Source organism: Nicoliella lavandulae, from assembly GCF_037546185.1.
GTDB lineage: Bacteria > Bacillota > Bacilli > Lactobacillales > Lactobacillaceae > Nicoliella > Nicoliella lavandulae.
Map to the genome: position 1 here is coordinate 1 of NZ_JAWMWH010000001.1, position 115343 is coordinate 115343.

Below are 115343 nucleotides of genomic sequence, written 5' to 3' on the forward strand. Positions count from 1 at the left end.
AGCGTGGCAACGTCCTATCCTCGCAGGGGCGATCCCCCAACTACTTTTGGCGTACAGAAGCTTAACTGCTGTGTTCGACATGGGAACAGGTGTATCCTTCTGGCAATCATCACCACACTATTTAACTGTGAGAACTTCGTTCTCTCAAAACTAGATAATATTTTATTCTTCCGTGAGAACTACCTTACTTGGTTAAGTCCTCGACCGATTAGTATTGGTCCGCTCCATGCATCACTGCACTTCCACTTCCAACCTATTTACCTGATCATCTCTCAGGGGTCTTACTTCCATAAAGGAATGGGAAATCTCATCTCGAGGTGGGTTTCACACTTAGATGCTTTCAGCGTTTATCTCATCCATACATAGCTACCCAGCGATGCGCCTGGCGGCACAACTGGTACACCAGCGGTATGTCCACTCCGGTCCTCTCGTACTAAGAGCAGCTCCTCTCAAATTTCCTACGCCCGCGACGGATAGGGACCGAACTGTCTCACGACGTTCTGAACCCAGCTCGCGTACCGCTTTAATGGGCGAACAGCCCAACCCTTGGGACCAACTACAGCCCCAGGATGCGATGAGCCGACATCGAGGTGCCAAACCTCCCCGTCGATGTGAACTCTTGGGGGAGATAAGCCTGTTATCCCCAGGGTAGCTTTTATCCGTTGAGCGATGGCCCTTCCATACGGTACCACCGGATCACTAAGCCCGACTTTCGTCCCTGCTCGACCTGTATGTCTCGCAGTCAAGCTCCCTTCTGCCTTTACACTCGTCGAATGATTTCCAACCATTCTGAGGGAACCTTTGGGCGCCTCCGTTACTGTTTAGGAGGCGACCGCCCCAGTCAAACTGCCAACCAGACACTGTCTCCCACCACGATGAGTGGTGCGGGTTAGAGTGTTCATACAGCGAGGGTAGTATCCCACCAATGCCTCCATCGAAACTAGCGTTCCGACTTCTATGGCTCCTACCTATCCTGTACAAGCTATACAAACACCCAATATCAAGTTACAGTAAAGCTCCATGGGGTCTTTCCGTCCTGTCGCGGGTAACCTGCTTCTTCACAGGTATCTCAATTTCACCGAGTCTCTCGTTGAGACAGTGCTCAGATCGTTACGCCTTTCGTGCGGGTCGGAACTTACCCGACAAGGAATTTCGCTACCTTAGGACCGTTATAGTTACGGCCGCCGTTTACTGGGGCTTCGTTTCTGAGCTTCGCCGAAGCTAACTCATCCACTTAACCTTCCAGCACCGGGCAGGCGTCAGCCCCTATACTTCATCTTACGATTTTGCAGAAACCTGTGTTTTTGATAAACAGTCGCCTGAGCTTTTTCACTGCGGCTGCACATAGTGCAGCACCCCTTCTCCCGAAGTTACGGGGTCATTTTGCCGAGTTCCTTAACGAGAGTTCACTCGCTCACCTTAGGATACTCTCCTCGACTACCTGTGTCGGTTTGCGGTACGGGTAGTTAACTACTAACTAGAAACTTTTCTCGGTAGTGTGACGTCAACGACTTCCCTACTAAATTTCGGTCCTCATCACACCTTGTCAACCCGGTATTAAGCATTTGACTCAATACCTGACTTAGTGCTTGAACATCCATATCCAACAGGATGCTACGTTTAGCCTCCTACGTCCTTCCATCGTTCAAACATAGTTAACTAGTACAGGAATCTCAACCTGTTATCCATCGCCTACGCTTCTCAGCCTCGGCTTAGGTCCCGACTAACCCTGGGAGGACGAGCCTTCCCCAGGAAACCTTAGTCATTCGGTGGATCAGATTCTCACTGATCTTTCGCTACTCATACCGGCATTCTCACTTCTAAGCGCTCCACCAGTCCTTACGGTCTGACTTCATTGCCCTTAGAACGCTCTCCTATCACGTAACAAAGTTACGTCCACAATCTCGGTAATATGCTTAGCCCCGGTAAATTTTCGGCGCAGGATCACTCGACTAGTGAGCTATTACGCACTCTTTAAATGGTGGCTGCTTCTGAGCCAACATCCTAGTTGTCTATGCAACTCCACATCCTTTTCCACTCAGCATATATTTAGGGACCTTAATTGGTGGTCTGGGCTGTTCCCCTTTCGACGGTGGATCTTATCACTCATCGTCTGACTCCTGGATATAAATCAATGGCATTCGGAGTTTATCTGAATTCAGTAACCCAAGACGGGCCCCTCATCCAAACAGTGCTCTACCTCCATGATTCTCAACTCCAAGGCTAACCCTAAAGCTATTTCGGAGAGAACCAGCTATCTCCAAGTTCGTTTGGAATTTCACCGCTACCCACACCTCATCCCAGCACTTTTCAACGTACACGGGTTCGGCCCTCCGGTGTGTTTTACCACACTTTCAGCCTGGACATGGGTAGATCACCTGGTTTCGGGTCTATCACAACATACTAAAGCGCCCTATTCAGACTCGCTTTCGCTACGGCTCCGATTTTTCGTCTTAACCTTGCATGTTATCATAACTCGCCGGTTCATTCTGCAAGAGGCACGCTATCACCCATTAACGGGCTCTAACTGCTTGTAGGCACATGGTTTCAGGAACTATTTCACTCCCCTTCCGGGGTGCTTTTCACCTTTCCCTCACGGTACTGGTTCACTATCGGTCACTAGGGAGTATTTAGCCTTGGGAGATGGTCCTCCCGGATTCCGGCAACGTTTCACGTGTATTGCCGTACTCAGGATCCTGAACTGAGGGGATTAGATTTCGTCTACAGGGCTATCACCTTGTGTCGCAGAACTTCCCAGATCTTTCGACTATCTAATCCTTTGGTAACTCAAATGTTCAGTCCTACAACCCCATCGAGTAAACTCAATGGTTTGGGCTGATCCCCGTTCGCTCGCCGCTACTGAGGGAATCGAATTTTCTTTCTCTTCCTGTGGGTACTTAGATGTTTCAGTTCCCCACGTCTGCCTCTTAATGAGTATGAATTCGTCATTAAGTAATAATCGATAAAGATTATTGGGTTTCCCCATTCGGAAATCTCCGGATCAAAGCTTACGTACAGCTCCCCGAAGCATATCGGCGTTAGTCCCGTCCTTCATCGGCTCCTAGTACCAAGGCATCCACCATGCGCCCTTAATAACTTAACCTATTACCACAAAGTGGTATTTGGTTAATTGAGTAAATACGAATAAACTATTTAAAAAACTCAAAATAACGCGGTGTTCTCGGTTGAAATTGTATTTAATACAATTCAATTTGGAAAAATTAAAATATTATCTAGTTTTCAAAGAACCAAGTATTATGACACTGACGTGTCAATGGAGAATAGCGGGATCGAACCGCTGACCTCCTGCTTGCAAAGCAGGTGCTCTCCCAGCTGAGCTAATTCCCCATACCATTTAAATCTAATCACTAAGATTAGCAATGGGCCTAAATGGACTCGAACCATCGACCTCACGCTTATCAGGCGTGCGCTCTCACCAACTGAGCTATAGGCCCAAAGAAGCGTGGTTCTATAGTTTGAGAAGTAGACCTCTCAAAACTAAACAAAACTATGACTGTATAAGGTTCCGAATTATTCCTTAGAAAGGAGGTGATCCAGCCGCAGGTTCTCCTACGGCTACCTTGTTACGACTTCACCCTAATCATCAGTCCTACCTTAGGCGGCTTGCTCCTCAAAAGAGGTTACTACACCGACTTTGGGTATTACTAACTCTCATGGTGTGACGGGCGGTGTGTACAAGACCCGGGAACGTATTCACCGTGGCATGCTGATCCACGATTACTAGTGATTCCAACTTCATGTAGGCGAGTTGCAGCCTACAATCCGAACTGAGAACGGCTTTAAGAGATTAGCTTAACCTCGCGGTTTCGCGACTCGTTGTACCGTCCATTGTAGCACGTGTGTAGCCCAGGCCATAAGGGGCATGATGATTTGACGTCGTCCCCACCTTCCTCCGGTTTGTCACCGGCAGTCTCACTAGAGTGCCCAACTTAATGCTGGCAACTAATAATAGGGGTTGCGCTCGTTGCGGGACTTAACCCAACATCTCACGACACGAGCTGACGACAACCATGCACCACCTGTCATCCTGTCCCCGAAGGGAACGGCTAATCTCTTAGCTTTGCAGGAGATGTCAAGGCCTGGTAAGGTTCTTCGCGTAGCATCGAATTAAACCACATGCTCCACCACTTGTGCGGGTCCCCGTCAATTCCTTTGAGTTTCAACCTTGCGGTCGTACTCCCCAGGCGGAATGCTTAATGCGTTAGCTGCGGCACTAAAGGGCGGAAACCCTCTAACACCTAGCATTCATCGTTTACGGCATGGACTACCAGGGTATCTAATCCTGTTTGCTACCCATGCTTTCGAACCTCAGCGTCAGTTACAGACCAGACAGCCGCCTTCGCCACTGGTGTTCTTCCATATATCTACGCATTTCACCGCTACACATGGAGTTCCACTGTCCTCTTCTGCACTCAAGTTTCCCAGTTTCCGATGCACTTCTTCGGTTAAGCCGAAGGCTTTCACATCAGACTTAAGAAACCGCCTGCGCTCGCTTTACGCCCAATAAATCCGGACAACGTTTGCCACCTACGTATTACCGCGGCTGCTGGCACGTAGTTAGCCGTGACTTTCTGGTTAAATACCGTCACGATATGATCATTTCCTATCATACCCGTTCTTCTTTAACAACAGAGTTTTACGAGCCGAAACCCTTCTTCACTCACGCGGCGTTGCTCCATCAGACTTGCGTCCATTGTGGAAGATTCCCTACTGCTGCCTCCCGTAGGAGTATGGGCCGTGTCTCAGTCCCATTGTGGCCGATTACCCTCTCAGGTCGGCTACGTATCATTGCCTTGGTAGGCCATTACCCCACCAACAAGCTAATACGCCGCAGATCCATCCTAAAGTGATGCAAACGCATCTTTCAAACAAAAACCATGCGGTTTTTGTTGTTATGCGGTATTAGCACTTGTTTCCAAATGTTATCCCCCGCTTTAGGGCAAGTTATCTACGTGTTACTCACCAGTTCGCCACTCGTTTCGATGTTAAGTCAAGTTAATGCAAGCATCAACTATCATTAACGGAAACTCGTTCGACTTGCATGTATTAGGCACGCCGCCAACGTTCGTCCTGAGCCAGGATCAAACTCTCATCTTAAGATGAAAAGCTTAACTTAGCTCTTCTAATATTGTTACTTTTAAGCGAATTGACTTCGCATAAGATTTTGTCTTCATAATTAATTATGAAGTTCCTTACACATCTTTGTCATAATTTTGTTCAGTTTTCAAAGATCTACTTGAATGTGTCGTTCATAACGACAACTATTTAATAATAACAAATTGATAACTCAATGTCAACAACTTTTTAAAATTAATTTTTAGTCGAATTGGATAAACGCCTCAATGACGTTAACTAATTGACAACGTTTAATATAATATCAAACGTAAATATCTTTGTCAACAACTTTTTCTAATTTGTTTTTGACAAAAATAAAAATCACCGAATTGATAACTTATCAAAACGATGATTATTATATTACACTAATTATTTTATTTTGGCAACTACTTTTTTCAAACTTTTTTATTTTAGTTCAGGAGCATCAGTTTTATAGTCACCCATAGTTGATTTACCACCATTTTCATCCACTAAACTAGTGTGTTCTTTAGCATTGCGTTCTTTCAAACTAGCTAATCCCGCACTTGGTTTATAATTATAATCACGCTTATTAACCTTTACAAAGCCCTTTGGATCATAGAAACGTAATAAATCACCTTGCACTACTCGATCAGATAATGATAGTTCAGTATTAACATGATTTTGAATTGCTTCAAGACGTTTCTTTTGCTTTGCATTTGGTGTAATTTTCTTACAAGTCTTAGTTAAATAAACGGTACTACCGACCGATGTATATTTAGGAGTAACAAAATCACCGTTTCTAAACGCTACAATTTGTTTGCGGTTAGTAGATAGTAAATCTTGTCCAAATTGAATCTTGTTATTATCTTTAATTCCTAAAATGTGTAGTAAAGTAGGCAATACATCAATTTCACCACCATAAGTGTGATCGATTTTGCCTTGTAGATTACTTCCGTGAATCATAAATGGTACCTTTTGGAATTGAGCTAAGTCATAACTATTAATACTCTTCTTGTGTAATAGTTGTGCAATTGCTGGTCTATGATTATTAGAAATTCCATAATGATCACCATAAGCAACCACGACACTATTATCATATAGTCCGGTTTTCTTTAAATAGTTAATAAACTCACCAAATGCTTGGTCAAGATAATGAGCCGTTTGAACATAAGGATCAACTGTGTCATCCCCCGTCTTAGTAGCAGGGAAACTTTGGTTTTGCTTATCTAAAATATATGGATAATGATTAGTTAAAGTAATCAACTTTGCATAAAATGGCTGTGGAAGCTGTTGAATATAGTTTGCAGCATCCTTAAAGAAGATCTTATCCTTTAGACCATATCCTACACTATAAGATGGCTTTTCTTTAAAGTAGCTAGAATCAAAGAAATATTGATAACCCCATGATTTATAGGTGTTTTCACGATTCCAAAAACTTGGTACATCCCCATGGAATGCAGCAGTAGTGTATCCTTTTTGAGCAAGAATAGCTGGAGCTGCTTCGTACGTATTTTGTGTTCCATAACTAACCATCGCAGAACCTTGTGGTAACCCAAATAAAGAATTTTCTAGCATCATTTCTGCATCAGATGTTTTTCCTTGGGCTACTTGATGGTAAAAGTTATCAAATGAAACAGTGTGTTGATCATGGTAGAAACGATTAATATTTGGTGTAACTTCCTTACCATCCACTTTATAATCAATCAAAAATTGCTGAAAACTCTCTAAGTGAATAATAAAGACGTTCTTACCCTTTTCTTTTCCATAGTATTCAATATTGTTTTTAGTCCGATTCTTTTTAAGGTACTTAAGAACGCTATCTAAATCACTAGCCTTAGCTTTTGCTCTAGTCTGACTTTCTTTTTCAGTCTGATAAGCATTAAAAGCAGCATATTCATTCATCCCTAAGTATTTAACAATATAGTTATTGTCAAAAGAACGAGTTAACAATCCAGAACGATCAGCATTCGCAATATTGTATTCACCAAACATTAGTACAAATGATAGGACCGTTAATGCAAATGCGTTCCAGAACTTATAAGGACGTTTATCAATCTTAATTACTTTAAAGATGAGCAGTCCTACTAAAACAATTACATCTAAAAAGACCACAAAGTCAATTGGATGAATGATTTCAGCTAAACTCTTTCCCAGGTTATTTTGAACATCTCCGGAACCTTTAATAATTCCAAATGTCAAAAAATCAGAGAACTCCCGATAATAAACAATATTGGCGAATAACCAAATGGATTGAATCAAATCCATGATTAACATGAACCAATATGCAAGTCGCCCTCTAAAGTATAAACCAATCCCAAATAGTAAAATTCCAGCTGGAATGGGGTTAACTACTAATAAGAACTGCTGTAAAGCACCCTTAGCACCGAGTGTAAACTCAGTTTGATAAGCAAAGTAAGTCTTTGCCCAGAATAGAAATAACACTAATAAAAAGAACCCCATTCTAGAGTTTAAAAAGCGATTATTTCCTTGTTTTATATGATTAGACATTATAAGTGCCTCCACTAAATTGTTATAAGGTATTCAAATTACTGATTATTACTTATTCATGAACTTTATCCGGTTTAACAAATAGAGCAATCGCCCCTAAAATCATTCCTAGATAATAAGTTAACAAACGCCATAATAGTAATGCTAATACCAATTTACTACTGTTAGTAATGTAACTCTTAAACAGCATTTCAAAACTATATTCGGCTCCCCCTGCTCCACCAGGAATTGGAAATAGTGAGATAATCATTACGATTAAAACATGTAAACTAACGATCATAACAATGTTTGCCTGATCGTAACCCAGCGATAACATAATGAAGTAAGGAACTAAATAATAAAACAGTAGTTGAAAGAATGTAATGATTGCGATCTTGACCAATAGCTTCCAACGATGGGCGATTCTAACACTTTCAAGATAAAAATTATCAATTTTTTGTGATAGTGTTGACTGCCACTTAGTAAAGCGCTCGGGTTTAACAAAATAACGGAGGGGCTTCATCGCCACCGTTAAGAAACGCTTGGTAAAACCATGCCAATACATGATCATCAATAACACAATAATTACTACCAAATGAATTATAAACCCAAATAAAACAAATAACGATAGGTAATGCATTTTCTCAGCAATATAATGAAATCCAATGAACAGACTAAAAATAAAATTAATCACAATCATCGCTTGAAAAACAACGAATTTCATTAATAAGACTGAGCTAGCACGTCCCCCATCAATACCAGTTTGGATCATTACTAGTAGCTGAGCAGGTTGTCCACCTGAAGAAAACGGTGTGATTCCATTAAATAGTTGTTCAACCAAGGGAATTCGAATCGCATCTTTAATCGTAAAATCATTATCCCCCTGGTCTTTGACCAACTTATGAGTAATCCAAGCTTCAAACCCAAAGTAAATAAACATACATAGTGTAGCTACTAGCATCCAGTACCAGTTAATATTAAAAAAGTCAGCAATTAATAAGTTAATATTAACATCACGAATAAAGTACCAAAAAATAAGAATGCCTAACGCAAACATCCCTAATAACGACAATAAATTCTTTTTAGACATACACTACCCCTTTTTAGATTGTTCAAGATAAAATGAGTGCCAAATTTTAGCTAAATGGTCTTCAGAATAATAGTCAGAAGCCTTTAACGAACGTTCTCGCATTGCTTTTAACTGATGAGGATCATCAATTAATCGATTTAGTTTTAAGTTCAATTCGGTAAAATCCTTAAACGATGCATAGTATCCATCGATAATCACCCGATATAAGTCTAAATCTCTTAGCAACACTGGCTTTCCACATGAAAATGCTTCTAAAACAGACATTGGAAATAGTTCATTAAACGATGGCAACAAGAATAAGTCACACATATTATAAAAATCGACCAATTTATCACGGTCTACAATCCCTGGAAACGATAAGTTTTGGGGTGGATTATCAACAATTTGTTTCAATTCTTTATATCCATCAGTAATTTGACCAAATGAAAATCCTCCAGCCCACACAAATTGAACCTTAGGGTTTTTTTGCGCCAATTTAGCAAAATCTAAAATTCCCTTTCTAGTTTGCACTTGACCAGTGCCAAGTACCATAAAGCGACTAGGATCATACCCATACTGATTTCTTAAATTAGCTTGCTGATTATCATCAACAGGGTAAAATTCATCCTTGCTAACAAAATTAGGAATATACGTGACCTTGTTCGGATCAATGCCATAATTAGCTAGTTTTTCAATGAACATCGGATTCACGACCACGATATGATCCATTCGTTTATAAAAGGCAATTACATACTTATAAAAAAGGCTGCGAATTGGTTTAGGCATTTTCAGACTTCCCTCTAGGGTTTCTGGTAAAAAATGCACATAGCCAATCTTGCGGCCCCGTTTTTTGAAAAATGTGGAAAGGTAAAAAGTTGGGTTAATCGTATGATAGTGGCTGATATCAGCCCGACTCCATTGATTAATTCGAATATCAAATTCGTCCTTGAAGTAAGCATTTAACATTTGAATTAATTCATCATATGCACTACCGACTCCTTGTCCTTTAACTTTGTCAGCTGTTGAAAACATATTAATTTTTAACATCGTTATCTTCCTTTAGTAGTCTATTTCCGCTGATTTATCAACGCTTTCTTCATATTCCAACTGAGCATTTCGATAAAAACTAACGATTTGTTTTTCAAAATTATCAGCAGAAATGCTGTTCAGTTTTTGCTTTCGAAGTTCGTCTGAAACCACCAAGTATCGATCAGGATATTTTAAATATTCAGCAACATCATTAATAAATTCATCCTCAGTTGAAAAAGTCATCCCTAACGACTTATCGTTTAATAAATCATCAGTATAAGCACTCTTTACAACGATCACCTTCACTCCAGCAGCCATTGCTTCGATATAAGTTAGTCCCTGTGATTCGGAATTGGACGTTGAAACAAAAATATTAGCCATATGATAGTAGTGACTAACTTCATCATTATTAACCTCACCAGTGAATACGACGTTATCCGTCAAGTGAAGGGCTTTAACCTGAGCTTCTAATGATTCCTTAGCGGGTCCATCCCCAACAATTACTAATTGTGTGTCAGGAACTCGTTCAATTATTTTAGGCATTGCATCAATTAATTCATTAATGTTTTTTTCAAACGCCAATCTACTTACGGATAATAAAATTGGCGTTTGATCATTAAAACCAAATTGCCCTCGTAAGTTCATTGAATCGGTCTGATCATACTTAGCCACGTCAATTCCAGTCGGGATTACCCGAATGGGACTTTTGACTCCATATGATGTCAACGTATCTAATACCCGTTCACTTGGTGCCACTACACCAGACATTTTATGACAAAAGGCAAGCGTCCCCTCTTTAACATGAATGGGCTTTAATAACTTACCGTTAGCCACATAATGTAAATAATCCTCATACATTGTATGGTAAGTATGCAAGCATGGAATCCGCAAATTCTTAGCAACAAATTTACCAATAATCCCCATTGAGAATTCGGTCTGTGTGTGAACAATATCTAGATTTAATTTCTTAGCAATTTGATATGCTTGAAATAATCCTCGCACCGCAATTCGACGGTCCGAAAATGATACAAACGGAATGCTAGAAAACCGAAAGATATTTTGTTCAAAAGTATTTTTCCCAACATGTGGGTCGGTCGTCGTGAATATGTAGACCTGGTGCCCATCATTTTCAAGTTGGTTTTTTAACGTTTTAATAGAAGTGGCAACCCCACTAACTTGTGGAAAATACGTATCAGTAAATATTCCAATATTGATTTGATCCACTTCCTTTCATTATTAACTAAATACCCATTTAAGAGCATTTTAACATTTTCATTATAATTGTTTTTACAACTGGTTTGCAAACTACCTAATACTATAAATAAAGCGCTATCCCCCTATTAAAAAGGGACTAGCGCTTTCATAATCAATGATATTAAATTTTATCTAAGAAATGATTTAGCTTAGCAATAACGTCTGATACGGTAGCTGCATTATCAATAACATCATCTAAAACTTTTTTAGCGTATTTAGAATCAATGTGGCTAATAAATTGTCTAGTTTTTAAAATCGATTCATTACTCATGGAAAATTCATCGATTCCCATGCCAATTAACAACGGAATTGCCATGTGACTAGCAGCCATTTCGCCGCAAATAGCAACATCCTTACCCTCAGTATGAAATGCATCCACGACAAACTTTAAGAGCCTAATCACTGCTGGATTTAAAGGCTGATATAAATCAGCAACGTTACCATCCATTCGGTCACTAGCCATCACATATTGAATCAAATCGTTGGTCCCGACACTCACAACATCTACTTCACGCGCAAACTGATCGGCAATTAAGGCTGCTGCAGGAGTTTCAATCATAATCCCTAAGCTAACATTTCCGACATTTTGTCCATCTTTAATCATGGTGGCACGTTCTTCATCATAGATGGAGCAAGCTTTGCGATATTCATCAATTGTCGTAATCATTGGAAATATAATTGAGATATCACCATAACTCGATGCTCGAATTAAAGCTCTTAACTGAGTCCTAAACATTTTATCATGGTCTAAACTAACTCTAATACCACGTTCACCTAAAGCTGGGTTCTCTTCTGGTGGTAAGTTAATCCCGTGCACTTGTTTATCATTACCAATATCTAACGTTCTGAACACGACTGGTTTGCCACGCATATAAAAGACCGCCTTGCGATAACTCTCAAATTGTTCTTCTTCACTGGGTACATGGTCACGACCCATAAATAAGAATTCAGTCCGATAAAGACCAATACCCTCAGCAGAGCTGTCTAATGCCTTTAAGTCACGATCGTTGCCAATATTAGCCTCAATTCTCAAATGCCTTTGATCAGCAGTCGTTGTTAATTGCTTTTGAAATTGAGCTAACTTTTTAAGCTCAATGTGAAAAGCCTTTATCCGCTCATGATATTCCATGATCTGAAGACGAGTTGGTTTTACAATAATCGTGCCAGATAGACCATCAACGATTAGTTCATCATCATTTCTAATCTCCTTAACAGCACCCTTAGCCCTTAGAATCATTGGTAATTTCAAGGTCCGAGCCATAATGGATGAATGGGATGTCTGAGCACCAAACTCCGCAACAATTCCCTTCACGTATTTACCATTTAACTGAGCAATATCACTAGGGGTAATGTCCTTAGCAACTATGATTACAGGTCGATCAACTAACGATAAATCTGGTAGTTTTACCCCTAATAAATGACTTAGGACTCGCCGTTTGATATCAATTACATCACTTGTTCGTTCACGAATTTGAGCCTTCATCCAAACATTAGTAACATTAGATTTAAAAAGATGAATAAAGTTATTGGTAGTAACATCGAGTGCCTTTTCAGCACACATTCCCTTATCCAAAATTAATTGTTCAATTGAACTTATAAATTCAGGGTCAGATAACATTTCAACATGTGATTGAAAAACCATCCCTTCATTTTCACCTAAGTTCTCAACAATATTATCCTTAATTTGATTTAAATCATCAATCGATGCATTTAAAGCATCGTGTAGGCGATTTATTTCTGATTCTTTATCATTAACGATGACATCTTTAAATGATAAATCCGGTTCACCGATTTTGTATGCTTTGGCAATCGAGATCCCTTCGCTAGCAGAAATTCCTTCTAACTTATGCATTTTTAATCAGATAAACCCTCTTTTTTGAGCGTTTTAGCAATATCTTCTAATGCTTGGTCTTCGTCATTACCATCAGCAGTGATGGTAATTTCTGCGTTTTGACCAACACCTAGAGACATTACACCCATGATTGATTTTAAGTTAACTTTTTTGCCATCGTACTCTAAATTAATATCAGAAGAATACTTACTAGCTGTTTGAACTAACAACGTAGCAGGTCTTGCATGAATACCAGTTTCAGCGATAATCTTAAATTGGCTTTGTTTCATTATTTGTTCCTCCTTAAAATTACTATTTGATTAAAAATAAATAAGTAATTGATGCCATTTTCTTTAATTATAACATATAATGATGAATTTCACTTAATCCACTCATATAAGGCATTATTGCTCAAAATGATAAACAATCTTACCTTCACGATTAGCAGTTCCCACCACGCGTTTGCGACTTTCAAAATCCATGAAAGCCTTTTGAAAAGCCATGAATTCATCTGGGGTTACTTCAATCGTTTGAATATCACCATTTTTCAGTTGCTTTAATAAATCGGCATAATTATTTTTCAAAAACTTCCACTCCTTACGTGTATATTTATATTATATTCAATCTAAGACCCTAATTCCAAGATTTCACCAGCAGCCATGTTTAAATCAAATTGCTTGAATCAAATAAGTTAAGTTGTATAATAGCTTTACATGGTCAGTAATGGTCAAACGTTTTTCTGACCAATCTTTAAATCAAAGGAGAGTAGCAATATGCTATGTCAAAACTGTCATGAAAATGAAGCTACCATTCACTTGTACGTCAGTCGTAATGGTCAAAGACAGCGAATTGACTTATGTCAAAATTGCTATCAGCTTCTGACACAAAATAATCAGAATGGAGGTGCTAATATGGCACAAGATCCATTTGGATTTGGCGATTTAAATGATATTTTCCATGCAATGCAAAATGGAAACCAAGGTGTAAATCCTAACCAAAATCGTATGAATCCACAAAATGGCGCTGGAAATAATGGTAATTCCGGCAATAACAGTGTATTAAGTCAGTACGGGATTAATATGACCCAATTAGCTAAGGATGGTAAAATCGATCCAGTCATTGGGCGGAATAAAGAAATTAAACGTGTAATTGAAATTCTTAATCGAAGAACTAAGAATAACCCAGTTTTAATTGGTGAAGCCGGAGTTGGTAAAACTGCAGTCGTTGAAGGACTAGCTTTAGAAATTGCAGACGGTAACGTTCCTGAAAAACTAAAGAACAAGCAAGTAATCAGACTTGATGTGGTCTCACTAGTTCAAGGCACTGGAATTCGTGGTCAATTTGAAAAACGGATGCAATCACTAGTTAAGGAAGTTCAATCTAACCCTAACATCATTTTATTCATTGATGAAATTCATGAAATTATGGGGGCTGGAAATGCCGATGGTGGTATGGACGCAGGAAACGTATTAAAGCCTGCACTAGCCCGTGGTGAATTTCAATTGATCGGTGCCACTACCTTAAAGGAATATCGTGATATCGAAAAAGACGCTGCCTTAGCTAGACGGTTCCAAAAGGTGATGGTTCAAGAACCTGAACCAAAAGAAGCCGTTAAAATTCTAAAAGGCATTCAAGGTAAGTATGAAGCATACCACCATATTAAGTATTCCCCTGCCGCAATTAAAGCAGCCGTTAAATTATCTGATCGCTACATTCAAGATCGTTTCTTACCAGATAAGGCTATCGACTTAATTGATGAAGCTGGTTCGAGAAAGAATTTAACGCTTAATACCATTGATCAAGCATCCCTTGATAGTCAAATTAAGCACGCTGAGGAACAAAAAGAAAGTGCGCTTAAAGCAGAAGACTACGAAAAGGCTGCTTACTATCGCGATCAAGTTAAAAAGTTCAAGAATATGAAGGATGCCGGTAGTAACGAAAAGGAAAGTACGCCTGAAGTTACGGTTCGCGACATCGAAAAAATTGTTGAAGAAGCTACTAATATTCCAGTTGGTGAATTACAAGCTAAGGAACAACAACAATTAAAAGACTTAGCACCAGAATTAAAACAACACTTAATTGGTCAAGATGCAGCTGTTGATACTGTAGCTAAGGCCATTAAACGGAATCGAGTTGGATTTAATGGAACTGGGCGGCCAATTGGTTCATTCTTATTTGTAGGAACAACCGGAGTTGGTAAAACCGAACTAGCTAAGCAATTAGCAAATGAACTTTTCGGTTCTTCAGATGCAATGATTCGATTCGATATGTCTGAATACCGTGAACCTCATTCTATTTCTAAATTAATCGGTTCCCCTCCTGGCTATGTTGGCTATGATGAAGCCGGTCAATTAACGGAAAAGGTACGTCGGAACCCTTACAGCTTAATTCTTTTTGATGAAATTGAAAAAGCTAATCCAGACGTTTTACATGCCTTCTTACAAATTCTAGATGACGGACGGCTAACTGATTCCCAAGGCCGGACCGTATCGTTTAAGGATACCGTAATCATAATGACCAGTAATGCCGGAACTGGTGTTTCTGAATCTAGCGTTGGATTTGGTGCTAGCGCATCAGGTCAAGCCCATTCAGCAATGAACCATCTTGGCGATTACTTCAAACCTGAATTTTTAAATCGGTTTGATGATATTGTTGAATTCAATCCACTTTCTAAGGATAGTTTGAAACAAATCGTTACCCTAATGATTGATAATATGAACCAAATGTTATCACAACAAGGTATCCATGTTCATGTTACCGACGGAGTAAAAGATCAAATCGTTGATTTAGGATACAATCCTGCCATGGGAGCACGTCCATTACGTCGTATCATTCAAGAACACATCGAAGATAAAGTGGCCGATTTCTATTTAGACCACCAAGATGTAAAACAATTATCCGCAGCACTGGATTCTAAACGTCAAATCGTTGTTAAACCAGTCAGTGAATAATGAAAAAGTTAGTCTAGTTTAACTAGGCTAACTTTTTTAATACATATTATAATTTAGACATTAATTTAACGTCTGGGTATTTATCATGGAACCAACGTTCCGCAAAGGTATTTTCGAATAGGAATAATGGTTGATCATGAGTATCACGAACCAAAATATTTCTAGATGAGGACATACTTTCATCCAATTGATCTGGATCAATCCAGCGAGCAATCTTATGCCCAAGGGGTTCCATTACTACTTCTGAGTTATATTCATTCTGCATCCGGAATTGGAATACTTCAAATTGAAGTTGACCAACTGCTCCTAAGATATAATCACCAGTTGAGTAAGTCGTGTAAAGTTGAACCGCACCTTCTTGAACCAATTGATGAATTCCCTTATGAAAAGATTTTTGCTTCATCACGTTCTTAGCAGAAACACGCATGAATAGTTCCGGAGTAAATTGAGGTAACGGTGGGAATTTAACGGCTTGTTTACCAGTATAAATCGTATCACCAATTTGGAAGTTACCAGTATCGTATAACCCAATAATGTCACCAGCCACCGCATTTTCAACGTTTTCACGAGTGTTAGCAACAAACTCAGTCACATTTGAGAGCCGTAACTTTTTATCAGTCCGTTCAAGCTTTACGTCCATTCCCCGTTCGAACTCACCAGAACAAACTCGTACAAACGCAATCCGGTCCCGATGACGAGGATTCATATTAGCTTGGATTTTAAATACAAAGCCAGAGAAATTAGGGTTAGTGGGTTGAACTTCTTCATCATCTAACGTATTTTCGTGATCACCAGGCATTGGTGCAAAATCTAAGTAAGCATTTAGAAATGTTTCTACCCCAAAGTTAGCCAATGCTGACCCGAAGAAGACCGGAGTTTGATCACCCTTTTTAATCTTTTCTAAGTCAAATTGGTTCCCCGCTTCCTGGATTAGGTCCATATTAGCCTTAGCATCTTGATAGACTTCATCATTTGGTAAATCACTAGCAACTTGCAATTCACCCTCATCATTCAATGGTAAGTACTTTTCAGTTCCTTCCTTAGGTCGATAAAGTGCCACCCGATTATTATAGCGGTCATATAATCCTCGTAACACCTTTCCAGAACCAATTGGCCAGTTCATTGGATAGCCTTCAATTCCTAAGACATCCTCTAATTGACTAATTAATTCAATGGGGTCACGACTATCACGATCCATCTTATTCATAAATGTAAAAATCGGGATTCCCCGCATTTTACAAATTTTAAATAGTTTCTTAGTTTGGGCTTCGATCCCTTTCGCAGCATCAATTACCATCACAGCGGAATCAACCGCCATTAGAGTCCGGTAAGTATCTTCAGAGAAATCCTCATGTCCAGGAGTATCCAAGATATTAATTCGTTTTCCCTGATAATCAAATTGCATTACTGAACTAGTAACGGAAATCCCTCTTTTTTGTTCAATTTCCATCCAGTCAGACTTTGCAAAATTACCACTCTTTTTACCCTTAACCGTTCCTGCTTCTCGAACAATCCCTCCATAAAGTAAGAGTTGTTCGGTAATCGTGGTCTTTCCGGCATCCGGGTGAGAAATAATTGCAAAAGTTCTTCTTTTTGCAACGTTTTGTTCTAGTGCATTCGCCATAAATATTTTCCCTTTCAATTTAGATAATAAATTAATTCTAACATACTTTGGAACCCTAAATAGAATTAAAAAGCCTACCTAGTTAAATTAGATAGACTTTGGTTGATTATTAAGCTTTCCAGTTATCAGCATCTTTGATACCGAGGTCCTTTTTAATCTTAGAAGTTGAAATTCCCTCAGTTCTTGGTAAATAAATCACTTCACAATAATCCTTAAGGAAATCAAACTTTCCTTTCCAGTCATCCCCCATTACGAAGACGTCAATATTGTTTTCTTGAACATCCTTGATTTTTTGATTCCAACCGCTTTCTGGAATTACCTTATCAACATACCGGATGGCTTCTAATACATATTTACGATCTTCAAATGACGTATATGCTTTCTTGCCCTTTTCAGCATTAAACTCATCAGATGATAATCCAACCATCAGATAGTCACCTAATTCTCGAGCACGCTTTAATAATCTAACATGGCCCTTGTGTAATAAATCGAAAGTTCCATAAGTAATTACTTTTTTCATTGTTATTCAATCTCCTGATTATATTTAAATTAAGGTTATCATACCAAATTTATGGATAAACCTCTATTTATCACTAACATCTTTTTCAATTTCATAATTATGCTGTAATAACCAGATGCTATAAACATATTGTACAACTACTTTCACAACAGCGTATAGTGGAATGGCTAAAATCATCCCAACCAATCCAGCAATATTTCCAGCAGCTAATAAAATGACGATAATAGTTAGTGGATGAATCTGTAAACTCTTACCAATCACGTTGGGATAAACTAGGTTCCCATCTAGTTGTTGGACGATCAAAACAATAATTATAACATAAATAACTTGCTTAATATCGCTTGAGAATGCTACTAATAATGATGGCAAGATCCCAATATAGGGTCCAACGTATGGAATGATGTTACATACTCCCGCAAATACTCCTAATAGTAATGCATATTTTTGTCCAATAAAAACATAACCGAGTGAAGTAAAAATCCCTACAAATAAACATTCAATCATTTGACCACCAATGTATCTAGCAATCGTTTCATTCATCTTACCCAATAAAACTACCGTTTGCTTTTGATGATCCTTTGGAATTAACTTTTCAATGGTCGGCATTAGTTTATGCCCATCCTTTAGCATGTAGAATAAAATAACGGGAACCGTAATCATAACGATCACTACGCTAGTTGCCATTGAAATAATATTACCAAGACTGGCAGTCACGCTCCCCAATACACCTTGCGTATAGTTGGTCAATGAAGATTGAATCTGATTAATATAATCGGTAATATCAACATCTTTTAACCAACCGTGGGTAGTAACTTCCTCAAGCGTCTTTTCAGTCGAGTTAGCCACATCCGGTAGATGGTAAAATAACGTAGTAACTTGCGTAAAAATGTGGGGAATAAATGATAACCCTACATAGAATAATAGCCCTAAAAAGGCAATAAAAATAAGAATAACAGCAAAGGTTCGTGAAACACGTAACCGTTTATAATGAATCTTCATTAATAGCTCAACAATTGGATTTAACATATAAAATAACGCCCCGGCGACTAAAATGGGGACGAAAATCGTTGAAATAAAAATCCCAATTGGGGTAAACACAAAACTAATTTTGTTACATAGGTAGACAATTGCTACTACAATTAACACTTCTAGCGACCAGAAAAATAATCTGGACTGCTTCAAGCGATTTTTCATATTGAATACTCCTCTATTGTTCAATTTCTGCATCAATTAATTGACTAATTGAATCCAGACTAAATCCTTTCCGATATAAAGCCTGTTTAGTTTTATACGCTCGTTGTTGCTGGTCATAACGACGATATCGATGCCAAGATTTTTCAAATTGTTTCTTCAAAACCACTGCTTGATGGTCAAAATCAGGCTTAAAATCAGCCAACTCAATTACTTGATCTATGATTTCAAATGAATATCCTTTCCTAACCAACCCATTTTTAACTTTGTTAATTGCTTGATTAAAGGAATCATTTTGATAACGTTTAAACATTTTACGAGCTTGTTTTAATCCATTTACAACTAGATCATCATCAGAATAGAATTCGTCTAACGCTGATTCAATCATTGAATCAGCAATTCCTTTTTGGTGCAGATGCTGTTTAATTGCAGTTGGTCCCTTATCTTGAATCCGCACTTCACTCCGAACATAGCTATTAGCATAGCTTTGATCATCTAATAGTAAATTTTGCTTTAATCGTTCAACTACACTATCAATTATAGCCGAATCTTCAGTTTCCGTCTTTAATTTATTCACAACCTCTTGTGTTGTTCTCAATTGACCGGATAAATAATTAATGGCTTTTTGATAAATTTTATCGATGTGGTCTGCAGAAACTAATTGATTTTCCAAACTTTCATCAATTACCATGTCCTTAACTAGTTGATACCTAATTAAGACATTTTCACTTACTGGGAATGCATAGTGTCCATCAATAAAAATATTAAAACGCCCTTTTCGCCTTTGAGCTGCAATTTTAGTGATTTTAGATTCCATTGAAATTCTCCCTATTGTTTTTAAAAGTAATATACGCTAATATTTTAACTAGGATTTTATGAAAGGAACGATTTGATAATTATGAAAGCACATGTGGTTTTTGCTACAATTACCGGAAACAATGAAGACGTTGCTGATATCGTCACTGAAGGACTCGAAGACTTAGGGGTCGATGTTGTCGAAACTGAAATCTCCCAAACCGATCCAGCAGAATTTGCAGAAGCAGATATCTGTGTGGTTTGTCCATACACATATGACGAGGGCCATCTTCCAGAAGAAGGACTAGATTTCTTTGATGATTTAAAAGCCCTTGATTTAACTGGCAAGGTCTATGGCGTTGCTGGTTCTGGTGATGAATACTATGAAGAATTTTACAACGTTGCCGTAGATGCATTTAGTGATGCGTTTAAAGCCGCACATGCTACCCAAGGCGCTGATAACGTTAAAATTAATCTAGAACCAGAAGATGATGATATTGAGACATTAGATCACTTCGCTGCACAACTAGTTGAAACAGCTAAAAAATAAATTTAATGAATGGTCACTAATTATTTAGTGGCTTTTTTATATGCTCTTTAATCGCTTTGTGACGTAACTTCCCCATCTTCATTTCTTGGAACGTTGCATTGATTACGGCCCCAATTAAAATTAGCGTACCAATAAAGTACAACCAAAACATTAAAATAATAAAAGTTCCTAGGGCCTTATAGGTTGAGAAACTTTTAGCAAAATAAGTTAAGTATAATGAAAAGCCTTGTGATAATAAAATCATTCCAACCGTAGCCGTTAGGGTCCCTAACCAAACATACTTAAATTTAGTTGCGGCTGCTGGTACTAAGTAATACATAAACATTAAAATTAAGAATAAAAATGTAATCGATACCGGTACTCTGATCATCCCAATAAATTCAAAGACAAAATCAGGAACGTGTAAGAATCTTAACACAAACCGATTACTCAAATTAAAGAAGATTAGAACTAATGTGATTCCAACAATAATCAACATCATCCATAAAAATGAAAAAATCCGGGTAATAAATGCCCCTCGTTCATTAACAACCCCGTATGCATTATCTACGGTCCGCTTTAAGGCCGCCGTTACCCGACTAGCTGACCAAATAGTAATAATAATTCCTACTGACAATTGTTTGCCGCCACCACTAAGGGCGGTCGTAATAATCGGTGAAAGCGTTTCATTGATTTGTGGTGGTAAAAATGGGTGAAGGTAGTTAGTAATATCCATACTACTAATATTCGCAAAACTTAAAATACTACCTAGAATAAATAGCAGTGGAAAGATTGATAACAATAAATAATAGGCTACTACAACTGCTGAATCAGAAATATTAGCATCTTTGTAGTGCTTTAAAAATGATTTAACTAATGGTCTTAGTTTAACTGGAACTAATTTATTAATCATGGGTCACCCGCTTTATGTTATTGATAATGGCATCTAGAATTCTAGCAGCGGCTTTTCCATCACCGTAGGGGTTTTGGGCCTCAGCCATTTTTTGATAGGCATCTTGATCTGACAATAGCAAATTCATATTGTCCTTAATTTGTTTAGGATCCGTACCGACTAGTTTAAGGGTCCCAGCAGCTACTCCTTCTGGACGCTCAGTTTCATCCCGAAGGACCAAAACTGGTTTCCCCAATGAGGGCGCTTCTTCTTGAACACCGCCAGAGTCAGTCATAATAAAGTAACTCCGGGCCGCCATGTTGTGAAAGTCAACCACCCCTAGTGGATCGATCAAGTGGACACGCGAGTCACCATCAAAACATTCATGGGCCACCTTTTGGACCACTGGACTCAAATGAACGGGATACACGACTTCTACATCTGGATATTGGTCTAACACTTTTTTAATCGTATTAAAGGTTCGACGCATTGGCTCACCATGGTTTTCACGACGGTGCATCGTCAACAAAATAACCCGGTGATTGGGATCAATATCATTTAATACCGAATGATGGTAATCAGAACTAACGGTTTGTTCCAAAGCATCAATTGCAGTATTACCAGTTACAAAAATATTTTGGGCCTGGTGATTTTCCTTCAATAAGTTCTGACGACTCAATTGCGTTGGTGCAAAGTACAAGTCTGATAACACGTCCGTCATTTGACGATTCATTTCTTCCGGATATGGTGAATATTTATCCCATGTTCTTAACCCAGCCTCAACATGCCCTAATGGCGTTTGATGATAAAAGCTGCTAATTGACGCAGCAAAAGTTGTGGTGGTATCACCATGCACTAGTATAATATCTGGACTGGCATCCTTAATGATTGGATCTAATCCATTAATAACGGCAGTTGTAATTCCACTAAGGGTTTGATTGGGTTTCATTACATTTAAATCATAGTCTGGTTGAATATTAAAAACCGTCATTACCTGATCTAGCATTTCACGGTGTTGAGCTGAAACAACCGTAATTGGTTGAAACTCAGCTGATCGTTTTTTCATTTCTAAAATTATCGGTGCCATCTTAATGGCTTCTGGACGAGTCCCGAAGATGGTCATTACCTTGATTGGGGTATTCATTCAATATAACCTCCGTTAAATTTATCCATAATATACTAATTATAACAAATTAATTAATCATTGTAGATTTTATAAAATATTCATGAATTCTAACTATACTAACAAGTAATTATGATAGAATTGTAAAAGAAAAATCGTTACACCTAAGGAGTAGTTATCGTGGAGCAAATCGGATTAATCGTGCCTTGTTATAACGAAGAAGAATCAATTGATCTCTTCTTTCAGACAACGGATCAAGTTTTTGAACAAATGAATGCGCATCAAAATAAATACGAACCTTACTACCTATTTATTGATGATGGTTCATCTGATCAGACCCTAGCTAAAATTAAACAGTTACAAGTGACCCACCCTAAGACCGTGCATTATATTTCATTTTCACGTAACTTTGGGAAGGAATCTGCAATGGCAGCCGGTTTACAAAATGTAAAGGGTGACTACGTTGCCATTATGGATGTTGATTTACAAGATCCACCTTCACTATTACCTAAAATGCTTAAAATCATTACCACCGAAGATTACGACTGTGTCGGCTGTGTGCAAACCAGTCGCAAGCAAAATCCAATTCGGGCCTTTTTGTCGGCTAGTTTTTACCGGGTCATTAATTGGATTTCTGCCGTGCACATTAAGCCTAACGTTCGTGATTATCGATTAATGAGTCGACAATATGTTGACAGCGTTTTAAAGCTAACTGAGTACAATCGTTTTACCAAGGGAATCTTCAGTTGGGTTGGGTTTAAAACCAAGTATTTGGAATATGAAGGCGTGCCAAGAGCTGCTGGACAAACCCACTGGTCAATGTATCAACTACTTAGTTATTCCTTTGAAGGCATCGTTGATTTCTCTGATGCGCCACTTAAAATTGCTACTTTCGTGGGCCTTTTTTCATGTTTAATATCTATCATTGGTCTGATCTTTGTAATTGTCAGAGCTCTTTTCTTCGGGGGTTCCGTTTCTGGCTGGCCATCTATGGTCTCAGTCATTTTATTAATCGGCGGAATCCAGCTCTTTTGCTTAGGGTTAGTCGGTAATTACATTGGTAAAATTTATTTAGAAACCAAAAACCGACCAAAATATATTGTAAAAGAAAAGAAGTAGGTACTATGATTAAAAATATATACAGAAAAAATAAAGAAGTAATTGATTACCTGTTTTGGGGTGTATTAACCACCGTGCTTAATTACATTTTATTATTAATTTTGTATAAAGCACCAATTACAGGTCAACAAATCAATAACTCTGGGTTTTGGCTTAATTTCTATAATACACTGGTGGGCATTATTTGTACGATTTTTGCCTTTGTTACTAACCGAAAATTCGTTTTTCATTCCAAAAGTACTGGCCTAAAAAATTACCTAACTGAATTAGGCATTTTCTTCCCCGGGCGATTAGGATCCATTTTCATGGAAGATGTTATCATGTCCATCGGGCATGTTTACTTTGGTATCTCAGTCATGATTATGAAGATTATTGGTGAGGTCTTTGTTATTGTTTTTAACTATGTCTGGTCTAAATTTGCCGTCTTTAGAAAAAGATAGCAAAAAGGACTAATTTAGTGTAGACTAGTCTAGTTATAACAATTTATGCTTAGGGGGAATCAATGTGCACACTATTGCATTATTAATTGGATTAGGTCCACTTTTTGGGTGGGGACTATTTCCCACCATCGCATCTAAAATTGGTGGAAAACCCAATAACCAAATTTTAGGAACTACGATTGGAACATTATTTCTCGCAATCTTATTTGCAGTCGTCAGACAGCTAGAAATTCCAACTGGTGGCGCTTTTATCCTTGCGATGCTATCTGGAATTGGCTGGGACTTTGGTCAAATTTTAGCTTTTAAGTCTTACCAGCTAATTGGTTCATCTCGAACCATGCCAATTACAACGGCACTCCAATTAGTTGTAACTTCACTATGGGGCGTTTTTGCATTAGGCAATTGGCCATTATTAAATCAAAAATTAATTGGTTTAGCTGCATTAGTCGTTATCATTATTGGAGCTGTTATGACTTCATGGCAGGAATCAAAAGATCAAGCTAGCTCTAAAGATTTAGGTAAAGCCACCCTCTTGTTAGTAATTGGAGTCTTTGGTTATTGGTCTTACTCTGCTGCTCCACAAGCAGCCCATATTGATGGTGTACATGCATTCTTACCACAAGCAATTGGAATGGTCATTGGAGCAATCTTATATAACCTATTCACCATTAAAAAAGAAAATGTATTTAAGGAAAAAGTCTCATACATGCAAATTTTCGCTGGTTTCTTCTTCGGATTCGCAGCGTTAACTTACTTAGTATCTGCTCAACCCGATATGAATGGATTAGCAACTGGGTTTGTCCTATCACAAACTTCAGTTATTGTTGCTACCATTACGGGAATTTTCTTCTTAAATGAACGTAAAACAACAAAGGAACTTATCGTTACGGTAATTGGATTAATTATTATTCTAGTGGCCGCAACTGTAACTGCATTTCTATAAAAAACAAAACGGACTAGTTAAATTGACTAGTCCGTTTTTATATTCAAAAATAAAGCTAATTAAAAAGGGATTTCAGCTAAGCCAGAAATCCCTTTTTTATCTATTCAAATTGGTATCCGAAACCACGAATCGTCTTTATTTTAGCTTCATCATTTGCCAGAGTCTTTAACTTATCCCGCAAGTGACTAATATGCATATCAACAATTCGTGAGGAGATGTATGAAAATTCATCTTGTTCTGAACCCCATACTCCATTATAAATTTTTTCACGACTTAGCACCATTCCACTATGACGGATCAAATAATTCATTAAGTAAAACTCTTTTGGCGTTAACTTCATATTATCATCATAGTATTTCACTTGAAAATGCTTCAAATCAACTGTGAAATTTTTGTACTTAATCAAATTATCGTGTTTGCTAACTTTGGACTCATTAGAATTACTATTAGCCTGTTCATAAACCCAATTCTTTTGCTCAATTCTTAAGATAATGCCTAATCCTTCAGCAGGATTGACAATGTAATCATCCAAATGAGCTTCAAATATCGCCTGTTCATGATCAGGATGGTATTCCTTTTCAATAGTAATAATGGGTCCATTGAACGTCCGTCGAACCGATTTTAACGTTTTCATGGACTCACTAAAAGACTTTGATAATCCTAAATCCCAAATAACGCCAACAATCTTAGAGTTATTTAGGTAGCTATCAATGTCAGCAACATTGGTAAAGTTATTAATGAAAAAGCCACGATTATTTCCAGCAGCATTGATTTTCATGGCTAATTTCAAATGATTAGTTACTAATAAAATCGTGTTCATGATTCCACCCCAAAGTTAGATTATTTAAAACGCTTGATAATTAATGGTTTTAAATAGTTTTACTTTTCGGTGTTGTTAGAATCGGCCATTTCTTTCTTTTCAGTCTTAAGTTCATTTTTAATTAAATCTGGTTCAATTTTTCCAGGATTTAATTCAGTTAGCTTACCAGAATGGTTGTAAACCACCCATTCATCTAAGTTAACGATGTGATCACCAATTCGTTCCAATAATCGAACTACTAGTAAGTAACTAGCAGCAGAAGGAATCTTTTTGGTATCCTTTTCAATTTCAGCAATAATTAAGTTCCGACATTCAACGAAATACTTATCAATTGTTAAATCATCTTGTGCAATTAACTTAGCAGCAGATTCATTTTCATGAAGATAAGCATCTAATGTTGCTTCAAGCATTTCACGAATCTTAAGAGTCATCTTAGAGATAATGTGATCAACATCCGTTAATTTTTGTTTCTTCTTCATCCGTAATGTTTCTTGAGCAATTGAACTTGCGTGATCACCAATTCGTTCTAGGTCAGAACTAGCTTTTAAGATACAAATAATTTGTCTGAAATATGCAGCCACTGGTTGTTGTAAGGCAATTAGGTTAAGTGCTTCTTTTTCAAGGTCCACTTCTTCAGTATTAACCCGTGAGTCATCGCTAACAATCTTCTTTGCTTCTGACTTATCATGTTGTAAAAATGTCGTTGAAGCTTGGTAGATTTGCTCACTAACGTTAATCCCCATATTCATGAAAGTACTTTGTAGCTTCTTTAATTGTTCAATAAAATCATCGTGCATAATATTTTCCCCCTAACCAAATTTACCGTTTAGATAATCGTTTGTTTCTTTTTCCCGTGGATTGATGAAGATATCCTTAGTCGGACCAGCTTCGATCAATTTTCCATCCAATAAGAACGCTGTTTGGTCAGAAATACGAGATGCTTGTTGCATATTATGGGTAACTATTATAATAGTATAGTCTTTTTTGATTGAAAGCAACGTGTTTTCAATTGCATAACTAGAAATTGGATCCAACGCACTCGTTGGTTCATCTAATAGGATGATTTCTGGCTTAACTGCCAACACCCGTGCAATACAAATTCTTTGTTGTTGACCACCTGAAAATGATAACGCACTGTCATTTAAGTTGTCTTTTACTTCATCCCAAACGGCAGCTTGTTTTAAACTAGTTTCCACAATTTCATCCATTTCCGCTTTAGAAACTTTATTGCGTCCAGCTAGTTTAACTCCATAAGCTACATTTTCGTAAACGGAAAATGGAAACGGATTTGGTTGTTGGAATACCATTCCCACTTTCGTTCTTAAGGCAGTAATATCAACATCTGGTGCATAGATATCTTTCTTGTCCAACTTAATGCTACCAGTAACCGTCACGTTTGGAACTAAGTCGTTAATCCGATTTAAGCATCTAAGGTAAGTCGACTTACCGGATCCAGATGGTCCAATCAGTGCTGTAATTTCGTTCTTTTTAAAATCTAAATTGACACCGTGTAAAGCCTCTTTTTCTCCGTAATAGAGGCGAACGTTTTCTGAAGTAATAATTTTATCCGTCATTGATTCAACCCCCATTTTAACCGAAGTTCCCAGAAATGTAGTCTTCTGTGGCTTTAACATGTGGATTAGTAAAAATCCGTTCAGTCCGATCGAACTCAAGGGCATGCCCCAAGTGGAAGAAGCAAGTGTAGTCACTGATTCGAGAAGCTTGTTGCATGTTATGAGTCACAATAATGATCGTGTAATCTTTCTTCAATTGATTAAGCGTATTTTCGATATTTTTAGTTGAAATTGGATCCAACGCACTGGCTGGTTCATCCATTAATAAAATATCTGGCTTCATTGCAATTGCCCGAGCAATACATAATCTTTGGGCTTGCCCACCTGATAGAGAAAGAGCACTAGTATCTAAACGGTCTTTTACTTCATCCCATAGGGAGGCACCCTTTAGACTTTCTTCAACTCGTTTATCTAATTCGGCCTTATCTTTGATACCATGTTGTTTTAAAGCAAAGGTAATGTTTTCACGAATAGACTTGGCAAATGGATTGGGACGTTGGAATACCATTCCAATATGACTTCTAACTTCATACACATTAACATCAGAAGAGTTAATGTCCGTTCCACGGTACAAAATTTGACCAGTTACTCGGGCTACATCATCGTTCATCCGGTTAAGACATCTTAAATAAGTTGACTTACCAGACCCAGAAGCTCCGATCAAAGCCGTAATTTTGTTTCTAGAAAATGATAAATTGCCATCATGAAAGGCATGGTTATCACCATAGTATACTTGAATATCTTTAGTTACTAGCGCTTTTTCTTCATCAAAAGAAGCGAAGTAGGTATCATTAAAATCATAGTTATTAAGTGCCACAATAATTCTCCTTCACTGATTACTTACTAGCAGTCATTTTATCGTAAAGACGTTTTCCAAGCCAGTGAGCTCCCAAGTTAAAGATCAAAATAACGATAATCAATACCGCAGATGATCCACTTGAAATTGCACTTGCGTCAGGAGTAACCCCTTCTGTATTAACTTTCCAAATGTGAACCGCTAGCGTTTCAGCAGGCCGCATTGGGTTCAAGAAACTAGCGGAATTAAATGGATTAAAGTCACCATAGTTAATGGTAGGAGCACTTTCACCAGCAGTGTAAATTAAAGCAGCGGCTTCACCAAATACCCGTCCAGCACTAAGAATAATTCCAGTAATAATTCCAGGGATGGCAATTGGAAAGATAATGCCAGTGATGGTCTTCCATCTTGAAAGCCCAAGTGAAGCACCAGCTTGACGTTGTAAATCAGGTACTGATTCAAGTGATTCTTGAATGCTCCGGGTCAATAATGGAAGGTTAAAGAACGTTAATGCAATGGCTCCAGATAAAATTGAGAACCCTAATTGTAACTTAATAACGAATAATAGATAACAGAATAAACCAACAATAATTGATGGAAGTGAGCTAAGCACTTCGATCGTGGTTTGGATTAAATTTGTAAACCAATTTTTAGGTGCATATTCAGCTAAATAAATTCCAGATCCTAAAGCAATTGGGAATGAGATAATTAAAGTTAAAATTAATAAATAAAGCGAGTTAAACAATTGGTCACGAATTCCACCACCAGCAGAAAATGACTGTGAAACAGAAGTCAAGAAATGCCAAGAAATGTGTGGAACCCCAGTTACTAAGATAAAGCCAATCAATAAGGCTAAGATAATCACAACGATTGATACTAATACATATATTACAGCATTAGCAATCTTATCAGCTAATTTTGGATTCATTATTTATTCAGGTCTCCCTTCGAACCGATGAACTTAACAGCAATATTAAATACCAATGACATTAACAATAGGATCAATGCTAATGACCATAGCGCATTATTTGGTAGTGAGCCCATAACCGTATTACCAATTCCAGTAGTCAATTGACTAGTCAAAGTAGCAGCTAGTGTCAATAGACTCTTTGGTAACAAGGTAGCGTTCCCGATAACCATTTGAACCGCAAGTGCTTCCCCGAAGGCCCGTGCCATTCCAAAAATAATTGCAGTTAAGATTCCTGGGGTAGCAGCCCGTAAGATTACCTTGTAAATCGTTTGCCAACGGGTAGCCCCTAATGCTAATGAAGCTTCTAGATAGTAGTGAGGCACTGCCTTTAAACTATCAACGGTCAATGAAGTAATCGTTGGTAGCACCATTACGAATAGCACAATCGTCCCAGATAAAATCCCGAATCCAGTTCCACCGTAGATACCACGAATAAATGGCACTACTAATGTTAAACCAATGTAACCATAAACAACTGATGGAATCCCAACTAATAATTCAATAATTGCTTGTAAGAATCCTTTTCCACGCTTAGGTGAAATGATCGTCATGAATAATGCAATCGCAATTGCAAATGGCGTTGCAACTAATGCTGATAAAATCGTTACTGCAAATGAGGTAACGATCATTGGTAATGCTCCAACTTCTGGATTGCCATGTGCATCTACGGTTCCAGGACTCCAGTTAGTTCCAGAAAGAAACGACCACAAATTAACGTGATTAGTAGTAAAAGTAGCCATCCCGAATGAGATAATGAAGTATAAAACTAATAAGACTAATAGCATAATTGCAACAATACAAGTATAACTAATGATTTTACCGAATGTTTCTTGCTTGGTCTCTTTAGAAGGCTTCATTAATTTTGCTTTAATTTGATCCATTTAATTTAATCCCCCGTTAAATAGAAAGAACTGGATTCTGTACATACGTACGTTCTCCAGCTCAACTATTAATAAAAATTGTTATTATTACTTAGCAGTTACTTTGTTGTTAGCATCTTTTGAAACCTTCATGTTTGAGATACTAATGTAACCAAGTTTCTTAACTAAGCCATCTTGAACTTTACTTGATTGAATGTACTTGATGAACTTTTCAGCTTCTTTACTTGGCTTAGCAGTAGTGTACATGTGTTCGTATGACCAAATCTTCCACTTATTAGTTTCAACGTTAGCATCAGTTGGCTTTACATTATCAATTGATAATGGTTGAAGCTTATCATTTAAGAATGAGAATGATAGGTAACTAACTGCACCTGGTGTAGATTGAACAATCTTTTGAACAGTTCCGTTAGAATCTTGTTCTTGAGACTTAACAGCAGTTGCACCACCTAATACTGCTTGTTCGAATGTAGCACGGGTACCACTACCCTTAGCACGGTTAACAACGGTAATCTTTTCATCCTTACCACCAACTTGTTTCCAGTTAGTAATCTTACCAGTAAAGATTTCCTTTAATTGTGCCATAGAAACGTTCTTAACCCCAGCTTGCTTGTTAACAACTGGCGCCATTCCAACAACGGCAACTTGGTGATCCTTTAATTCGTTCGCCTTAATTCCGGCTTGCTTTTCAGCAAAGATATCTGAATTACCAATTTGAACCGCTTTTTGTTGAACTTGGCTTAATCCAGTACCTGAACCTCCACCTTGAACGGTGATGCTAGCGCCTGAATTAGCACTTTGGTAGTCGGTTGCTGCTTGTTCTACTAATGGTTGTAAAGCAGTTGAACCAACTACAGTCACCTTAGTACCTGAACTGGATGAACCAGTACCACTATTGGAACTGTTTCCACATCCTGCAAGTAACACACCAGATACACCTAAAATCGTAACAAATGATAACGCTTTTTTCATACTAAGCATTAAAAGAGCCTCCCTGAAAGTCCTTTATTTATTTAACAACTACATTCTAGCAATGCAATGTAAATATAATATTTGTTTTTTGTAAATTTTTTGTAAATTTGCATTATATTTTGTTACAAATGACCCCACCCGGACTCGAACCGGGATCAGCCGCTTAGGAGGCGGTCGCCCTATCCCGTTGTGCTATGGGGCCACAACACTCTAATTTTCTCATTTTTACAATCTAAAGTAAAGGTGTTATTTATCTGCATCCCGCCATTTTTTCCGCATTCCCTTATTCTTCAAATGCTTCTTGTTACGATGCTTAATTTGCTTTTTAGTTAGCCGTTTAGCTGATTTAGGTTGGCTGGTCACCTTAGATTGATTCGAACGAACAGCTGCCTTGTGGGTAGCTGACGTTGGGGTAGCCACTTTTTCTGCCGCTGGTTCAACGGATTGTGATTGTTGCTTAACGGGGTGGGGCTTTGGATCATTATTAGTTGGCTTAATGACTTCATCCACTAGCTTATTTTTATAGAAATAAGTTGGTTTCAAGTCGTACCCATTATCTAAAATCAATCGCTTTAAATCTCTAAAATCGTGATCATTACCAAAATTAACAACTAATCCTGGTTCCCCCATCCGACCAGTCCGCCCTACTCGATGAACGTATTGATTGGATTCATTTGGTAAATCAAAATTAACAACTGCTGGTAACTTAGCAATATCAAGTCCTCGAGCCGCCACATCAGTCGTTAATAATAACTTATAATGTCCCTTGCGAAATCCAGAAATTGCCTTTTGGCGTTGCATCTGATTCATGTTACTAGTTAATGTAGCAACACTATTAACATGGCTATGACGGAAGAAACTATATGCTTTATTTAAGTCTAATAATTGATCAAAAAATACTAACGCCTTAAATCCATTAATGTGTAACAAACGATTTAACATTTGATTGCGTTTACCACAGGATACATTCAATAGCCGGTGCTTAACCTCACCAGCACTTTGATCAATATCACGCACATCGATCAACGCCGGTGCATTAGTGAACCACTTATCTAGTGAATGTAAAATATCAGTATCTGTAGCAGAGAAAAACGTTAATTGAACATCAGATGGACCTTGATTAATAATATCTCTAACTGCCGTTAAAGTAGTGTCTTGTAATAAATCATCAGCTTCATCAATTACAACGGTCTGCAGACGGTGTAGCTTTAATTTATGATCTTCTAATAAATTCAAAACCCGCCCAGGAGTCCCAATAACAATTTCTGGTCGTTTTTTTAGTTTCTCAATCTGGCGTTTAACATTAGCACCACCCGTTAAGGCTAAGACCTTAGCGTCGTTTAACTTTGCCCAATCACGCATTACAGCGGTTGTTTGCATTGCTAATTCCTGGGATGGTTCTAACACTAGTACTTGGGTTCCATCCCCCGGTACCAGCTTTTCAACAATTGGCATTGTAAATGCAACTGTTTTCCCTGAACCAGTTGGTGATAAACCCAGTACTGATTGGCCATCCAAGATTGGTTGATACACTTGTTCTTGAATGGGAGTTAGATAATCGAACCCTAATTGATGAAAATGATCTGTAAATTGACTATTCAATAGTTGTTCCTCCATTATTTAATAAGTTTGGGGATTCATATTTACTCCATTGATGATGATCACCAATAAATACCAGCTGAATAAAAGCCTGACTCTGCCCATCATTACTTAAGATTTGATTAGCATTATATGTCTTAAGGCCACTTTGATCGGCAGATAGATGATTGCTAATCGAGCAGAATAAAGTCTGCTGATGCTTTAGTCGCACTTGCTGGTAAATTCCATGACTAGTCCAAATCAACACCCGCCGGTGGTAGGTATTTAGAATTAGTTTAACAAATTTATGAACCGACTTAACTTGCTCATGACTTAAGGCAACATCATTTGTATTGATTTGCACCGCAATTGGCAGGGTCCCAATTCGTTGTCTCACTTCACTCTTAAAGTTATCAAATTGTTGAGTGGCACTACTATTGAAACTAAATGAATGATAGACTCCTACCTTCAAATTAGCCCCCTGTGATCGTTGGTAATTATCAGCAAAGTCATCATCAGTGTATAACGATCCTTGGCTAGCCCGAATGTAAACAAACTTCTGACCAATATTTGCTAAGGAGATAAAGTCAACGTAGCTATTTTGTTGACTAACAACTACGCCGCGTTGATCGAAATTAACTAATTGACGATACTGGTAATTGCGGTACCAATTTAGCCCACTTAAGCCCAATAATATCATGATGATAATTATCAACCATCTGAACACTTTTTGCTTACGTTGAACTCGTTGCGTTCGAGCTAAGCGGCTCATTTGATTAACTTGTGTTTTCTTCCCCAAAACTCATCATTCCAATTTAATTAATGTCTTAATTATACATTACAAATATCTGATAATCGAATTTAATCTAGCTATTGCTTGAAAGGTGTATAATTGATTTCATATAATAGAGGCGTTATTTAATTACGTTGATTGAAAATTATACTTAATATAAGAGATGAGGGAACTTAAATGAACTATATAATTGGTGTTGATATTGGAACCACAAGTGCAAAGGTAATTTTATACGATCAAAATGGTAAAATTGCTGCAATGCAAAATAACGGTTATCCAATCTATCAAGACACGCCTGATATGTCAGAAGAAGATCCAGATGAAATCCTAGAAGCTACCATCAAAGGAATTCGTCGTCTAACTAAGACTGTTGATCAAACTAAAGATACGATCAAAGGCGTTTCGTTCTCCTGTGCCATGCATAGTTTGATTCTATTGGATGATGAATATAAGCCATTGACCCGCGCTATTACATGGGGTGATAACCGGGCATATAAATATGCCGAACGATTAAAGCATAGTAAAGATGCTAAGCGGTTATACGAAGTCACTGGGACGCCAATTCACCCAATGACTCCACTATCTAAAATTATTTGGCTAAGAAATGGCCATCCTGAAGTGTTCAATAAAGCCGCATGGTTCATCGGGATTAAAGAATACATCATTCACCGCTTCTTTGGGACTTTAAAGGAAGACTATTCCATTGCCAATGCCACCGGACTATTTAATATTTATAACATGGATTGGGACGATGAAGCTTTAAAGATCGCTGGGATCACCCGTGATCAACTCCCTGAACTAGTTGATACTACCTATCAACTAAAGGGACTTAAACCACATACGGCTAAACTACTTGGTCTAAATCCTAGTACCCCATTCGTTATTGGTTCATCCGATGGTCCCCTTGCTAACTTAGGGGTGAATGCCATTCAAAAGGGCGTTGAAGCAGTTACCATTGGAACCTCTGGTGCGGTTCGAATCATGACTGATAAACCCAAGACCGATGCTAAGGGTCGAGTATTTTGTTACTACTTAACTAAAGGTATGTGGGTAATTGGTGGTCCTGTCAATAATGGTGGGAGTGTCTTCAAATGGGTTCGTGATCAATTATGTGCTCCAGAAAAAGTTACTGCTGAACAAATGGGCGTTAGTGCATATGAAATTTTAACTAAAATTGCATCCAAAATTCATGCAGGTGCCGACGGATTAATTTTCCACCCCTTCTTGGGTGGTGAACGGGCACCCATTTGGAATGCCAATGCTCGGGGATCATTCTTTGGACTAACCAGAATTCACACCCGTGCGCATATGATCAGAGCTGCATTAGAAGGAATTGTGTTTAATCTATACACCGTTTCATTAGCGTTAAAAGAAGTCGTGGGTGAACCTAAGTCCATTCAAGTAACGGGTGGATTTGCTCAATCTGCTATTTGTCGACAAATTATCGCTGATATCTTTGAACAAGAAGTGCATATCCCAGAAAGTGTTGAAGGAACAGCACTAGGTGCTGCTACCTTGGGAATGTATAGTTTAGGGATGATTGATGACTTATCAAAGGTTAAAGATTTCGTTGGTGAAAGTTTTGCATTGGAACCTAACCATGAAAACTACGAAACTTACCGTGAATTATTACCAATTTACATTCGATTAATGCGTGAATTTGAAACTGAATACAAAAATATTGCTGATTTTCAGCGAAAACATGACGTTGATTTAAGTAATTAACATCCAAAGCCCCCGTTCATTCATTACGAACGGAGGCTTTTTTGAATAATGACTACTTATTAAAAAAGTGTTAAAATAATTGCATTACTTCGTTGGAGGAATGTAAAGTGAAAAATAGTAATAAAAATGGTATTGGACCCTTCGCCGCGTTTGCGACAGTAATGGGTACCGTTATCGGTGGTGGAGTCTTCTTTAAGACCGCCAGCGTTGTGTCCAGTACATATTCGTTTGGACTAACCATTTTAGTTTGGATTGTATCTGGAATCTTAACCATCTGTGCCGGCTTAACCGTTTCAGAATTAGCAGCGGCGCTCCCAGAAAGTGGTGGGCCCGTTAAGTTTTTGGAAATGGGATACGGTAAATTAACTGGTTTCCTGTTCGGTTGGGCACAATCATTAGTTTATACTCCTGGAAATATTGCTGGATTATGCCTAGTGTTCGGAGCTCAGTTTGTGAATCTTTTTCATATGTCCAGCAGTGCTAGTCTAATGATTGCCATTATCTGTGGTTTGACCGTCCTAATCGTTAACTTATTAGGAAGCCAATTTGCCGGTCGGGTGCAATCAGTTGCATTGATCGTAAAATTAATTCCAATCTTGATCATTGCAATCATTGGTTTATTCATCCCTGGTCAAGTGCACGTCCAATTATGGCCATTCACCCCAATCAATCACGCTAATCCATGGTCTGCATTTGGACAAGGGTTATTAGCTACCATGTTCGCTTATGATGGTTGGATTGGAATTAGTAACATTGCCGGTGAATTAAAGAATCCTAAAAAGGATTTACCAAAAGCAATTATTATTGGACTTAGTTTAATTACCGTTATTTACACGCTAATTAACTTTGTTTTCTTGAAAAACATGCCCATCAATGAAATCGCTGGTAATCAAAATACAGCCGCCCAAGTCGCAACTGAATTATTCGGTGCTTACGGTGGTAAACTAGTTACAATTGGAATCCTAGTATCTGTATACGGAGCCATCAATGGATACCTATTTACTGGAATTCAAATTCCACGGGTCCTAGGGGCTGAAAACATGGTACCTTTCAGTCAACACTTTGCCAAAATTACTAAGAATGGTGCTCCATATGTAGCAGCGATTTTTCAATTTATCGTTGCGTTAATCATGATGTTCACCGGTAGTTTTGATATTTTAACTGATATGTCAATGTTTATTGTATGGTCCTTCTTCTGTCTTTTATTCGTAGAAGTCATTATGCTTAGAAAAAAGCGCCCCGATTTGAATCGGCCATACAAAGTACCTGGATACCCGGTAATTCCAATTATTGCGCTGATTGGTGCGCTATTTGTATTAGTAATTACAATCTTTACTCAAACTGGATTAGTAATTGCGGGGGTAATTCTAACGTTAATTGGAATTCCTGTTTACTACTTACATCAAAGAAACATTGCTAAATAAAATATGTAAAATAAAAAAAGAAGCCGCTTAGGCTTCTTTTTTTTATTGATTATTAACTAGTCTTGTTCGAAAATGGTTACACTTTCAACATGCACTGTTTGTGGGAACTGATCAACTGGTTGAATTGGTCTACTAATGTGATAACCCTTTTCCATTAAACGTTTAGTATCACGAACTAATGTTGATGGATTACATGACACATAAATTAACTTTTTAGGTTGCATTTCGACCGCACTATCAATGAATGATGACGCTAATCCCTTTCGAGGTGGATCAACGATAATAGCATCGGGCTTTAAGCCTTGAGCTTGCCACTTGGCCATCTGGTCTTCAGCCTTATTTGCCACAAAGGACACGTTATTAATGTGATTCTTTTGGGCATTGATCTTGGCATCTTCAATTGCTTGGGGAATAATTTCCACGCCGTATACCTTTTTAACGTGTTGAGCAACGGCTAATGAAATCGTCCCGATTCCACAATAAGCATCAATAACCGTATCATTTGCCCCTAAATCAGCATGATCAATCGCTAAAGAGTATAGCTTTTCAGTTTGGACTGGGTTGACTTGATAAAAAGAGTTCAAGGAAATGGCAAATTTAAGCCCTAATAAATCATCAGTGATGTATTGTTTTCCATAAAGCACATTATTCTTCTTACCTAATAAAACATTATTATCTTTTAAATTAACGTTTTGGACAATGCTTTTAACTTCTGGCAATGCATCAACAATTGCATTTACAATTGGTTCAGCTAGTTGTAATTTCTTGGTTCTAGTAATTAAACCAATCATCATTTCATGACTGTAGTACCCACGTCGCACCATAATGTTACGGATAATTCCCGTATGATTACGTTCATCATATGGCGTTACCTTATATTTACGTAAAATATCACGAACCACTAGAATGGCGTGATCGATTTCTGGTTGTTGAATGTAAAAATCTTCAATTGGTACTAAATCATGAGAATGATTCTTGTAAAAACCAGTCATTAACTCACCATTAATCGATTTAACTGGAATCAATGCTTTATTCCGATAATGGTCAGGATGTTCCATCCCCATTGTAGGTAAAACATCCACTTTAATTTTTTGTTTATCAAATAATTCTTCAATTTGATGTTGTTTAAATCTTAATTGCCCTTCATAACTCAAGTGTTGCAGTGGTGCAATCCCGGTTTGAAGGTAATCTTGATTTACATCTTCAACCCGGTCAGGACTCTTCGTCTTTAATTCAACTAATGAACCGAACGCAAAGTTCTTTTTAACATTATCAATTTTAATAATTGCAGTTTCACCAGGGAGCGCATTATTTACGAACACTGAGAAATCATTAATTTTAGCAACCCCTAATCCTTGATACGTTAAATCAATAATTTTAACGGTATAGGTATTGCCAACTTGTACTGGAGTTTTCAAATTTAATCCCCTATTCTTTAATCACGAAATAAAAAAATTTTGCTATATCTTTATCATACAGCAAAATTTTTCATTTTTAAAACTAGTTTTAGTTTAATTTATCAACATTTTGAACAAACTTTTGCTCAGATTCAACGGTATTAGTATCACTAACCGCATTATCCGGTAATTTTGCCAAGTCTACAACTGTGTCTAAATGTTGTTTTAGGTTAGTAAACACCATTGGTGCGTCTCCCCCATATTCACCATCTAAGTTAATTTGCATTGGATTATTAACGGGTTTTGCAGTCAACTTAGTGGTCTTTTTATAAATGATTCGTGGATCATCAATATGCCGACCACCACTAATTACCTTAGCTAATAACTGAGCAATTTGCACTAAATTACTAGCTTTAACAATAATCAACGTAAATTGACCATCATCTAATGATGCGTCAGGAACGATTCTTTCTAACCCACCGATTGAATTAGTCATTGCTAACAAGAACATGGATGCTTTGCCCTTATAATGACCACCATCATACTTTAAATCCATTTGAATTGGCCGAATTCGTGGCAACATTTCAGCTCCTTTAACTAAGTAAGCTAAATAGCCAAAAGCCGTTTTTAAATTTGACGGAACATCATAAGTCAACTCGGTCAATAAGCCACCACCAGCAATGTTAATAAAATAACTATCACCAGCTTGACCAACATCTATTTTCAAAGATTGGTGTTTCAAAATGACCTTAGCCGCATCGACTGGATCTTCCCTAGGGATATGCAGTGCGCGTGCAAAGTCATTGGTTGTCCCGGCCGGAATGATTGCTAATTTAGGTCGACGTGGTAGTGGAGCTAATCCATCTACTACTTCATTGAGCGTGCCATCACCACCTGCAGCAACCACTAATTCGAACCCATCTTTCGCTACTCGAGTCGCCTCATTCTTGGCAGAATTTGGTTCCGGAGTAGTTGCAAAAACACTAGTTTCATAACCAGCTTCTTCATAGACACTTAAAATGTCAATCATCTTTTGCTTAAGGGCTTCACGTCCGGCAGTCGGGTTATAAATTATTCGTGCCCGCTTTCGCATTACTTACACAACTTTCTTATTTGTTTAAAGCTTTCATTAACAATTCGTTAACCACTTGTGGATTAGCTTTACCACGTGTTTGCTTCATAATTTGACCAACTAAGAATCCCTTTGCCCGATCCTTACCATTGTTAAAGTCTTCAATGGATTGTGGATTAGCAGCTAGGATTTCATCAATGATTGGTTGAAGTTTAGCTGGATCAGATAATTGAACCAACCCTTTCTTTTCAACAAATGCCTTAGGTTCTTCACCTTCGGTCACTGCCTTAAAGACCTTCTTAGCCATCTTACTAGAGATGGTTCCATCACTAATTAATTTAATCATCGTAGCTAAGTTTTCGGGCGTAATCTTAGTTTGATCTAAGTCAACTTGTTCTTCATTCAAATAACCATTCACGTTTACTTGAAGGTAGTTAGATGCAATCTTAGGATCTGCACCCAATTCAATTAACTTATCAAAGAAATCTGACATTTGCTTAGTTTGAGTAAGCACCATTGCATCGTAATCAGTTAAACCAAGCTCATTAACGTATCTAGCCTTCCGTTCATTTGGCATTTCTGGAAGACTTTGCTTTAATTGATCGATCCATTCATCAGAAATATCCAATGCTGGTAAATCTGGTTCTGGGAAGTAACGATAATCATCCTTACCTTCCTTAACCCGCATTAATACCGTTGAATTATTCTTTTCATCGAACCGACGGGTTTCTTGTTGAATCTTACCGCCAGCCATTAATACTTGTTTTTGACGTTGTTGTTCATAAGCTAGTGCTTTTCGAACAAAGTTGAAGGAGTTCATATTCTTAATTTCGACCTTTTGACCAAATTCCTTTTGACCAACTGGACGAATCGAAATATTAACATCGGCCCGCATGGAACCTTCTTCCATCTTAACGTCAGAAATTCCAGTAAATTGAATCCGTTGTCTTAATGTTTCAAGGTAAGCGTACGCTTCATCTGGAGTTGAGATTTCTGGTTTAGAAACAATTTCAATCAATGGAGTCCCTTGCCGGTTAAGATCGACGTAAGAATAGTTACGACCGTGACTATTCTTACCAGCATCTTCTTCAATATGCATTTCTTCGATCCCGATTTTTTTCTTCTTACCATCAACTTCAATTTCTAGCCAACCATCATGGGCATCTGGCTTGTCATTTTGAGTAATTTGGTAAGCCTTGGGGTTATCTGGATAGAAGTAGTTCTTTCGATCAAAGTGTGGATGTCTTTCAATTTCAGCATTTAAAGCCAATGCAGCAGTAATTCCGTTTGCAACTACTTGCTTATTGGTAGTTGGTAATACACCTGGGTATCCCCAATCAATAACATTGGTATTAGCATTAGGCTCATCACCATAGTCAACTGGTGAAGGACTAAAAATTTTAGAGTTGGTTTTTAATTCAATATGAACTTCCAAACCAATGGTTGTTTCAAAATTCATTATTTGTCCCCTCCCACTTTTGGTGTTTCCTTATGGAAATCAGTGTTTTGTTCAAACGCATAACCAGCCTTGTAAATTGTAGCTTCATCAAATGGACGTCCAATTAATTGCATCCCAACTGGTAAGCCGTTACTAAAGCCAGCTGGAATCGACATTGATGGTAATCCAGCTAGGTTGACTGGAATGGTCATTGCATCATTTAAATACATTGTAACTGGATCAGAAACTTCTTCACCAATTCCATAAGCAGTGGTTGGTGCAACTGGGCCTAAGATTAAGTCATAGTCTTTAAAGACCTTTTGGAAGTCTTGAATCATTAAAGTTCTAACCTTAGCAGCCTTCTTAAAGTATGCATCAAATGCACCTGCAGAAAGTGAGAAGGTTCCTAACATGATCCGGCGTTTTACTTCATCCCCAAATCCTTCAGAACGACTTTGAACATACACTTCTTCTAGGTTTTTAGCAGTTTCAGAACGGTACCCATAACGGATACCATCAAACCGTTGTAAGTTTGATGATGCTTCAGAAGATGAAAGAATGTAGTAGGCAGCTACTCCATACTTAGTATGTGGAAGTGAAACTTCTTCAACCGTTGCTCCCAGTTTCTTGTAAGTTTCAGCGGCCTTTAAAATTGCATCTTTAACATCTTGATCGATTCCTTCTGCTAAGTATTCCTTAGGTAAAGCAATCTTCATGCCCTTAACCCCATCTTTAATGTTAGCAGTATAATCAGGCACTTCTTTATCAGAACTAGTTAAATCATGTTTATCATGGCCAGCAATCGCATTTAGAACATAGGCATTGTCTAATACACTTCTAGTCAATGGACCAATTTGGTCAAAACTAGAACCAAATGCAATCAATCCCCAACGTGAAACTCGACCATAAGTTGGCTTCATGCCGACAATTCCATTAAAAGCGGCTGGTTGGCGAATTGAACCACCAGTATCTGAACCAAGTGAAAATAGAATTTCACCGGCAGCAACGGCAGCAGCGGAACCACCTGAAGAACCACCAGGCACCTTAGTAAAGTCCCAGGCATTTTTAGTAGTCTTAAATGCAGAGTTTTCAGTTGATCCACCCATTGCAAATTCATCCATGTTGGTTTTACCAACCGTAATTGTTTGCTTATCGTTTAATTTTTTAGTAACCGTTGCATCAAAAATTGGCTTAAAGTTTTCAAGCATTTTTGAAGCGGCAGTGGTGGTTAAACCATTTGTTAGGATATTATCCTTAATTGCAACTGGAATTCCTGATAAGACGTTATCAGGGTCAATTCCTGCCTTGTCAATTGCTTGTGCTTTTTCAATGGCTGCATCTTCATCTAGATTAATAAAGGCATTGATGTCAGAATCTACAGCTTTGATATTATCAATTGTTTGCTTCGTTAATTCTTCAGCAGTGATATCACCATTAACTAAAGCTTGGTGAATGCTGGTAATATCTTTATCAAAATAATTCATCATTAATCCTCGCTTTCGTCAATGATCGTTGGTACCCGAATTAAGCCATCTGCTACTTCAGGTGCATTATTTAGTAGTGCATCACGTTCGCCCCAGTTTTCAGCAACGTCTTCACGCATTACATTAATTTGATCGGTAACACTGTAAGTTGGTTCAACTTCATCAGTGTCCACCTCACTTAAGGTATCAACTAAATCCATAATACTATCTAATTGACCAGTGAGGTAAGGTAATTGATCTTCGGTCAAAGATAACTTTGCTAATCCAGCAACGTGTTTAACCGTTTCTTTATCAATTCTGTCAGCCATCAATTGTCCTTCTTTCTGAATTTAATTTTGATCTCACATCATATTTTAACACTATTTATTATTAATAGCTGTTAAAAATATGGAATGAGAAGGTTCGATCATTTGCGCCCCTTGATAAGAAGCTTTGCATCCCCGTTGTTGAAGCTACTGAGATGTCAATTGGGACCCCAGTTGGTAGATATTTCTCAGCGGTTGACTGTAGGTATTGAGTAAAACTAATGATTTCAGTTTGACTATAGAACTGTGTCGTAATATTGATATTCATTCCCGTCAATGAACCATTCATATATTGGGCTTGAGCCGTTACACCACTTAAATTAGGGAAGAAGTTTTGAATCTGAGTCTTAAAATTAGAAAAGTCATTTTCATCATTGGTATTAGATGGTCCCGACTGCCCAGATGCGACTGGGAATACATAGTTCTTAGCATTTATATTCTTCCAGCTGCTAACACTAGATGCGTTGGCATTATTTACAGAATATGCAAAGAAATTACCGCCGACCAAACTATCATCTGGAGCTTGTTTGTATAACGCAATGACGATTGGAATGTTCTTCAAGTCCTTACGCTTTCTTAGTTGTGCTAAGACTTGATTAGCGATCCGTTTCCCTTGAGCCCGAACTTCAGCATCACTAAGCTTCATTTCATACGTAGCTCCATAGGCTTCTTTTTGGTAGTAATAAACAGAATTAATCCCTAATCCAATGGTCATCCCACTCAACTTAAGACTGTTCCCATCTTGGGTTAGGAAGTCTTGTTCATCCATTTGTTGAAGATATAACGGGGTTTTAGTATTACTCCCCGCTGGATTCATTCCTTCTGGATTACTCTTAGTCTTACGACCTAACCAGTTTTCAGCAGTACTAGTAGAGATGTATTGGCCTTCTTGGAAGACATACTTACTAGTTGAAAACTGCTTTTTAGAAATATCCATCAAGCCATTTTCAAAGCTTTTTAGATTATATTGATTGCCATTTTGTTGAACATTAACTCCTCGCGACTTACTAGTTAAGTAGTGGCCGTTTTTAATGACACTTTGATAATAACTAGTGTCCGCTTGACCAGTTAATTGGGTATCACTGGTCTTATTATTACTTTTGCTGCTCGAGTTATTATTTCCACAAGCAGCTAATAAAATTACCGATGCCATAGCAGCGATAATCACGCTTAAACGTTTCAAAATGATTCCTCCTAAATGCACTAACCGTTTATTGCTGAAATAAAACGTTGTTCATCCCATACCGGTACGTCCAAATCATTAGCCTTAGTGAGTTTACTTCCGGCATCTTTACCGGCAATCACTAAGTCAGTTTTCTTGGAAACACTACTGGTAACATCAGCACCGTGATCTTGTAGCCAAGCGGTTGCTGCTGGTCTGGTCATTTGTTCTAATTTTCCAGTTAACACGATTCGTTTTTGATTAAAGAATGAATTGTCAGCATTAGACTCGTTTGCTCTCGTGTAGGTCATATTAACGCCGACTGATTTCAATTGGTCAATTAACGTTTGGGCCGGTTGACTATCAAAATAAGTAGTAATACTATCGGCAATTACCGTTCCCATTGAATTAATCTCTGCAATTGATTCAGAGTCAGCCTGCATAAGCGCATCCATTGTCTTAAAGTGTTCAGCAATTAATCGCGCTGCTTTAGCGCCAACGTGACGAATGCCTAAACCAAATAACAATCTTTCCATTGAGTTACTACGACTATTATTAATGGAATTTAATAAATTTTCAGCAGATTTTTCACCAAATTTATCTAAATTTAATAAATCTTTAAAGTTTAAAGTGTACAGACTTGCGACATCAGATACTAAATGATGCTCAAATAACTGTTTTACAATCCGTGGCCCTAGGCCGGTGATATCCATTGCATTTCTAGAAGCAAAATGAGTCATTTGCTCAGTTAGTTGGGCAGGACAAGCTGGATTAATACACCGGAGTGCCACTTCATCATCTAAGTGCACTAATTTAGCCCCACATGAGGGACACTTGTCAGGAATTACATAGGGTTGACTATCATGCGGCCGTTTACTTGGAATATATTCAGAAATCTCCGGAATAATGTCACCCGCTTTATGCAACTTAACTGTGTCACCAATCCGAATTCCCTTTTCATTTAAGTAGTCGGGATTATGCAATGAAGCCCGTGCGACCACCGTTCCAGCCAATTGAACTGGTTCCATTACCGCAGTGGGGGTCACCACGCCAGTCCGTCCCACAGTCCATTCAATGGCTAAAACCTTAGTTTCTTCTTCTTCTGGTGCAAATTTATAAGCAATCGCCCATTTAGGAACTTTCACCGTTGCACCAATTTGCATTTGCAAATCTAATTGATTAACTTTAATGACAATTCCATCAATTCCATAGGGTAATTGATCTCGCTTAGCTTGATACTTATCAATATATTCATTAATCGTCGTTAATGAATCAGCTACTTGATAATCTGGATTGATCTTAAAGCCTAGTTCTTGTAGCTCAGCTAACATCCCACTTTGCGTATCTGCTTGAATATCATTATAATCTGCCACATTATACATAAAAGTACTTAAGTGCCGACTAGCCGTTACCCGTGAATCTAGCTGTCGTAAACTACCCGCAGCAGCATTCCGAGGATTGGCGAAAACATTATCCCCGTTTCGTTCCCGTTCTTCATTTAGCTTTGCAAACGATTCTTTAGGCATGTAGCATTCACCACGAACTTCAATTGTAATTGGCTTAGTTAACTTTTGTGGAATCGATGGAATCGTTTTTAAGTTTTGGGTAATATCCTCTCCAATTTGACCATTACCACGTGTGGATCCTTCAACGAAAATCCCATTTTCATAACGTAATGAAATTGATAAGCCATCAATTTTAAGCTCACAGTTAAATTGATTTACCTTTGGATAATTCTTTTTTAGTCGTTCGGTAAAGTCATCTAACTCTGCCTTAGAAAAAACATCCCCTAATGATAACAATGGAATTTGATGATCAACTTTTGAAAATTGCGGTAATACCTTACCACCCACGTTTTGAGTTGGTGAATCTGCGGTAATTAAATCAGGATACTGTTGTTCTAGTTTAACTAGTTGCGCATAGTGTTGATCATAAACAGCATCTTCAACACTAGGCTTATCATGTTCGTAGTACTCCTGGCTCCATTGTTTTAGCTTCGGTTTTAATTCATTAATCTTTTGTGCAGCTTCACTTTCAGATAGTTGGTCACTCAAAACAATTCCCCCTCAAAAGACTTATTCTTTAGTAATTGGTGCAAAGGCGGCTAGCAGTCGTTTAATGCCAGTTGGTTCTGGAAAGGCAATATCTAATTCCATATTTTCACCAGTTCCTTCTACCTTCACGACGGTTCCAGTCCCCCAAGCTTTATGTGATACTTTATCGCCAACCGTCCATGCTTGCTTATTAGCTCCTGTTTGCTTAGGACCACCAATATGCTTAGCTGGACTGCGATATGGTGATGAATTAGCAAACCGTGCATTACGAGAGCTACGGGTATCAAATGGCGTCTTGACCCCACTATTAGCTTTACCATTGGAATTTACCGCATCAATTAATTCTGGATTGATTTCATCAATAAATTCAGATGGCATGTTGGTTTGACGACGACCATACAACATTCTAGAAAAGGTATTCGTCAAATACAGCTTCTTTTGCGCTCTGGTAATACCGACATATGCTAAACGGCGTTCTTCTTCTAATTCTTTTGGATCAGTCTTAGCCTTAGCTAGTGGGAAAATGCTATCTTCCATTCCAATCATGAAAACAACCGGAAATTCAAGTCCCTTAGCAGCATGTAAGGTCATTAAAGTAACTTCAGGGGTGTTTTCGGCAATATCATCTTGAGCGGAAACTAGTGATAAATCTGATAAGAAATCAACCAATGCATCATTATCAGCTTCACTGGTGTGGGCATTATCATACTGTTTCGTTACGGATAAAAATTCTTCAATATTTTCAATTCTAGCCTGGACTTCTAGTGTCTTAGTGGCCTTTAATGCAGCTAAGTAACCAGTTTGATCTAGAATCTGTTCAGTTAATTCAGTCACTGATAATTGGCCAATCTTTGAACGCAAGTTAGTCATAACCGCACCGAAACTATCAATCGCCTTTCTAGCACGACCGCTGATGTCACCATTTAATTCAATGTTTTGACATGCTTCAAAGATACTCCAGCCATTATCATCAGCAAACTGAGCTAATTTTTCAACACTAGCGTTTCCAATCCCTCGTTTAGGCTCATTAATAATGCGTCTTAAACTCATTGAATCATTTGGATTAGCCAGCAACGTCAAGTAAGCTAATATGTCTTGAATTTCCTTACGGTCATAGAACTTGTGGCCACCAACAATCGTATATGGAATATTCGACTTAAGCAGAGTTTCTTCAATCACCCGTGATTGTGCATTAGTACGATATAGAACTGCAAAGTCACCATATGAATACCCTGACTTATTCATTTCATCTTTAATGTTCGTAACAACAAAACGCGATTCGTCCGCCTCGCTTTGCGCACGGTAGTAAGTAATTTTTTCTCCAACTGCATTCTCAGTCCATAAATTCTTATCCTTACGTTCCTCATTATTTTGAATAACTGAATTCGCTGCCTTTAAGATGTTCTTAGTTGAACGGTAGTTTTGTTCGAGTAACGTTACATGAGCATTTGGATAGTCATCCTGGAAATCTAAAATATTATTCATATTGGCACCACGCCAACCATAAATACTTTGATCAGCATCCCCAACTACACACACATTTTCATATTTTTTACCCAACATCGTCACTAATTGATATTGAGCTTCATTCGTATCTTGATATTCATCAACGTGAATGTATTGAAATTTATTTTGATAATACTGTAAAACATCAGGATTTTGTTCAAACAGTTGAATCGTCATCATAATCAAATCATCAAAATCAACAGATTGGTTTTGATGTAATTCCTTTTGATATGCCTGATAAACCTCACCAACCACCTTAATAAATGGGTTAGCTTCATTAGCATTTTTGGCAATGTAATCAGCTGGTGTTAATAGGTCATTCTTAGCATTTGAAATGGCTGATAAAATCGAACGTGGACTGTATGTCTTTGGATCATAATTAAGGGTTTTTAAAATATTTTTTATTAAAGTTTGTTGTTCACTAGTCCCCGCAATTGTGAAGGCTTTATCATAACCTAACTTATCAATATAGCGTCTTAAGATCCGGACACACAAAGCATGAAAAGTTGAAACCCAGACTTCGTTGCCACTAGGTCCTAATAATTTTGTAACCCGTTCTTTCATTTCGCGAGCTGCCTTATTAGTAAAGGTAATTGCTAAAATGTGCCAGGGTAATACTTGTTTATCTTGGATTAAGTAAGCAATTCGATGGGTTAAGACCCTCGTTTTACCACTTCCAGCACCGGCCATAATTAGTAATGGTCCTTCAGTACAAAGTACTGCTTCACTTTGTTTATCGTTCATCCCGGTTAATAATTCATTTTTGGGCAACGTTATTCAATCCTCTCTATGTTCTAATCATTATTCATTATAGCATAGGCACATTTTGATAACTATTAACACAAAAGCGCCGGTATAAATTAATATACCGACACTTATTAGTTCCAGATATCAGAATTGTTGACCTGTTCTAGCGTTTTAGCTAATGAATTGGTTGGAATTAAAATATGACCAACCGCACCGTGACGGTTTTCACCCTTGGTGTAGAAAACAAACTGCCAGTCCGACTTTAAAGCCCACTGCTTTTTGATTGCCGGTAATTGGTCTTGCGTAAAAGTACGTAAATAAAATGTATCTGCGTTAACATCATAATAAGTTGGTAACCCACAAACTGCCCGTAAATGAGCTTGAGTGACACTTTGGACCGTTCTATCAAAGATCATTGCATCAATATCTAATTGGGGTTCAATCATTTCAATGTAAATATTTTCATTAGCATTTACTAAAAATTTAATTTTAAAAGCACCAAAGTAATTAAGTTGATCTGCAATTAAATATCCAATCCGGTTCATTTCTTCAATCACTGGTGAAGATAAATCAGTCAAATTAGAGGCACTTTGAAGACGCTTGCCCTGATAACGACATTGTACTAATGGCATTAATTTGGGCACATCTTCCATCCCATTAATAACATTCAATGTATATTCAAACTCATGTTCAATGTACGGCTCTAAAATATAAGTACCACGGTCTAACATAATCGCTGCTTTTGCGATGTCAACTTGGTTATTAATAATTAGTTGCTGGTCATTAAAGAATGACTTTTGAATTGGCTTCAAAATTGCTGGATAGCCAATTGAATCAATCGATTTATAAATATCATTTAATTCTACGATTGTAACGTATGGCAATGTATTTAAATTTAGTTCATTTAAAAATGTTTGTTCAATCAATCGATCGTTCATAATTTCTAAAATGTCACTACCCTGCGGAATCCGAGTAAATTGAGATAAAAAGTCAATCAAATTCGACTCGGTTCTACCGGTATTATAAATTAATAGGTCACAACGTTTAGCAAACTCTGCTAGTTTTTCGCTATCTTTCATTGAACCGCTTACTACAAAATCAGCCGATAAATTACTAGTTGTATCAACTTTATCAGTGTAAATACCAACCCGTAATCCATTCCGTTGTGCTTCATTGACCAGGTTAAAAGTATTAATATCATTATTAATGATGCCAATCGTATTCCCAGGGTATATGAAATTGTTAGCCAATTAAATCACTACTTTCAATAATATTATTCTTCAAATGTTACTTGATTGTTAGCTAATGATTTAACCCTAGCAAGAGATTCAACTTTAATTCCCTGATCAGTAATTAAGCGCCGACCCTTTTGGAAACTCTTTTCAATTACAATCCCAACACCACCAACTTCAGCATTAGCTGCATTTACAATATCAATTAAACCAGAAGCTGCTTGTCCATTTGCTAAGAAATCATCAATGATCAATACTCGATCATCTGCGTTAATGAACCGTTTATCAATACTGATTTGATTATTCACTTGTTTAGTATATGAATAAACATCAGCGGTATATAAGTTATCATTTAAGGTCAAACTTTTGTGTTTTCTAGCAAAAACTACGGGTACGTTTAAATGTAGTCCCGTAAATACTGCTGGTGCAATTCCTGATGACTCAACTGTTAAAATTCTAGTAATGTGGTCATCCTTGAACAATCTAGCAAATTCTACTCCGATTGCATCCATTAACTGTGGATCCACTTGGTGATTTAAAAACCGATCCACTTTTAATACGTCATCAGAAAGCACCGTGCCTTCTTTTTTAATGCGATCTTCTAGTAACTTCATTTATATTTCTCCTATTCATGCTCTTCTATTTATGATTTATTTTAACTAGATTTAAAATTAAAAACAATCTTATTTGTGGTTAATGTAAACATTTTTAATAAAATAAATTGACATTCCGCCATTTTTTGGTTATATTGCATTAGATAAACTTTTTTAGGAGATGAGATATTTGGCTAAAAATACTGAGATTAGTCCCGAACAAGCTAAGTACAATGTGGGGGATCAAGTTGCATTCACATTAGAAAAACAAAAGTTTGCAGGAATTATTGAAAAGGGATACACAAATTCATTCCTCATTTCCTTTAACTCAGATGATCCTGCCATTGTTGATAAGTACCACAATAAAGTTGTTATTAACAACAAAAAGTTAAAAATGATTAAGGCTGCTCCTAAAAAGCCTGCTTCTAAGGAAGATGAATAAATGCGAAAAAGAACCGACGTTATTTTAAATGTCGGTTCTTTTTTTAGTTTCTTTTGAGATACTTCAATAATGGAGTTGCAATTAATGGGGTAGCAATTGCTGCAATCAAAGCTTCTAATACCCCATTAGTAGCTAAAACTGATAATAAGTATGGTAATAATGCCTTTACATTAATTTGATATAACTGGTGAGCATACCCATGGTAAAAAACATAAATAAATCCTAATACGAAAATTGTGTTAGTTAACGAGCTCATAAGGCCAACTAATCCTAAAGTTAGTTTTGGGTAACGTTTATTTTTAAGGTAATAAAAAGTTAGTCCCGCAACTAACCCAATCAAAATTCGGGGTAAAACGGATACTAGCGGATTAATAAATACATATTGTGCCATTGGGCTAGTAGGCCAAAAGAACGCTCTAACGAATGTAATTACGCCCCATACACCCCCAATTAACATCCCATCCTTGGTTCCCAATGTAATTGCAGCAACAATTACTGTAATTGGAATAATGGTTAAACTAAAAGGACCAATTGGTAAGTATCCTAGCCCTGGAATGGTAGTTTGAATTAAAATCAATGCAATAAAAATTGATCGTGCAACTAAACGATAATTTCTAGTCATTATTTTTCCTCCTTAGAATAAAAAAACTCCGCTCCCAAGTGGGAGCAGAGCCAAAATGTATAAAAGTAAATTTTAACGTTTTGAGAATTGACCAGCCTTACGAGCCTTCTTAAGACCTGGTTTCTTACGTTCCTTCATACGAGGGTCACGAGTTAATAAACCAGCGCGCTTTAATGGACCACGGAAGTCAGGATCAACTTCTAATAATGCACGTGCGATTCCATGACGAGTTGCTCCAGATTGACCAGAGTAACCACCACCATTTACGTTAGCAATAACATCGTAGTTACCAAGAGTTTCAGTAACGTGGAATGGTTGCATAATTACTTCACGTAAGTTTGGAAATGGAATGTATTCTTCTACTGGTTTGTCGTTAATAGTAACTTTACCAGTACCGGGTACTAAACGTACTCGTGCAGATGAATCTTTACGACGACCAGTGCCGCGATATTGTACTTGAGCCAAGTTAGTCCCCTCCTTAAATTAATTTAGTAATATCTAACTTTTCTGGGTTTTGAGCTTCGTTTTTGTGTTCTGCGCCAGCGTATACATGTAACTTCAAGAATACTTGGTGACCCAAAGTATTGTGAGGTAACATACCCTTAACAGAAGTTTCGATTAGCTTTTCAGGTGTATCTTCACGCATTTGACCTGCAGTCTTTGATTTCAAACCACCAATGTAACTGGAGTGGTGGTAGTAAACCTTGTTAGCAGCCTTGCGACCTGATAAAGCAACTTTTGAAGCATTAATAACAATAACATTATCACCAGTATCAACGTTTGGTGTAAATGTTGGTTTATTTTTTCCTCTTAAAATAGAAGCAACAACGGTTGATAAACGACCTAATTCGATGCCATCTGCATCGATAACATACCATTTGCGTTCTACTTCACCTGGTTTTGCCATATATGTTGTACGCAATTTGAATTCCTCCATGTTTCTGTGTTTGTTCGACACCAACTAAAAGTTTCCGGGGCTTTATTGTGGGGCAAACAATACCAACTACCATAATACAAACATTTAACAACAAAGTCAATAATAAATTAACGTTGTCGGACAGGTATTTTCGTTGGATGGTTGGGATCATCGCCTTCATAATAAACCCGTTTTAAATACAAACCACTTGCAGGAGCAGTCAAACGAGCTTGATTACGATCCTTGACTTTAAATAAGCGTTGAATATCATCAACGTCCCGCCGTCCTGTTCCAATTTCGATTAAAACACCGGCCATGATTCGTACCATGTTATATAAGAATCCGTTACCATAAAATTCAAAAATAACTTCGTTCTGTGCTTTATCAAAATGACAAGTGGCCTCATAAATTGTTCTGACATTGGTCCTAGCCGTTGATCCTGAAGCAACAAAGCTAGAAAAATCATGCTCACCCACTAAATCTGGAATTGCCTGTTTAATTCTATCAATATTAACTGGGAACCGCCAATGGCCAGTGTAAAAACGTTTGAACGGATTGATAAACTCACTTAAATCAAAACGATACATATATCGTTTCCCAGATACATCATATCTGGCGTGAAAATCATCATTTACAATTTTAACATTACTAACTTCCATGTCCAATGGTAACATGCTATTTATGCCCTTTAACATTCCAGTTTCACTAATCTCAAATGGAAAATCAAAATGAGCCACTTGACCTAGTGCGTGAACCCCAGCATCAGTTCTGCCCGAACCATAAACAACAATTGCTGGGTCTGGATGCTTGGCCATCTTGTTAACAACATTAGTTAGAACTCCTTCTACCGTTCGTTGATTAGGTTGCCGTTGAAACCCAGCAAAGTTAGTTCCATCGTATGCTAGTGTAATTTTAAATCGTTTCAAATTTTCACCTCCTCAAAAGCATTACTAAGATACCAATCAATATAAAGACTAACCAAGTATACCAATCTAAACTGGTCATTTTATAAATATGATAACGAGTTCGATTATCTCCGTCTTGATAACCACGGGCTTCCATCGCTCGACCTAATCCTTCAGCATGCTTAAAGGAGCTAATAAATAACGGTATCAAAATAGGAACCATCTTTTTAGCGCGCGTGAATAGGCCCCCTTCTTTAAAATTAACGCCACGTGAACTTTGGGCCTTTATAATTGTATCAGCTTCATCCATTAGCGTTGGAACAAATCTTAACGCAATTGAAATCATAAGCGAAACCGTATATACGGGAAACTTAACTCTTTTTAGTGGCATTAACAATTTTTCAATTCCAGCAGCAATCGAAAGCGGGTCAGTAGTTAACGTTAAAACAGTTGAAAAAAAGATAATTAACACAAACCGCAAAAAAATGAACCCTGCTGTTTGTAGGCCGTGATTAGTTATTGTAATAAATGCCCATTTAAAAACAACTTGACCACTAGTATCAAATAGCAATTGAATTATTACTGTAAACACAATTACCCATATTAACGGCCTAATTCCGCGAATAAAGAACCGTAATGGTGTCTTTGATACGATGACAGCACCCAGAGCTAAAATAGCTAATATCACATATGTAATCACATTATTTGCAAAAAAAATGATGAATACAAAAAATAGACTTAATAAAATCTTAGATGCTGGATCCATACGGTGAACAATTGAGTTCCCTGGGATGTAACGACCTAACAATAATTTATTCATTATTCTCACTCATTTTAAAATTTATTTGTTTTAATAACATTTGGCTCAATTCATTAGGCGTAATTGGAAAACCATTTAAATGAACGCCCGTTTCAATTAACTTATTAAAAAAATTAACAGTTTCAGGTGCTGTTAAGTGCATTTGTTTTAACAAATCATCATCTTGAAATAAAGAACGCGGGGCTCCATCGAATTTGATTTTACCTTGGTTTAGCACAATTACTCGATTGGCATATTGAGCCACTATCTCCATTTGATGAGTAACCAAAACTACAGTTACATTATGATTAAGACGTAAATCTTCAATTAAATTCATAATTTCAATTTGGCCTTGTGGATCTAAACCAGCAGTTGGTTCATCTAAAATCAATATATCAGGATTACTTGCCAAAACACCTGCAATTGCAACTCGACGCATTTGACCACCTGATAAATCAAAAGGTGAACGATTTAGTAAGGATTCAGGTAGGCCGACCTTCTTAATATTAGTTTTAGCAATTGCATCCAATTGATCATCTTTGGCACCAAAATTTTTGGGACTAAAGACAATATCTTTCGCAACCGTTTCTTCAAATAGTTGATTTTCAGGTTGTTGAAAAACAATCCCAACCTTTTTTCTAGCTTTATAAATATCCTTGGGCTTACTATCATGATTTAAAAAGCTATCTCTCACTTCAACGGAACCAGAGGTTGGTAACAATAAACCATTAATATGTTGAATTAATGTTGATTTCCCGCTTCCAGTATGACCAACTAACGCAATAAAATCATTATCATCAATTTTTAAATTAATATGATCTAACGCAAATGAAGCAAATGGTGTATTCGGTTGATAAATATGATCTACTTCTTTAAATTGAATTCTTTGATCCATTTCAAAAGCGCTCCTTCATCTAAATATTGCTTAGGGACAGCAACGCCAGCCTGATTAAGTAATCGCTTAACTTGTTCAGAATATGGTAATTCTAAGCCCATTTTGATCAAGCGTTTAGGATTACTAAAAATCTCAGTTGGTGTATTTTCATCAACTACTTTACCATCATTTAACACTAAGATGCGATCAGAATATTTTAATTCATTAACATCATGAGTAATGGAAATTATCGTAAGATTAAACTGCTCCTTAAGTTGCTTAATTTTGGTCAATATTTGTTGCTTGCCAAGCGGATCGAGCATATTAGTAGCTTCATCTAAAATAATTATTTGGGGATGAATAGCCATGATTCCAGCCAGTGCAATTCGTTGTTTTTGACCGCCGGATAAATCACTAGGTGCCTTTTGTTTAAAGGATTCCATATCCACCATCTGTAAAACTTGGTTAACAATTGAATGCATCTCATCATAATCAACATTCCGATTTTGTAATCCAAAAGCAATATCGTCTTCAACGGTTGCGCCCACAAACTGATCATCTGGATTCTGAAAAACTAATCCAATCTGATTGCGAATTTCCCAAACACTTTGCTCATTTAATAACATTGAATCCACTTCAATTGAGCCAGATTCTGTTTTAATTAAACCATCTAGTGCACTGACCAAAGTACTTTTTCCACTACCATTGTGACCAATAATTGAAAGCCATTCTCCAGCGTGAACATTAAAGGAAACATCATTTAATGAATATTCATTTGAATCAGGATATTTATATTTTAGATTATTAACTTTAACAATTTCACTCATGATTAACTCCCTTAATTTTAAATCAATAAATTTATGTATAAAAAAATCACTAACAGGTTAGTAATGCATAGGAAAACCTACATTCGAACTAGACTCGGTTACTACCATCATCATAACGTTCTATATTACTAACCCTAGTGATTTCATTAATTATGAAATTATAAACAATTAATTAGTCAACTAATTGCAAAATAACCATTGATGCACCGTCACCACGACGAGGCATGGTCTTGTACATACGAGTGTATCCACCGTTACGGTCGGCATACTTTGGTGCAACTTCATCAAAAAGCTTTTGTAAAGCAGTTTGAACAGTTACAGTGTCTCCGTCGGCTTTAGCATCAGCAATAACATTTTGTAAAAATGTAGCAGCTTTACGACGAGCACTAAGATCACCACGTTTACCAAGAGTAATCATTTTATCAGTGGTTGAACGAACTTCTTTAGCACGTGCTTCAGTTGTCTTAATTTGACCATTGATTAATAAATCAGTAGTTAAATTACGAAGCAATGAGCGACGATGAGCACTTGTGCGTTGTAATTTACGGTAACTCATATCTGGATATCCTCCTTTTAATCTTCTTTACGTAGAGATAAACCTAAGTTATTTAACTTGATTTTTACTTCATCAAGTGACTTACGACCTAAGTTACGAACCTTCATCATGTCGGCTTCACTTTTATCAGTAAGTTCTTGAACAGTATTGATCCCTGCACGCTTTAGACAATTGTAAGAACGAACGGAAAGATCCAATTCTTCAATCGTCATTTCTAACATCTTTTCCTTATGTGTTTCTTCTTTTTCAACCATTACCTTTGTATTCTTAGCTTCATCGGTAAGGTCAACAAACATATTAAGGTGATCAGATAGAATTTTAGCAGCTAAACTAACTGCTTCACTAGGTGACATAGAACCATTAGTCCATACATCTAATGTAAGCTTATCATAGTCTGCTTTGTGACCAACCCGTGCATTTTCAACTTGGTAATTAACACGTTCGATTGGGGTATAAATGGAATCAACTGGCAAAACACCGATTGGCATTCCTTCGTTCCGTTCTTTATTTTCATCAGCAGAAACATATCCACGTCCCTTATTTGCAGTTAAGCGCATATGGAAAGTAGTACCTTCTGCAACCGTAGCAATGTGTAAATCTTTATTTAAGATTTCAACATCTGAATCAGCTTCAATATCACCAGCGGTAACATTAGTAGGCCCAGTAACATTAATTTCAAAAGACTTTTCAACATCATCAGGACCGTCAATTTTCAAATTAATTTTCTTAACATTAAGAATAACTTGAGTGACATCTTCCACAACACCCTTAATAGTGGAGAATTCATGCAAGACATCATCGATTTGAACACTAGTAATCGCAGCACCAGGTAAAGATGAAAGTAAAATTCTTCTTAAAGAATTACCAAGGGTTGTTCCATAACCACGTTCTAATGGTTCTACAACAACTTCACCATAGTTATCGGTTTCATCAATTTTATGAATATCAGGCTTTTCAAATTCAATCATTCTTATCTTCTACCCCTTTCAAGCGTTACGAGTCAATAAAAGTCTATTTCCGTTAACCAAATAACGGACATATAACCTTAAACCCGACGACGCTTTGGAGGACGAGATCCGTTATGAGGAACTGGAGTTACATCACGAATAGCTGAAACTTCCAAACCAGTTGATTGAAGAGCACGAATAGCTGATTCACGACCTGAACCAGGACCCTTAACAGCTACTTCAACAGTCTTCATACCATGTTCCATTGAAGTCTTTGCAGCAGCTTCAGCAGCCATTTGAGCAGCAAATGGAGTTGACTTACGGCTTCCACGGAAACCTAAAGCACCAGCTGAAGACCAAGCAATTGCATTACCTTGAACATCAGTGATCATTACTAAAGTGTTATTGAATGTTGAGTGAATATGTGCAACACCAGATTCAATATTTTTCTTTACACGACGCTTACGTGTATTTCTTTTCTTAGTTGCCATGAGAATTATTTACCTCCTTTTAAAGATATTTTTACTTAGTACCCTTTTTACCCTTACGAGTACGAGCATTGTTCTTAGTGTGTTGACCTCTAACAGGTAAACCACGACGGTGACGCATTCCACGATATGAACCAATTTCTTGTAATAACTTGATGTTCATACTTACTTCACGACGTAAGTCACCTTCAATTTTGTAATTGTCAACAACTTCACGAATCTTATCTTCTTGGTCAGGAGTTAAGTCACGAACACGAATATCTTCAGAAACGTTAGCCTTTGAAAGAATTTCTTGTGATCTTGACTTACCGATACCAAAAATGTAAGTTAAACCGATTACGATACGTTTATCACGTGGTAAATCAATTCCAGCGATACGAGCCATTAAATCCACCTCCTATTTATATAATATAATTACTTACCTTGACGTTGTTTGTGCTTAGGGTTAGTACAAATAACCATAACACGGCCTTTACGTCTGATAACTTTACAATTTTCACACATTGGTTTTACTGATGGACGTACTTTCATTCTAATTGCCTCCTAAACAAACAAAAATTACTTAAAACGGTAAGTAATTCGACCCTTGGTTAAATCATATGGAGATAATTCCACAGTAACCTTGTCACCAGGCAAGATTCGAATATAGTGCATCCGAATTTTACCAGAGACATGAGCCAAGATATCATGACCGTTTTCTAATTCAACACGAAACATTGCATTAGGTAAAGTTTCAAGAACTTTACCTTCAACTTCAATGACATTATCTTTAGACAAAGAAAAATCCTCCTAAAAAATTTATAGATTTTTATTAGTGCACATAAAAGACACACTAAACTCTCAAGCCTATATACATAGGATAGTTTAGCACACAAAACGGAACTGAACAATTTATATCAACAATAAATTGATACCATGAGAGACTATACCGTAAATTGATCAAGAATTTTTACAATATCTTTAGTAACATCTTCAATTGATTGATTACCATCAACAGTGAATAAAATATTTTTACTCTTGTAAAAATCAATTAATGGTGTATTCATCTTAATGTTAACATCTAAACGATTCTTAACTGTTTCAGGTTTGTCATCACTACGTTGATAAAATTCATGTCCGCCACAAACATCACAAGTGTTTTTTACCTTAGGCATTTTGTAAAGCTTATGATAAGTAGCACCACAATTCTTACAAATAAAACGTCCAGACAATCTTTCAACCAATGTATCAGGATTAACATCAATGTTAATTACTGCATCCAAAGGTTTATTAAGATCACTTGTGATTTCTTCTAAATTATTTGCTTGTTGTAAGGTACGAGGGAATCCATCTAACATGTATCCCTTATTAGTATCATCTTCTGATAAACGATCTTTAACAATTCCAGATGTAACATCATCAGGAACTAAATCACCTTTATCGATGTACTTTTTAGCTTCAACTCCCATAGGAGTTTGATCTTTAATTGCAGCTCGGAAAATGTCACCAGTTGAAATGTGAGGAATTCCATAACGGTCTACAATATATTTAGCTTGCGTACCTTTACCAGCACCAGGTAATCCCATTAAAATAAGATTCATTGACATAATCGATATCCCCTTTAATTTTACAAATCAGTAGGTCTTGGGTTTTTAATAAATCCGACGTATTCACGCTTCATCATTAATCCCTTAATTTGTCTAATTGCTTCAATTGCAACACCGACAACGATTAGTAAACTAGTACCACCGAGTCCAACTGACTCACTCAAATTCCAAACGTTTTGAGCAATAAGTGGAATTAAAGCAACAATTCCTAAGAAAACAGAACCAACTGTACTTAAACGCATTAATAATTTAGAAACATAAGTTTGAGTTTCATTACCTGGCCAAACTCCAGGAATATAACTACCTTGCTTTTGTAAATTCTCAGCAAGTTTTTCTGGATTGACCTGAACGAAAGCATAGAAGAAAGTAAAGACAACAATCAACAAAGTATATAATATTGAGCCATAAATTGACTGCATATTAAAAATTTGTGACATTATCTGATACCAAGTGTCGTTTGCATGATTATTCGCAAAATAAATTAAAATCGTTTGCGGAGTCGAAATAAACGAACTAGCAAAGATAACTGGAATAACACCAGCAACGTTAACCTTCAATGGTAGATAACTACTATCACTTGAACTAGAAACCCGTCTTGTATATTGAATAGGGATTCTTCGTTCAGCTTGTTGAACCCAGGTAACGAAAGTAACAATAATTAAAACAGCGACAAGGATTGCAGCTAAGAAAGCGATTCCTTGCCATAAACCAGATCCACTTTCACCCACAATATAATCAGTATATAGTTGTTGGATTCCAACTGGAATTCTTGCAACAATACCTGCAAAGATAATCATGGAAACACCTTGACCAATTCCTCGATCAGTAATCATGTCTCCCATCCAGGTTGTTAACATTGAACCACCGGTTAGAATAATACCGATACTTACATAAGTTCCAACTCCAGGGTTCTTAACTAAGTTCAAACTACTTAAAGTATTAAACCCAGCCGTGATACCAACTGATTGAATAAATGCAAGTACAACGGTCATAATTCTAGTAACCTGATTTAATTTACGCCGACCAACTTCACCTTGTTTACCCCATTCCACAAACTTGGGAACGATATCCATTTGGAGAAGTTGAACCACGATTTGAGCAGTAATATACGGTGAAACACCCATAGCGAAGATGGAGTAGTTTGTTAATCCACCACCACTAAAGGTGTTTAAAATGCTAACCAATCCAGAAGATGAAACGCTTTGAAGTGCCTTAGCGTTTATACCAGGTACAGTAATAAATGAACCAAGTCTAAATACAATCAGGACTCCTAAAGTAAATAGAATCTTATTTCTAATATCCTTTATCTTAAAAGCGTTCGTTAAGGTTGATAGCATTAGATCACCTCAATTTTACCGCCGGCATTTTCAATTGCTGATTGGGCTGACTTAGAGAACTTGTTAGCCTTAACAGTCAATTTTTTAGTTAAATCGCCTTCGCCAAGAATCTTAATTCCGAACTTAACGTTCTTAACTAAACCAGCATCTGCAAGGGAATCAGGAGTAACTTCTGCACCATCATCAAATGTGTTTAATGATGATAAGTTAACAACTGCATATTCCTTACGGTTAATGTTAGAGAAACCACGTTTTGGCATTTGACGGTAAAGAGGCATTTGCCCACCTTCAAAACCTAAACGAGTCTTGCTACGAGCTTTTTGACCTTTTTGTCCACGACCAGCAGTCTTACCTTTACTTCCGCGACCACGACCAATTCTTGATCTTGATGAACGTGAACCTTCAGCAGCTTTTAATTCATTTAACTTCATTAAAAGTACACCTCCTTATTAAATAGATAAATTACTTAACTTGTTCAACTTTAACTAAATGTGCGATTTTGAATAAAGCACCACGAACGGCTTCGTTATCTGGCTTAACAACCGTACTGTTGATACGGTGAAGGCCAAGTGATTCAACGATTTTACGTTGTTTTGGGAGACGGTGCGTTGCACTGTGAGCTAAAGTAATTTTTAATTGAGCCATCTTTAAACTCCTCCTTATTCTGCTAAGTGTTGAGCAGAAACACCACGTAAAGCAGAAACTTCTTCTGCACTCTTCAATGAAATTAATCCTTCAAAAGTTGCACGAACAGAGTTAATTGGTGTATCTGAACCTAGACGCTTACTAGTAACATCATCGACTCCAGCCAATTCCATAACGGCACGAACAGCACCACCAGCGGCAACTCCAGAACCTTCAACGGCTGGCTTCAACATGATCTTTCCACCACCGTAAACACCAACAACTTCGTGTGGAATAGTAGTTCCAACGATTGGTACTTCGATTAAGTTCTTACGAGCATCATCAACGGCTTTACGAATAGCTTCTGGAACTTCTTGAGCTTTACCAGTACCGAAACCAACGTGTCCATTTCTGTCACCAACAATAACTAAAGCAGCGAAACGTAGACGACGTCCACCTTTAACAACTTTGGTAATCCGATTAATAGCAACAACATTATCTTCAAGTTCTAACTTGCTTGCATCAATTTGGTTCGGACGAATTTTTTTAGCCATGTGTTGTCAATTCCTCCTTTATTAGAATTCTAGTCCATTTTCACGAGCAGCATCTGCCAAGGCTTGAACACGGCCATGGTATAGATATCCACCACGATCAAATACAACATTTTTAACGTTCTTCTTAGCTGCACGTTCTGCAACTAATTTACCCACGATCTTAGCTTGGTCAGTCTTGTTACCACCACTAACTTCACTATCGAGAGTTGAGGCACTAGCAAGCGTCACACCCTCTACATCATCAATAATTTGAGCGTAGATGTTTTTGTTAGAACGGAAAACGTTCAAGCGTGGGCACTCGGCAGTACCAGAAATCTTATTACGGACACGTAAATGACGACGTTGACGTGTCTTGTTTTTATCTGGTTTAGAAATCAAAATAGTCACCTCTAATTTTTAATTATTAGCAAAAATAATAAGTAATAATAATATTACTTACCAGTTTTACCTTCCTTACGACGAACATATTCGTCTTCGTAACGGATACCCTTACCTTTGTATGGTTCAGGTGAACGTACGGCACGAATCTTAGCAGCAAAATCACCAACGTGTTGTTTGTTAATTCCACTGATGTTAATAGTTGTATTGTCAGGTACTTGAAGTTCTAGATCTTCAGGTACTTCCATTTCAACTGGGTTTGAGTAACCAACATTAAGAATTAAAGTCTTACCCTTTAATTGAGTACGGTATCCAACCCCAACAAGTTTTAAGGTCTTCTTGAAACCATTAGAAACCCCTTCAACAAGGTTATTAAAGTTAGCACGCATAGTACCGTGCATAGCACGTACCTTATCAGTGTAACGAACCTTAGGTTCAAAAGTTACAATGTTGTCTTCAACTTTAATACCGATCATTGGTGAAAGAGTAGTAGATAATGTACCCTTAGGACCCTTAACAGTTAACTTGTCATCTTCTTGACTGAATTCAACCTTTTCAGGTAATTCAACCTTTTTATAACCAATACGACTCAAAATTACACCTCCAATACTTTAAAAAATTTTACCAAACGTAAGCTAATACTTCTCCACCAATCTTCTTGGCACGAGCTTCTTTATCGGTAATAACACCTTCTGATGTTGAAATAATCGCAATTCCTAAACCATTTAAAACCTTAGGAACAGATCGTGAGTCAACATATGAACGTAAACCAGGCTTGGAAATACGCTTCAAACCAGTAATAACACGACGATTATTACGACCATCCTTATCCTTACCATACTTTAAGAAAATACGGATAACGCCTTGTTTGTCATCTTCGATGTATTCAACATCGCGAACAAAACCTTCGCGCTTAAGGATTTCAGCGATGGCACGTTTAATTTTTGATGCAGGAGCTTCAACTGATTCGTGACGAGCCATGTTGGCGTTACGAACACGAGTTAATAAGTCTGCAATTGGATCTGTCATAGACATAAACGATAAGCCTCCCTTTATTTTATTTTTACCAGCTAGCTTTCTTCATACCAGGAATTTGACCCTTGTGGGCTAAATCACGGATACAAATACGGCATAAATGGAATTTTCTGTAAACAGAGTGAGGACGTCCACAGCGTTCACATCTTGTGTAGTTTTGAGTTGAGAACTTTGCAGGACGATTTGCTTTTAAAACTAATGCTTTTCTAGCCAATATAAAGCCTCCCTATATATTCACTATTTAGTGAATGGCATTCCAAATTGAGTTAATAGTTCTTTTGATTCTTCGTCACTATTAGCAGTTGTAACAATAACGATATCTAAACCACGAACACGGTTAACGTTATCGTAGTTAATTTCTGGGAAAATTAATTGTTCACGAACACCTAAAGTGTAGTTTCCACGACCATCAAATGACTTCTTGCTAACACCATGGAAATCACGAACACGTGGAAGTGAAACATTGATTAATTTATCTAAGAATTCGTACATCCGTTGGCCACGTAAGGTAACCTTAGCACCAATTGACATACCTTCACGTAATCTGAATCCGGCAATTGATTTCTTAGCCTTTGTAACTAAAGGCTTTTGACCAGAGATCAATGCTAATTCTGCTACGGCTTCATCTAAGTTCTTAGCGTTGGTAACAGCGTCACCAACACCCATGTTTAAAACAATCTTATCAAGCTTAGGTGCTTGCATGATTGATGAGTAGTTAAATTTGTCAACTAATGATTTTGAAATTTCATTAGTGTATTTATCTTGTAAGCGACTTGGCATAAAAGTGATATCCTCCCTTCGTCAAATATTAATCTAATGAGTAGTTAGTCTTCTTTGAGTAACGAACTTTCTTTCCGTTATCTTCTCTGATACCAATCTTAGTTGGTTCATTGTTAGAAGGGTCAATAATCATAACATTAGAAACATGAATTGGTGCTTCAACATCGTTAATTCCACCTTGTGGATTGTTTTGAGAAGCTTTTTGATGCTTCTTAACGATGTTAACACCTTCAACTACTACGCGATCTTTTGAGGCAATAGTCTTAGTAACAGTTCCTTCTTTACCCTTGTCTTTTCCACTGATTACACGAACTTTGTCACCAGTTTTAATTAACATTATACGGCACCTCCTTGGCGTTTAGTAGTGATTATAGTGTTTCAGGAGCTAGTGAAACGATCTTCATGAAGTTACTGTCACGTAGTTCACGAGCAACAGGTCCGAAAATACGAGTTCCACGAGGGCTCTTGTCATCATTAACGATAACTGCAGCGTTTTCATCAAAACGAATGTATGAACCATCTTTACGACGGGAAACAGACTTAGTTCTAACGATAACAGCCTTAACAACGTCACCCTTTTTGACAACGCCACCTGGTGTTGCTTGTTTTACAGTAGCAACAATAATATCACCGATACCTGCGTATCTTCTGCTTGATCCACCTAAAACCTTAATGGTTAAAATTTCACGAGCACCAGAGTTATCAGCAACTTTCAAACGACTTTCTTGTTGAATCACGGTAAAATCCTCCCTTCATAGTTGGATCATTAGAATACGATAAAATGATTAGATAATAACAGCTTTCTTAATAATCTTAACTAAACGGAAATGCTTAGTAGCTGATAATGGCCGAGTTTCCATGATTTCAACGATGTCGCCCATCTTAGCTTCATTCTTTTCATCATGTGCCTTGTATTTCTTTGAATACTTAACTCGCTTACCGTAAGTTGAATGAGTCTTAGTAGTTTCAACAATTACAGAAATGGTTTTGTCCATCTTGTCAGAAACAACACGACCACGGTATACCTTGCGTTCATTACGTTCTTCGCTCATGTATAAACCTCCTTTTATCGTATTCTTACTTGTTTAATTCTTTTTGACGAAGTGCAGTTTTAATACGTGCAATGTTCTTACGAACTTGTTTTAATCTTGCAGTATTTTCCAATTGTCCGGTAGCCAATTGGAAACGAAGGTTAAACAATTCTTCCTTGTAACCTTGTTCTTTTTCGTGCATTTGATCAGTGGTTAATTCATTAATTTCTTTAGCCTTCATTTGATTCGCCACCTACTTCCTTTTTAACAATCTTAGTACGTACAGGAAGCTTCATTGCAGCTAAACGTAAAGCTTCTTTGGCAACTTCATCAGAAGTTTCTCCAACTTCAAATAAAACCTTACCACGTTTAACGGGTGCAACCCATCCAGCAGGAGCACCTTTACCATTACCCATACGAACTCCGACACCTTTTTCAGTATATGATTTGTGAGGGAAAATCTTAATCCAAACTTTCCCACCACGCTTCATGTAACGAGTGATAGCAATACGACAAGCTTCAATTTGTCTATTGGTAATCCAATGTGAATCTAATGATTGTAAACCGTAACTACCGAAAGCTACTGACTTACCACCCTTAGCGTGACCACGAAGTTTACCACGGTGTTGACGGCGGTATTTTACACGTTTTGGTACTAGCATGCTTATTCCCCTCCTTTACGATTATTATTACGGCGGTTATTACGACGGTTGTTATTGTTGTTAGCAGGAATATCATTGTTAACAGCAGCTTGGCCTGGTAAAACTTCACCACGGTAGATCCAAGTCTTAACACCGATAGCACCGTAAGTAGTGTGTGCTTCTTCCCATGAATAGTCAATATCAGCACGTAGAGTATGCAATGGAACAGTACCTTCAGCATATGATTCGATACGAGCCATATCAGCACCATTCAAACGACCAGCAACTTGAGTCTTAATACCCTTAGCTCCTGAACGAACACTACGTTGCATTGATTGACGCATAGCACGACGGAATGCAACACGACCTTCTAGTTGACGAGCAATGTTTTCACCAACAAGGATAGCATCTAAATCAGGTTTCTTGATTTCGATGATGTTGATGTGAACACGCTTACCAGTTAATGAATTTAATTGTTTACGAAGACTTTCAACTTCAGATCCACCCTTACCAATAACCATACCAGGTTTTGCAGTGTGGATAGAAACGTTAACACGCTTTGCGGCACGTTCAATTTCTACAGTAGAAACAGAAGCATCAGCAAGTCTTTCTGCGATATATTTACGGATTTGAAGATCTTCTTTAAGATTAGCAGCAAAATCTTTTTCAGCATACCATTTTGCTTCCCAATCGCGAATGATCCCTACACGAAATCCGTTTGGATTTACTTTATGACCCACGCGTTATACCTCCTATTTTTCAGTTACTACGACAGTGATGTGACTAGTTCTCTTGTTAATTGGTGAAGCAGAACCTTTGGCACGAGGACGGAAACGTTTTAAAGTTGGTCCTTCGTTAACGTAAGCTTCACTTACAACTAAGTCTTCACGATCTAAATCAAAATTATTTTCTGCATTTGCTACAGCTGACATAAGAACCTTTGATACAACTGGAGAAGCTCCTCTTGGAGTAAACTTCAAAATTGCACTGGCTTCTGCCACGCTTTTACCTCTAATAAGATCAACTACAAGGCGGACCTTACGAGCGGCAATACGAACAGTTCTTGCAGTAGCTTTTGCTGATGTAACTTGTTCAGCCATTTATTAATCCTCCTTGCTTAGACAGTTTTCTTATCGTCACCCTTAGCGTGACCGTGGAAAGTACGGGTTGGTACGAATTCACCAAGCTTATGTCCTACCATGTCTTCTTGAACATAAACTGGTACATGTCTTCTCCCGTTATAAACAGCAATCGTGTACCCAATGAAGCTTGGGAAAATAGTTGACCGACGAGACCAAGTCTTAATTACTGACTTCTTTTCAGAGTCTTTTTGAGCATCAATCTTCTTTAAAAGACTGGCATCAGCGAATGGTCCCTTCTTTAAACTACGACTCATTATAAAACCTCCCTTACAATTTCATCTTTCATGAATTACATCTTTGAACCTTTACGACGACGAACAATCATCTTGTTGGAACGAGCGTTCTTAGAACGAGTCTTCTTACCAACAGTCTTCTTGTGCCATGGTGATAATGGAGATGGGTAACCAACTGGAGCTTTACCTTCCCCACCACCATGAGGGTGATCATTAGGGTTCATTACAGAACCACGAACATGTGGACGTTGACCTTTGTAACGAGTACGTCCGGCCTTACCAACATTAACTAATTCGTGTTCTTCGTTACCAACACTACCAATAGTAGCACGGTTAACAGAAAGAATCATACGAACTTCACCAGATGATAACTTAACTAATGAATACTTTCCATCGTTACCTAATAATTGAGCTGAAGTACCAGCGGAACGAACTAATTGTCCACCCTTACCTGGCTTCAATTCGATATTATGAATAACAGTTCCAACTGGAATGTTCTTTAATGGTAATGCATTACCAGTCTTGATATCAGCATTTACACCTGATTCAACCTTATCTCCAACCTTAAGTCCCTTAGGAGCAAGGATGTAAGATTTAGTACCGTCAGCATATACTAATAAAGCGATATTAGCAGTACGGTTTGGATCGTATTGAATTGACTTTACAGTAGCCATAACATCATCTTTGTTACGCTTAAAGTCGATAATACGGTATTGGTTCTTGTTACCACCACCACGATGACGAACAGTCATGCGGCCTGAGTTATTACGACCAGCTTGGTGCTTTTTAGAAGCCAAAAGTGACTTTTCTGGCTTTTGATCAGTAATTGATTCCTTATAGTTAAGGCTAGTCATATTACGACGACCATTACTGGTTGGTTTGTACTTTTTAAGTGCCAAAGTATTCCCCTCCTATTTTATATATTTTATTTGTCGCTAAATAATTGAATTTCTTTTGAATCGTCAGATAGAGTAACGATGGCCTTACGGCGCTTCTTAGTGTAACCAACGAATGATCCTTGGCGTTTCTTCTTACCCTTAAGATTCATAATGTTAACTTTAACAACCTTAACATCAAAGATGTCTTGGATTGCCTTCTTAACTTGAGTCTTTGTTGCCCGTACGTCTACATCAAATGTGTAACGTTTGTCATCCATCAAAGCAGTAGTTGCTTCGGTGATAACTGGACGTAAAATGATATCGCGTGATTCCATTATGCGAGCACCTCCTCTACTTGAGAAAGAGCAGCCTTAGTGATAACAACTTTGTCACTGTGAGCAACATCTAAAGTGTTAACACTCTTAGCAGTAATTACAGTAACGTTTTCTAAGTTACGTGCTGATAAAGCAACGTTTTCGTTACCATCTTCTAAAACAACTAATGTCTTAGTAGTAGCATCCAAGTTCTTTAATAAGTTGTTGAATTCCTTAGTTTTAGGAGCACTAAATGCTAATGAATCTACAACAACGAAGTTATCGTTAGCAACCTTTTCAGAAAGAACAGATTTAACAGCTAAACGAGTAACTTTCTTTGGAAGGTGGTATGCGTATGAACGAGGAGTTGGTCCGAAAACGATTCCACCTCCACGGAATTGTGGTGAACGGATAGAACCTTGACGAGCACGACCAGTTCCTTTTTGACGCCATGGCTTCTTACCACCACCGCGAACGGCACTTCTGTTTTTAACAGCATGAGTACCTTGGCGTTGTGATGCGCGTTGCATAGTAATAGTATCAAATACAACACTATCATTTGGTTCGATGTTAAAAATGGCATCATTTAAGTCGATGTTTCCATTTTTGCTACCATCTTGTTTGTATAAAGCTACGCTTGTCATTTATTGTTCCTCCTTTCTTATTTTTTAGATCCACGAGCAGCAGATCTAATTACTAATAGTGATTTGTTAGCACCAGGAACGTTACCCTTAACAAGGATTACGTTGTTTTCAGTGTCAGCCTTTACGACTTCAAGGTTTTGAATAGTAACAGTGTTGTTACCCATACGGCCTGGAAGCTTCATACCCTTAACAACACGGTTAATGATAGAACCTAATGAACCAGGACGACGGTGGTATCTAGAACCATGAGTTTCTGGTCCACGTGATTGACCATCTTTATGAATGTTACCTTGGTATCCATGACCCTTTGAGATACCTGTAACATCAACGATGTCACCTGCTTGGAAGACATCTGCCTTTACTTCATCTGATACATTGTAATCACCAAGCTCAACATCTCTAATTTCTTTAATGAAGCGCTTAGGATTAGTCTTTGCTTTTGCTGCATGACCTTTTTCTGGTTTGTTTGAGCGAACTGCTCGCTTGTCGTCGAAACCAACTTGAATTGCTTCGTAACCATCATTTTCCATGGTCTTCTTTTGCAAAACAACGTTAGGAGTAACATCAACAACAGTTACTGGCATTAATTCGCCAGATTCGTTGAATACTTGAGTCATTCCGACTTTTTTACCTAAGATTCCTTTTTTGGTCATGAGTACACCTCCGATATTATTGTATTTCTAAAAATTATAGTTTGATTTCGATATCTACACCACTTGGTAGATCAAGTTTCATTAATGAATCAACAGTCTTAGGTGTTGGATTCAAGATATCGATTAAACGTTTGTGAGTTAACATTTCGAATTGTTCACGAGCCTTCTTAAACTTATGTGGTGAAGCTAAAAGAGTGTAAACAGTCCGATCAGTAGGCAATGGAATTGGACCAGAAATGTTGGCACCAGTTCTTTGAGCCGTTGCGACAATCTTTTCAGCAGATTGATCTAAAATGCGGTGTTCATAAGCCTTTAATCGAATACGAATTTTTTGTTTTGCCATTGTATTCCCTCCTTCGTCTATTTTAAAAATAAGACTAACTCCGTGAAAGTTCCCGACACACCATCATGGCAAAGCATCCGGGTGTGCCGCAATCTCTCACATCATTGCTATCATCTGTCCTGTGATTAGGGTATAACAACCCCTCAAAAATCAGTACTTAACTATAATACCCGATTCACGCTATAGTTTCAAGGGTTTCGCGTAATTTATTTTAAAATAAAGCACTCAATTAAATACATTAAAATTATTTTAACGAATAAAAAAAGAGTTTGCAATAAAAGCAAACTCTTCTTAAAAATAAAATATTAAATTTTATTATTCAGCGTTTCCACCGTTTTTCTTAATAATTTCTTCTTGAATAGCCTTTGGAACTGGAGAGTAATGGTCAAATGACATTGAGAATGTTCCACGTCCTTGAGTAGCTGAACGCAATGTAGTTGCGTAACCAAACATTTCAGATAGAGGAACAAAAGCATGAATCAATTGAGCCTTTGAACGAGTTTCCATTCCATCAACATTACCACGACGTGAAGTTACTTGACCCATAACATCACCCATGTTTTCTTCAGGAACAACGATATCAACCTTCATAATTGGTTCAAGAATAACTGGATCAGCAGTCTTAGCAGCATTTCTTAAAGCAATTGAAGCAGCGATCTTAAATGCAGCTTCACTAGAATCGACATCATGGTAACTACCATCGTATAACTTGGCCTTAAGGTCAATCAATGGGTATCCAGCAAGAACACCATTAGCCATTGATTCCTTCAAACCTTGTTCTACTGAAGGGATAAATTCACGAGGAACAACCCCACCAACAATGGCATCTTCGAATTCGAAACCTTTACCAGTTTCGTTAGGAGTAAATTCAATCCATACGTCCCCGTATTGACCTTTACCACCAGATTGACGAATGAACTTACCTTGAGCCTTAGTTGGCTTAGTAAATGCTTCACGGTAAGCAACTTGAGGAGCACCAATAGTTGCTTCAACCTTGAATTCACGCTTCATACGGTCAACAATGATGTTCAAGTGAAGTTCACCCATTCCGGAGATAATAGTTTCACCAGTTTCAGGGTTAGTTTCAGCCTTGAAAGTAGGATCTTCTTCAGCAAGCTTTTGTAAAGCATTGTTCATCTTATCTTGGTCAGCCTTGGTCTTAGGTTCAACAGAAACACTAATAACTGGTTCTGGGAATTCCATTGATTCAAGGTGTAATGGGTGCTTAGGATCAGTTAAAGAATCACCAGTAGTAGTATTCTTCAAACCAATAGCAGCAGCGATATCACCGGAGAATACTTCTTCGATTTCTTTACGGTGGTTAGAATGCATTTGTAGTAAACGACCAACACGTTCACGTTTATCCTTAGTAGCGTTCAATACGTATGAACCTGATTCCAAACTACCACGGTAAACACGAATAAATGTTAAACGTCCAACGAATGGGTCAGTCATGATCTTGAATGCTAAGGCAGCGAATGGCTTGTTGTCATCAGCCTTTAATTCAACTTCTTCACCAGTATCAGGATCAGTTGCCTTGTATGGGCGAACGTCAAGTGGTGATGGTAAGTAGTCAAGAACAGCATCAAGCATCATTTGGATACCCTTGTTCTTAAATGCAGAACCAGCTAATACTGGGTAGAATTCAAGATTTAAAGTAGCCTTACGGATAGCAGCCTTTAATTCAGCCTTGGTGATTTCTTCACCTTCAAGGTACTTGTCCATGATTGAATCATCAACATCAGCAACTGCTTCAATTAATTCATCATGACGCTTTTGAGCTTCGTCTTTTAAATCATCAGGAATTTCAACAGTATCCCATTCTGAACCTAACTTGTCTTCGTCGTAAAGGTATGCCTTCATTTCAATTAAGTCAACCATACCTTCGAAAGTATCTTCGGCACCAATTGGCATTTGAATAGCATGTGCGTTAGCATCCAAACGTTCGTGTAAGGATTTTACTGACATATCAAAGTCAGCACCTAACTTATCCATCTTGTTAGCAAAAACGATTCTTGGAACGTTGTATTCTGAAGCTTGACGCCAAACAGTTTCAGTTTGAGGTTCAACCCCAGCAGCAGCATCCAAGATAGTAATTGATCCATCAAGAACCCGTAAAGAACGTTCAACTTCGGCAGTGAAGTCCACGTGTCCTGGGGTATCAATGATGTTTACCCGGTAACCCTTCCATTGTGCAGTAGTAGCAGCGGAAGTAATAGTAATACCACGTTCTTGTTCTTGTTCCATCCAGTCCATTTGTGAAGCACCATCATGGGTTTCACCAATTTTGTGGGTAATTCCAGTATAGTATAAGATCCGTTCAGTAGCGGTAGTCTTACCAGCATCAATATGGGCAGTAATACCGATATTACGAGTCTTTTCTAAAGGAAATTCTCTTTTAGCCATGTGTTTATGTTTCTCCTCTCGACAACAGTTCAGTTTCAAATAAAGTGGCTAGTTAATAAACTAATAGCCACTTTTTATTATAACAAATTATAAGATTAACTAAACTACTTATTACCAACGGTAATGTGCAAAGGCACGGTTAGCTTCAGCCATCTTATGAGTGTCTTCACGCTTCTTAACGGAAGCACCAGTATTGTTAGCAGCATCCATGATTTCACGAGCTAAACGTTCAGTCATAGTGTGTTCACCACGTAAACGTGAGTAATTAGTAATCCAACGAAGACCTAAAGTAGTACGACGACCTGGACGTACTTCGATAGGAACTTGGTAGTTAGCCCCACCAACACGGCGAGCCTTAACTTCAAGTACAGGCATAACGTTCTTCATAGCTTCTTCGAATACTTCAACTGGTTCGTTACCAGTTTCTTCTTTAATTAAGTCGAATGCACCGTATAAAATCTTAGATGCAGTTCCTCTCTTACCATCTAACATCAAGTGGTTGATTAAGCTGGTAACCATTTTTGAGTTGTAAATTGGATCAGGAATAACTTCTCGATCCGCAACATGTCCTTTTCTTGGCATTTAAATATCCTCCTCGTTTTTAAGTATAATCGATTATTCCTTAGGCTTCTTAGTACCGTACTTAGAACGACTTTGACGACGATCTTCAACACCGGCAGTATCTAAGGCACCACGAACGATGTGGTAACGTACCCCAGGTAAATCCTTAACACGACCACCACGAATTAAAACAACACTATGTTCTTGAAGGTTGTGTCCGATACCTGGAATATAAGCAGTAACTTCGATTAAGTTTGATAATCTAACACGAGCATACTTACGTAAAGCAGAGTTAGGCTTCTTTGGAGTCATAGTACCAACACGGGTAGCAACACCACGTTTTTGTGGAGCTGGGTTGTTGGTTTGAACTTTCTTGTAACTATTGTACCCATGGTTTAAAGCAGGGGATTTTGATTTAGAACTTTTAGATTTACGTCCGTTACGAACTAATTGGTTAATAGTAGGCATCTAAAAATTCCTCCTTTCATTAATTTAATACTTTGATATAAGTCCACACATCCAGGTGGTTCTTTTTTATTTCTAAAAAAAGAACCGCCGTTTACGTACGAAATTGTACATTTCATGGAGAATCCTAGTTCTCCATATCAGCAAGCACGTTTACTATCTTATCACTCAGCAATTATGGTGTCAATTGAATTTTATAAATCAACTTAGTTTATTTTTACGTATTTTAATTCTGAGGTGATCAAAATGAAAATCATTCTTTATTTTATAATTGGTAGCACAATTGGATCATTTATTACATTAGTAATTCAACGTCGCGATGTAAACGAATCAATTGTTATGCCCCGTTCACATTGTAATTACTGCATGACAACGCTTAAGTGGTACGATTTAGTTCCCGTTATTAGTTATCTACTTTTAAACGGTCGATGTAGGTATTGTCGCAGCACAATATCTAAGTCTACCATCATCAATGAAGTTATATTTGGTTTGCTCTTTATGATTATCATTTTTAAACCAATGAATTTATTTATATTCAGTTCAATGTTATTAATGACGTTATTGGCCATTATTGATTATCAAAAATTAATGGTCCCAACCATTGTAATTATAGTAATGTTTTTAAATAATCTAATGTACTATTTTATATTTAACGACGGCAACATCATCCAGCTAAGCTTAATCATTGGCACATACTTACTCACGCAATTATTAAACCCCTTCGTCTTAAAAATGGGAGCTGGTGATATTGATGTTATTTTTATCTTATCATTAATTATTGGTTTCAAAATAAACATTATATTAATCATCATTGCAGCCGTTTTAGCATTGTTTTTCTTCGCATTGAAAAGGGTTAATAGAATTCCGTTTATTCCATTTCTAGCAATTAGTTATTTATGCTGCCTACTATGGATATAAAAAAAGCACCTCCAAATTAATGGAGATGCTTTTCTAAACGGTTAATTAATTTTTAGCGTCTTCTTCTTTTTTGATCTTTTCTTCAAGTTCACTGATTGAGTAAACTCCGTCAGTAGTTGAAGCGCCAATTTCCTTCGGTTTGATATCACCATAGGTGTGCATACCAGTACCAGCAGGAATTAACTTACCAATAATAACATTTTCTTTCAATCCAACTAATGGATCGTTCTTACCACGAATTGCGGCATCAGTTAATACTCGAGTCGTTTCTTGGAATGAAGCAGCAGATAAGAAACTGTTAGTTTCAAGTGCGGCCTTAGTAATTCCAAGTAATACTGGACGAGCAGTAGCAGGAATCTTACCAGTGATAACAGCATCACGGTTGCTTTCCTTAAAGTCATTAATATCCATTAATGTACCAGGAAGCAATTCAGTGTCACCAGGATCCATGATTCGTACCTTACGAAGCATTTGTCTAACCATGATTTCGGCGTGCTTATCACTCAAGTCCACCCCTTGCATCCGGTAAACCTTTTGAACTTCACCAAGAAGGTAAACTTCAGTTGAAAGAGTATCTCTAACCTTGATTAATTCCTTTGGATCAATTGAACCATCATTCAATTGGGAACCACGGCGGATAAAGTCACCTTCTGCAACTTGAAGTTGTGAATTGATAGGAACACTGTAAGTTCTAGTATCAGTATCACCCTTAATGGTAATTTCTTGAGTTCTTTCAGCTGGGTTTTCTTCAATTTTTTCAACTGTACCGGTAACTTCAGTAATTTCAGCTTTCCCTTTAGGATTTCTAGCTTCCACAATTTCTTGAACCCGAGGAAGTCCTTGGGTAATATCTGAGTTTCCGGCAACCCCACCAGTATGGAAGTTCCGCATGGTTAATTGAGTCCCAGGTTCACCGATTGATTGAGCAGCAACAGTACCAACGGCTTCCCCAACTTCAACTGGATCACCAGTTGCTAGGTTCCGACCGTAACACTTAGCACAAACCCCGTGAACACTATTACAAGTGAATGCAGAACGAATTTCAACTTCTTTAATTCCAGCATCTTCAATTGCTTGAGCTTCTGGTTCGTTAATCATTTCGTTCTTGTTAACGATAACTTCACCATTCTTAGGATCAACCACCGTCTTCATTGCAAACCGACCAATAACACGGTCATACAATGGTTCGATAGTTTCATTTCCTTGTGTCATGGCTTTAACTACTAATCCACGATCAGTACCACAGTCATCTTCACGAATAATAACATCTTGAGCCACATCAACTAGCCGTCTAGTTAAGTAACCAGAGTTGGCAGTCTTCAAGGCCGTATCAGTCATACCCTTACGAGCACCGTGGGTAGAAATAAACATTTCCAAGACAGATAAACCTTCACGGAAGTTTGAAGTAATTGGTAGTTCCATGATGTCTCCACTAGGTGAAGCCATCAATCCACGCATACCAGCTAATTGAGTAAAGTTTGAAATGTTACCACGAGCCCCAGAATCACTCATCATAAAGATTGGATTTTGTGGATCGAAGTTCTTCATTAGCAATTCTTGGATTTCATCCTTAGCGTCACTCCAGATTTGAATAACCCGTTCGTAACGTTCTTGGTCAGTAATTAAACCACGACGGAATTGCTTAGTAACCATATCAACTTGCTTATGAGCATGTTCAAGTACGGCAGACTTTTCTTTTAAGTCAGTAACATCGGTAATCCCAACCGTTAACCCTGACTTAGTGGACTTGTCGTAACCAATATCTTTAATCCGGTCCAATAGTTTTGAAGTAATCGTAACTTTGTATTCGTTATATACTTCAGCGATCACATCACTCAAGAAGCCCTTCTTAAATGGCGGAACTAATGGTGCATCCTTCAAGTGATCAAAAATATTTTCACCAGGTTCTAGGAAGTATTGATCTGGAATGTGGCCATGAACGTTAGTATCAGTAGGTTCATTCAAGTAAGTGAAGGCCTTAGGTAAGATATGGTTAAAAATAATCTTACCAGTCGTCGTTACTAAAATCTTATCCTTTTGATCATCGGTAAATGGCTTTTCAGGCATTGAAGAAACCCGAATTCCAACTCTAGTGTGCCAATGAGTAGTTCCGTTTTGGTATGAAAGAAGTGCTTCGTTGTAATCATTGAAGATTGTTCCTTCACCTTCACGACCAGCTTCTTCCATCGTCAAGTAGTAGTTACCAATAACCATATCTTGAGATGGAGCAACAATTGGTTTTCCATCACGAGGAGCAAGAATATGACTGGCAGCAAGCATTAAGATCCGTGATTCAGCTTGTGCTTCATCAGATAATGGAACGTGAATGGCCATTTGGTCACCATCAAAATCGGCATTGTAAGCTTCACAAGCCAATGGATGTAAACGCATTGACTTACCACTAACTAACACTGGTTCAAAGGCTTGAATTCCCAAACGGTGAAGCGTAGGTGCCCGGTTAAGTAATACCGGATGTTCTTTAATAACATCTTCTAAGACATCGAACACTTCATCTTCTTGACGATCAATTTGGCGCTTGGCATTTTTAATATTTGATGCAATTCCACGCTTAACCAATTCTTTCATAATGAAAGGTTTGAATAATTCCATTGCCATTGGCACTGGAAGTCCCATTTGGTTAAATTTAAGGAATGGTCCAACATCAATAACAGAACGACCAGAGTAGTCAACCCGTTTTCCAAGTAAGTTTTGTCTGAAACGACCTTGCTTACCCTTAAGCATATGAGAAAGTGACTTCAATGGACGGTTACCAGGACCAGCAACTGGACGACCACGACGACCATTATCAATCAAGGCATCAACGGCTTCTTGAAGCATCCGTTTTTCGTTTTGAACGATAATTCCTGGCGCATGTAAGTCTAATAAACGCTTAAGCCGGTTATTACGGTTAATTACCCGACGGTATAAATCATTCAAGTCAGAAGTAGCAAAACGGCCACCTTCTAGTTGAACCATTGGACGAAGATCAGGTGGAATAACTGGAATTGCATCCATTACCATCCAATCTAAATCATTTTCAGAAGTTAGGAAGGCTTCCAAAATGTCTAATCGACGAACTGCACGAGTTCTCTTTTGACCAGTTGCCTTCTTTAATTCTTCTTTTAATTCATCAGTTTCACGTTGTACATCAACGTTTTCAAGCAATGTCTTAATAGCTTCAGCACCGATATCAGCTTTAAAACGAGAACCATATTCAAGTTTCTTTTCCCGATAATCATGTTCTGATAGTAATTGCTTGTTTTCAAGTGGGGTGTCACCAGCATCAGTAACAACATAGGAAGCAAAGTAAATAATTTCTTCCAATGCTCGTGGGCTCATGTCTAAGACAAGCCCCATTCGACTTGGAATTCCCTTGAAGTACCAAATATGAGTAACTGGTGCGGCCAATTCAATATGACCCATCCGTTCTCTTCTAACCTTAGAGCGCGTAACTTCAACTCCACAGCGGTCACAGACGATTCCACGGTAACGAATTCGTTTGTACTTACCACAAGCACATTCCCAATCTTTGGTAGGCCCAAAGATTCGTTCATCGAACAAACCTTCTTTTTCGGGCTTCAAAGTCCGGTAGTTAATGGTTTCAGGTTTTTGAACTTCACCATATGACCAACTACGGATTTTATCAGAAGATGCTAGGCCAATTTGCATGCTTTCGAATTTATTAACATCGACCAATTGAGCGGCCTCCTTATTTATTCTTTAGAATTTGTGTTAGTAGTGTTTGATTCTTCACTATTTTCTTGACTAGCTTTTTCGGCGTTCTTCTTAGCTTCTTGTTCTTTAGCTAACTTACTCAAAGCGTCAACGTTAACAACATCGTTATCTTCGTTGTCCATATCTCTAAGTTCAACTTCCTTGTGATCCTTGTTAAGAACCTTCATATCAAGCCCTAATGCTTGTAATTCTTTAACTAGAACCCGGAATGATTCAGGAACACCTGGCTTAGGAATTGGTTCACCCTTAACGATTGCTTCATAAGTCTTAACCCGTCCAACAACATCATCAGACTTGTAAGTTAAGATTTCTTGAAGGGTATAAGCAGCACCATAAGCTTCAAGGGCCCAAACTTCCATTTCACCAAACCGTTGACCCCCAAATTGAGCTTTACCACCAAGTGGTTGTTGAGTAACTAATGAGTAAGGTCCAATTGCACGAGCATGAATCTTATCATCAACCATGTGAGCAAGCTTCAAGTAGTGCATAACCCCAACGGCAATTCGCTTGTCGAAAGGTTCACCAGTCCGACCATCATAAACGACACTCTTCGTATCAGGAGCCATTCCAGCTTCCTTAACAATGTCATCAATATCATCATCACTAGCTCCATCAAAGACAGGCGTTGTAACGTGAATACCTAATTTACGAGCAGCCATTCCTAAATGCAATTCAAGAAGTTGACCAATGTTCATCCGTGAAGGCACACCCATTGGACTCAACATAATATCAATTGGAGTTCCATCTGGTAAGTATGGCATATCTTCTTCAGGAATTACGATTGAAACCGTCCCCTTGTTACCATGACGTCCAGACATCTTGTCTCCAACTTGAATCTTACGTTTTTGAGCAATGTATACTCGAACCATTTGGTTAACACCTGGGGATAGTTCATCACCATTTTCACGGCTAAAGACCTTAATGTCTTGAACAATTCCACCAGCACCATGCGGAACCTTAAGTGAAGTATCACGAACTTCACGCGCCTTTTCACCAAAGATTGCGTGTAGTAATCGTTCTTCAGCTGATAATTCAGTCACACCCTTAGGAGTAACCTTACCAACTAAAATATCACCATCATGAACTTCGGCCCCAATTCTAACAACCCCGTTTTCGTCAAGGTTTTTAAGTGCATCTTCCCCAACGTTAGGAATTTCACGGGTCATTTCTTCAGGTCCTAATTTAGTATCACGAGCTTCTGATTCATATTCTTCGATATGAATTGAAGTATAAACATCATCACGGATTAAACGTTCATTAATCGCAATGGCATCTTCGAAGTTGTATCCTTGCCAAGTCATGAAGGCAACGACTGGGTTTTGACCTAATGCTAATTCACCATTTTCCATTGATGGACCATCAGCTAACACTTCGTTTGCATCAACATGATCGTTAACCCGAACGATTGGCCGTTGGTTGTAGTTCTTACCACCATTGGAACGTTGGAATTTCATCAACTTGTAAGTGTCTAACGCACCATCATCACGACGAACCCGAACTTCACGGGAATCAACATATTCAACGTTTCCTTCATGCTTACAAATTAAAGCAACTCCGGAATCATGCGCAGCCCGGTATTCCATTCCAGTACCAACTAGTGGTGCATGTGGATCTACCAATGGAACCGCTTGACGTTGCATGTTAGCACCCATTAAAGCACGGTTGGAGTCATCATTTTCCAAGAATGGAATACATGCAGTCGCAACAGAAACTACTTGTTTTGGTGAAACGTCCATGTAGTCAACGTCTTTAATGTTAGCAACGATGTTATCAGAACGATGCCGTGCTAACACAGTATCATTTTGGAATGAACCATCATCATTAAGCGGGGAGTTTGCTTGTGCAACCACGTACTTATCTTCTTCGTCCGCACTTAAGTAATCAATCTTGTCAGTAACCTTGTGGTCCTTCCAAGAAACACGACGGTATGGAGTTTCAACGAATCCATACTTGTTGATTCGTGCATAACTGGAAAGTGTATTGATCAACCCGATATTTGGACCTTCGGGCGTTTCAATCGGACAAATCCGACCATAGTGAGTATAGTGAACGTCCCGCACTTCATATCCGGCCCGATCACGAGTTAACCCACCAGGTCCCAATGCAGAAAGACGCCGTTTATGAGTTAATTCACCCAATGGATTGGTTTGATCCATGAATTGGGAAAGTTGTGAAGAACCAAAGAATTCTTTCACAGAAGCAACTACTGGTCGAATGTTAATTAATTGTTGTGGAGTAACAGTAGCAGCATCTTGGATTGACATCCGTTCTCTAACTACTCTTTCCATCCGTGCCAAACCAATTCTAAATTGGTTTTGTAACAACTCACCAACAGAACGAATCCGACGGTTACCCAAGTGATCAATATCATCTGGACCACCAATTCCTTCTTGTAAGTTCAAGAAGTAGTTAATGGATGAAATAATATCAGCAGGAGTAATGTGCTTAAAGTCCAATGGAATGTTGTCATTTCCAATGATTGGCACAACCCGGTCTGGGTCGTTCTTAGAGTAAACCTTAATCACTTGAATCGTCATTGGTTCAGTTACAACCGCTTGATCAGATGGTTCAAACGTGTAAGCCTTGAAATCTTGACGGTCTAAATATGGTGTAAGCTTTGCTAATAGTTCACGACTAATCGTTTCATCCTTCTTAGCAAGAATTTCACCAGTATCTGGATCAGCTAATGTTTCAGCCAATGTAAGACCTAATAATCTATTTTTAAGTTTTAATTTGTTGTTAGTCTTAAAACGACCAACAGGTGCCATATCGTAACGCTTTGGATCAAAGAAGCGTGCAGTTAACAAACTTCTTGAAGAATCAGCAGTCTTAGGTTCACCTGGCCGTAGCCGTTCATAGATGTCCTTTAATGCTTCTTCAACTCGTGAGTCTTCAGCATTCTTGTGAACATCCTTTTCTAAGGTTAATGATAAACTATCATTTGAGCCAAGAATTTCACTAATTTCGCTGTCTTCACCAAATCCAAGTGCCCGGACTAATTCAGTAATTGGTAATTTACGAGTCCGGTCAATTCGTACATATGATACATTTTTAGCATCATTTTCGAATTCCATCCAAGCACCACGGTTAGGAATAATCGTAGCACCGAATACAGTCCGGCCGTTCTTATTAATGTCCTTGTGGAAGAATACACCAGGGGAACGAACTAATTGGGAAACGATAACCCGTTCGGCACCATTAATAATGAAAGTACCTTGGTCAGTCATCAATGGAAAATCACCAAAGAAAACATCTTGGGACTTGATTTCACCAGTATCATGGTTCGTTAACTTAAGCGTAACATGCAATGGAGCTGAATAATTTGCCTCATGCGCACGTGCTTCTTCTACTGTATACTTTGGTTCTAATAATTGATAATCAACAAATTCTAAGGATAAATTACCCTTAAAGTCGTCGATTGGCATAATGTCATTAAACATTTCCCGTAAACCTTCATCCAAGAACCATTGGTATGAATCAGTTTGGATTTCAATCAAGTTAGGTAAATCAAGAACTTCCTTGATTCGCGCGTAACTTCTACGAATACGGTGTTTTCCATATTTAACTAAATGTCCTGCCAAGTTATTCACCTCTCCTAATTATTTCTATGAACTGAAATGTTACAATTTGATTACAAATTGAATTTTTCCTACTTTTTTACTAAAATTAAGCAAAAAAAATCCCCAAAGAAGATCTTAAAATCTAATTTTTGGGGGATATAGGAGTTCTATACGGACAATAGATCGCAAGAACTCATTTCAATTCGTAGTTATATATTTATATAATACTCAACTTATTAGTGTGTGTCAATAAATAAGTGCAAAAAAAGAAGGGAAAAATCCCTTCTTTTTTAATGAATCATATTACTATTTATTAGTTGATTTTTGACCACTTTTAACGTTGATCTTAATCTTACCGTGACTAGCACCAATCGTAAGTGAATCTCCAGTGGCAACTTGCCCTGATAGCATGATTTCACTTAGCTTATCTTCAACTTTGGTTTGAAGTGCTCTTCTAATTGGCCGTGCTCCATATTGAGGATCAAAGCCAGCTTCCGCTACCACATCAACTGCAGCAGGCGTTAACTTAACTTCAATGCCTTGATCAGTGATTCGTTGTAGCAAGTCACGTGCCATCAATTTAACAATTTCATGTAATTGTGGCTTCGTAAGGGAGTGGAAGATTACGACTTCATCAATCCGGTTTAAGAATTCTGGTTTGAAGTACTTCTTCAACTGTTCCTTAATGGTTGCAGCCATTGCATTGTAATTGTCAGCATCGGCTTTTTCAGCACCAAATCCAACCGTCTTCTTGTACTTAAGTGTCGTTGCTCCTAAGTTAGAAGTCATAATGATAACAGTGTTTCTAAAGTCAACTTTACGACCCTTGGAATCAGTCAAGTACCCGTCATCTAGAACTTGAAGTAACAAGTTAAAGACATCCGGATGGGCTTTTTCAACTTCATCCAATAGGATAACTGAATAAGGATGTTGTCTAACCTTTTCAGTAAGTTGTCCCCCTTCACTATAACCAACATAACCGGGTGCAGAACCAATTAAACGACTTGTCGAGTATTTTTCCATGTATTCAGACATATCAACTCTAATCATGTCGTCTTCTGAACCAAACATTGCTTCAGCTAGGTCCTTAGCTAATTCGGTCTTCCCAACCCCAGTTGGTCCTAGGAACATAAATGAACCAATTGGTTTGTTAGGCGCCTTCAAGCCACTCCGCGCTCTTCTAATTGCCCGAGCAACTGCAGAAACCGCTTCGTCTTGACCAACCACTCGTTTATGAAGAATATCTTCAAGGTTAACTAGGCGATCAGCATCCGTCTTGGAGAGTTGAGTAACTGGAATCCCAGTCCATTGCGCAACAACTTCTGCTACGTCTTGACCAGTTTCTTTTAACTGATATTCTTCATTAGAGCTTGATTGTTTACGCTTGGCATCTTCTTCATTGATTTTAGCTTCTAGTTGTTTAGCCTGGTTTCTAATTTCAACTGCTTTTTCAAAGTCTTGATTTTCAATCGCTTGTTCTTTTTCATTGTTCAATTGATTTAATTTCGCATGATCAGATGATAATTCACTAGGTTGCTTATTAATCCGAACTTTGGCGGCAGCTTCATCCATTAAATCAATGGCCTTATCTGGTAAGAAACGGCTTTGAATATAACGAGTGGATAAACCAACTGCTTTTTCAATAGCATCATCAGTGATTTGCACATGGTGATGAGCTTCATACTTAGGTCTGATTCCCTTCAAAATTTGAATGGTTTCTTCACTAGTTGGTTCATTAACTTGAACCGTTGCAAACCGACGTTCTAGTGCAGTATCAGATTCAATGTACTTTTGGTATTCATTTAGCGTCGTAGCACCAATCATTTGAAGATCACCACGCGCTAATGAAGGTTTCAAAATGTTGGAAGCATCAATTGCCCCTTCTGCACCACCAGCACCAACCAAAGTGTGTAATTCATCAACAAACAAGATGATTTGACCATTATCTTTAATTTCTTTAATAATTTTCTTCAAACGACTTTCAAATTCACCACGGTACTTAGTACCAGCAACTAATGAACCCATGTCAAGCATCATCAACCGCTTATTCGTCATATCTTCTGGGACCGAACCATCAATAATCTTTTGAGCTAATCCTTCTGCAATGGCAGTTTTACCAACGCCGGGTTCCCCAATTAAGACTGGGTTATTTTTCGTCCGTCGACTAAGAATTTGAATAACCCGTTTAACTTCTTTATGCCGACCAATCGTTGGATCCATCCGACCTTCTCTAGCCACTTCAGTTAAATCAGTTGCTAGTGAATCCAAGGTTGGTGTAGCGCCCTTAGGAGTAGCGCGGTTCTTATTACTATTAATAGCACCGTTCTTACCGGCAGCTGAACTAACGCCCATCTTATGAAGAGTCACTTGTTTAATAACCTTAGTTTGAGCACCAAATGTAATTAGAATCCGTGCTGATAAAATACTGTCATCACTTACCAATGCAAGCAATAAATGTTCAGTCCCAACTTTGTTGGCACCATATTGGCGAGCAATGTTACCAGCTAAAGCTAAAATATCCTTAGCCTTAGGTGAATATGGTAAGTAAGAATTACTATCTAGTCCTTGGAGATTACCAAATCCAGCCAAGCGTTCAATTTCTGAACGAATGTCTTCTTCATCAATTTGAAAGTGTTCTAAGACACTGTAAGCAATCCCATTGGGTTCTAATGCTAGCGCTAACAATAAGTGTTCAGTGCCAACGGCTTGATGTTTGAAATTTTTAGCCTGTTCTTGTGCAAGTACCAATACGTTACGTGCGCTTGGGGTAAATAAGTTTTCCATAAATTGCCTCGCTTTCCGTTCCTAATCTTCGAACCTTAAATGATTCAATACTGATCGTAATACCTGGGCGCGAAGCCGGTTAGCACAATCAATATCATTATTAATCATCAAACTATCTTTCTCAATTGCTGCTAAAATAATCCGAGCTTCCTTACTCGACAGCAACTGACTATGGTATAGAGTCTTAACAATTGAATCACCGTCCCTTTCGGAAATACTAGAACCGATCACATCTAATAGTGAATCTAATACTTCGATGTTATCTAGCAATTTCACCTTTTCGATTCGGATATAGCCACCACCGCCACGCTTACTTTCTACTACGTAGCCGTTTTGGATGGTGAACCTAGTCTTAATAACATAGTTAATCTGTGAAGGGACAACATGAAAAAGATTAGCAACCTCTGAACGACGAATCTCGGCATGATTCGATTCAGCTAAAATCTGCTTTAAATATTTTTCAATAATATCTGAAACATTTTTGGATTGCATATTTTCATCTCATCTCTGACTAATCTTGACTATTATTATATGAAATCGGCCAGTGAAATAAAAGTATTTTGTCTATTAATTTTTAACGACAAAAAAATCGGGAAAACAAGATTCGAACTTGCGACCTCTGCGTCCCGAACGCAGCGCTCTACCAAGCTGAGCTATTTCCCGATGTATTTTGTAAATATTAAACTGATTGATTCTAGATCGGGAAGACAGGATTCGAACCTGCGACCCCTTGGTCCCAAACCAAGTGCTCTACCAAGCTGAGCTACTTCCCGATATTCATCTCTAATTTAAAATTAGAAATAAAAAAATGCACCCAGTAGGAGTCGAACCTACAACCTTCTGATTCGTAGTCAGACACTCTATCCAGTTGCGCTATGGGTGCAAAATAATATTATGAAAATGTAAATGCCGAGGACCGGGATCGAACCGGTACGGTTATCACTAACCGCAGGATTTTAAGTCCTGTGCGTCTGCCAATTCCGCCACCCCGGCAGGCTATTTTATTTTAAAAAAATAAAAAGCGGAAGACGGGATTCGAACCCGCGACCCCCACCATGGCAAGGTGATGTTCTACCACTGAACTACTTCCGCACAAAAATGCCGACTAGACGATTCGAACGCCCGACCTCATCATTACTAGTGATGCGCTCTAACCAACTGAGCTAAGTCGGCAAATTGGTAAGTGCGGGCGAAGGGACTCGAACCCCCATGTCCAAAGGACACTAGAACCTAAATCTAGCGCGTCTGCCAGTTCCGCCACGCCCGCATATTAAATTATAAAATGAGCCGTGGGAGGTTCGAACTCCCGACCCTCTGATTAAAAGTCAGATGCTCTACCGGCTGAGCTAACGGCTCGAAAAAATAAAAAATGGAGGATACAGGGCTCGAACCTGTGACCTCCTGCTTGTAAGGCAGATGCTCTCCCAACTGAGCTAATCCTCCGAGGTCTTAATGGTTACTCATTTAAGCAACTATTATATAATATCATGTGGTCAACTTGATGTCAACAACTTTTTGATTTTTATTTTTTCGATTTCGAATTAGTTCGGTCTCACCTGAAAACTAATCAGTAAAAATCAACAAAAACTAGTATATAATACTTCCCCTAAAAAAGCTACCCCTTTTTTCAAAAAAAATAAGAAATAAGTGCAATTCACTTATTTCTTATCGTTAAATCATTGATATATCTAACTTTTAGAATAGGTCTTGTTTTTCAATTTTCTTCATGCCATGCATGTATGGTTGAAGAACTTCTGGAATATTAACCGTTCCATCTTCATTTTGGAAGTTTTCTAGAATTGCAGCTACCGTTCTACCAACTGCTAATCCAGATCCATTTAACGTGTTAACGAATTGTAACTTTCCACTTTCATCCCTAAATTGAATCTTAGCCCGACGTGCTTGGAAATCAGTGGTGTTAGAACAACTTGAAATTTCACGATAACAGTTTTGTGCTGGCATCCAAACTTCAATATCATGAGTCATTGCAGCAGTGAAACTCATGTCACTACTTGTAAGCGTAATTACGTGGTAAGGAATCCCTAACAACTTAAGTAATTTTTCAGCTTGGCCAGTGATTTCTTCTAAGGCTGCCCATGATTCTTCTGGTTTAGTAAATTGAACCATTTCAACCTTGTTGAATTGGTGTAATCTAATCAATCCACGAGTATCACGACCAGCACTTCCTGCTTCTGAACGGAAAGCTGGACTTAATGCAGTGAATTTAACTGGTAACTTATCTTCTGGAATTACTTCACCACGGTAGTAGTTCACCAATGGAACTTCAGCAGTTGGAATCATTGTTAAATCACTATCAGCAATTTCGAATCCGGCCTTTTTTTCCAAGAACTTAGGGAATTGACCAGTCCCAAACATTGATGCAGAGTTAACCATGTATGGTGGAATAATTTCTTCATATCCAGCATCAGTATTTTGGTCCAAGAAGAAGTTGTAAATAGCTCTTTCAAGTAATGAACCAGCTCCTACGTAGTATACAAACCGACTTCCAGCCACCTTAGCACTCCGTTCGAAGTTTAAGATGCCTAGCTTTTCACCAATTTCCCAATGGTTCTTAGGCTTGAAATCAGTAAATTCACGTGGGGTTCCAACCTTCCGTAGTTCCTTAGCGCCTTCTTCAGTTAAACTAACTGGGACGTCATCATTTGGAATATTTGGTAAGTGGGCTGCTAAATCATGTTGCTTAGCAGACACTGCTTGTTCTTGTTCATCTAATTCCTTGATTTCAGCACCGACTTCTTTCATCCGGTTGATTGGGCCACTAGCATCTTCTTTAGCCCGCTTCATCTTAGCGATATCATCAGAAACCTTATTCCGTTCGGCTTTTAAGCTTTCAACCTTCACTAAGATATCACGCCGGTTTTGATCAAGGGCTAATAGTTCATCGATTTGTTTTTCATCAATGCCACGCGTTGCCATCTTATCCTTAAACCATTGTTCGTTATTACGAATTAACTTCATGTCTAACATTGGACATACCTCCTAAAAATATAAAAAGCAGGCTTCGTCATTGGGACGAAAGCCTGCTTTTCGCGGTACCACCCAAGTTCCCGATTAAATCGGACAACTCATCAGTGATAACGGCCACCCACCGTGCAGTATTACCTGCCCACCTATTAATATGCCGGAATTTTCAACTTGCAGTTTGCACCAACCACTGCATCTCTTAAGCGTCTACTTATAAACATACATTGTGTTTTTAAAATCATTAATTCATTCATATTTATAATATTATATTCGTTTAAAATTAGCAACTTTTTTAACCAAAAAAGCAGCAGCTCAATGGCTACTGCTTTTAGTAATTACTTTTCACTGTTAATTTTATTATGACTCATTGGTCTAACGTCGACCTTATCTAGTGGAATCAACTTAGTATGGTGCTTAATCTTGTAAACGATGTACAAGATAACGACCAATGGAACACTAATGTAAGTAATTCCAATTTCCTTCCAGTTGAAATTAGAGAATGCCGATAAGTCTTGACCAACAATGATCAAAATACATAGGATCAACGTCAATACTGGACCGAATGGGAACCACTTAGCATGATAAGATAATTCATCTAACGTGTGCCCTTGTTTGATAAAGGCCCGTCTGAATCTAAAGTGTGAAATCGCAATTCCGACCCAGGCGATAAATCCAGTTAATCCAGATGCCGCCACGATCCAAAGGTAAACTTCTGGTCCGGCGAAACTAGTAATGAACGTTGCTAGTGCAATCACAGTCGTTGCGATTAACGCTGTATATGGAATACCGCGCTTATCAGTCTTTCCGAACATCTTAGGTGCAAATACCCCATTTGACATAGAATAAAGCATCCGTGTTGATGCGTACATCCCCGAATTAGCTGATGAAATCACTGATACCAAGATAACGGCATTCATGACCCCAGCTGCAGCGGCTAATCCAGCCCGTTTGAAGACTAACGCAAATGGACTAATTGCAACATTGGTCGTACTAGAACCTAATAAGTTCGGGTCAGTATAAGGAATCAATGCAGCAATCACGAAGATGGCTAGGATGTAAAACAAGATGATCCGCCAGAAAACTTCACTGATGGCCTTTGGCACACTGTGTTTTGGATCATCGGATTCTCCAGCGGTAATGCCGACTAACTCAGTTCCTTGGAACGAGAACCCAGCCACCACGAAAACAGACAAGATTGCTGGGATTCCACCAACGAATGGTGCTTGCTTATACGTGAAGTTACTTAGGCCGACCGCAGTGCCACCACCCATAATTCCAACGATGGTCAATACCCCAACGATTAAGAAAATGATGATGGTTGCCACCTTGATCAACGAAAGCCAAAATTCGATTTCACCAAAGGCACCGACTGAAGCGGCATTGATCAAGAAGATCAATAACAAGACGACCCCACTAACGATCCAACTTGGGAAGTTCGGCATCCAAAACTTCATTACTAACGCTGCCGTACTGATATCAACGGCCACCGTAATCGCCCAATTGAACCAGTAGTTCCAACCCATTGCAAATCCAAGGGCGGGATCAACATACTTACCAGCATATTCAGCAAATGAACCACTAACTGGCGTGTTGGTAGCCATTTCACCTAAACTAGTCATTAAGAAATACACCATTAGCCCCATTAAAATGTAGGCCACTAATGCTCCACCGGGGCCGGCTTGTGAGATCGTAGAACCACTTGTTACAAACAGTCCGGTCCCAATTGAACCACCCAGTGAAATCATCGAAACATGACGGGTCTTTAGCTTACGCTTAATTCCGTCAGATTGATTTTGTTCACTCATATCAAAATCCTCCTAAAGTAAAAAATTTAAGAAGCAAAAGGATTTCAAATTAAAAATACCATCTCCTGAACAGAAGACGGCATCATAATTGCATTTCTAGCTATTATAACTATCGAAAGCACTCCGCGGTTAACCACGACAGTTCTTGGCTTGTTCAACCAAGTCCCAGATTCAACTAGAAAAAGCTAGTTTACACTTCGGCGTTCCTCCCTTTCAGCATTGGTCATAGCTGCTTTTTCAACTCACAATGCCATACTCTTTAGCAACGCGCCTCTTCTTAGATAATTTGATATTTAAAACTAATTATAACTTTTTTTGCATTCCTTGACAATCACTAATTCAAATTGAAGTCGCTCATCGCCACTAAAAGCAATGAACGTCCCCAGTTGTGCAAAGTGATTATGCAATAAGACGGCTTTAGAAGCATCATTAGTAATGCTCACGTTGGCAATGATCCTAGCCACATCAAATTGTCGCTGTAACCATTGAAGCGCTAACGCTAAGCCCTGCGTCATTATTCCACGACCACTAAACTTTGGATGCATTAAAAAGCCCACTTCAAAACGATCCGCCATTGGTTGGCCGAATTGATCGACCTGTGGATAAAAGAACACACAGCCAACTGTTTGGCCGCCATATTTAACCGCTAAGCCATTGGATTGGCTTAGTTCAATGCGTAATAAATCAGTGGCTGCCTGTAAACTAGTGATCACATCGAAGCCAGCAGCATTGGCAGTCGTGGCATCAGACACCATTGCAAAAAAGGCGTGTGCATCTGTTAACTGTAATTGGCTAATTGTTATTGCTTTCATCTTAACCCCATCTCTCATAATCAGTTACAATATAGATAATTATATTATACAGGAGTGAACACCATGAAAATCATCCAACAATCTTTATCAACCAATTCAGCTGCCTTTTTAAAGGGTTATGTCCGTGAATCAGATTCAGATGCCCAACACTTTAAGTACCCTGCCGTATTAATTGTCCCAGGGGGCTCGTTCACCCATATCTCAGAACAACAAGCCGAAAGCTTTGCATTGAGTTTTGCTGCGCAAGGCTACCAAAGTTTTTACTTACGATACAGCTTTGAAAGTGAAAAGCGGCCGTTAATGCCCCATCCCGTCATTGAACTAGGCCAAGCTATGCAATACTTACACCACCATGCAGTTGACTTAAACATCGATGCTAAGCGAATCATAATTGCAGGCTTTTCGATTGGTGGGTTCATCGTTAGTCAATACAACAACCAATATGATCAAGCCGCGTTGCTTAATGCAGTTGGCGCTAAGGATGCAACCGAACTAACGCCACGAGCGGTTATTTTAAGTTATCCAGTCATCGACTTATCCCTGGGCTTTCCGAACGAACCCGCTAAGATCAACGACTGGGTCAATACCCCGGCTGAAGGCGCAGCGGAAAATGGCGTTACCAAAACCAACGTTCCCACGTTCATTTGGCATACTGCTGATGATCCGCTAGTTCCTGCCATGAACTCGATTAAATACGCTGAAGCCCTAGCCAAACATCAAATTGATTACGAGCTTCATATTTTCCACCATGGTCGCCACGGAATGGCCATGGCCAATCAACTAACCGCTTGGAACAATGAAAGCAATGACCCCCACGTTGCTAAGTGGTTCCCCCTTGCGATCGAATGGTTAAACGAAATTAAATAAATGAAAAAAGCCATTGCCTAACCTCGGCAATGGCTTTTGTTTAATATTTAGATTTTTGGAATGGATGGTACTTCGATAGCATCCCTGCATACCGGTAGTACACAAACTCACAAACTTGGAACCAGGTAAAGGCCACTAAGAATGCGCCAATTGTATCACTTGGGAAGTGAGCGTTTAAAAATACCCGTGACAACATTACTAGGATCACATAAATGGAAGCGACCGTCTTAGCAATGATTTGATTGCGCCGTGTTTTTAACATTGGAATCAATAAAACCCAAACCACACTAATTACTAACACCGTTCCTACGACATGTCCACTGGGATAACTAAATCCAGTATCTGATGCCGAATGCAATAATGGGCGCGGCCGTCTGATCACGTTTTTAACGATGGTCAATACAATATCACCACTCACTAGGGTAGCGAGCGCCCAAACTGCTGGAATCCGATATTTAATGGCCCATAAGAACAACGCAATCAATATCATCCATAATACGTCCATCTTAGGACTCCCTAGAAAGCTGGCGAGCCCATAAATAACTTGCTTATAGGCCTGTTCACGGCCTTGAACTTCACCAGTAATCACGGAATCTAAAAACGATAAATATCCTGATCCAGCCCCCGTACTAACCACCACGGATGTGGTTACAATTATGGTTAATACAAGTGACAGGATAAAGCGATACAATCGATTAATATCTTTATTAATTAACACCTTAATCCATCCCCTACGATTTGTTTCTATTTATAACCAGTATACCATAGGCCAATATTGGTTTCCTACCCTTTAAAATTTACAATTTTCTTTAATTAAGCATATAATAACAACTGGTTACTTATTAATTAGGAGGAGATACTATGCTTGAGACAGCACTCATTATGATTGCCCTTGGGATTTTTGCCGGAATTGCGGGGGCCATTTTGGGACTGGGTGGTGGTATTATTGTCACGCCCATTTTAACCCTGGGATTTGGTTTAAACATTAAATATGCAATTGGGGCAAGTATCATCGTCGTCATCGCCACTAGTTCTGGTTCGACGATTGCATACTTAAAGGATGAAGTATTAAATTTACGGGTCGCAATGTTTTTAGAAATTGCAACAACGATCGGGGCAGTGGCTGGTTCACTGTTAACCGGAATCTTAAACCCGAAGTACTTATACGTATTATTTGGGCTCCTACTCATTTTTTCTGGGTTCAACATGGTCCGCAAACTACGGGCCAAACCATCTGATTATGGGACTGGTAAGAACGACCGCCTGGCAAAGAAACTAGAGCTAGACGGTAGTTATTACGATAAGAACCTAAATAAAACCATTGACTATCAAGTCACCAACGTTCCGAGCGGCCTTTCAGTCATGTTCGGTGCAGGCCTAGCCAGTGGCTTACTAGGAATCGGTTCAGGGGCCTTTAAGGTGATTGCCATGGATACATTTATGAAAATGCCACTAAAGCCATCTAGTGCCACTAGTAACTTAATGATGGGGGTTACCGCAGCAGCAAGTGCAACGGTATATTTCTTTAACGGTACGATTCTACCCAATATCGCCGTTCCCCTAGCTCTTGGAATCTTAGGGGGTGCCGTTGTGGGTTCACGGGTCATGCAGGTCCTGCCCACTAAATGGATTCGCATCGTGTTCATCCCCGTCCTACTTTACATCGGTGGTAACATGCTCTTACAAGGATTTGGGGTGAAGTTATAATGAAAAAAGATGAAGCACAAATTAACAAAGAGATGAATAGCATTGAGTTAATAATCGGGAAGATCTTAAGAATCGGGGTCATTATCTCAGCTATCATTATGATCATTGGTTGGCTCTTATTGGTGCTAACTGGTAAGTCTGGTTATCAAGGATCATTTCATCCCACTTCATTTCACGCCATTTTAAGTGGGGTCATCGCCCTTAAGCCATATGCAATTATGATGCTTGGCATCTTTTGTTTAATCTTAACGCCGGTCTTACGAGTCGTTGTTTCTATTTATTCGTTCTATAAGGAACACGATATGTTATACGTATCCATTACAACCTTCGTATTGATCGTATTAATAATTAGTTTCTTCATTGGATTATCACAAGCATAATAAAAACGACTCACTGGTTGATGCCAGCGAGCCGTTTTTATTTTTGTCGTTTCTTTTCAATTCGTTCGATCTTTGCACGGTGATAATGGCGTGGTGAACGGTAGTGACGTGCTTTGAACAATAACTGGTTGATCACTTCCGCCACTAAGAAACCAGCGGAAATTGAACCAGCAATAAATGCTACCTGGAGGAAATTGAACTTGGCTAATCCATAGTCACCAGATGCCATGTAACGCATAACTTGGTACGCCTGACCTCCGGGCACTAATGGGACTAATCCCGGGATGTTAAAGATAATCACGGGTAAGCGCTTATACCGTGATGCTAAAATACTAGCCATCCCAATCGTAAGGGTCCCAAAGAAGTTTCCACCAATATAGCCGCCTAAGTACATATCATATAGATAATAAACTAAGTATCCTAATACCCCAACGACACCGTCCAAATTCAATGCCCGGTGCGGTACATTAACTAAAATACCAAAACAAACCGACGCAATGTAGACGAACACTAAATTTAAAATAAACATCTAGAAACTCCTCGTTTTAAAAAATCGTTAATGCCAGTGCCACTCCAAAACCTAGTGCACACGCAATCATCAGCGCTTCAATCCCCCGGGCGGGTCCACTAACTAAGTTCCCGGACAATGCATCCCGGACCGCATTGGTAATCGGGACCCCTGGAACCAGTGGCATAATGCCCCCAATGATCAAGTCATCAACACTCGTTGCAATGTGGAACCTAATCGCTAGAATGGCGGCTGACCCCACCACAAATGCGGCCATAAATTCACTAATGAACTGAACGGCAATGTATTTGGTGATGATGAAATAAGCAATCCACCCTAACATCCCCACTAAACAGGAGATCCAAAAATCAGGCAGATTATTTCTAAATACCACTTCCATGGTCCCACTAATCAATCCAGCGGCAATCGTCTGTAACCAAAACGGAAAGTCCTTTACGTGGCGTTCGATCAATACTAAGCGGTTATAAAACTCCTGGAGGGTAATTTTATGGGCTGCAAACTGACGGGAGTAATCATTAACTAGTGATACCTTTTCTAAGTTAAAGGTCCGCTTTTCAATCACGGCCACCTGAGCCCCAATTTTACTACTCGGTGACATCATGATCCCCGTTAAAGTAACGTAGGCACGCGCTTGATATGCTTGAGCGTTTTCAGCAATTCGATAGATCGTATCGGTCACCCGACTCATTTCTGAGCCGTTTTCAATCATAATTTTTCCCGCTAGCAAGCAGGTTTCGACTACTAATACATCCTTTTTTGTCCGTGGCTTGGGCATCCTGGCTCCCCCTTAATTAATTTAGTTTAATATAAAAAAGCTCCCAAATCAGGGCGCTTTTCAATTATCATTGTTCAACCGGTTTAATAAAGACATAGTGAGAAGCCTTATAACTAATTGAAATCTCTTGGTTATCAGTAATGTTAACCACTTTCATTGGGCCTTCGAACGGCGCATGATCAATCACCTTTAGTTTGTCACCAATATCTAATTGGATATCACCTAAGTAAGTTAACAAATCATGATTATCAATAAACCGATCTACGATCACCGTTGAGCCATCTTCAGCATCATTGAGCAACATATGACTATCTTCAGAATACTTTCCGTCATTAGTTGGAATGACCCCACCGTGAGGACAATGGGTTGGATAAGATAACTTTTTATCCAATGCATCCAATAGTTTCGGACTTGTAACGTGTTCAAGTAATTCTGCTTCATTATGAACATCTGGTAAATCGTATCCTAATTCATCCACTAAGAACGTTTCCCAAATCCGGTGCTTACGAACTAGTCCTTCGGCTAATTTCACCCCAGCAGGAGTAAGTGATACTCCTGAATAAGGTTCATGCGAAACTAACCCCTCTTCAACTAGTTTATTGACCATTTCAGTAACTGATCCTGCGGCGATATTCAGTCCAATCGAGATTCGTTTGTTGGAGACCTTCTTAGTCGTGCCACCCAGCTCGAAAATGATTTTAAGATAATCTTCCTTCATTGGACTCATTCTATTCACCTATTTCTAAAACATTTCGTAGTAAAACAACTAGCCAACTAGCTATCTTTTATTTTACGAAACTACGAATACAATATATAATTAAATTATACCGCAAATTATCATCTAAATAAATAAAATCGGTGTTTTAGTTAGGGGAGTTATAAAATGAGTGATAAACTATTTAGTTTTACAGATTTAAATGAATCTGCTCAACAAACTGCAGTAAAGGATTTTGCTATCTTTTACGTTCATCAATATGAGAATAATGATATGGAATTAATCGCTAACTATGATCAAGACGGGATCGTGCATGACATTAATCGTGACCTATACATTAATCGATTCAGTTTAGAATCCACCATCATTAGTGATTCAATTTCCGAACGATTTTCCAAATACGCCCGCTTACTAGAAAACGTGGACCAAAAATACTATGAAAATGGTAACCCAGAAAAAAACTGGCCAGAATGGTATGAAGCTAAATACGCTGAAATCCAACGGGGCCTTTAATTATCGTCAAAAAAGAAGCTAATCGACTTACGACTAGCTTCTTTTTTTAGAATTTATTTAATATCCGGTCCCTGGTCAAAGAAGAAATCCGCTTGTTTACCGCGTTCCACTTCGGCCTGTAAGGTCACATGATCAATGTGATATTTCGACTTTAGGAGGTCAGTAATTGGCTGATATATCTTTTCAGCTTCACTAATTTTCATATCCCGCATATTAATGTGAGCGGAAAAAATAATACTATTCTCATCAATGGACCAAAGATGGACGTGGTGAACATTCGTTACTCCATCAATATTTAGAATGTCTTGGCGCAACTGGTGACAATCAATGTCCGGTGCCCCCTGCATCAAAATGTAAATCGTTTGTTTAATAATCGGCCATGTTTCAAACATGATGTACAATGCCACCGCAATTGTTACTAGCGGATCCACAAAGTACCAACCATAAAATTGAATCAAGATCCCAGCAATAATGATTCCCACTGAGGATAATGAATCACTCAAGAAGTGCAAATAAGTCGCTCTGATGTTTAAATTTCCCTTTGAGCCACGGCTCAATAGGATTGCCGACACCAAGTTAGCGAGCGTTCCGACTAAGGCCACGATGAACATGAGGCCACCATCCACCTTTTCGGGATGCATTAATTTTTCCACTGCTTCAATGATCAAGAATCCAGAAACTACGATCAAAAATACCGAATTAATAAATGCCGAGATAATCTGGGCTCGTTTAAACCCATACGTATTTTTGTGGGTCTGCTTACGGCCACTAATTCGATGGGCATAATAACTCAAAATAACCGATAGGGAATCACCCAAGTTATGAAATCCATCAGAAATTAGCGATAGACTACCGGAGAAGATCCCCCCTAAAAATTCAACTAGGGTAATTAATGCATTTAACACGGTCACAAATAAGAATTTACCGCCGCTCAATGCATCATGATGATTGTGATCATCCATTTGTGCCACCTCTTTTCATATTCACTTATAATTATACGTGCATAAATATCTTTTTGTAAACCAATTCTAGCAAAAAAGCACTCAATTATTTACTGAGTGCTTTTGCATTATTCAACCATCCGCCAGTTACCTTCAGCGGCCTTTGAAATTTGATTTAAAAAGTGGAGGATGCGACCAGCTGTTTCTTCATCATGGTCCTTTAAATGGTTCAACCCTTCCCCTGAGATCATGGGCGTGCCTAGACTAAACTTAGTTCCATCCAGTTGCCCTTCTGAAAATGCCACAACGGTTTCACCGGATTCAATTTTCGTAAAAATAAAGAAGAGGCTGTAGTCATCGTCTTCCTTCATGTACGCTGGCATTGACCAAACGCCGTCAGCAATTTCTTGCATTTCTTCGTTATCGAACTTGTAGTACTTATGATTCTTCTTTGTAATTGGTTTTTCCAATACAAATAACATCTTATTAAAGACTGGATGGCCCAGTTTAATGTTGTCTTCCATTTTCATTTACTCCCTTGTTTGATTTCATTTGCGCTTGTTGATAGGATAATTCCGCATGTTGACGGTGCAATCGTTGAAGTTCTGTGCGGATTTCGCCGATCATTTCCAATTGGAGCCGTAAAATTTCAACTGAATGTGGAATTTGACTTTGGTTCAAGTGGTCTAATTTAGCGTGTAAAATGCGCAGTTCGTGTTCAGATTTTAAATTCACATGAAAGTCATTTTCTGCGTCCATGCGGTCCCGGTTATCAGAACGATTTTGACTCATCATAATGATGGGGGCTTGAATCGCTGCGACACAGCTTAAGCATAAATTCAACAGGATGAATGGATATGGGTCAAAATGAATGCCAAATAGATGGGTTACGTTTAACACCATCCAACCAATCAAGACTGCTAAAAAAATTAAAATAAAGGTCCAACTACCCCCAAAATGCGCCACGCCATCAGCTACCTTTTCACCAAAGGTTTGGCTATCCCGCAAAATTTGGTTCACGTCAGTCACTTCGTAATTATCATCCCTTAACGCCTTAGTCAACCGCCGATTAATCTTTTGATTGCGGATTTGATCCGAACGAATCATCTGATCAATACGTTGCATTCGATAGTCTAATAAATGTTGATTACAAATAAAGCTATCGTCATTAGCCTTAGGATGCTCATTTTTAATTTGATTCGCCAGTGGGCGGTCCAATTCATACAAATACATCCCCGATTCAAACGGAAACTCTCGTCCGTCTACTAAGCAACGCGCCGTCTTTACATCAGTCATTTTTTCGCCCCTTTTTCAATCAATGCCTGCATATCTGATGGCATCGGTACTTCAAACGACACAAATTGACTTTGGAACGTATCATAGAACTTAATCGAACTAGCGTGGAGTGCTTGGCGATCAATTTCCTCATCTAATGGCCCATCATATAGTTGATCGCCTAATAGCGGATGTCCAATAGCACTTAAATGAACCCGGATTTGATGAGTCCGACCCGTGTGTAACTGTAATTCTACCTCACTGAACCGTTCAAAGGTCTGTAAGACCCAACACTCGGTCTTAGCGGGTTGGCCGTCAGCCATTCGGCGGCGCTTTACTTCGCCTTCGTCCTTACCAATCGGAAAGTCAATTATCCCATGGGAATGGTTTAAATGGCCCTGGACCAGTGCTAAGTAACGCTTATCGATTGCATGGTTCATTACCTGTTGATTAGCAAAACTATTAGCAATGCGATGCTTAGCTACTAACACGATTCCGCTAGTAAACCGGTCTAAACGCGTAATCAAGTGGGGCCGTAAGTCACGGCTCCCTTCGGCGACCAAATGTCCCTTGATTCGATTCACTAGGGTGTCCGTGCGGTTCGTAGGCCCGGGCACGGAAGTTAATCCCGCTGGTTTATTAACCACCAACCAGTTCGCATCCTCATAAACAACATCAATTGGTCGTTCACTAACTGGGACGTTAGGATCACTGGTTTCATCCGGTAGGGTCACCTGCACTAAGTCATTGGGTTGTAATTTAACGTTAGTCGTAATTGGCTTATGGTTAACGGTAAACTCACCATCGCTTCGTAATGATAAAAACATCCGATGACTAATACCATGTTGTTTCAAAAAACTCTTTAGTGTATTACCAGTCTGGTTTTGATAATGCCATTCTAATTTGATCTGCACCCCTCCGTTCTATTGATCATCATGATTCTATCATATCAAAAAAAGGCTGCGAGCGGCAGCCTTTTATTAATTCACTATTTAACAATTACCTTCGTTTTAACAAAATGATCGCGAATGTAATCCGCAATTTGATTAAAATCATCAGCACCAAAGTGATGCCAATTAGTTTGATCATCTTTAGCCATTAATTGATTATCTTGTTCTTCAACTTGAATTCCGGCCAGAGTTGAGTAATTCACTTTTACTTCAGGATGATAGCTCTTTAGCCAACCAATTAAACGGAGATAACTAGTTTCATAAATAAAGCTAGTTTTTTCTAATCCACGATCGATGCGATTTTGCACATCATCGCAGACATTATTAAATGCACTATCTTCAGCGGTCCGATACATACATGAGCTCATTTAATCAGTCCTTTCTTCAATCTGACCTTTTAATTATAGCATCTAGGTCATGTCAAACAAAATTTTTATAGTGATTATTTAAAATACGTTAAAAATAAAAAAGAACGTTAGAAAATTAAGTTTCTAACGTTCTAGTATTTAGGAATTAATTATTCCCATTCAATTGTCGAAGGTGGCTTACTGGTAATGTCATACACTACCCGATTAATGCCCTTCACACTGTTAACCATTCTAGTGGAAATCTTAGATAAGACATCCCATGGAATTTGTGAGAAGTCAGCAGTCATCCCATCAATTGATGAAACGGCCCGGATTGCAATCGTGTATTCATAAGTCCGACCGTCACCCATTACTCCAACACTCTTGAAACCTGGTAATACAGTGAAGTATTGCCAAATATCGCGTTTTAAGCCCGCATTAGCAATTTCTTCACGAAGGATTGCATCGGTTTCACGAACTAGGTGTAATTTTTCTTCAGTGATCGCACCAATGACCCGGATTCCTAGCCCAGGACCTGGGAATGGTTGCCGCCAAACTAAGTCATCAGCAATTCCCAATTTCTTTCCTAAGACCCGAACCTCATCCTTAAATAGAGAACGAAGGGGTTCAATCAACTTAAATTGCATGTCTTCTGGCAATCCACCCACATTGTGGTGTGATTTAATCGTTTGGGCAGTATCAGTCCCACTTTCAATCACGTCGGTGTAAAGCGTTCCTTGTGCTAAGAACTTAATGTCCTTTAGCTTGGAAGCTTCGTCATTGAAGACTTCAATGAATTCTTTTCCGATAATCTTGCGTTTTTGTTCAGGGTCAGATACCCCTGCTAATTTACTTAAGAAGCGCTTTTGAGCGTCAACCTTAATGATGTTAACCCCTAAATCTTCGTTTAAGGCCTTCATCACTTCTTCTGGTTCGTTTTTACGCATTAAACCATGGTCAACAAAGATACAAGTTAATTGATCTCCAATTGCCCGGTTCAATAAGGCTGCCACCACACTGGAGTCAACACCACCAGAAAGTGCTAAGATCACTTTTTGGTCGCCAACTTCTTCACGGATCGCCTTAACTTGAAGGTTGATGAAATCATCCATCGTCCAGTTAGGCTTAGCACCACAGACCTTGAACGCAAAGTTCTTCAAAATGTCGTTTCCATACTTTGTGTTACGCACTTCAGCGTGGAATTGCACTCCGTAGAAGTTACGCGCAGTATCTTGCATTGCCGTAATCGGACATTCTTCAGTCGTAGCAACACTTTCGAATCCATTCGGTACCTTAGTCACTAAGTCACCGTGACTCATCCAAACGGGTTGTTTTTCAGGTAATCCGGTAAATAAGGTTTCCTTATTTTGTTCGGTAACGTCAATGTCAGCATGTCCATATTGACCGTTAGAAGCCTTAACTTCACCACCGCCAAGTGTGTATGCCATTAATTGCATCCCATAACAAATTCCTAAGATCGGAATTCCTAATTCGAACACCTTAGGATCAACACTGAGGGAATCCTTATCGTAAACACTGTTAGGACCACCAGAGAAAATAATTCCCTTTGGTCCCCATTCCTTAATTTCTTCAGCTGTCATCGTGTGGGGTTTCAATTCTGAGTAAACACCAAAATCACGAATTCGACGCGTAATCAATTGATTGTATTGACTACCAAAGTCTAGTACCAAGATTTTGTCAAATGCTGATAAATCAATATTAGCCAAGCTGTTACACCCTTTCAAATAAATTAGCAAAACGTTTCTTCAATCTACTAATTATAATAATCGATAAACTAGGTCGAGGTCAAATTAAATTCTAGTATTTCCGCAGTAATAACTCATCGATCATGTGGTTTTCACCCTTGTGGATAATCATATTAGCCCGACTTCTAGTGGGTAAAATATTATCATTCAAATTAGGGAGATCAATATCACGCCAGACTTTTTTAGCCATTTGAATCGCCTTTTTGCGATCACCGATTGCATATTCATAGTAGTAATTAGATGGGTTCAAAAAAGCCGTGTCCATTAGCTTTTTAAATCGATCTAAATACCAGCTTTCAATTAACTTAGGGTCCGCATCGATATAAATGGAAAAATCCGTGTAATCACTAACGTAAATTTGTTGATTACTAGGTAGTTGAAGCGTGTTGATTCCTTCGATCAATAGGATATCCGGCCGGTCAATAATGTCATAACGGTTGGGAATCACATCGTAGACGTCATGTGAATATACCGGCGCCTTAACATCCTTTTGGCCATCCTTGACCTTATCTAAAAAGTAAATTAGCCGTGCCATATCGTAGCTTTCTGGAAAGCCCTTTCGTTCCATTAAGCCCCGCCGCTTTAATTCTGCGGTCGGATATAAAAATCCATCCGTTGTAATTAATTGTATCTTTTGGTCTTTAAGGAAATAGGATAACAATAGTTCCAATAATCGGGCCGTTGTGGACTTACCGACCGCCACACTTCCGGAAATCCCAATGATAAATGGAATTTTACGGGGCGGTTGTTTTAAAAACTCTGCTCGTGTTGCTTGCCATCGGTTAAAGCTTTGCGTCCGTAGTTTAATTAAATTAACTAATGGAATATAGACGTCACGAACATCCTTTAATGAAATCTCATCATTGAACGCCTTGACCCGCTTCAAACTCTTTTTGGTCAACGGAACTGACTCCGTTTTAGCAGGATAGAATTGGCTCCATTGTGCCTTAGTAAATGAATAGTAGTTAATTGGTTTACTCATAATTCCTCCTACTGCTTGAGTTGATAACGATCCTTAGGGACATCATTGAACAGTGGTGACAATGCACCGTTTGAAATCACCGTTAAATCATGCATCGCCCGCGTACAAATGGTGTAGACTAATTGCCGGTCATCTTCACCAGGATATTGGCGCTTCGATGCATCCCACATCACGACTGAATCAAATTCCAGTCCCTTGGCAAGGTAGGATGGGATGACTAATACCCCATTCGTTAGCCGTTGGTTTTCAGTTTGGAGTAAGTTATTCTTTACGCCCCGGTCATTCAATTGTTGGCTAAGGTGTTTACAATCATCTAACGTCTTGGCAATCACTGCGATCGTTTCGCCCGCTTCTTGTTCAATGACTGATTGTAAGGCGGCTAATGATGCCTGTTCGTCCTTCGTCACTTCGATCGTTGGTAAATTCCCATTTCTAGCAAATGATTCGATCTTAGAGTTGCGACCTAATAGGTATTTACTAAAATCGGTAATTTGGGCAGTCGAACGATATGACTTGTTCAATTCGATCACCCGCGTTGTTTCAGGATCAAATAGCGCCGATAGATCATTACGCATACTTTGGCTATTTTCGTGGGTAAAGATTGCTTGATTCAAATCTCCTAATAGGGTGAACTTAGCCCGTGGGAAGCTATACTTTAGGAATGCTAATTGGAATGGCGTGTAATCTTGCACTTCATCGATGAAGAAATAACGAATATCTCGGTTAACGTGTCGACCAGTCATTCGATCATACAAATAAAGGTATGGGGAAACGTCAGCCATTGAAATTTGACCGTTCTTAAGGCCAGCAATCGTTTCATCAATACTAGTTTGCCATTCGGCATCATCAATCCCAGCAGCGCTTAAATCAAGTAATTTAGGCATTTGTTTTAACATCTGGACGATTTGTTGGTTAATGCTTAAGAATCGGTTGTGAATGATCTGCTTGTGGACTCGTTTAAAGGCCCCGATTACAATATGCTTAGCCAAGAAGCGGTATTCTTCATCTGGATCAGCAAATTCTTCGGGATGCCCCATCCGAAGCGTTCGTAGCTGTTCATCACTTAGGTTTTGAATGGCGCTTTCCACCCACTTGGTCTTCATTTCGGACTTAATCCGGCGGTTCAACCGTTTTACTAGGGCTTCACGTGTTCCATCAATCCGGTTCCGTAAGTTATAGTTATCATTAAAGCCATAGTAAATATCATGGATCATTTCCTTACTGAACAAAATATTGCCCTGGAACTTAATATTTCTAAAGCGCATGTCTGCATGGTTCAAGTGTTCAGCATACTTAGTCACGGCATTGAAATACTGTAAGCTACTCTTAAAGTCGTTAATTTTACGCTTGTGAGTTTCACCAGAATTATCTTCCAAGAACCGTTGGGATAGATTTTCAACCGCTAAATGAGGTAACCGATGACTAGCATATTGATAATAAGTCATCTGAACCATGTTTTGTTCCCCTAATTCAGGTAGCACTTGGTTGATGTAATCATTGAATAATTGGTTGGGTGAAAAGAGGATCACTTGGGATGAGTTTAAATTCCCCCGGTAACGATAAAGTAGGAATGCGATTCGTTGCAATACCGCTGCTGTCTTTCCAGAACCAGCAGCCCCCTGGACAAATAACAAGTTAGATTTGGTATCCCGAATGATTTGGTTTTGTTCCCGTTGAATCGTCGTTACGATACTCTTCATCTTAGTACTGGATTGGTTGCTAAGGTTATTTAACAGTAATTGATCCCCAATGGCAGCATCCGTATCAAAGATGGTCTTAATCTTGCCATTTTCAATTTGGAACTGCCGCTTTAATTTCACGTCTACCGTTTGTTCACCATCTGGAGTGGCATACTTAACTTCACCTAACTTATTTTCGTAGTAAATACTCGAAATCGGTGCCCGCCAGTCATAAATTAAATAGTGGTCAGGCTTATCAGCAAGTGAAGCTAATCCAATATAAATTGTTTCATCCTTGTCCTCACCATGTTCATGGATATCAATGCGGGCAAAGTATGGTCGTTCTTCTAGTCGTTTTAACTTTTCCACCTGGGCGGTGGCGTTGTTCCAACTATTTTGCCGTTCATCTAATAACTGTTGTTGTTGTCTAATCGAAACCGAAGTGTCCATTAATCCACTATAGGTTCCGGAATGAAGCCGTACATCATTGTAAAAATTATCTTGAATTGCTGATTCATCACGTTCAGCTTTTTTAACACTTAATTCAAACTTATGCTTTTGCGTTCTAATTTCATCTTCAACCACATCTAAGTGGTGTTGTTCATATTCTTTAATCGAGTCGGTCATTTTAAATTCTCCTAACTTCGAAACTTGACTAAATATTTTAGCACATTTCATACCAATAACAAACTAAAGCGCTGTTAAATTACAATTAATTCCCTTTATATTTAAATATGATAAAATTAAGTTATTAAATCATGATTATTGGAGGATCATTATGACAACTATTAACATTTATTTTGTTAGACATGGCCAAACATTTTTAAACTTTTACAATCGGATTCAAGGACTAATTGATGCCCCACTCACGAAAAAGGGCATTGCGGATGCTGACAATGCTGGTGAACGGCTCAAAGATATCACGTTTGATGCTGCTTATTCCAGTGACCTACCTAGAGCTGCCAATACCGGCCGCCACATTTTAGCTAAGAACCCAACTTCAATCAAAGAACCAATTTTAGACCAAGCCTTTCGTGAAGAAAACTTTGGTTACTTTGAAGGTAACGACAGTGGTGCTGCTTGGCATTTCATTGGTGGTCCCTCCGGACTAGATGACTTTGGTGCAATGCTTAAAAAACTTGGGATGGGCGGCACTGCTGATTTAATTCGGGCTGCTGATCCTTATAAAGAAGCCGAGGGTGATGAAATGATTCGACAACGCTTCCAACCAGGGCTAAAACGAATTTTAGATCACGCTAAAGATGGCGATAACGTCCTAGTTACTGCTCACGGTAGTATTATTCGCTGGATTACTGAGCAATACAGTGACTTTGATATTTCAGTGCCCATTCGAAACGGTAGCGTTACTAAAATGGTCGTAACTGATAACCAACCTACGATTGAATACTACAACCGCATTGATTAAGAACCACATTATTAATTAACTTAATGACAATATAATAAAACAAGCGGCATTAGGATTTCCTAATGCCGCTTGTTTTTGTTTAAATGGAATTATTTATTAACTCCCATTCAATGATTATTTTTCATCATCAAACTTCACAAATCGTTTGTTAGTCGTTAGATAATGATTATCACTAGTTTCAAATCTAGTAATCGTCTTGTATGGGAATGCCTTATTAACCTTATAAGTAGTCCGATCACTCTTCTTAAGCAACTTAATTCGAGCATTCTTTTGATACTTAGCAGTCTTATAAGTGTAAACACCCTTTGAATTGATTACCTTGACTTTACCATCCTTAGATTTCTTCAAATCAGCAGGTTGATAATATGCATTCATTACATAGTTCTTATTAGCAGTTACATAACCGCCCTTAACAATGTAACGAACCCGACCAGCCTTCGAAAGTTTAACGCCAAGAACCTTGAATTGTTGTTGTTTTGCTCGAATTTGACGGGTTAACTTCTGCTTCCGACCATTCTTGGTAAAGCTTGACTTATCATATTTGTAGATATTATTAATAACTTGAATATGAAGTGGCTTCTTCTTTAGGCGTCTATTGAACCCTTCAATATATCCATTTTGATATTGTTTAGACTTACCACGAAGACTGCTACGTGACAATGAAGTGGTCCGATAGCCAGCCTTAAGTCCTGCATTGTATTCGGAATTAGCAGCACTACTAGAGCCATTTGAAGATGAAGATGGAACGTATGGTGTCCCTGAAGCATTGCTATTAGTAGCACTATTGGAACTAGAACTAGCAGGAACATTTGAATTAGAATTAGAACTAGGACTAGAGCTTGGCGTTCCATTATTTCCAGAATTGGAATTACTGGAACTTGGGTTATCTGCTGAATAACTATTAGCAGCAAATGAGGCAGCATTATAATCAGATTCAGCTTTTGTGCTAGCACTTTGAGCAATATTATTTAGGCTATTTGCACTGGATGATGCACTTCCAGCAAGCGCTGCGGCTACACTAGCCACATCAGCAGCACTTTGAGCACTTGCAAGATATGACTTAGCAGTAGTCATGTCATGACTAGCAGCGGCTGAATAAGCTTGTGATTGTAACGAAGCAGCTGCAGATGCTGCAGATGCTGCAACGCTTGATTGATCAGCTGCGACATTATTAGCATTATTAGCATCACTCGCAGCTGATACTGCTTGGCCATGAGCACTAGCTGCATCACTCGCATATGATGATAATGATGGTAGCATTGAGTATTGGCTAGCTAAATCAGCAGTCAAACTAGCATATTTTTCAGCAGTTCCCATTGCATTAAAAGCACTCTTAGCACTATTATTAGCGCTGCCAGCTGCTTGACTTGCAACTGCAGAGTCCATAGCGGCTCTAGATGCTGGATTATCATTGAACGATCCGTTGTATGCAGAATTGGCAACTGACTCTGCAGCAGAAACCGCAGAATTAATATTACTTACTGCACTAGCAACAGCTGATGAATTTGGCACAGCTGAGCTAGCAGCAGATTGAGCCGCTGATTCAGCACCAGCAAGTGCTGTTGATGCTGAACTCATAGCACTAGCCACTGCTGAACTATTACCAAATGGATCATTGGATGTAGCTGAACTAGCGGCACTGGCAGCACTGCTAAATACTGAATTAGCAGATGAAATTGTTGCAGATAAATCAGCAGACGAAGCTAAACTAGCAGCACTCGAAGCACTTTGAGTAGCTGAGCTCATACTGCTATTTGCAGAATTTAGAGCTCTGTTAGCTGAACTTACAGTATTAGGAACATCACTTAGCGCACTCGAAGCATTATTAGCAGTAGCAGCTGCAGAACTTGCAGTACTTGCAGCCAAACTAGCAACATTAGCCTCACTCGATGCCGTTGCAGTATCACCAGCCGCAACTGCACTTGAGGCAGCTGAACTTGCAGCACGAGCTTGAGCAGCTGCAGAATTAGCAATCGAATTTGCGCTTGAAATAGTATTAGATGCACTTGCAGCTAAACTATTTGCTGATTGAATTGCTGCATTAGCACTCGAGGCGGAATTAGCGAGCGAATTTGCACTGGAAGCAGCTGCATTCGCACTGCTTAGTGCAGACTGAAGTGCTGAGTCGCTTGGATGATTGCTTGCCATTGAAGCAACTGCACTGGCAACGGAATTAATCGAACTAGCCATACTGCTTGCAGAGTTATAAGTGCTATTTGCACTGGAAGCATTGTCAGCAATAGAACTAGCTAGACTGCTACTACTTGAATTAGAATTGGCAGTGTTAGCAGCAGCACTGGATGCGGCGCTAGATGCACTATTTGCCATCGAGTTTGCCGAACTACCAGCTGTGGCAATTGCAGCAGCTGCGCTAGCATTCTTACTAGCAGCTTGAGCAGCATTACTTGCAATTACAGAATCATTAGTAGCTCTGTTAGCAGCATTGGATGCATTTGAAGCGGCCGTACTTGCATCGATTTCCGCTTGAGCAGCATTCGAATTTGCCGAAGCAACTGAATCGGCTGCTGAAGCAATGGCTTTGGTAGCTGAACTAATAATAGAAGATGCAGAAGGATTACTTGAATCACTCAAGGCAGAATTTGCAACTGATTCATTACTATAAGCGATTGAAGCAAAATGATTGGCAGCACTGACTGCAGAACTTGCTAATGAAGTAGCATCATTGAAAGCACTCTTAGCTGAACTAGCCTGACTAGAAGCAATTGATGCATCCGTGTTAGCAGAATTTACAAGACTAGCATTACTTGAAGCTTCATTTGCAAGGCTACTAATTGCACTATTATTAGAATTAACACTAGCGATTGATGCAGCAGTACTTGTAGCACTATTAGCCGAGCTAATTGATAAACTAGCTTCACTACTTTTCGCTGATGCTACTGAACTAGCTAATGATACCGCACTTGCATAATCATTAGCATTGTTTGAATGAACAACGGCATTACTTGCAGCATCTGAAGCTCGTGATGCATTTAATGACGTATTAGATGGTAATAGGCTAGCAGCAATTGATTGCGCATTTGATGCAGCTGAGCTAGCGGTAGATGCTGCAGAACTTGCTGTACTATTAGCAGAACTTGCTAAACTAGCAGCGCTAGATGCAGCACTAGCTGCATTACTAGCATCTTTACTTGCCGAATTGGCTGTACTATTAGCAGAACTTGCTAAACTAGCGGCACTTGAGGCAGTAGAGTTATTAACTGACGCAGTAGAATTATCACCTTTGGATGCAGCGTCCGATGCGGCCTTAGCAGCACTTGAGGCAGCACTAGCCGCACTTGAGGCAAGACTAGCGGCACTGGAAGCATCGCTGCTTGCTTTAGAAGCAGCAGCAGTGTTGGAACTAGCAGTATTGTTAGCAGAACTAGCGGTATTGTTAGCAGAACTTGCTTCACTAGCAGCAGATTTTGCGGTATTCGCAGCACTACTTACGTTAGAATCATTAGGCACAAGTGAACTAGCAGAACTTGCCTCACTAGCAGCCTTACTTGCATTACTATTATTACTTGATGCTTGCGAAGCATTACTACTCAATGCTGAATTAGCACTACTTACGTTGGATGCATCATTGGATACACCACTATTAGCCTTGCTTGCATTACTTGCATCATCACTAGCCTTACTTGCGGCACTGGAGGCAGCACTAGCAGAATTACTTCCAGCATTAACATTATCGCTTACACTAGCAGTTACTGAAGTAATCGCATCATTTGCAGATAACGCTGCAGATGATGCAGACTTAGCAGAAGTTGCAGCATTAGAAGCTGAACTTACTGCACTATTAGCAGCATCTGCAGCTACTTGAGCTGCAGACTGTGCGCTAATTGCATCTGAAGCAGCTTGAGAAGCGTTGTTAACTAGTTGATCACCAAGATGATAATCATGATTTGTATAAGCTGAAGCAGCAGAAACGGAAGCTAAACTTACAGTTTTAGCTGCTGATGAAGCAATTGAATTTTGTTGAGCAACTTCAACAGATGCTGAGCTAGCGATTGCACCTTCAGATTGGGCAATGATATTTGCACTTGACGCTGCAGATGCAGCAGATGAAGCAATTGCATTATACGAGCTAGCAGCAGATAATCCACTCGAAACAACACTGTTTTGAGGATACTTAGAAGCCAAGTCGGCAATTGAATTTGTCTTACTATTAGCTTGATCAGCCGCACTTGAAGCTACAGAATTAGCAGTACTAGCATCTTTTGCATAACTATCTGCATTCGATGCCGAAACAGAAGTTGATGAGACAAGTGATACCGTCTTACTAGTTGCACTAGCAACAGTGCTTGAAGCAGATGACGTAACACTATTTCCAGACGATGCAGTTGAAGATGGATTAACAGGATGGGTACTGTCCATGCTATTAGCCTGGGAGGCATTAGCACTAGCAACTGAATTAGCTGAACTAGCCGTTGATGCGGCGGAAGTACCAGCACTAGCAGCACTTGAGGCAATAGAATTAGCTGAATTAGCTACAGATGCAGCAGATGAAGCAGCTTTGGAGGCAGCATTAGCTTGTGAAGCAGCAGAACTAGCATCACTAGCTGCCTTGGAAGCAGCAGCGCTATTCTGTGCGCTGATGGCAGAACTTAAAGCAGCAGATGCACTAGCAGCAGCACTGGAAGCATTGCTTAATTCTTGTGCAGCACTGGAAGCAGCGGAACTAGCACTAGAAGCAACATCAGAAGCACTAGAAGCTACCTTAGAAGCAGAATTAGCAACTGAATTAGCTGAACTAGCTTGTGAAGCAGCACTGGAAGCAGCACTAGCAGCCGATGCGATTGCTGAATTACCAGGGTTGTTAGAAGCTGCGGTAGATGCAGTTTTTGAAGCTAAGTTAGCTTGACTAGCGGCAGAACTAGCAATTACGCTTCCATTATTAGCGGCACTAGAATTAGTATTCGCGGATTTACTTGCATTGTTAGCATCTGATGATGCACTTGCGACCGCACTACTTGCTGATGAAATCGCACTATTTGCTGAACTAACTGCTGCACTGTTATTAGCAATTGCATTACTGATTGCATCTGATGCAGATTTAGCCGCATTAGATGCATCGACAGCAGCACTACTTGCTACAGCTTGATCACTTTTGGCTCGTTGTTCAGCACTAATGGCACTTTGAGCAGCTGCATTAACCGCAGCAGATGCTGAATTAGCATTACTTGCAGCAATTGATGCTTGAGCAGCGGCACTAGCTGCCGAGTTAGCATAAGATGCTGCTGATGAACCAGTAGCTGAACTAGCTAAAGTAGCATATGAACTAGCAAGACTATTTGCAGAAGATACAGCGTTTGACTGATTACTAAATACACTAGCTGCAGTGTCAGCAGCTGATTTAGCACTAGATGCAATACTTGAAGCACTAGCAGCATCTGATGATGCAGATAAAGCAAGCGAGTTTGCTGAAGCAATTACCGAAGATGCACTTGATACATCTGGATTGCCACTATTGTTACTCCCTAAGCTAGCGATTGCAGCCGATGCTGAATTTGTACTCGACGCTTCACTTCCTGTTTGTGAAGACGCACTACTAGTTGCAGCTGATGCCGAATCTGCACTTGACTTATCACTATTAACGCTATTAGCAATAGCACTAACTGCAGAATTATTTCTATTTGCTGCACTTGATGCAAAATTAGCATCACTATGATTACCATTATCAATTGCATTTGAAGCAGCGGAACTAGCCTTATTTGCTTCACTTGCAGCAGCGCTATTTGCAGAATTAGCGGCACTATTTGCAGAACTAGCAGCACTGGAAGCGTCTGCTGCATCCTTAGCAGCACTACTTGCCTTTGCTGAAGCGGTAGCAGCTGCACTTGACGCTTGATCTGCGGAACTTCTAGCGGCTGCAGCTGCTGATGAATCACCCTTTTCAGCTGCAGATGCTGCATCTGACGCTGCTTTAGAAGCTAATGATGCATTATCTGATGCCAATGAAGCAGCACTTGATGCAGCTTGAGAGGCTGAATTAGCTTTACTACTATTTAACGAAGCAGTGGATGCAGCGGATGAAGCAATGTTTGCATAACTAGATGCAGCGGATGAAGCGGATGAAGCATCCTTAGCATTATTGGCCACAGACGAATCATTTGGATATTTGCTTGCAATTGATGCCGCAATACTATTAGCATCACTAGCAGATGATGCAGCACTTGCTGCCTTAGATGCAGATTCATTAGCTGCACTACTTGCTGATGATGTAGATTTCGAATCAGAGTCAGCACTACTACTATCAGATGCGGCAGACTTAGCAGAAGACGCAGCTGATGATGCAGCGGATGCAGCTGCATTTGCATCGCTATTTGCACTATTAGCATTGTCAATTGCAACTTTAGCTGCAGACGATGCAATGACTGCATAGCTGGAGATTGCAGAAGATAGAGCTGAAGCTTGTTGGCTTGCTAGATTTGCTGCAGAGGATTCTAAAGTACCTAATGATAATGCTGTAGAAGCCGCACTTAATGCTATATTCATATTAGATTGAGCAACACTTGCGGATGACATTTCTGCAGCAGCTGAACTTGTATTTCCTAATGTAGCAGCTGTATTAACTGAGCTAATTGCTGCACTTAAATCATTTGCGTAAGAAGACACAGCAGAAGAAGCACTTGATGCTTGGGAAGCATACGATACGGCTTTTAATGATGCACTGGATGCATTAGAAGACTGACGATTTAAATCAGATGATGCTACGCTTGCAGCATTAGAAGCACTACTTGCTACAGTATAAGCTGAATTAACAATCGAATTATTTGGATAACTACTACTTAGCGAACTTAATTCACTTTGCGCAGGATTAATTGAATTAGTAATTGAATTTTGAGCTGATGCACTTGATGAAGCTATAGAAACTGAAGAAGCGCTAACACTACTATATAGCGATTGAGTAACATTATACATAGATTGTGCATTGGAGTTTGCTGTAGTAGCTGCATTAGAATAGGTTGAAGCTATTGAACTGGCAATACTATTGATTAAAGAAGAATATGAGTCGATAGCTGAAGATCCAAGTGGCGAAGCATCAAAAGAATCTTGACTTACTCTTGGCCAATATACTAAAGCTTCCTTTTGCCCACTAGCTTTATTAAGTAAAGTTGCATAAACAGATGCTGTACTATTATAAGAATTAATTTCATTTTGTGCATTATTAACCACATCTGCAATACTTTTAGGATCGTTAGCAGAATTAAGACTATTAATTGCACCACCAAAACGAGACTGTGCTGCGCTCAATAATCCTGAAACCGCAGAACTAAGAGAACTAATGTAAGTATAATTATTAGCAGAAGAATATCCTAAATCACTTAAAATACCAGATACATTATTTGAAAGTGAACTAACACTAGAACTACCAGTGGAAATAGCACTATTTGCATTCACAAAATAAGATTCTAAACTACTATTTGAAAATTGATTGCCGTATACGTTTTTATTAATGTAAGCACTATATTCATTACTTAGGCTACTAAACCTACTAGTAGAACTTTTATAATTTGATAAATATGATGCAATACTATGAGAATATGACGATGCAATGCTTCCATAGTAACTATTAACAGAATTATAGTCTAAATTAGGACTTGAAGATAATGAACTTACAGCTGAAGATGCTGCAGCAATTGCTCCATATGACCCATTATGATAATAGTTATAAATAGCAAGCGCATTACTAGCAACATAGTTCATTGAAGAAAGATTTCCAACAATAGAATTAGATGCCAAGCTTACGCTAGCCATATAATTACTAAATGCACTAATATAGGAATTAACTGAATCATTGTAGGATTGAACTGTGCTACTCATGTAGCTTTCGTCAGCAGATGAACTGCCACTTGTCCACGACATAACCACTGCATTTGCACTACTTGCAAATGCACTAAATGTAACATAACCAGATTGCATTGATGAAATTAAATCTTTAATATCATTAACTGATGATGCAACACTTGTAGCTAAAGAGTCAGCATATATAGATCTTACATTAGAGTTAATTGAAGAAAATGAATTAACAACTGAAGCAGCTTGGCTATTATATGAATCTACATTTTGATAAGAACTGCTATACAAAGAAGCTGTACTAGCAAAATTAGATAAGTATTCAGACAAAGAACTTTGCATGCTTTGCACATTAGAAAATTCATTTTCCATCCGATTAGACACCGTTAAGTCAGATGCTAGTAAAGAAGCGCTACTTAAACTAGCAATTGAAGCAGAAAGTTGTCCATCACTTGCACTTGCGCTAGACGAGCTACTTGATGAACTATTGCTTGATGATGATTGAGCGTTCGAGCTATTAGATGAGCTAGAATCAGCACTTGATGAATTATTAGTAGAAGAAGCAATACTGCTGCCACTACTAAATGGATTTACATTATTAATAACTAATGTATTTGTGTTAGATGTAGCATTACTGTTACTTTGATTATCATCATTACTATTACTAGATGAAGAACTATCACTTGTAGTGTTGCTACTGGAGCTGGTCACATCACTACTATCACTAGCTGAATTACTGCTAGTATTAGATGAGCTACTTGCAGAAGAACTCGCAGCGGACGAGCTATCAGACCCACTACTGTTTGCGGTACTTTGACTACTGTTGTTTCCATAATTGTCTTGAACAGCAGCATGAACAGTATCTTGGTATGTAAAACCAGTGCCTAGTACTCCAATAACTGATATTGAGACTACTACCCAGTTTCTTTTCACCTTTTTCATGATTTTCTTTTCATTTATTTTTTTATATTCAAATTTATTATATTTCATCTTCAGTATCTCCTTTTTTATGTAAATAAAAAAACGAGGCTTTTTAAATAAACACCGAATTCAGTAAAGTCTTATAAGTTATATTATACAACGTAACCAGGTTTTTTTTAACCATTATAAAGAATTAATTTTAATCCCATTAAAATTAACTAAACATTTATTAATTATTAATTAATGCCAAATAAGACGTTTAATAATTTTGTACAAATTAAGCCCATCCCACTATAAAAAATTCGCTACCCTAAAATACTAATAATATCAGCACGAAAATGCAACCATTTTTTATTATAGTCAAACCACTATCTCGATGAGTTCAAAAAAAATAACCGTAATCTAAATTACGGTTATTTTTTTAGCTAGTCTTCAAATAATGGTGTTTCCTTCAAGCGTTCTTTATACTTAGGAATTTCATCTTCAGCAGCACTAACGAAGTGGCCAGGAGCAATCTCGACCATTGAACGTTGTTTACCATCGCTTTCTTGACTAGGATCATATTCAATTACTTTACGTTTCCGTTCATATTCAGGATCTGGGAATGGAACGGATGATAATAAACTACGGGTGTAATCATGCAATGGATGCTTGTATAACTCGTCAGCATCAGCAATTTCTAACATTCGGCCATAGTGCATTACCCCAATGCGATCACTGATGTATTTAACCATTGATAAATCATGAGCAATGAAGAGATATGTTAATCCTCGCTTGCGTTGTAAATCCTTCAATAGGTTAACTACTTGGGCTTGAATTGAAACATCCAAGGCTGAGATTGGTTCATCAGCAATGATAAACTTAGGCTTAACAGCTAAAGCCCGCGCAATCCCAATCCGTTGCCGTTGTCCACCAGAGAATTCATGTGGGTACCGGGTAGCATGATCCTTACTTAACCCAACGGTTTCTAATAGTTCATCTACTTGTTGGTTTCGGTCGGCTTCATCCTTAGCTAAATGGTTAATATCAATACCTTCCGCGATAATGTCACGAACCTTCATCCGTGGATTCAAGGATGCATATGGATCTTGAAAAATCATTTGAATGTCACGTCTGAATTTTTGCCATTGTTGTTTACCCTTTAATTTGGATACATCTTCACCTTCGAAGGTAATCTTACCATCAGTAGGATTGTATAGACGGATGATTGCTCGACCAGTGGTAGTCTTTCCAGAACCAGATTCACCAACTAATCCAAAGGTTTCACCCTTATAGATATGAAAACTAATGTCATCGACCGCTTTAACGGCATCTTTTTTCGTAATATTAAAGTATTGCTTTAAGTGCTCTACGTTTAAAATTACAGGCGCATCTTTATTTTCCATCATTACTCACCACCATTCTGAACTTGTTCGAGGGAGATACCCTTTAATTTAGCATAAATCTTTTGGCGTTCAACGATTTGTTCGGGCGGTGTAACCTTTGGTGCCCGCTTATCTAATAACCAGGTTGCTGCATAGTGTGTATCTGAAACCTTAAAGAACGGTGGTTGTTCTAAAGTATCAATCTTTAGAACGTATGGATTCCGGGGCGCAAATGCGTCTCCCTTAGGTGGATCCAATAAATCAGGTGGCGTTCCTGGAATTGAAGGTAGTGTTGAGCTCTTCGTATTCACCGTTGGCATTGAGTTCAAAAGGCCCCAAGTATATGGGTGCTTTGGATTATAGAAGATTTCATCAACCGTTCCATATTCCACAATTTCACCGGCATACATAACTGCCACCCGGTCAGCCATCCCAGCAACGACCCCTAAATCATGGGTAATAAAGATAATTGAAGTATCAATTTTAGTCTTCAATTCGTTCATTAAATCAAGGATCTTAGCTTGAATGGTAACATCCAAGGCGGTCGTTGGTTCATCAGCAATAATAATTTCTGGATTGTTAACCAATGCAATTGCAATCACGATCCGTTGCCGCATCCCACCAGAGAATTGGTGAGGAAAGTCATTGATTCGTGCTTCAGCGTTAGTAATACCCACTAGTTTAAGCATCTTTAATGCCTTATCCATAGCAGTTTTCTTGTCCAACCCCTGATGAATCATTAAGGGTTCTGCTACTTGTCGTCCAATGCGCATCGTTGGATCCAGTGAAGTCATTGGATCTTGGAAAATTTCAGCGATTTCGTTACCACGTAATCCACTTAATTCTTTTTCACTCATCTTCAACAAGTCTTGATCTTTATATTTAATACTTCCGCCAGCAATCTTAGCGTTATTGGCCATCAAGCCCATAATCGTTCTGGTGGTTACCGTTTTACCAGAACCAGATTCACCAACGATCGCAAGGGTTTCACCCTTCTTCAAATCAAAGCTAACGTCACGAATGGCCTTGACCTCACCAGCGTAAGTATCGAAATTTACTTTTAAGTTACGTACTTCAAGAACATCATTTTGGTTTTCCATCGTAAATTGGCACCTACTTTCTAGATTTTGGATCGAAGGCATCCCGCATTCCATCACCTAAGATATTGAAGGCAATCATCAATAGGATCAACACGATTGCAGGTCCCCACATTTGATATGGTAAGAACTGGAAGTTTTGTTGTCCATTATTGATCAAAGTCCCAAGAGAAGCCTTTGGTGCTGAGATTCCAATCCCAATGTAGGAAAGGAATGCTTCGAAGAAGATTGCGTTTGGAATCGTGAACATCGTATTAATAATGATCACACTAGTTAAGTTAGGCAATAAATGCTTAACCGCAATCTTGAAGGGAC

At 38.6% G+C, this 115343-nt stretch carries 108 protein-coding genes, 12 tRNA genes, 3 rRNA genes and 1 riboswitch (1 of these 124 running past the window's edge); of the genes, 14 read left to right on the top strand and 109 right to left on the bottom strand.

Annotated elements, in window-relative coordinates; all coding sequences use genetic code 11:
* Position 1 precedes the first annotated feature (1 nt).
* From rrf to ykzS, 12 genes are all read right to left on the bottom strand, one after another.
* Positions 2 to 117: ribosomal RNA gene (gene rrf / locus R4146_RS00005) — 5S ribosomal RNA — on the bottom strand.
* Between the two features lie 71 nt (positions 118 to 188).
* Positions 189 to 3103: ribosomal RNA gene (locus R4146_RS00010) — 23S ribosomal RNA — on the bottom strand.
* Positions 3104 to 3275: 172 nt separating this feature from the next.
* A tRNA-Ala gene (locus R4146_RS00015) sits at positions 3276 to 3348 on the bottom strand.
* A 33-nt stretch (positions 3349 to 3381) separates the two neighbouring features.
* Positions 3382 to 3455: transfer RNA gene (locus R4146_RS00020), tRNA-Ile, on the bottom strand.
* 87 nt (positions 3456 to 3542) lie between these two features.
* Positions 3543 to 5118, bottom strand: a 16S ribosomal RNA gene (locus R4146_RS00025).
* The 16S, 23S and 5S rRNA genes sit together here with 2 tRNA genes alongside, the layout of an rRNA operon.
* A gap of 423 nt (positions 5119 to 5541) precedes the next feature.
* Positions 5542 to 7605: an LTA synthase family protein gene (locus R4146_RS00030; RefSeq protein ID WP_339959436.1), complete on the bottom strand. Its 2064-nt coding sequence runs from the start codon at positions 7603 to 7605 to the stop codon at positions 5542 to 5544.
* A 52-nt stretch (positions 7606 to 7657) separates the two neighbouring features.
* Positions 7658 to 8674 carry a lysylphosphatidylglycerol synthase transmembrane domain-containing protein gene (locus R4146_RS00035; protein WP_339959437.1) on the bottom strand — a complete coding sequence of 339 codons (1017 nt, stop codon included), beginning with the start codon at positions 8672 to 8674 and terminating at the stop codon, positions 7658 to 7660.
* Between the two features lie 3 nt (positions 8675 to 8677).
* Positions 8678 to 9700 carry a glycosyltransferase family 4 protein gene (locus tag R4146_RS00040; protein WP_339959438.1) on the bottom strand — a complete coding sequence of 341 codons (1023 nt, stop codon included), beginning with the start codon at positions 9698 to 9700 and terminating at the stop codon, positions 8678 to 8680.
* 12 nt (positions 9701 to 9712) lie between these two features.
* Positions 9713 to 10897 carry a glycosyltransferase family 4 protein gene (locus R4146_RS00045; protein WP_339960613.1) on the bottom strand — a complete coding sequence of 395 codons (1185 nt, stop codon included), beginning with the start codon at positions 10895 to 10897 and terminating at the stop codon, positions 9713 to 9715.
* Between the two features lie 160 nt (positions 10898 to 11057).
* Complete coding sequence (ptsP, locus tag R4146_RS00050) at positions 11058 to 12788, bottom strand: phosphoenolpyruvate--protein phosphotransferase (RefSeq protein ID WP_339959439.1); 1731 nt, start codon at positions 12786 to 12788, stop codon at positions 11058 to 11060.
* A 2-nt stretch (positions 12789 to 12790) separates the two neighbouring features.
* Positions 12791 to 13057 carry a phosphocarrier protein HPr gene (locus R4146_RS00055; RefSeq protein ID WP_339959440.1) on the bottom strand — a complete coding sequence of 89 codons (267 nt, stop codon included), beginning with the start codon at positions 13055 to 13057 and terminating at the stop codon, positions 12791 to 12793.
* A 114-nt stretch (positions 13058 to 13171) separates the two neighbouring features.
* On the bottom strand, positions 13172 to 13351 hold the full coding sequence (gene ykzS, locus R4146_RS00060) for a protein YkzS (protein WP_339959441.1): 180 nt from the start codon (positions 13349 to 13351) through the stop codon (positions 13172 to 13174).
* Positions 13352 to 13540: 189 nt separating this feature from the next.
* Here ykzS and R4146_RS00065 point away from each other — a divergent pair, with 189 nt between their 5' ends.
* Complete coding sequence (locus tag R4146_RS00065) at positions 13541 to 15718, top strand: ATP-dependent Clp protease ATP-binding subunit (protein ID WP_339959442.1); 2178 nt, start codon at positions 13541 to 13543, stop codon at positions 15716 to 15718.
* A 46-nt stretch (positions 15719 to 15764) separates the two neighbouring features.
* Here the strand turns inward: R4146_RS00065 and R4146_RS00070 are convergent, their stop codons facing one another.
* The 4 genes from R4146_RS00070 to recX form a co-directional block, all read right to left on the bottom strand.
* Positions 15765 to 17342, bottom strand: a complete 1578-nt coding sequence (locus R4146_RS00070; RefSeq protein ID WP_339959443.1) for a peptide chain release factor 3 — start codon at positions 17340 to 17342, stop codon at positions 15765 to 15767.
* A 109-nt stretch (positions 17343 to 17451) separates the two neighbouring features.
* Positions 17452 to 17862: a glycerol-3-phosphate cytidylyltransferase gene (gene tagD / locus R4146_RS00075; protein ID WP_339959444.1), complete on the bottom strand. Its 411-nt coding sequence runs from the start codon at positions 17860 to 17862 to the stop codon at positions 17452 to 17454.
* 63 nt (positions 17863 to 17925) lie between these two features.
* Positions 17926 to 19056 (bottom strand): AI-2E family transporter, encoded by a 1131-nt coding sequence (locus tag R4146_RS00080; RefSeq protein WP_339959445.1) that lies wholly within the window; start codon positions 19054 to 19056, stop codon positions 17926 to 17928.
* Between the two features lie 13 nt (positions 19057 to 19069).
* Entirely contained in the window at positions 19070 to 19870 is an 801-nt protein-coding gene (gene recX / locus R4146_RS00085) for a recombination regulator RecX (RefSeq protein WP_339959446.1), read from the bottom strand.
* A gap of 78 nt (positions 19871 to 19948) precedes the next feature.
* Between recX and R4146_RS00090 the strand changes: the two genes are divergently transcribed.
* Positions 19949 to 20398: a flavodoxin gene (locus R4146_RS00090; protein ID WP_339960614.1), complete on the top strand. Its 450-nt coding sequence runs from the start codon at positions 19949 to 19951 to the stop codon at positions 20396 to 20398.
* A gap of 16 nt (positions 20399 to 20414) precedes the next feature.
* On the opposite strand, the gene R4146_RS00095 is transcribed toward R4146_RS00090, so the two are convergent.
* Positions 20415 to 21290: a YihY/virulence factor BrkB family protein gene (locus tag R4146_RS00095; RefSeq protein WP_339959447.1), complete on the bottom strand. Its 876-nt coding sequence runs from the start codon at positions 21288 to 21290 to the stop codon at positions 20415 to 20417.
* Positions 21283 to 22413 carry a non-hydrolyzing UDP-N-acetylglucosamine 2-epimerase gene (wecB, locus tag R4146_RS00100; protein ID WP_339959448.1) on the bottom strand — a complete coding sequence of 377 codons (1131 nt, stop codon included), beginning with the start codon at positions 22411 to 22413 and terminating at the stop codon, positions 21283 to 21285. Before wecB ends, R4146_RS00095 begins: the two co-directional genes overlap by 8 nt.
* A gap of 159 nt (positions 22414 to 22572) precedes the next feature.
* Between wecB and R4146_RS00105 the strand changes: the two genes are divergently transcribed.
* From R4146_RS00105 to rbsU, 3 genes are all read left to right on the top strand, one after another.
* Complete coding sequence (locus R4146_RS00105) at positions 22573 to 23511, top strand: glycosyltransferase family 2 protein (protein ID WP_339959449.1); 939 nt, start codon at positions 22573 to 22575, stop codon at positions 23509 to 23511.
* 5 nt (positions 23512 to 23516) lie between these two features.
* A complete protein-coding gene (locus R4146_RS00110; protein ID WP_339959450.1) occupies positions 23517 to 23951 on the top strand; it encodes a GtrA family protein in 435 nt (144 codons plus the stop codon).
* Positions 23952 to 24015: 64 nt separating this feature from the next.
* Positions 24016 to 24894: a ribose/proton symporter RbsU gene (rbsU, locus tag R4146_RS00115; RefSeq protein ID WP_339959451.1), complete on the top strand. Its 879-nt coding sequence runs from the start codon at positions 24016 to 24018 to the stop codon at positions 24892 to 24894.
* A 100-nt stretch (positions 24895 to 24994) separates the two neighbouring features.
* Here rbsU and R4146_RS00120 read toward each other — a convergent pair whose 3' ends face one another.
* The 10 genes from R4146_RS00120 to R4146_RS00165 all read right to left on the bottom strand — a co-directional run bounded on the left by R4146_RS00120 (position 24995) and on the right by R4146_RS00165 (position 33281).
* On the bottom strand, positions 24995 to 25714 hold the full coding sequence (locus R4146_RS00120) for a winged helix-turn-helix domain-containing protein (protein ID WP_339959452.1): 720 nt from the start codon (positions 25712 to 25714) through the stop codon (positions 24995 to 24997).
* Between the two features lie 59 nt (positions 25715 to 25773).
* Positions 25774 to 26511 (bottom strand): phosphate signaling complex protein PhoU, encoded by a 738-nt coding sequence (gene phoU, locus R4146_RS00125; RefSeq protein WP_339959453.1) that lies wholly within the window; start codon positions 26509 to 26511, stop codon positions 25774 to 25776.
* Between the two features lie 12 nt (positions 26512 to 26523).
* Positions 26524 to 27288, bottom strand: coding sequence for a phosphate ABC transporter ATP-binding protein PstB (gene pstB, locus R4146_RS00130; RefSeq protein WP_339959454.1), 765 nt, complete (start codon positions 27286 to 27288; stop codon positions 26524 to 26526).
* 16 nt (positions 27289 to 27304) lie between these two features.
* Positions 27305 to 28105, bottom strand: coding sequence for a phosphate ABC transporter ATP-binding protein PstB (gene pstB, locus R4146_RS00135; protein ID WP_339959455.1), 801 nt, complete (start codon positions 28103 to 28105; stop codon positions 27305 to 27307).
* Positions 28106 to 28124: 19 nt separating this feature from the next.
* Complete coding sequence (gene pstA / locus R4146_RS00140) at positions 28125 to 29012, bottom strand: phosphate ABC transporter permease PstA (protein WP_339959456.1); 888 nt, start codon at positions 29010 to 29012, stop codon at positions 28125 to 28127.
* The gene (pstC, locus tag R4146_RS00145) at positions 29012 to 29935 is read right to left on the bottom strand and encodes a phosphate ABC transporter permease subunit PstC (protein ID WP_339959457.1); all 924 of its coding nucleotides are present in this window, start codon (positions 29933 to 29935) and stop codon (positions 29012 to 29014) included. Before pstC ends, pstA begins: the two co-directional genes overlap by 1 nt.
* A gap of 87 nt (positions 29936 to 30022) precedes the next feature.
* Positions 30023 to 30904: a phosphate ABC transporter substrate-binding protein PstS family protein gene (locus R4146_RS00150; RefSeq protein WP_339960615.1), complete on the bottom strand. Its 882-nt coding sequence runs from the start codon at positions 30902 to 30904 to the stop codon at positions 30023 to 30025.
* A 129-nt stretch (positions 30905 to 31033) separates the two neighbouring features.
* Positions 31034 to 31106: transfer RNA gene (locus R4146_RS00155), tRNA-Arg, on the bottom strand.
* Positions 31107 to 31150: 44 nt separating this feature from the next.
* Positions 31151 to 32506 (bottom strand): DEAD/DEAH box helicase, encoded by a 1356-nt coding sequence (locus tag R4146_RS00160; protein WP_339959458.1) that lies wholly within the window; start codon positions 32504 to 32506, stop codon positions 31151 to 31153.
* A complete protein-coding gene (locus tag R4146_RS00165) occupies positions 32499 to 33281 on the bottom strand; it encodes a GH25 family lysozyme (RefSeq protein ID WP_339959459.1) in 783 nt (260 codons plus the stop codon). The genes R4146_RS00160 and R4146_RS00165 overlap by 8 nt, the downstream gene beginning before the upstream one ends.
* A 171-nt stretch (positions 33282 to 33452) precedes the next feature.
* On the opposite strand from R4146_RS00165, the gene gntK reads away from it, so the two are divergent.
* Complete coding sequence (gene gntK, locus R4146_RS00170; protein ID WP_339959460.1) at positions 33453 to 35000, top strand: gluconokinase; 1548 nt, start codon at positions 33453 to 33455, stop codon at positions 34998 to 35000.
* 107 nt (positions 35001 to 35107) lie between these two features.
* Complete coding sequence (locus R4146_RS00175; RefSeq protein ID WP_339959461.1) at positions 35108 to 36424, top strand: APC family permease; 1317 nt, start codon at positions 35108 to 35110, stop codon at positions 36422 to 36424.
* Positions 36425 to 36480: 56 nt separating this feature from the next.
* Here R4146_RS00175 and rlmD read toward each other — a convergent pair whose 3' ends face one another.
* From rlmD to R4146_RS00225, 10 genes are all read right to left on the bottom strand, one after another.
* Positions 36481 to 37842: a 23S rRNA (uracil(1939)-C(5))-methyltransferase RlmD gene (gene rlmD, locus R4146_RS00180; RefSeq protein ID WP_339959462.1), complete on the bottom strand. Its 1362-nt coding sequence runs from the start codon at positions 37840 to 37842 to the stop codon at positions 36481 to 36483.
* 88 nt (positions 37843 to 37930) lie between these two features.
* The gene (locus R4146_RS00185) at positions 37931 to 38914 is read right to left on the bottom strand and encodes a diacylglycerol kinase (protein WP_339959463.1); all 984 of its coding nucleotides are present in this window, start codon (positions 38912 to 38914) and stop codon (positions 37931 to 37933) included.
* 16 nt (positions 38915 to 38930) lie between these two features.
* The gene (gatB, locus tag R4146_RS00190; RefSeq protein WP_339959464.1) at positions 38931 to 40352 is read right to left on the bottom strand and encodes an Asp-tRNA(Asn)/Glu-tRNA(Gln) amidotransferase subunit GatB; all 1422 of its coding nucleotides are present in this window, start codon (positions 40350 to 40352) and stop codon (positions 38931 to 38933) included.
* Positions 40352 to 41815 carry an Asp-tRNA(Asn)/Glu-tRNA(Gln) amidotransferase subunit GatA gene (gene gatA, locus R4146_RS00195; protein ID WP_339959465.1) on the bottom strand — a complete coding sequence of 488 codons (1464 nt, stop codon included), beginning with the start codon at positions 41813 to 41815 and terminating at the stop codon, positions 40352 to 40354. The genes gatB and gatA overlap by 1 nt, the downstream gene beginning before the upstream one ends.
* 2 nt (positions 41816 to 41817) lie before the next feature.
* Complete coding sequence (gene gatC / locus R4146_RS00200; RefSeq protein WP_339959466.1) at positions 41818 to 42123, bottom strand: Asp-tRNA(Asn)/Glu-tRNA(Gln) amidotransferase subunit GatC; 306 nt, start codon at positions 42121 to 42123, stop codon at positions 41818 to 41820.
* A 61-nt stretch (positions 42124 to 42184) separates the two neighbouring features.
* The gene (locus R4146_RS00205) at positions 42185 to 43309 is read right to left on the bottom strand and encodes a CamS family sex pheromone protein (protein WP_373695341.1); all 1125 of its coding nucleotides are present in this window, start codon (positions 43307 to 43309) and stop codon (positions 42185 to 42187) included.
* Between the two features lie 14 nt (positions 43310 to 43323).
* Positions 43324 to 45336: an NAD-dependent DNA ligase LigA gene (gene ligA / locus R4146_RS00210; protein ID WP_339959468.1), complete on the bottom strand. Its 2013-nt coding sequence runs from the start codon at positions 45334 to 45336 to the stop codon at positions 43324 to 43326.
* Positions 45337 to 45357: 21 nt separating this feature from the next.
* On the bottom strand, positions 45358 to 47613 hold the full coding sequence (gene pcrA, locus R4146_RS00215) for a DNA helicase PcrA (RefSeq protein WP_339959469.1): 2256 nt from the start codon (positions 47611 to 47613) through the stop codon (positions 45358 to 45360).
* A 107-nt stretch (positions 47614 to 47720) separates the two neighbouring features.
* Positions 47721 to 48839, bottom strand: a complete 1119-nt coding sequence (locus tag R4146_RS00220; RefSeq protein ID WP_339959470.1) for an ATP-grasp domain-containing protein — start codon at positions 48837 to 48839, stop codon at positions 47721 to 47723.
* Positions 48840 to 48862: 23 nt separating this feature from the next.
* The gene (locus R4146_RS00225; protein WP_339959471.1) at positions 48863 to 49435 is read right to left on the bottom strand and encodes a xanthine phosphoribosyltransferase; all 573 of its coding nucleotides are present in this window, start codon (positions 49433 to 49435) and stop codon (positions 48863 to 48865) included.
* A 169-nt stretch (positions 49436 to 49604) separates the two neighbouring features.
* Between R4146_RS00225 and R4146_RS00230 the strand changes: the two genes are divergently transcribed.
* Positions 49605 to 49856: a DUF2187 domain-containing protein gene (locus tag R4146_RS00230; protein ID WP_339959472.1), complete on the top strand. Its 252-nt coding sequence runs from the start codon at positions 49605 to 49607 to the stop codon at positions 49854 to 49856.
* Between the two features lie 43 nt (positions 49857 to 49899).
* Here the strand turns inward: R4146_RS00230 and R4146_RS00235 are convergent, their stop codons facing one another.
* From R4146_RS00235 to rpsL, 39 genes are all read right to left on the bottom strand, one after another.
* The gene (locus R4146_RS00235; protein WP_339959473.1) at positions 49900 to 50478 is read right to left on the bottom strand and encodes an ECF transporter S component; all 579 of its coding nucleotides are present in this window, start codon (positions 50476 to 50478) and stop codon (positions 49900 to 49902) included.
* Between the two features lie 72 nt (positions 50479 to 50550).
* A complete protein-coding gene (gene rpsI, locus R4146_RS00240) occupies positions 50551 to 50943 on the bottom strand; it encodes a 30S ribosomal protein S9 (protein WP_339959474.1) in 393 nt (130 codons plus the stop codon).
* Between the two features lie 13 nt (positions 50944 to 50956).
* On the bottom strand, positions 50957 to 51400 hold the full coding sequence (gene rplM, locus R4146_RS00245) for a 50S ribosomal protein L13 (RefSeq protein ID WP_339959475.1): 444 nt from the start codon (positions 51398 to 51400) through the stop codon (positions 50957 to 50959).
* A 122-nt stretch (positions 51401 to 51522) separates the two neighbouring features.
* Complete coding sequence (gene truA, locus R4146_RS00250; RefSeq protein WP_339959476.1) at positions 51523 to 52320, bottom strand: tRNA pseudouridine(38-40) synthase TruA; 798 nt, start codon at positions 52318 to 52320, stop codon at positions 51523 to 51525.
* Positions 52321 to 52324: 4 nt separating this feature from the next.
* Positions 52325 to 53122 (bottom strand): energy-coupling factor transporter transmembrane component T family protein, encoded by a 798-nt coding sequence (locus R4146_RS00255; RefSeq protein ID WP_339960616.1) that lies wholly within the window; start codon positions 53120 to 53122, stop codon positions 52325 to 52327.
* Positions 53112 to 53993 carry an energy-coupling factor transporter ATPase gene (locus R4146_RS00260; RefSeq protein WP_339959477.1) on the bottom strand — a complete coding sequence of 294 codons (882 nt, stop codon included), beginning with the start codon at positions 53991 to 53993 and terminating at the stop codon, positions 53112 to 53114. Before R4146_RS00260 ends, R4146_RS00255 begins: the two co-directional genes overlap by 11 nt.
* Positions 53963 to 54799 (bottom strand): energy-coupling factor transporter ATPase, encoded by an 837-nt coding sequence (locus tag R4146_RS00265; protein WP_339959478.1) that lies wholly within the window; start codon positions 54797 to 54799, stop codon positions 53963 to 53965. Before R4146_RS00265 ends, R4146_RS00260 begins: the two co-directional genes overlap by 31 nt.
* Before the next feature lie 172 nt (positions 54800 to 54971).
* Positions 54972 to 55355, bottom strand: coding sequence for a 50S ribosomal protein L17 (rplQ, locus tag R4146_RS00270; protein ID WP_339959479.1), 384 nt, complete (start codon positions 55353 to 55355; stop codon positions 54972 to 54974).
* 17 nt (positions 55356 to 55372) lie between these two features.
* The gene (locus R4146_RS00275) at positions 55373 to 56323 is read right to left on the bottom strand and encodes a DNA-directed RNA polymerase subunit alpha (protein WP_339959480.1); all 951 of its coding nucleotides are present in this window, start codon (positions 56321 to 56323) and stop codon (positions 55373 to 55375) included.
* Positions 56324 to 56400: 77 nt separating this feature from the next.
* Positions 56401 to 56793 (bottom strand): 30S ribosomal protein S11, encoded by a 393-nt coding sequence (rpsK, locus tag R4146_RS00280; RefSeq protein ID WP_219054222.1) that lies wholly within the window; start codon positions 56791 to 56793, stop codon positions 56401 to 56403.
* Between the two features lie 31 nt (positions 56794 to 56824).
* Entirely contained in the window at positions 56825 to 57175 is a 351-nt protein-coding gene (gene rpsM, locus R4146_RS00285; protein ID WP_339959481.1) for a 30S ribosomal protein S13, read from the bottom strand.
* A 29-nt stretch (positions 57176 to 57204) separates the two neighbouring features.
* Positions 57205 to 57321 carry a 50S ribosomal protein L36 gene (gene rpmJ, locus R4146_RS00290; protein WP_219054220.1) on the bottom strand — a complete coding sequence of 39 codons (117 nt, stop codon included), beginning with the start codon at positions 57319 to 57321 and terminating at the stop codon, positions 57205 to 57207.
* 27 nt (positions 57322 to 57348) lie between these two features.
* Complete coding sequence (gene infA, locus R4146_RS00295) at positions 57349 to 57567, bottom strand: translation initiation factor IF-1 (RefSeq protein ID WP_219054219.1); 219 nt, start codon at positions 57565 to 57567, stop codon at positions 57349 to 57351.
* A 146-nt stretch (positions 57568 to 57713) separates the two neighbouring features.
* On the bottom strand, positions 57714 to 58370 hold the full coding sequence (locus R4146_RS00300; RefSeq protein WP_339959482.1) for an adenylate kinase: 657 nt from the start codon (positions 58368 to 58370) through the stop codon (positions 57714 to 57716).
* Positions 58371 to 58396: 26 nt separating this feature from the next.
* The gene (secY, locus tag R4146_RS00305; protein WP_339959483.1) at positions 58397 to 59713 is read right to left on the bottom strand and encodes a preprotein translocase subunit SecY; all 1317 of its coding nucleotides are present in this window, start codon (positions 59711 to 59713) and stop codon (positions 58397 to 58399) included.
* Entirely contained in the window at positions 59713 to 60144 is a 432-nt protein-coding gene (gene rplO, locus R4146_RS00310; RefSeq protein WP_339959484.1) for a 50S ribosomal protein L15, read from the bottom strand. The genes secY and rplO overlap by 1 nt, the downstream gene beginning before the upstream one ends.
* Before the next feature lie 31 nt (positions 60145 to 60175).
* On the bottom strand, positions 60176 to 60358 hold the full coding sequence (rpmD, locus tag R4146_RS00315) for a 50S ribosomal protein L30 (protein WP_339959485.1): 183 nt from the start codon (positions 60356 to 60358) through the stop codon (positions 60176 to 60178).
* Between the two features lie 14 nt (positions 60359 to 60372).
* Positions 60373 to 60891: a 30S ribosomal protein S5 gene (gene rpsE / locus R4146_RS00320; RefSeq protein WP_339959486.1), complete on the bottom strand. Its 519-nt coding sequence runs from the start codon at positions 60889 to 60891 to the stop codon at positions 60373 to 60375.
* Positions 60892 to 60912: 21 nt separating this feature from the next.
* A complete protein-coding gene (gene rplR / locus R4146_RS00325; protein ID WP_339959487.1) occupies positions 60913 to 61269 on the bottom strand; it encodes a 50S ribosomal protein L18 in 357 nt (118 codons plus the stop codon).
* Between the two features lie 53 nt (positions 61270 to 61322).
* Positions 61323 to 61862 (bottom strand): 50S ribosomal protein L6, encoded by a 540-nt coding sequence (gene rplF / locus R4146_RS00330; protein WP_339959488.1) that lies wholly within the window; start codon positions 61860 to 61862, stop codon positions 61323 to 61325.
* Positions 61863 to 61890: 28 nt separating this feature from the next.
* A complete protein-coding gene (gene rpsH, locus R4146_RS00335) occupies positions 61891 to 62304 on the bottom strand; it encodes a 30S ribosomal protein S8 (protein WP_339959489.1) in 414 nt (137 codons plus the stop codon).
* A 28-nt stretch (positions 62305 to 62332) separates the two neighbouring features.
* Complete coding sequence (locus tag R4146_RS00340; RefSeq protein ID WP_339959490.1) at positions 62333 to 62518, bottom strand: type Z 30S ribosomal protein S14; 186 nt, start codon at positions 62516 to 62518, stop codon at positions 62333 to 62335.
* A 23-nt stretch (positions 62519 to 62541) separates the two neighbouring features.
* Complete coding sequence (gene rplE, locus R4146_RS00345; protein WP_339959491.1) at positions 62542 to 63084, bottom strand: 50S ribosomal protein L5; 543 nt, start codon at positions 63082 to 63084, stop codon at positions 62542 to 62544.
* A gap of 28 nt (positions 63085 to 63112) precedes the next feature.
* The gene (gene rplX, locus R4146_RS00350) at positions 63113 to 63421 is read right to left on the bottom strand and encodes a 50S ribosomal protein L24 (protein ID WP_339959492.1); all 309 of its coding nucleotides are present in this window, start codon (positions 63419 to 63421) and stop codon (positions 63113 to 63115) included.
* A gap of 31 nt (positions 63422 to 63452) precedes the next feature.
* Entirely contained in the window at positions 63453 to 63821 is a 369-nt protein-coding gene (rplN, locus tag R4146_RS00355; protein WP_339959493.1) for a 50S ribosomal protein L14, read from the bottom strand.
* 48 nt (positions 63822 to 63869) lie between these two features.
* Positions 63870 to 64136, bottom strand: coding sequence for a 30S ribosomal protein S17 (rpsQ, locus tag R4146_RS00360; RefSeq protein ID WP_339959495.1), 267 nt, complete (start codon positions 64134 to 64136; stop codon positions 63870 to 63872).
* A 25-nt stretch (positions 64137 to 64161) separates the two neighbouring features.
* Positions 64162 to 64356 carry a 50S ribosomal protein L29 gene (gene rpmC / locus R4146_RS00365; RefSeq protein ID WP_219054205.1) on the bottom strand — a complete coding sequence of 65 codons (195 nt, stop codon included), beginning with the start codon at positions 64354 to 64356 and terminating at the stop codon, positions 64162 to 64164.
* On the bottom strand, positions 64346 to 64777 hold the full coding sequence (rplP, locus tag R4146_RS00370; protein ID WP_339959496.1) for a 50S ribosomal protein L16: 432 nt from the start codon (positions 64775 to 64777) through the stop codon (positions 64346 to 64348). Before rplP ends, rpmC begins: the two co-directional genes overlap by 11 nt.
* Before the next feature lie 2 nt (positions 64778 to 64779).
* On the bottom strand, positions 64780 to 65496 hold the full coding sequence (gene rpsC / locus R4146_RS00375) for a 30S ribosomal protein S3 (protein ID WP_339959497.1): 717 nt from the start codon (positions 65494 to 65496) through the stop codon (positions 64780 to 64782).
* 12 nt (positions 65497 to 65508) lie between these two features.
* Positions 65509 to 65856 carry a 50S ribosomal protein L22 gene (rplV, locus tag R4146_RS00380; protein ID WP_339959498.1) on the bottom strand — a complete coding sequence of 116 codons (348 nt, stop codon included), beginning with the start codon at positions 65854 to 65856 and terminating at the stop codon, positions 65509 to 65511.
* Positions 65857 to 65873: 17 nt separating this feature from the next.
* A complete protein-coding gene (gene rpsS, locus R4146_RS00385; protein WP_219054201.1) occupies positions 65874 to 66152 on the bottom strand; it encodes a 30S ribosomal protein S19 in 279 nt (92 codons plus the stop codon).
* Positions 66153 to 66187: 35 nt separating this feature from the next.
* Positions 66188 to 67030 carry a 50S ribosomal protein L2 gene (rplB, locus tag R4146_RS00390; RefSeq protein ID WP_339959499.1) on the bottom strand — a complete coding sequence of 281 codons (843 nt, stop codon included), beginning with the start codon at positions 67028 to 67030 and terminating at the stop codon, positions 66188 to 66190.
* A gap of 26 nt (positions 67031 to 67056) precedes the next feature.
* A complete protein-coding gene (rplW, locus tag R4146_RS00395; protein WP_339959500.1) occupies positions 67057 to 67344 on the bottom strand; it encodes a 50S ribosomal protein L23 in 288 nt (95 codons plus the stop codon).
* Positions 67344 to 67967: a 50S ribosomal protein L4 gene (rplD, locus tag R4146_RS00400; RefSeq protein ID WP_339959501.1), complete on the bottom strand. Its 624-nt coding sequence runs from the start codon at positions 67965 to 67967 to the stop codon at positions 67344 to 67346. The genes rplW and rplD overlap by 1 nt, the downstream gene beginning before the upstream one ends.
* Positions 67968 to 67984: 17 nt before the next feature.
* Entirely contained in the window at positions 67985 to 68620 is a 636-nt protein-coding gene (rplC, locus tag R4146_RS00405; RefSeq protein WP_339959502.1) for a 50S ribosomal protein L3, read from the bottom strand.
* 34 nt (positions 68621 to 68654) lie between these two features.
* Complete coding sequence (gene rpsJ / locus R4146_RS00410) at positions 68655 to 68963, bottom strand: 30S ribosomal protein S10 (RefSeq protein ID WP_339959503.1); 309 nt, start codon at positions 68961 to 68963, stop codon at positions 68655 to 68657.
* A 315-nt stretch (positions 68964 to 69278) separates the two neighbouring features.
* Positions 69279 to 71369, bottom strand: a complete 2091-nt coding sequence (fusA, locus tag R4146_RS00415) for an elongation factor G (protein WP_339959504.1) — start codon at positions 71367 to 71369, stop codon at positions 69279 to 69281.
* A gap of 111 nt (positions 71370 to 71480) precedes the next feature.
* The gene (gene rpsG / locus R4146_RS00420; RefSeq protein WP_339959505.1) at positions 71481 to 71951 is read right to left on the bottom strand and encodes a 30S ribosomal protein S7; all 471 of its coding nucleotides are present in this window, start codon (positions 71949 to 71951) and stop codon (positions 71481 to 71483) included.
* A 33-nt stretch (positions 71952 to 71984) separates the two neighbouring features.
* Positions 71985 to 72398, bottom strand: coding sequence for a 30S ribosomal protein S12 (rpsL, locus tag R4146_RS00425; protein WP_339959506.1), 414 nt, complete (start codon positions 72396 to 72398; stop codon positions 71985 to 71987).
* A 243-nt stretch (positions 72399 to 72641) separates the two neighbouring features.
* Between rpsL and R4146_RS08895 the strand changes: the two genes are divergently transcribed.
* A complete protein-coding gene (locus R4146_RS08895; RefSeq protein ID WP_373695321.1) occupies positions 72642 to 73313 on the top strand; it encodes a prepilin peptidase in 672 nt (223 codons plus the stop codon).
* 45 nt (positions 73314 to 73358) lie between these two features.
* Here the strand turns inward: R4146_RS08895 and rpoC are convergent, their stop codons facing one another.
* The 16 genes from rpoC to R4146_RS00505 all read right to left on the bottom strand — a co-directional run bounded on the left by rpoC (position 73359) and on the right by R4146_RS00505 (position 88994).
* Entirely contained in the window at positions 73359 to 77009 is a 3651-nt protein-coding gene (gene rpoC / locus R4146_RS00430) for a DNA-directed RNA polymerase subunit beta' (RefSeq protein ID WP_339959507.1), read from the bottom strand.
* 17 nt (positions 77010 to 77026) lie between these two features.
* Positions 77027 to 80638 (bottom strand): DNA-directed RNA polymerase subunit beta, encoded by a 3612-nt coding sequence (gene rpoB, locus R4146_RS00435; protein WP_339959508.1) that lies wholly within the window; start codon positions 80636 to 80638, stop codon positions 77027 to 77029.
* A 276-nt stretch (positions 80639 to 80914) separates the two neighbouring features.
* A complete protein-coding gene (locus R4146_RS00440; RefSeq protein WP_339959509.1) occupies positions 80915 to 83392 on the bottom strand; it encodes an ATP-dependent Clp protease ATP-binding subunit in 2478 nt (825 codons plus the stop codon).
* A gap of 21 nt (positions 83393 to 83413) precedes the next feature.
* The gene (locus R4146_RS00445; protein ID WP_339959510.1) at positions 83414 to 83884 is read right to left on the bottom strand and encodes a CtsR family transcriptional regulator; all 471 of its coding nucleotides are present in this window, start codon (positions 83882 to 83884) and stop codon (positions 83414 to 83416) included.
* A gap of 97 nt (positions 83885 to 83981) precedes the next feature.
* Positions 83982 to 84055 (bottom strand) — tRNA-Pro (locus R4146_RS00450).
* A gap of 36 nt (positions 84056 to 84091) precedes the next feature.
* Positions 84092 to 84165: transfer RNA gene (locus R4146_RS00455), tRNA-Pro, on the bottom strand.
* A gap of 36 nt (positions 84166 to 84201) precedes the next feature.
* Positions 84202 to 84275 (bottom strand) — tRNA-Arg (locus R4146_RS00460).
* 24 nt (positions 84276 to 84299) lie between these two features.
* A tRNA-Leu gene (locus R4146_RS00465) sits at positions 84300 to 84385 on the bottom strand.
* Positions 84386 to 84412: 27 nt separating this feature from the next.
* Positions 84413 to 84484: transfer RNA gene (locus R4146_RS00470), tRNA-Gly, on the bottom strand.
* Positions 84485 to 84491: 7 nt separating this feature from the next.
* Positions 84492 to 84565 (bottom strand) — tRNA-Thr (locus R4146_RS00475).
* 11 nt (positions 84566 to 84576) lie between these two features.
* Positions 84577 to 84659 (bottom strand) — tRNA-Leu (locus R4146_RS00480).
* A gap of 16 nt (positions 84660 to 84675) precedes the next feature.
* Positions 84676 to 84748, bottom strand: a tRNA-Lys gene (locus R4146_RS00485).
* Between the two features lie 14 nt (positions 84749 to 84762).
* A tRNA-Val gene (locus tag R4146_RS00490) sits at positions 84763 to 84835 on the bottom strand.
* Positions 84836 to 85087: 252 nt separating this feature from the next.
* Positions 85088 to 86380 carry a serine--tRNA ligase gene (gene serS / locus R4146_RS00495; protein WP_339959511.1) on the bottom strand — a complete coding sequence of 431 codons (1293 nt, stop codon included), beginning with the start codon at positions 86378 to 86380 and terminating at the stop codon, positions 85088 to 85090.
* 332 nt (positions 86381 to 86712) lie between these two features.
* Positions 86713 to 88182, bottom strand: coding sequence for an amino acid permease (locus tag R4146_RS00500; protein ID WP_339959512.1), 1470 nt, complete (start codon positions 88180 to 88182; stop codon positions 86713 to 86715).
* A 108-nt stretch (positions 88183 to 88290) separates the two neighbouring features.
* A riboswitch (Lysine riboswitch) is annotated at positions 88291 to 88466 on the bottom strand.
* 15 nt (positions 88467 to 88481) lie between these two features.
* A complete protein-coding gene (locus tag R4146_RS00505; protein ID WP_339959513.1) occupies positions 88482 to 88994 on the bottom strand; it encodes a GNAT family N-acetyltransferase in 513 nt (170 codons plus the stop codon).
* 63 nt (positions 88995 to 89057) lie between these two features.
* Between R4146_RS00505 and R4146_RS00510 the strand changes: the two genes are divergently transcribed.
* On the top strand, positions 89058 to 89861 hold the full coding sequence (locus tag R4146_RS00510; RefSeq protein WP_339959514.1) for a lp_1002 family arylesterase: 804 nt from the start codon (positions 89058 to 89060) through the stop codon (positions 89859 to 89861).
* A gap of 40 nt (positions 89862 to 89901) precedes the next feature.
* On the opposite strand, the gene R4146_RS00515 is transcribed toward R4146_RS00510, so the two are convergent.
* Positions 89902 to 90579, bottom strand: a complete 678-nt coding sequence (locus R4146_RS00515) for a phosphatase PAP2 family protein (protein WP_339959515.1) — start codon at positions 90577 to 90579, stop codon at positions 89902 to 89904.
* Between the two features lie 143 nt (positions 90580 to 90722).
* Between R4146_RS00515 and R4146_RS00520 the strand changes: the two genes are divergently transcribed.
* Together R4146_RS00520 and R4146_RS00525 are read left to right on the top strand one after the other, a co-directional pair.
* Positions 90723 to 91568 (top strand): sulfite exporter TauE/SafE family protein, encoded by an 846-nt coding sequence (locus R4146_RS00520; protein WP_339959516.1) that lies wholly within the window; start codon positions 90723 to 90725, stop codon positions 91566 to 91568.
* Complete coding sequence (locus tag R4146_RS00525; protein WP_339959517.1) at positions 91568 to 91948, top strand: DUF1634 domain-containing protein; 381 nt, start codon at positions 91568 to 91570, stop codon at positions 91946 to 91948. The genes R4146_RS00520 and R4146_RS00525 overlap by 1 nt, the downstream gene beginning before the upstream one ends.
* 37 nt (positions 91949 to 91985) lie before the next feature.
* Here R4146_RS00525 and R4146_RS00530 read toward each other — a convergent pair whose 3' ends face one another.
* From R4146_RS00530 to R4146_RS00540, 3 genes are all read right to left on the bottom strand, one after another.
* Positions 91986 to 92477 carry a threonine/serine exporter family protein gene (locus tag R4146_RS00530; protein WP_339959518.1) on the bottom strand — a complete coding sequence of 164 codons (492 nt, stop codon included), beginning with the start codon at positions 92475 to 92477 and terminating at the stop codon, positions 91986 to 91988.
* 16 nt (positions 92478 to 92493) lie between these two features.
* Positions 92494 to 93252, bottom strand: coding sequence for a threonine/serine exporter family protein (locus R4146_RS00535; protein WP_339959519.1), 759 nt, complete (start codon positions 93250 to 93252; stop codon positions 92494 to 92496).
* A gap of 67 nt (positions 93253 to 93319) precedes the next feature.
* Positions 93320 to 93979 carry a metal-dependent transcriptional regulator gene (locus tag R4146_RS00540; protein WP_339960617.1) on the bottom strand — a complete coding sequence of 220 codons (660 nt, stop codon included), beginning with the start codon at positions 93977 to 93979 and terminating at the stop codon, positions 93320 to 93322.
* A 156-nt stretch (positions 93980 to 94135) separates the two neighbouring features.
* On the opposite strand from R4146_RS00540, the gene R4146_RS00545 reads away from it, so the two are divergent.
* Positions 94136 to 94480: a hypothetical protein gene (locus tag R4146_RS00545; protein WP_339959520.1), complete on the top strand. Its 345-nt coding sequence runs from the start codon at positions 94136 to 94138 to the stop codon at positions 94478 to 94480.
* Between the two features lie 53 nt (positions 94481 to 94533).
* Here R4146_RS00545 and R4146_RS00550 read toward each other — a convergent pair whose 3' ends face one another.
* From R4146_RS00550 to helD, 8 genes are all read right to left on the bottom strand, one after another.
* Complete coding sequence (locus tag R4146_RS00550; RefSeq protein WP_339959521.1) at positions 94534 to 95442, bottom strand: cation diffusion facilitator family transporter; 909 nt, start codon at positions 95440 to 95442, stop codon at positions 94534 to 94536.
* 107 nt (positions 95443 to 95549) lie between these two features.
* A complete protein-coding gene (locus tag R4146_RS00555; protein WP_339959522.1) occupies positions 95550 to 95945 on the bottom strand; it encodes a hypothetical protein in 396 nt (131 codons plus the stop codon).
* A complete protein-coding gene (locus tag R4146_RS00560) occupies positions 95929 to 96717 on the bottom strand; it encodes a DUF1003 domain-containing protein (protein WP_339959523.1) in 789 nt (262 codons plus the stop codon). Before R4146_RS00560 ends, R4146_RS00555 begins: the two co-directional genes overlap by 17 nt.
* Positions 96714 to 97610 (bottom strand): RluA family pseudouridine synthase, encoded by an 897-nt coding sequence (locus tag R4146_RS00565; protein WP_339959524.1) that lies wholly within the window; start codon positions 97608 to 97610, stop codon positions 96714 to 96716. The genes R4146_RS00560 and R4146_RS00565 overlap by 4 nt, the downstream gene beginning before the upstream one ends.
* Positions 97611 to 97684: 74 nt before the next feature.
* Entirely contained in the window at positions 97685 to 98014 is a 330-nt protein-coding gene (locus R4146_RS00570; RefSeq protein ID WP_339959525.1) for a hypothetical protein, read from the bottom strand.
* Positions 98015 to 98163: 149 nt separating this feature from the next.
* On the bottom strand, positions 98164 to 99720 hold the full coding sequence (gene guaA, locus R4146_RS00575) for a glutamine-hydrolyzing GMP synthase (protein WP_339959526.1): 1557 nt from the start codon (positions 99718 to 99720) through the stop codon (positions 98164 to 98166).
* 91 nt (positions 99721 to 99811) lie between these two features.
* The gene (coaA, locus tag R4146_RS00580; protein WP_339959527.1) at positions 99812 to 100741 is read right to left on the bottom strand and encodes a type I pantothenate kinase; all 930 of its coding nucleotides are present in this window, start codon (positions 100739 to 100741) and stop codon (positions 99812 to 99814) included.
* Positions 100742 to 100749: 8 nt separating this feature from the next.
* Positions 100750 to 103047, bottom strand: a complete 2298-nt coding sequence (gene helD / locus R4146_RS00585; RefSeq protein WP_339959528.1) for an RNA polymerase recycling motor HelD — start codon at positions 103045 to 103047, stop codon at positions 100750 to 100752.
* 151 nt (positions 103048 to 103198) lie between these two features.
* Here helD and R4146_RS00590 point away from each other — a divergent pair, with 151 nt between their 5' ends.
* On the top strand, positions 103199 to 103846 hold the full coding sequence (locus R4146_RS00590) for a histidine phosphatase family protein (protein WP_339959529.1): 648 nt from the start codon (positions 103199 to 103201) through the stop codon (positions 103844 to 103846).
* Positions 103847 to 103960: 114 nt separating this feature from the next.
* Here R4146_RS00590 and R4146_RS00595 read toward each other — a convergent pair whose 3' ends face one another.
* The 4 genes from R4146_RS00595 to R4146_RS00610 form a co-directional block, all read right to left on the bottom strand.
* Entirely contained in the window at positions 103961 to 112636 is an 8676-nt protein-coding gene (locus R4146_RS00595; RefSeq protein ID WP_339959530.1) for a DUF5776 domain-containing protein, read from the bottom strand.
* Positions 112637 to 112992: 356 nt separating this feature from the next.
* The gene (locus R4146_RS00600; RefSeq protein ID WP_339960618.1) at positions 112993 to 113952 is read right to left on the bottom strand and encodes an ABC transporter ATP-binding protein; all 960 of its coding nucleotides are present in this window, start codon (positions 113950 to 113952) and stop codon (positions 112993 to 112995) included.
* A gap of 2 nt (positions 113953 to 113954) precedes the next feature.
* Positions 113955 to 115031, bottom strand: a complete 1077-nt coding sequence (locus R4146_RS00605) for an ABC transporter ATP-binding protein (protein ID WP_339959531.1) — start codon at positions 115029 to 115031, stop codon at positions 113955 to 113957.
* A gap of 13 nt (positions 115032 to 115044) precedes the next feature.
* Positions 115045 to 115343 carry the 3' portion of an ABC transporter permease gene (locus tag R4146_RS00610; RefSeq protein WP_339959532.1) on the bottom strand. Its footprint extends 730 nt past the window's final position, so the window shows 299 of its 1029 coding nt (coding positions 731-1029); its start codon lies off the right edge, out of view — the gene reads right to left on this strand; its stop codon occupies positions 115045 to 115047.

Bases quoted from the DNA above. Each gene is read 5' to 3' on its own strand.
- R4146_RS00030 (WP_339959436.1), bottom strand. From the start codon at position 7,605: ATGTCTAATCATATAAAACAAGGAAATAATCGCTTTTTAAACTCTAGA.
- R4146_RS00035 (WP_339959437.1), bottom strand. From the start codon at position 8,674: ATGTCTAAAAAGAATTTATTGTCGTTATTAGGGATGTTTGCGTTAGGC.
- R4146_RS00040 (WP_339959438.1), bottom strand. From the start codon at position 9,700: ATGTTAAAAATTAATATGTTTTCAACAGCTGACAAAGTTAAAGGACAA.
- ptsP (WP_339959439.1), bottom strand. From the start codon at position 12,788: ATGCATAAGTTAGAAGGAATTTCTGCTAGCGAAGGGATCTCGATTGCC.
- R4146_RS00055 (WP_339959440.1), bottom strand. From the start codon at position 13,057: ATGAAACAAAGCCAATTTAAGATTATCGCTGAAACTGGTATTCATGCA.
- R4146_RS00065 (WP_339959442.1), top strand. From the start codon at position 13,541: ATGCTATGTCAAAACTGTCATGAAAATGAAGCTACCATTCACTTGTAC.
- R4146_RS00070 (WP_339959443.1), bottom strand. From the start codon at position 17,342: ATGGCGAATGCACTAGAACAAAACGTTGCAAAAAGAAGAACTTTTGCA.
- tagD (WP_339959444.1), bottom strand. From the start codon at position 17,862: ATGAAAAAAGTAATTACTTATGGAACTTTCGATTTATTACACAAGGGC.
- R4146_RS00080 (WP_339959445.1), bottom strand. From the start codon at position 19,056: ATGAAAAATCGCTTGAAGCAGTCCAGATTATTTTTCTGGTCGCTAGAA.
- recX (WP_339959446.1), bottom strand. From the start codon at position 19,870: ATGGAATCTAAAATCACTAAAATTGCAGCTCAAAGGCGAAAAGGGCGT.
- R4146_RS00095 (WP_339959447.1), bottom strand. From the start codon at position 21,290: ATGATTAATAAATTAGTTCCAGTTAAACTAAGACCATTAGTTAAATCA.
- wecB (WP_339959448.1), bottom strand. From the start codon at position 22,413: ATGAATACCCCAATCAAGGTAATGACCATCTTCGGGACTCGTCCAGAA.
- R4146_RS00110 (WP_339959450.1), top strand. From the start codon at position 23,517: ATGATTAAAAATATATACAGAAAAAATAAAGAAGTAATTGATTACCTG.
- R4146_RS00120 (WP_339959452.1), bottom strand. From the start codon at position 25,714: ATGAACACGATTTTATTAGTAACTAATCATTTGAAATTAGCCATGAAA.
- phoU (WP_339959453.1), bottom strand. From the start codon at position 26,511: ATGCACGATGATTTTATTGAACAATTAAAGAAGCTACAAAGTACTTTC.
- pstB (WP_339959454.1), bottom strand. From the start codon at position 27,288: ATGACGGATAAAATTATTACTTCAGAAAACGTTCGCCTCTATTACGGA.
- pstA (WP_339959456.1), bottom strand. From the start codon at position 29,012: ATGAATCCAAAATTAGCTGATAAGATTGCTAATGCTGTAATATATGTA.
- pstC (WP_339959457.1), bottom strand. From the start codon at position 29,935: ATGGATCAAATTAAAGCAAAATTAATGAAGCCTTCTAAAGAGACCAAG.
- R4146_RS00150 (WP_339960615.1), bottom strand. From the start codon at position 30,904: ATGAAAAAAGCGTTATCATTTGTTACGATTTTAGGTGTATCTGGTGTG.
- gntK (WP_339959460.1), top strand. From the start codon at position 33,453: ATGAACTATATAATTGGTGTTGATATTGGAACCACAAGTGCAAAGGTA.
- R4146_RS00185 (WP_339959463.1), bottom strand. From the start codon at position 38,914: ATGCGAAAGCGGGCACGAATAATTTATAACCCGACTGCCGGACGTGAA.
- gatB (WP_339959464.1), bottom strand. From the start codon at position 40,352: ATGAATTTTGAAACAACCATTGGTTTGGAAGTTCATATTGAATTAAAA.
- gatA (WP_339959465.1), bottom strand. From the start codon at position 41,815: ATGAATTATTTTGATAAAGATATTACCAGCATTCACCAAGCTTTAGTT.
- gatC (WP_339959466.1), bottom strand. From the start codon at position 42,123: ATGGCTGACAGAATTGATAAAGAAACGGTTAAACACGTTGCTGGATTA.
- R4146_RS00225 (WP_339959471.1), bottom strand. From the start codon at position 49,435: ATGAAGTTACTAGAAGATCGCATTAAAAAAGAAGGCACGGTGCTTTCT.
- R4146_RS00235 (WP_339959473.1), bottom strand. From the start codon at position 50,478: ATGACTAGAAATTATCGTTTAGTTGCACGATCAATTTTTATTGCATTG.
- R4146_RS00260 (WP_339959477.1), bottom strand. From the start codon at position 53,993: ATGGATCAAAGAATTCAATTTAAAGAAGTAGATCATATTTATCAACCG.
- R4146_RS00265 (WP_339959478.1), bottom strand. From the start codon at position 54,799: ATGAGTGAAATTGTTAAAGTTAATAATCTAAAATATAAATATCCTGAT.
- rplQ (WP_339959479.1), bottom strand. From the start codon at position 55,355: ATGAGTTACCGTAAATTACAACGCACAAGTGCTCATCGTCGCTCATTG.
- R4146_RS00275 (WP_339959480.1), bottom strand. From the start codon at position 56,323: ATGATTGAATTTGAAAAGCCTGATATTCATAAAATTGATGAAACCGAT.
- rpsK (WP_219054222.1), bottom strand. From the start codon at position 56,793: ATGGCAACTAAGAAAAGAAATACACGTAAGCGTCGTGTAAAGAAAAAT.
- rpsM (WP_339959481.1), bottom strand. From the start codon at position 57,175: ATGGCTCGTATCGCTGGAATTGATTTACCACGTGATAAACGTATCGTA.
- rpmJ (WP_219054220.1), bottom strand. From the start codon at position 57,321: ATGAAAGTACGTCCATCAGTAAAACCAATGTGTGAAAATTGTAAAGTT.
- R4146_RS00300 (WP_339959482.1), bottom strand. From the start codon at position 58,370: ATGAATCTTATTTTAATGGGATTACCTGGTGCTGGTAAAGGTACGCAA.
- secY (WP_339959483.1), bottom strand. From the start codon at position 59,713: ATGCTATCAACCTTAACGAACGCTTTTAAGATAAAGGATATTAGAAAT.
- rplO (WP_339959484.1), bottom strand. From the start codon at position 60,144: ATGAAGTTAAATGAATTAAAAGCTGCTGAAGGTTCACGTTCATCAAGA.
- rpmD (WP_339959485.1), bottom strand. From the start codon at position 60,358: ATGGCTCAATTAAAAATTACTTTAGCTCACAGTGCAACGCACCGTCTC.
- rpsE (WP_339959486.1), bottom strand. From the start codon at position 60,891: ATGGCTAAAAAAATTCGTCCGAACCAAATTGATGCAAGCAAGTTAGAA.
- rpsH (WP_339959489.1), bottom strand. From the start codon at position 62,304: ATGTCTATGACAGATCCAATTGCAGACTTATTAACTCGTGTTCGTAAC.
- rplE (WP_339959491.1), bottom strand. From the start codon at position 63,084: ATGCCAAGTCGCTTACAAGATAAATACACTAATGAAATTTCAAAATCA.
- rplX (WP_339959492.1), bottom strand. From the start codon at position 63,421: ATGTTAATTAAAACTGGTGACAAAGTTCGTGTAATCAGTGGAAAAGAC.
- rpsQ (WP_339959495.1), bottom strand. From the start codon at position 64,136: ATGAGCGAAGAACGTAATGAACGCAAGGTATACCGTGGTCGTGTTGTT.
- rpmC (WP_219054205.1), bottom strand. From the start codon at position 64,356: ATGAAGGCTAAAGAAATTAATGAATTAACCACTGATCAAATGCACGAA.
- rplP (WP_339959496.1), bottom strand. From the start codon at position 64,777: ATGCTAGTACCAAAACGTGTAAAATACCGCCGTCAACACCGTGGTAAA.
- rplV (WP_339959498.1), bottom strand. From the start codon at position 65,856: ATGGCTGAACAAGTTACATCAGCAAAAGCTACTGCAAGAACTGTTCGT.
- rpsS (WP_219054201.1), bottom strand. From the start codon at position 66,152: ATGAGTCGTAGTTTAAAGAAGGGACCATTCGCTGATGCCAGTCTTTTA.
- rplW (WP_339959500.1), bottom strand. From the start codon at position 67,344: ATGGAATCACGCGATATCATTTTACGTCCAGTTATCACCGAAGCAACT.
- rplD (WP_339959501.1), bottom strand. From the start codon at position 67,967: ATGACAAGCGTAGCTTTATACAAACAAGATGGTAGCAAAAATGGAAAC.
- rplC (WP_339959502.1), bottom strand. From the start codon at position 68,620: ATGACCAAAAAAGGAATCTTAGGTAAAAAAGTCGGAATGACTCAAGTA.
- rpsJ (WP_339959503.1), bottom strand. From the start codon at position 68,963: ATGGCAAAACAAAAAATTCGTATTCGATTAAAGGCTTATGAACACCGC.
- fusA (WP_339959504.1), bottom strand. From the start codon at position 71,369: ATGGCTAAAAGAGAATTTCCTTTAGAAAAGACTCGTAATATCGGTATT.
- rpsG (WP_339959505.1), bottom strand. From the start codon at position 71,951: ATGCCAAGAAAAGGACATGTTGCGGATCGAGAAGTTATTCCTGATCCA.
- rpsL (WP_339959506.1), bottom strand. From the start codon at position 72,398: ATGCCTACTATTAACCAATTAGTTCGTAACGGACGTAAATCTAAAAGT.
- R4146_RS08895 (WP_373695321.1), top strand. From the start codon at position 72,642: ATGAAAATCATTCTTTATTTTATAATTGGTAGCACAATTGGATCATTT.
- R4146_RS00440 (WP_339959509.1), bottom strand. From the start codon at position 83,392: ATGGAAAACTTATTTACCCCAAGCGCACGTAACGTATTGGTACTTGCA.
- R4146_RS00445 (WP_339959510.1), bottom strand. From the start codon at position 83,884: ATGCAATCCAAAAATGTTTCAGATATTATTGAAAAATATTTAAAGCAG.
- serS (WP_339959511.1), bottom strand. From the start codon at position 86,380: ATGTTAGACATGAAGTTAATTCGTAATAACGAACAATGGTTTAAGGAT.
- R4146_RS00500 (WP_339959512.1), bottom strand. From the start codon at position 88,182: ATGAGTGAACAAAATCAATCTGACGGAATTAAGCGTAAGCTAAAGACC.
- R4146_RS00505 (WP_339959513.1), bottom strand. From the start codon at position 88,994: ATGAAAGCAATAACAATTAGCCAATTACAGTTAACAGATGCACACGCC.
- R4146_RS00510 (WP_339959514.1), top strand. From the start codon at position 89,058: ATGAAAATCATCCAACAATCTTTATCAACCAATTCAGCTGCCTTTTTA.
- R4146_RS00520 (WP_339959516.1), top strand. From the start codon at position 90,723: ATGCTTGAGACAGCACTCATTATGATTGCCCTTGGGATTTTTGCCGGA.
- R4146_RS00525 (WP_339959517.1), top strand. From the start codon at position 91,568: ATGAAAAAAGATGAAGCACAAATTAACAAAGAGATGAATAGCATTGAG.
- R4146_RS00530 (WP_339959518.1), bottom strand. From the start codon at position 92,477: ATGTTTATTTTAAATTTAGTGTTCGTCTACATTGCGTCGGTTTGTTTT.
- R4146_RS00535 (WP_339959519.1), bottom strand. From the start codon at position 93,252: ATGCCCAAGCCACGGACAAAAAAGGATGTATTAGTAGTCGAAACCTGC.
- R4146_RS00540 (WP_339960617.1), bottom strand. From the start codon at position 93,979: ATGAGTCCAATGAAGGAAGATTATCTTAAAATCATTTTCGAGCTGGGT.
- R4146_RS00545 (WP_339959520.1), top strand. From the start codon at position 94,136: ATGAGTGATAAACTATTTAGTTTTACAGATTTAAATGAATCTGCTCAA.
- R4146_RS00550 (WP_339959521.1), bottom strand. From the start codon at position 95,442: ATGGATGATCACAATCATCATGATGCATTGAGCGGCGGTAAATTCTTA.
- R4146_RS00555 (WP_339959522.1), bottom strand. From the start codon at position 95,945: ATGGAAGACAACATTAAACTGGGCCATCCAGTCTTTAATAAGATGTTA.
- R4146_RS00560 (WP_339959523.1), bottom strand. From the start codon at position 96,717: ATGACTGATGTAAAGACGGCGCGTTGCTTAGTAGACGGACGAGAGTTT.
- R4146_RS00570 (WP_339959525.1), bottom strand. From the start codon at position 98,014: ATGAGCTCATGTATGTATCGGACCGCTGAAGATAGTGCATTTAATAAT.
- coaA (WP_339959527.1), bottom strand. From the start codon at position 100,741: ATGAGTAAACCAATTAACTACTATTCATTTACTAAGGCACAATGGAGC.
- helD (WP_339959528.1), bottom strand. From the start codon at position 103,047: ATGACCGACTCGATTAAAGAATATGAACAACACCACTTAGATGTGGTT.
- R4146_RS00590 (WP_339959529.1), top strand. From the start codon at position 103,199: ATGACAACTATTAACATTTATTTTGTTAGACATGGCCAAACATTTTTA.
- R4146_RS00595 (WP_339959530.1), bottom strand. From the start codon at position 112,636: ATGAAATATAATAAATTTGAATATAAAAAAATAAATGAAAAGAAAATC.
- R4146_RS00600 (WP_339960618.1), bottom strand. From the start codon at position 113,952: ATGGAAAATAAAGATGCGCCTGTAATTTTAAACGTAGAGCACTTAAAG.
- R4146_RS00605 (WP_339959531.1), bottom strand. From the start codon at position 115,031: ATGGAAAACCAAAATGATGTTCTTGAAGTACGTAACTTAAAAGTAAAT.